At 59.0% G+C, this 109,819-nt stretch carries 115 protein-coding genes and 1 tRNA gene (1 of these 116 only partly in view); 44 read left to right on the forward strand and 72 right to left on the reverse strand.

The genetic code is table 11. From position 1 onward, the window contains the following. From MRBLRC7O_RS13230 to phnG, 13 genes are all read right to left on the reverse strand, one after another. A protein-coding gene (locus tag MRBLRC7O_RS13230) for an alpha-D-ribose 1-methylphosphonate 5-triphosphate diphosphatase (protein ID WP_003507308.1) crosses the window boundary here: on the reverse strand, positions 1–1,001 show its 5' portion. It extends 136 nt beyond the left edge of the window; 1,001 of the gene's 1,137 nt are visible here — the first part of the coding sequence; it begins with the start codon at positions 999–1,001; the stop codon falls past the left edge of the window. Continuing rightward, positions 998–1,696 carry a DUF1045 domain-containing protein gene (locus MRBLRC7O_RS13235; protein ID WP_161973972.1) on the reverse strand — a complete coding sequence of 233 codons (699 nt, stop codon included), beginning with the start codon at positions 1,694–1,696 and terminating at the stop codon, positions 998–1,000. The genes MRBLRC7O_RS13230 and MRBLRC7O_RS13235 overlap by 4 nt, the downstream gene beginning before the upstream one ends. 273 nt (positions 1,697–1,969) lie before the next feature. Beyond that, positions 1,970–3,319, reverse strand: coding sequence for a phosphonate ABC transporter, permease protein PhnE (phnE, locus tag MRBLRC7O_RS13240; RefSeq protein ID WP_003507311.1), 1,350 nt, complete (start codon positions 3,317–3,319; stop codon positions 1,970–1,972). After that, positions 3,319–4,305 (reverse strand): phosphonate ABC transporter, permease protein PhnE, encoded by a 987-nt coding sequence (gene phnE, locus MRBLRC7O_RS13245; protein ID WP_003507313.1) that lies wholly within the window; start codon positions 4,303–4,305, stop codon positions 3,319–3,321. Before phnE (MRBLRC7O_RS13245) ends, phnE (MRBLRC7O_RS13240) begins: the two co-directional genes overlap by 1 nt. A 70-nt stretch (positions 4,306–4,375) precedes the next feature. Further along, positions 4,376–5,281 (reverse strand): phosphonate ABC transporter substrate-binding protein, encoded by a 906-nt coding sequence (gene phnD / locus MRBLRC7O_RS13250; RefSeq protein ID WP_003507314.1) that lies wholly within the window; start codon positions 5,279–5,281, stop codon positions 4,376–4,378. 85 nt (positions 5,282–5,366) lie between these two features. Beyond that, positions 5,367–6,227, reverse strand: a complete 861-nt coding sequence (gene phnC, locus MRBLRC7O_RS13255) for a phosphonate ABC transporter ATP-binding protein (protein WP_080865714.1) — start codon at positions 6,225–6,227, stop codon at positions 5,367–5,369. Between the two features lie 237 nt (positions 6,228–6,464). Next, a complete protein-coding gene (locus MRBLRC7O_RS13260; protein WP_003507319.1) occupies positions 6,465–7,082 on the reverse strand; it encodes a transferase hexapeptide repeat family protein in 618 nt (205 codons plus the stop codon). Next, the gene (phnL, locus tag MRBLRC7O_RS13265) at positions 7,079–7,786 is read right to left on the reverse strand and encodes a phosphonate C-P lyase system protein PhnL (protein ID WP_080865716.1); all 708 of its coding nucleotides are present in this window, start codon (positions 7,784–7,786) and stop codon (positions 7,079–7,081) included. The genes MRBLRC7O_RS13260 and phnL overlap by 4 nt, the downstream gene beginning before the upstream one ends. Positions 7,787–7,853: 67 nt before the next feature. Further along, on the reverse strand, positions 7,854–8,630 hold the full coding sequence (gene phnK, locus MRBLRC7O_RS13270) for a phosphonate C-P lyase system protein PhnK (RefSeq protein ID WP_003524419.1): 777 nt from the start codon (positions 8,628–8,630) through the stop codon (positions 7,854–7,856). Continuing rightward, the gene (locus MRBLRC7O_RS13275; protein WP_003507325.1) at positions 8,627–9,529 is read right to left on the reverse strand and encodes an alpha-D-ribose 1-methylphosphonate 5-phosphate C-P-lyase PhnJ; all 903 of its coding nucleotides are present in this window, start codon (positions 9,527–9,529) and stop codon (positions 8,627–8,629) included. The genes phnK and MRBLRC7O_RS13275 overlap by 4 nt, the downstream gene beginning before the upstream one ends. Positions 9,530–9,662: 133 nt before the next feature. Beyond that, on the reverse strand, positions 9,663–10,772 hold the full coding sequence (locus MRBLRC7O_RS13280; protein WP_080865717.1) for a carbon-phosphorus lyase complex subunit: 1,110 nt from the start codon (positions 10,770–10,772) through the stop codon (positions 9,663–9,665). A gap of 1 nt (position 10,773) precedes the next feature. Then, complete coding sequence (gene phnH, locus MRBLRC7O_RS13285) at positions 10,774–11,382, reverse strand: phosphonate C-P lyase system protein PhnH (protein WP_161973975.1); 609 nt, start codon at positions 11,380–11,382, stop codon at positions 10,774–10,776. Further along, positions 11,382–11,843, reverse strand: a complete 462-nt coding sequence (gene phnG, locus MRBLRC7O_RS13290) for a phosphonate C-P lyase system protein PhnG (RefSeq protein ID WP_112540225.1) — start codon at positions 11,841–11,843, stop codon at positions 11,382–11,384. The genes phnH and phnG overlap by 1 nt, the downstream gene beginning before the upstream one ends. 82 nt (positions 11,844–11,925) lie before the next feature. Here phnG and phnF point away from each other — a divergent pair, with 82 nt between their 5' ends. Further along, positions 11,926–12,663: a phosphonate metabolism transcriptional regulator PhnF gene (gene phnF, locus MRBLRC7O_RS13295; protein ID WP_003507334.1), complete on the forward strand. Its 738-nt coding sequence runs from the start codon at positions 11,926–11,928 to the stop codon at positions 12,661–12,663. A gap of 21 nt (positions 12,664–12,684) precedes the next feature. Here phnF and dapB read toward each other — a convergent pair whose 3' ends face one another. The 4 genes from dapB to mepA form a co-directional block, all read right to left on the reverse strand. Next, positions 12,685–13,512, reverse strand: a complete 828-nt coding sequence (gene dapB, locus MRBLRC7O_RS13300; protein ID WP_003507335.1) for a 4-hydroxy-tetrahydrodipicolinate reductase — start codon at positions 13,510–13,512, stop codon at positions 12,685–12,687. A gap of 125 nt (positions 13,513–13,637) precedes the next feature. Beyond that, positions 13,638–14,660 carry a glucokinase gene (locus MRBLRC7O_RS13305; protein ID WP_003507337.1) on the reverse strand — a complete coding sequence of 341 codons (1,023 nt, stop codon included), beginning with the start codon at positions 14,658–14,660 and terminating at the stop codon, positions 13,638–13,640. A gap of 22 nt (positions 14,661–14,682) precedes the next feature. After that, positions 14,683–15,066 carry a methylglyoxal synthase gene (locus tag MRBLRC7O_RS13310; RefSeq protein WP_003507338.1) on the reverse strand — a complete coding sequence of 128 codons (384 nt, stop codon included), beginning with the start codon at positions 15,064–15,066 and terminating at the stop codon, positions 14,683–14,685. Between the two features lie 99 nt (positions 15,067–15,165). After that, positions 15,166–16,227 (reverse strand): penicillin-insensitive murein endopeptidase, encoded by a 1,062-nt coding sequence (gene mepA, locus MRBLRC7O_RS13315; protein ID WP_035213087.1) that lies wholly within the window; start codon positions 16,225–16,227, stop codon positions 15,166–15,168. 205 nt (positions 16,228–16,432) lie between these two features. Between mepA and MRBLRC7O_RS13320 the strand changes: the two genes are divergently transcribed. The 7 genes from MRBLRC7O_RS13320 to MRBLRC7O_RS13350 all read left to right on the forward strand — a co-directional run bounded on the left by MRBLRC7O_RS13320 (position 16,433) and on the right by MRBLRC7O_RS13350 (position 26,490). Then, complete coding sequence (locus MRBLRC7O_RS13320; protein ID WP_060722762.1) at positions 16,433–18,277, forward strand: extracellular solute-binding protein; 1,845 nt, start codon at positions 16,433–16,435, stop codon at positions 18,275–18,277. Between the two features lie 141 nt (positions 18,278–18,418). Further along, positions 18,419–19,513, forward strand: coding sequence for a microcin C ABC transporter permease YejB (locus tag MRBLRC7O_RS13325; protein ID WP_080865723.1), 1,095 nt, complete (start codon positions 18,419–18,421; stop codon positions 19,511–19,513). Further along, positions 19,513–20,658 (forward strand): ABC transporter permease, encoded by a 1,146-nt coding sequence (locus MRBLRC7O_RS13330; protein WP_003507348.1) that lies wholly within the window; start codon positions 19,513–19,515, stop codon positions 20,656–20,658. The genes MRBLRC7O_RS13325 and MRBLRC7O_RS13330 overlap by 1 nt, the downstream gene beginning before the upstream one ends. A gap of 5 nt (positions 20,659–20,663) precedes the next feature. Next, on the forward strand, positions 20,664–22,304 hold the full coding sequence (locus tag MRBLRC7O_RS13335; protein WP_080866508.1) for an ABC transporter ATP-binding protein: 1,641 nt from the start codon (positions 20,664–20,666) through the stop codon (positions 22,302–22,304). A 101-nt stretch (positions 22,305–22,405) separates the two neighbouring features. Next, entirely contained in the window at positions 22,406–23,653 is a 1,248-nt protein-coding gene (locus tag MRBLRC7O_RS13340; protein ID WP_035213090.1) for an NAD(P)/FAD-dependent oxidoreductase, read from the forward strand. A 172-nt stretch (positions 23,654–23,825) separates the two neighbouring features. Beyond that, complete coding sequence (locus MRBLRC7O_RS13345) at positions 23,826–25,187, forward strand: glutamine synthetase family protein (RefSeq protein WP_060727103.1); 1,362 nt, start codon at positions 23,826–23,828, stop codon at positions 25,185–25,187. Position 25,188: 1 nt separating this feature from the next. After that, positions 25,189–26,490, forward strand: coding sequence for an NAD(P)/FAD-dependent oxidoreductase (locus tag MRBLRC7O_RS13350; RefSeq protein WP_161973981.1), 1,302 nt, complete (start codon positions 25,189–25,191; stop codon positions 26,488–26,490). Here MRBLRC7O_RS13350 and MRBLRC7O_RS13355 read toward each other — a convergent pair. The 7 genes from MRBLRC7O_RS13355 to rirA all read right to left on the reverse strand — a co-directional run bounded on the left by MRBLRC7O_RS13355 (position 26,487) and on the right by rirA (position 32,750). Continuing rightward, complete coding sequence (locus MRBLRC7O_RS13355; protein WP_003507357.1) at positions 26,487–26,975, reverse strand: gluconokinase; 489 nt, start codon at positions 26,973–26,975, stop codon at positions 26,487–26,489. The two genes, MRBLRC7O_RS13350 and MRBLRC7O_RS13355, sit on opposite strands and share 4 nt — an antisense overlap. Before the next feature lie 108 nt (positions 26,976–27,083). Next, entirely contained in the window at positions 27,084–27,824 is a 741-nt protein-coding gene (locus MRBLRC7O_RS13360; RefSeq protein ID WP_003507359.1) for an ABC transporter permease, read from the reverse strand. Beyond that, entirely contained in the window at positions 27,821–28,759 is a 939-nt protein-coding gene (locus tag MRBLRC7O_RS13365; protein ID WP_003507360.1) for an ABC transporter ATP-binding protein, read from the reverse strand. The genes MRBLRC7O_RS13360 and MRBLRC7O_RS13365 overlap by 4 nt, the downstream gene beginning before the upstream one ends. Beyond that, a complete protein-coding gene (locus MRBLRC7O_RS13370) occupies positions 28,756–29,922 on the reverse strand; it encodes an ABC transporter permease (RefSeq protein WP_003507362.1) in 1,167 nt (388 codons plus the stop codon). Before MRBLRC7O_RS13370 ends, MRBLRC7O_RS13365 begins: the two co-directional genes overlap by 4 nt. A gap of 79 nt (positions 29,923–30,001) precedes the next feature. Next, entirely contained in the window at positions 30,002–30,913 is a 912-nt protein-coding gene (osmF, locus tag MRBLRC7O_RS13375; RefSeq protein ID WP_003507364.1) for a glycine betaine ABC transporter substrate-binding protein OsmF, read from the reverse strand. Positions 30,914–31,062: 149 nt separating this feature from the next. Beyond that, complete coding sequence (locus MRBLRC7O_RS13380) at positions 31,063–32,109, reverse strand: AbrB family transcriptional regulator (protein WP_035213120.1); 1,047 nt, start codon at positions 32,107–32,109, stop codon at positions 31,063–31,065. 170 nt (positions 32,110–32,279) lie between these two features. Next, complete coding sequence (gene rirA / locus MRBLRC7O_RS13385) at positions 32,280–32,750, reverse strand: iron-responsive transcriptional regulator RirA (protein ID WP_003507367.1); 471 nt, start codon at positions 32,748–32,750, stop codon at positions 32,280–32,282. A gap of 173 nt (positions 32,751–32,923) precedes the next feature. Here rirA and MRBLRC7O_RS13390 point away from each other — a divergent pair, with 173 nt between their 5' ends. Next, entirely contained in the window at positions 32,924–33,973 is a 1,050-nt protein-coding gene (locus MRBLRC7O_RS13390) for a Fe(3+) ABC transporter substrate-binding protein (protein ID WP_035213122.1), read from the forward strand. Positions 33,974–33,997: 24 nt separating this feature from the next. On the opposite strand, the gene MRBLRC7O_RS13395 is transcribed toward MRBLRC7O_RS13390, so the two are convergent. The 3 genes from MRBLRC7O_RS13395 to MRBLRC7O_RS13405 form a co-directional block, all read right to left on the reverse strand. Then, a complete protein-coding gene (locus tag MRBLRC7O_RS13395; RefSeq protein ID WP_003507371.1) occupies positions 33,998–35,068 on the reverse strand; it encodes a M48 family metallopeptidase in 1,071 nt (356 codons plus the stop codon). Continuing rightward, the gene (locus MRBLRC7O_RS13400) at positions 35,058–36,128 is read right to left on the reverse strand and encodes a YjgN family protein (protein ID WP_003507373.1); all 1,071 of its coding nucleotides are present in this window, start codon (positions 36,126–36,128) and stop codon (positions 35,058–35,060) included. The genes MRBLRC7O_RS13395 and MRBLRC7O_RS13400 overlap by 11 nt, the downstream gene beginning before the upstream one ends. A 222-nt stretch (positions 36,129–36,350) precedes the next feature. After that, positions 36,351–37,847 (reverse strand): CoA-acylating methylmalonate-semialdehyde dehydrogenase, encoded by a 1,497-nt coding sequence (locus tag MRBLRC7O_RS13405; RefSeq protein WP_003507376.1) that lies wholly within the window; start codon positions 37,845–37,847, stop codon positions 36,351–36,353. 106 nt (positions 37,848–37,953) lie between these two features. On the opposite strand from MRBLRC7O_RS13405, the gene MRBLRC7O_RS13410 reads away from it, so the two are divergent. The 7 genes from MRBLRC7O_RS13410 to pncB all read left to right on the forward strand — a co-directional run bounded on the left by MRBLRC7O_RS13410 (position 37,954) and on the right by pncB (position 44,807). After that, positions 37,954–38,835: a LysR family transcriptional regulator gene (locus MRBLRC7O_RS13410; RefSeq protein ID WP_026363820.1), complete on the forward strand. Its 882-nt coding sequence runs from the start codon at positions 37,954–37,956 to the stop codon at positions 38,833–38,835. A gap of 113 nt (positions 38,836–38,948) precedes the next feature. After that, the gene (locus MRBLRC7O_RS13415; RefSeq protein WP_170318989.1) at positions 38,949–39,875 is read left to right on the forward strand and encodes a DMT family transporter; all 927 of its coding nucleotides are present in this window, start codon (positions 38,949–38,951) and stop codon (positions 39,873–39,875) included. A gap of 280 nt (positions 39,876–40,155) precedes the next feature. Beyond that, the gene (locus MRBLRC7O_RS13420; protein ID WP_003507382.1) at positions 40,156–41,262 is read left to right on the forward strand and encodes a DUF475 domain-containing protein; all 1,107 of its coding nucleotides are present in this window, start codon (positions 40,156–40,158) and stop codon (positions 41,260–41,262) included. A gap of 362 nt (positions 41,263–41,624) precedes the next feature. Further along, positions 41,625–41,969: a MarR family transcriptional regulator gene (locus MRBLRC7O_RS13425; RefSeq protein WP_003507384.1), complete on the forward strand. Its 345-nt coding sequence runs from the start codon at positions 41,625–41,627 to the stop codon at positions 41,967–41,969. 18 nt (positions 41,970–41,987) lie between these two features. Next, complete coding sequence (locus MRBLRC7O_RS13430) at positions 41,988–42,839, forward strand: C40 family peptidase (protein ID WP_080865728.1); 852 nt, start codon at positions 41,988–41,990, stop codon at positions 42,837–42,839. A 93-nt stretch (positions 42,840–42,932) separates the two neighbouring features. Beyond that, positions 42,933–43,292 (forward strand): hypothetical protein, encoded by a 360-nt coding sequence (locus MRBLRC7O_RS13435; RefSeq protein WP_031233701.1) that lies wholly within the window; start codon positions 42,933–42,935, stop codon positions 43,290–43,292. Positions 43,293–43,502: 210 nt separating this feature from the next. Beyond that, complete coding sequence (gene pncB, locus MRBLRC7O_RS13440) at positions 43,503–44,807, forward strand: nicotinate phosphoribosyltransferase (protein WP_003507389.1); 1,305 nt, start codon at positions 43,503–43,505, stop codon at positions 44,805–44,807. Positions 44,808–44,915: 108 nt separating this feature from the next. Here pncB and MRBLRC7O_RS13445 read toward each other — a convergent pair whose 3' ends face one another. Next, complete coding sequence (locus MRBLRC7O_RS13445; protein ID WP_003507391.1) at positions 44,916–46,310, reverse strand: leucyl aminopeptidase; 1,395 nt, start codon at positions 46,308–46,310, stop codon at positions 44,916–44,918. 256 nt (positions 46,311–46,566) lie between these two features. Here MRBLRC7O_RS13445 and MRBLRC7O_RS13450 point away from each other — a divergent pair, with 256 nt between their 5' ends. Continuing rightward, positions 46,567–47,277, forward strand: coding sequence for a tetratricopeptide repeat protein (locus MRBLRC7O_RS13450; protein ID WP_161974158.1), 711 nt, complete (start codon positions 46,567–46,569; stop codon positions 47,275–47,277). A 92-nt stretch (positions 47,278–47,369) separates the two neighbouring features. Here MRBLRC7O_RS13450 and MRBLRC7O_RS13455 read toward each other — a convergent pair whose 3' ends face one another. From MRBLRC7O_RS13455 to MRBLRC7O_RS13495, 9 genes are all read right to left on the reverse strand, one after another. After that, entirely contained in the window at positions 47,370–48,356 is a 987-nt protein-coding gene (locus tag MRBLRC7O_RS13455; RefSeq protein WP_080865730.1) for a type II secretion system F family protein, read from the reverse strand. 9 nt (positions 48,357–48,365) lie between these two features. Next, on the reverse strand, positions 48,366–49,370 hold the full coding sequence (locus tag MRBLRC7O_RS13460) for a type II secretion system F family protein (RefSeq protein ID WP_080865732.1): 1,005 nt from the start codon (positions 49,368–49,370) through the stop codon (positions 48,366–48,368). 15 nt (positions 49,371–49,385) lie between these two features. Continuing rightward, positions 49,386–50,858, reverse strand: a complete 1,473-nt coding sequence (locus MRBLRC7O_RS13465) for a TadA family conjugal transfer-associated ATPase (RefSeq protein ID WP_003507399.1) — start codon at positions 50,856–50,858, stop codon at positions 49,386–49,388. Positions 50,859–50,891: 33 nt separating this feature from the next. After that, positions 50,892–52,175, reverse strand: a complete 1,284-nt coding sequence (locus MRBLRC7O_RS13470; RefSeq protein ID WP_003507401.1) for a CpaE/TadZ family protein — start codon at positions 52,173–52,175, stop codon at positions 50,892–50,894. Between the two features lie 34 nt (positions 52,176–52,209). Then, positions 52,210–52,902, reverse strand: coding sequence for a CpaD family pilus assembly protein (locus MRBLRC7O_RS13475; protein WP_031234351.1), 693 nt, complete (start codon positions 52,900–52,902; stop codon positions 52,210–52,212). 56 nt (positions 52,903–52,958) lie between these two features. Next, positions 52,959–54,542, reverse strand: a complete 1,584-nt coding sequence (locus tag MRBLRC7O_RS13480; RefSeq protein WP_112540223.1) for a type II and III secretion system protein family protein — start codon at positions 54,540–54,542, stop codon at positions 52,959–52,961. Then, entirely contained in the window at positions 54,539–55,345 is an 807-nt protein-coding gene (gene cpaB, locus MRBLRC7O_RS13485) for a Flp pilus assembly protein CpaB (RefSeq protein WP_003507404.1), read from the reverse strand. The genes MRBLRC7O_RS13480 and cpaB overlap by 4 nt, the downstream gene beginning before the upstream one ends. Positions 55,346–55,471: 126 nt before the next feature. Then, positions 55,472–55,984: an A24 family peptidase gene (locus MRBLRC7O_RS13490; RefSeq protein WP_003507405.1), complete on the reverse strand. Its 513-nt coding sequence runs from the start codon at positions 55,982–55,984 to the stop codon at positions 55,472–55,474. A gap of 123 nt (positions 55,985–56,107) precedes the next feature. Then, positions 56,108–56,293 carry a Flp family type IVb pilin gene (locus MRBLRC7O_RS13495; protein ID WP_003507406.1) on the reverse strand — a complete coding sequence of 62 codons (186 nt, stop codon included), beginning with the start codon at positions 56,291–56,293 and terminating at the stop codon, positions 56,108–56,110. A gap of 413 nt (positions 56,294–56,706) precedes the next feature. Here MRBLRC7O_RS13495 and MRBLRC7O_RS13500 point away from each other — a divergent pair, with 413 nt between their 5' ends. Then, on the forward strand, positions 56,707–57,117 hold the full coding sequence (locus MRBLRC7O_RS13500) for a pilus assembly protein N-terminal domain-containing protein (protein ID WP_020812471.1): 411 nt from the start codon (positions 56,707–56,709) through the stop codon (positions 57,115–57,117). 201 nt (positions 57,118–57,318) lie between these two features. On the opposite strand, the gene MRBLRC7O_RS13505 is transcribed toward MRBLRC7O_RS13500, so the two are convergent. Continuing rightward, positions 57,319–57,405 (reverse strand) — tRNA-Leu (locus MRBLRC7O_RS13505). A gap of 119 nt (positions 57,406–57,524) precedes the next feature. Continuing rightward, positions 57,525–57,830 (reverse strand): Rdx family protein, encoded by a 306-nt coding sequence (locus MRBLRC7O_RS13510; RefSeq protein ID WP_003507408.1) that lies wholly within the window; start codon positions 57,828–57,830, stop codon positions 57,525–57,527. Between the two features lie 145 nt (positions 57,831–57,975). Between MRBLRC7O_RS13510 and MRBLRC7O_RS13515 the strand changes: the two genes are divergently transcribed. The 4 genes from MRBLRC7O_RS13515 (at position 57,976) to MRBLRC7O_RS13530 (ending at position 60,826) form a co-directional block, all read left to right on the forward strand. Beyond that, positions 57,976–58,425 carry a DoxX family protein gene (locus MRBLRC7O_RS13515; protein WP_003524478.1) on the forward strand — a complete coding sequence of 150 codons (450 nt, stop codon included), beginning with the start codon at positions 57,976–57,978 and terminating at the stop codon, positions 58,423–58,425. Positions 58,426–58,562: 137 nt separating this feature from the next. Beyond that, positions 58,563–59,288: a type 1 glutamine amidotransferase gene (locus MRBLRC7O_RS13520; protein ID WP_020812472.1), complete on the forward strand. Its 726-nt coding sequence runs from the start codon at positions 58,563–58,565 to the stop codon at positions 59,286–59,288. Positions 59,289–59,346: 58 nt separating this feature from the next. Beyond that, positions 59,347–59,535, forward strand: coding sequence for a YegP family protein (locus MRBLRC7O_RS13525; protein ID WP_003507411.1), 189 nt, complete (start codon positions 59,347–59,349; stop codon positions 59,533–59,535). Positions 59,536–59,713: 178 nt separating this feature from the next. Next, the gene (locus MRBLRC7O_RS13530; RefSeq protein ID WP_020812473.1) at positions 59,714–60,826 is read left to right on the forward strand and encodes a glycoside hydrolase family 25 protein; all 1,113 of its coding nucleotides are present in this window, start codon (positions 59,714–59,716) and stop codon (positions 60,824–60,826) included. A 3-nt stretch (positions 60,827–60,829) separates the two neighbouring features. Here MRBLRC7O_RS13530 and MRBLRC7O_RS13535 read toward each other — a convergent pair whose 3' ends face one another. After that, positions 60,830–61,705, reverse strand: a complete 876-nt coding sequence (locus MRBLRC7O_RS13535; protein WP_003507413.1) for a DMT family transporter — start codon at positions 61,703–61,705, stop codon at positions 60,830–60,832. A 116-nt stretch (positions 61,706–61,821) separates the two neighbouring features. Here MRBLRC7O_RS13535 and MRBLRC7O_RS13540 point away from each other — a divergent pair, with 116 nt between their 5' ends. Further along, positions 61,822–63,234 (forward strand): aminotransferase-like domain-containing protein, encoded by a 1,413-nt coding sequence (locus tag MRBLRC7O_RS13540; RefSeq protein ID WP_003507414.1) that lies wholly within the window; start codon positions 61,822–61,824, stop codon positions 63,232–63,234. 72 nt (positions 63,235–63,306) lie between these two features. Then, positions 63,307–63,624 carry a hypothetical protein gene (locus MRBLRC7O_RS13545; RefSeq protein ID WP_003507415.1) on the forward strand — a complete coding sequence of 106 codons (318 nt, stop codon included), beginning with the start codon at positions 63,307–63,309 and terminating at the stop codon, positions 63,622–63,624. A gap of 76 nt (positions 63,625–63,700) precedes the next feature. Here the strand turns inward: MRBLRC7O_RS13545 and MRBLRC7O_RS13550 are convergent, their stop codons facing one another. Next, positions 63,701–64,159: an Rrf2 family transcriptional regulator gene (locus tag MRBLRC7O_RS13550; RefSeq protein WP_003507420.1), complete on the reverse strand. Its 459-nt coding sequence runs from the start codon at positions 64,157–64,159 to the stop codon at positions 63,701–63,703. 153 nt (positions 64,160–64,312) lie between these two features. Here MRBLRC7O_RS13550 and MRBLRC7O_RS13555 point away from each other — a divergent pair, with 153 nt between their 5' ends. Beyond that, positions 64,313–65,206: an NAD(P)/FAD-dependent oxidoreductase gene (locus MRBLRC7O_RS13555; RefSeq protein ID WP_003507424.1), complete on the forward strand. Its 894-nt coding sequence runs from the start codon at positions 64,313–64,315 to the stop codon at positions 65,204–65,206. On the opposite strand, the gene MRBLRC7O_RS13560 is transcribed toward MRBLRC7O_RS13555, so the two are convergent. Further along, positions 65,203–65,979: an AraC family transcriptional regulator gene (locus tag MRBLRC7O_RS13560; RefSeq protein ID WP_003507426.1), complete on the reverse strand. Its 777-nt coding sequence runs from the start codon at positions 65,977–65,979 to the stop codon at positions 65,203–65,205. The two genes, MRBLRC7O_RS13555 and MRBLRC7O_RS13560, sit on opposite strands and share 4 nt — an antisense overlap. 94 nt (positions 65,980–66,073) lie before the next feature. Here MRBLRC7O_RS13560 and MRBLRC7O_RS13565 point away from each other — a divergent pair, with 94 nt between their 5' ends. Beyond that, a complete protein-coding gene (locus MRBLRC7O_RS13565; protein WP_003507428.1) occupies positions 66,074–66,481 on the forward strand; it encodes a DUF2000 family protein in 408 nt (135 codons plus the stop codon). A gap of 67 nt (positions 66,482–66,548) precedes the next feature. Here MRBLRC7O_RS13565 and lepA read toward each other — a convergent pair whose 3' ends face one another. From lepA to MRBLRC7O_RS13580, 3 genes are all read right to left on the reverse strand, one after another. Further along, positions 66,549–68,387, reverse strand: a complete 1,839-nt coding sequence (lepA, locus tag MRBLRC7O_RS13570; RefSeq protein WP_035213098.1) for a translation elongation factor 4 — start codon at positions 68,385–68,387, stop codon at positions 66,549–66,551. A 61-nt stretch (positions 68,388–68,448) separates the two neighbouring features. Next, a complete protein-coding gene (locus MRBLRC7O_RS13575; RefSeq protein WP_020812478.1) occupies positions 68,449–69,318 on the reverse strand; it encodes a carbon-nitrogen hydrolase family protein in 870 nt (289 codons plus the stop codon). After that, positions 69,315–69,923 carry a GNAT family N-acetyltransferase gene (locus MRBLRC7O_RS13580; protein WP_020812479.1) on the reverse strand — a complete coding sequence of 203 codons (609 nt, stop codon included), beginning with the start codon at positions 69,921–69,923 and terminating at the stop codon, positions 69,315–69,317. Before MRBLRC7O_RS13580 ends, MRBLRC7O_RS13575 begins: the two co-directional genes overlap by 4 nt. Positions 69,924–69,995: 72 nt before the next feature. Between MRBLRC7O_RS13580 and MRBLRC7O_RS13585 the strand changes: the two genes are divergently transcribed. The 3 genes from MRBLRC7O_RS13585 (at position 69,996) to MRBLRC7O_RS13595 (ending at position 71,612) form a co-directional block, all read left to right on the forward strand. Next, the gene (locus MRBLRC7O_RS13585; RefSeq protein ID WP_080865737.1) at positions 69,996–70,397 is read left to right on the forward strand and encodes a ketosteroid isomerase-related protein; all 402 of its coding nucleotides are present in this window, start codon (positions 69,996–69,998) and stop codon (positions 70,395–70,397) included. Between the two features lie 98 nt (positions 70,398–70,495). Next, positions 70,496–71,074, forward strand: a complete 579-nt coding sequence (locus MRBLRC7O_RS13590) for a helix-turn-helix domain-containing protein (protein ID WP_162996174.1) — start codon at positions 70,496–70,498, stop codon at positions 71,072–71,074. A gap of 19 nt (positions 71,075–71,093) precedes the next feature. Then, positions 71,094–71,612 (forward strand): GNAT family N-acetyltransferase, encoded by a 519-nt coding sequence (locus MRBLRC7O_RS13595; RefSeq protein WP_080865742.1) that lies wholly within the window; start codon positions 71,094–71,096, stop codon positions 71,610–71,612. 18 nt (positions 71,613–71,630) lie between these two features. Here MRBLRC7O_RS13595 and MRBLRC7O_RS13600 read toward each other — a convergent pair whose 3' ends face one another. Further along, positions 71,631–72,704: an alpha/beta hydrolase family protein gene (locus MRBLRC7O_RS13600; RefSeq protein ID WP_080866509.1), complete on the reverse strand. Its 1,074-nt coding sequence runs from the start codon at positions 72,702–72,704 to the stop codon at positions 71,631–71,633. Between the two features lie 146 nt (positions 72,705–72,850). On the opposite strand from MRBLRC7O_RS13600, the gene MRBLRC7O_RS13605 reads away from it, so the two are divergent. Then, positions 72,851–73,945 (forward strand): helix-turn-helix domain-containing protein, encoded by a 1,095-nt coding sequence (locus MRBLRC7O_RS13605; protein WP_162686220.1) that lies wholly within the window; start codon positions 72,851–72,853, stop codon positions 73,943–73,945. Positions 73,946–73,951: 6 nt separating this feature from the next. Here MRBLRC7O_RS13605 and MRBLRC7O_RS13610 read toward each other — a convergent pair whose 3' ends face one another. Next, a complete protein-coding gene (locus MRBLRC7O_RS13610) occupies positions 73,952–75,055 on the reverse strand; it encodes a TRAP transporter substrate-binding protein (protein WP_003507447.1) in 1,104 nt (367 codons plus the stop codon). 178 nt (positions 75,056–75,233) lie between these two features. Further along, a complete protein-coding gene (locus MRBLRC7O_RS13615; RefSeq protein ID WP_111784758.1) occupies positions 75,234–75,707 on the reverse strand; it encodes a group III truncated hemoglobin in 474 nt (157 codons plus the stop codon). A 139-nt stretch (positions 75,708–75,846) separates the two neighbouring features. Here MRBLRC7O_RS13615 and mbfA point away from each other — a divergent pair, with 139 nt between their 5' ends. Then, positions 75,847–76,830, forward strand: coding sequence for an iron exporter MbfA (gene mbfA / locus MRBLRC7O_RS13620; protein ID WP_003507456.1), 984 nt, complete (start codon positions 75,847–75,849; stop codon positions 76,828–76,830). 55 nt (positions 76,831–76,885) lie between these two features. Here the strand turns inward: mbfA and MRBLRC7O_RS13625 are convergent, their stop codons facing one another. Continuing rightward, positions 76,886–77,500 (reverse strand): transglutaminase-like cysteine peptidase, encoded by a 615-nt coding sequence (locus MRBLRC7O_RS13625; protein WP_003507458.1) that lies wholly within the window; start codon positions 77,498–77,500, stop codon positions 76,886–76,888. A gap of 118 nt (positions 77,501–77,618) precedes the next feature. Beyond that, the gene (locus tag MRBLRC7O_RS13630; protein ID WP_003507461.1) at positions 77,619–78,407 is read right to left on the reverse strand and encodes an alpha/beta hydrolase; all 789 of its coding nucleotides are present in this window, start codon (positions 78,405–78,407) and stop codon (positions 77,619–77,621) included. 187 nt (positions 78,408–78,594) lie between these two features. Between MRBLRC7O_RS13630 and infC the strand changes: the two genes are divergently transcribed. The 6 genes from infC (at position 78,595) to pheT (ending at position 84,547) form a co-directional block, all read left to right on the forward strand. Next, positions 78,595–79,131: a translation initiation factor IF-3 gene (infC, locus tag MRBLRC7O_RS13635; RefSeq protein WP_077767695.1), complete on the forward strand. Its 537-nt coding sequence runs from the start codon at positions 78,595–78,597 to the stop codon at positions 79,129–79,131. A gap of 190 nt (positions 79,132–79,321) precedes the next feature. Continuing rightward, complete coding sequence (gene rpmI, locus MRBLRC7O_RS13640; RefSeq protein WP_003493355.1) at positions 79,322–79,525, forward strand: 50S ribosomal protein L35; 204 nt, start codon at positions 79,322–79,324, stop codon at positions 79,523–79,525. 40 nt (positions 79,526–79,565) lie between these two features. Continuing rightward, positions 79,566–79,970, forward strand: a complete 405-nt coding sequence (rplT, locus tag MRBLRC7O_RS13645; protein WP_003507464.1) for a 50S ribosomal protein L20 — start codon at positions 79,566–79,568, stop codon at positions 79,968–79,970. A gap of 175 nt (positions 79,971–80,145) precedes the next feature. Continuing rightward, entirely contained in the window at positions 80,146–81,024 is an 879-nt protein-coding gene (locus tag MRBLRC7O_RS13650; protein ID WP_003507465.1) for a phosphotransferase, read from the forward strand. Further along, positions 81,017–82,099 carry a phenylalanine--tRNA ligase subunit alpha gene (gene pheS / locus MRBLRC7O_RS13655; protein WP_003507467.1) on the forward strand — a complete coding sequence of 361 codons (1,083 nt, stop codon included), beginning with the start codon at positions 81,017–81,019 and terminating at the stop codon, positions 82,097–82,099. The genes MRBLRC7O_RS13650 and pheS overlap by 8 nt, the downstream gene beginning before the upstream one ends. A 24-nt stretch (positions 82,100–82,123) precedes the next feature. Then, the gene (gene pheT / locus MRBLRC7O_RS13660; RefSeq protein ID WP_080865744.1) at positions 82,124–84,547 is read left to right on the forward strand and encodes a phenylalanine--tRNA ligase subunit beta; all 2,424 of its coding nucleotides are present in this window, start codon (positions 82,124–82,126) and stop codon (positions 84,545–84,547) included. A 52-nt stretch (positions 84,548–84,599) separates the two neighbouring features. On the opposite strand, the gene MRBLRC7O_RS13665 is transcribed toward pheT, so the two are convergent. After that, positions 84,600–85,598 carry an aldo/keto reductase gene (locus MRBLRC7O_RS13665; protein WP_060722792.1) on the reverse strand — a complete coding sequence of 333 codons (999 nt, stop codon included), beginning with the start codon at positions 85,596–85,598 and terminating at the stop codon, positions 84,600–84,602. 175 nt (positions 85,599–85,773) lie between these two features. On the opposite strand from MRBLRC7O_RS13665, the gene MRBLRC7O_RS13670 reads away from it, so the two are divergent. Then, positions 85,774–86,682, forward strand: coding sequence for a LysR family transcriptional regulator (locus MRBLRC7O_RS13670; RefSeq protein WP_060722793.1), 909 nt, complete (start codon positions 85,774–85,776; stop codon positions 86,680–86,682). Here MRBLRC7O_RS13670 and MRBLRC7O_RS13675 read toward each other — a convergent pair. From MRBLRC7O_RS13675 to MRBLRC7O_RS13690, 4 genes are all read right to left on the reverse strand, one after another. After that, positions 86,664–87,107: a GNAT family N-acetyltransferase gene (locus MRBLRC7O_RS13675; RefSeq protein WP_035213105.1), complete on the reverse strand. Its 444-nt coding sequence runs from the start codon at positions 87,105–87,107 to the stop codon at positions 86,664–86,666. The two genes, MRBLRC7O_RS13670 and MRBLRC7O_RS13675, sit on opposite strands and share 19 nt — an antisense overlap. Before the next feature lies 1 nt (position 87,108). Then, positions 87,109–88,059: an aldo/keto reductase gene (locus MRBLRC7O_RS13680; protein WP_367727447.1), complete on the reverse strand. Its 951-nt coding sequence runs from the start codon at positions 88,057–88,059 to the stop codon at positions 87,109–87,111. A 109-nt stretch (positions 88,060–88,168) separates the two neighbouring features. Further along, positions 88,169–89,152, reverse strand: a complete 984-nt coding sequence (locus MRBLRC7O_RS13685; RefSeq protein ID WP_035213127.1) for a GlxA family transcriptional regulator — start codon at positions 89,150–89,152, stop codon at positions 88,169–88,171. Beyond that, positions 89,152–89,712 (reverse strand): cysteine hydrolase family protein, encoded by a 561-nt coding sequence (locus MRBLRC7O_RS13690; RefSeq protein WP_003507477.1) that lies wholly within the window; start codon positions 89,710–89,712, stop codon positions 89,152–89,154. Before MRBLRC7O_RS13690 ends, MRBLRC7O_RS13685 begins: the two co-directional genes overlap by 1 nt. Before the next feature lie 180 nt (positions 89,713–89,892). Between MRBLRC7O_RS13690 and MRBLRC7O_RS13695 the strand changes: the two genes are divergently transcribed. Then, a complete protein-coding gene (locus tag MRBLRC7O_RS13695) occupies positions 89,893–90,876 on the forward strand; it encodes a Gfo/Idh/MocA family protein (RefSeq protein WP_080865746.1) in 984 nt (327 codons plus the stop codon). Here the strand turns inward: MRBLRC7O_RS13695 and MRBLRC7O_RS13700 are convergent. Next, entirely contained in the window at positions 90,873–91,244 is a 372-nt protein-coding gene (locus MRBLRC7O_RS13700) for a hypothetical protein (RefSeq protein ID WP_003507479.1), read from the reverse strand. The genes MRBLRC7O_RS13695 and MRBLRC7O_RS13700 overlap by 4 nt on opposite strands. A gap of 12 nt (positions 91,245–91,256) precedes the next feature. Further along, positions 91,257–91,499 (reverse strand): hypothetical protein, encoded by a 243-nt coding sequence (locus MRBLRC7O_RS13705; protein ID WP_003507480.1) that lies wholly within the window; start codon positions 91,497–91,499, stop codon positions 91,257–91,259. 188 nt (positions 91,500–91,687) lie between these two features. Here MRBLRC7O_RS13705 and xseA point away from each other — a divergent pair, with 188 nt between their 5' ends. Next, positions 91,688–93,286, forward strand: coding sequence for an exodeoxyribonuclease VII large subunit (gene xseA, locus MRBLRC7O_RS13710; RefSeq protein ID WP_003507481.1), 1,599 nt, complete (start codon positions 91,688–91,690; stop codon positions 93,284–93,286). On the opposite strand, the gene MRBLRC7O_RS13715 is transcribed toward xseA, so the two are convergent. The 3 genes from MRBLRC7O_RS13715 to MRBLRC7O_RS13725 all read right to left on the reverse strand — a co-directional run bounded on the left by MRBLRC7O_RS13715 (position 93,287) and on the right by MRBLRC7O_RS13725 (position 95,861). Further along, positions 93,287–94,489 carry a mandelate racemase/muconate lactonizing enzyme family protein gene (locus MRBLRC7O_RS13715; protein ID WP_060722801.1) on the reverse strand — a complete coding sequence of 401 codons (1,203 nt, stop codon included), beginning with the start codon at positions 94,487–94,489 and terminating at the stop codon, positions 93,287–93,289. A 55-nt stretch (positions 94,490–94,544) separates the two neighbouring features. Further along, on the reverse strand, positions 94,545–95,252 hold the full coding sequence (locus MRBLRC7O_RS13720) for a FadR/GntR family transcriptional regulator (protein WP_003503906.1): 708 nt from the start codon (positions 95,250–95,252) through the stop codon (positions 94,545–94,547). Between the two features lie 108 nt (positions 95,253–95,360). Continuing rightward, entirely contained in the window at positions 95,361–95,861 is a 501-nt protein-coding gene (locus tag MRBLRC7O_RS13725) for a MarR family winged helix-turn-helix transcriptional regulator (protein WP_003503904.1), read from the reverse strand. 81 nt (positions 95,862–95,942) lie between these two features. On the opposite strand from MRBLRC7O_RS13725, the gene pecM reads away from it, so the two are divergent. Then, on the forward strand, positions 95,943–96,806 hold the full coding sequence (gene pecM / locus MRBLRC7O_RS13730) for a 4-hydroxybenzaldehyde efflux transporter PecM (RefSeq protein ID WP_003503896.1): 864 nt from the start codon (positions 95,943–95,945) through the stop codon (positions 96,804–96,806). Between the two features lie 6 nt (positions 96,807–96,812). On the opposite strand, the gene MRBLRC7O_RS13735 is transcribed toward pecM, so the two are convergent. From MRBLRC7O_RS13735 to MRBLRC7O_RS13745, 3 genes are all read right to left on the reverse strand, one after another. Beyond that, the gene (locus MRBLRC7O_RS13735; RefSeq protein WP_003503894.1) at positions 96,813–98,051 is read right to left on the reverse strand and encodes an aminopeptidase; all 1,239 of its coding nucleotides are present in this window, start codon (positions 98,049–98,051) and stop codon (positions 96,813–96,815) included. Between the two features lie 89 nt (positions 98,052–98,140). Further along, positions 98,141–98,617, reverse strand: coding sequence for a Cys-tRNA(Pro) deacylase (gene ybaK / locus MRBLRC7O_RS13740; RefSeq protein ID WP_003503892.1), 477 nt, complete (start codon positions 98,615–98,617; stop codon positions 98,141–98,143). Between the two features lie 12 nt (positions 98,618–98,629). Beyond that, entirely contained in the window at positions 98,630–98,977 is a 348-nt protein-coding gene (locus MRBLRC7O_RS13745) for an ArsC family reductase (protein WP_003503890.1), read from the reverse strand. Positions 98,978–99,211: 234 nt separating this feature from the next. Between MRBLRC7O_RS13745 and MRBLRC7O_RS13750 the strand changes: the two genes are divergently transcribed. Further along, the gene (locus MRBLRC7O_RS13750) at positions 99,212–99,379 is read left to right on the forward strand and encodes a hypothetical protein (protein ID WP_003503889.1); all 168 of its coding nucleotides are present in this window, start codon (positions 99,212–99,214) and stop codon (positions 99,377–99,379) included. Between the two features lie 202 nt (positions 99,380–99,581). Here the strand turns inward: MRBLRC7O_RS13750 and MRBLRC7O_RS13755 are convergent, their stop codons facing one another. Together MRBLRC7O_RS13755 and MRBLRC7O_RS13760 are read right to left on the reverse strand one after the other, a co-directional pair. Continuing rightward, positions 99,582–100,298, reverse strand: coding sequence for a 2'-5' RNA ligase family protein (locus MRBLRC7O_RS13755; protein WP_003503887.1), 717 nt, complete (start codon positions 100,296–100,298; stop codon positions 99,582–99,584). 91 nt (positions 100,299–100,389) lie between these two features. Then, on the reverse strand, positions 100,390–101,091 hold the full coding sequence (locus MRBLRC7O_RS13760; protein ID WP_174041793.1) for a methyltransferase family protein: 702 nt from the start codon (positions 101,089–101,091) through the stop codon (positions 100,390–100,392). 362 nt (positions 101,092–101,453) lie between these two features. Between MRBLRC7O_RS13760 and MRBLRC7O_RS13765 the strand changes: the two genes are divergently transcribed. Further along, positions 101,454–102,032: a TetR/AcrR family transcriptional regulator gene (locus tag MRBLRC7O_RS13765; RefSeq protein ID WP_003503884.1), complete on the forward strand. Its 579-nt coding sequence runs from the start codon at positions 101,454–101,456 to the stop codon at positions 102,030–102,032. A 143-nt stretch (positions 102,033–102,175) separates the two neighbouring features. After that, a complete protein-coding gene (locus tag MRBLRC7O_RS13770) occupies positions 102,176–102,664 on the forward strand; it encodes a hypothetical protein (RefSeq protein WP_003503881.1) in 489 nt (162 codons plus the stop codon). A gap of 74 nt (positions 102,665–102,738) precedes the next feature. Here MRBLRC7O_RS13770 and guaA read toward each other — a convergent pair whose 3' ends face one another. The 7 genes from guaA to MRBLRC7O_RS13805 all read right to left on the reverse strand — a co-directional run bounded on the left by guaA (position 102,739) and on the right by MRBLRC7O_RS13805 (position 109,742). After that, positions 102,739–104,316 carry a glutamine-hydrolyzing GMP synthase gene (guaA, locus tag MRBLRC7O_RS13775; RefSeq protein WP_003503879.1) on the reverse strand — a complete coding sequence of 526 codons (1,578 nt, stop codon included), beginning with the start codon at positions 104,314–104,316 and terminating at the stop codon, positions 102,739–102,741. 83 nt (positions 104,317–104,399) lie between these two features. Beyond that, on the reverse strand, positions 104,400–105,038 hold the full coding sequence (locus tag MRBLRC7O_RS13780; RefSeq protein WP_003503877.1) for a 5'-methylthioadenosine/S-adenosylhomocysteine nucleosidase: 639 nt from the start codon (positions 105,036–105,038) through the stop codon (positions 104,400–104,402). After that, positions 105,035–105,484 (reverse strand): PaaI family thioesterase, encoded by a 450-nt coding sequence (locus MRBLRC7O_RS13785; protein ID WP_003503875.1) that lies wholly within the window; start codon positions 105,482–105,484, stop codon positions 105,035–105,037. Before MRBLRC7O_RS13785 ends, MRBLRC7O_RS13780 begins: the two co-directional genes overlap by 4 nt. 79 nt (positions 105,485–105,563) lie before the next feature. Beyond that, on the reverse strand, positions 105,564–106,016 hold the full coding sequence (locus MRBLRC7O_RS13790; RefSeq protein WP_003503873.1) for a TspO/MBR family protein: 453 nt from the start codon (positions 106,014–106,016) through the stop codon (positions 105,564–105,566). Positions 106,017–106,067: 51 nt separating this feature from the next. Beyond that, on the reverse strand, positions 106,068–107,162 hold the full coding sequence (locus tag MRBLRC7O_RS13795) for a DUF1513 domain-containing protein (RefSeq protein ID WP_003503871.1): 1,095 nt from the start codon (positions 107,160–107,162) through the stop codon (positions 106,068–106,070). Positions 107,163–107,166: 4 nt separating this feature from the next. After that, positions 107,167–108,288 (reverse strand): imelysin family protein, encoded by a 1,122-nt coding sequence (locus tag MRBLRC7O_RS13800; protein ID WP_003503870.1) that lies wholly within the window; start codon positions 108,286–108,288, stop codon positions 107,167–107,169. Beyond that, positions 108,288–109,742 carry a di-heme oxidoreductase family protein gene (locus tag MRBLRC7O_RS13805; protein WP_003503868.1) on the reverse strand — a complete coding sequence of 485 codons (1,455 nt, stop codon included), beginning with the start codon at positions 109,740–109,742 and terminating at the stop codon, positions 108,288–108,290. The genes MRBLRC7O_RS13800 and MRBLRC7O_RS13805 overlap by 1 nt, the downstream gene beginning before the upstream one ends. Positions 109,743–109,819 lie beyond the last annotated feature (77 nt).

The raw sequence follows: 109,819 nt of genomic DNA on the forward strand, positions 1-109,819 counted from the left end.
GTGGCGGTGACCATGCGCAGCGCTTCCGGCAGGGTGATGGCTTCCACCTGGTCGGCAAGCAGGAACGGTGCGAAGAGCAGGCTGAACGGCACGTAGTCGGAAGAAAGAACATCCAGCACGCCGATCTCGGCGAGATCGCGGGCGGCGATATTGCCGGAATGGGACTTGCCGCGAACGATGTTCGGCGCACCCATCAGTACGCTCATGCCGGCGCTGTGTGAGGCTTTTGCGGCTTCGACGCTGGTCGGGAATTCCGCCAGCTTCACGCCGTGGCCGATCGCTTCGCCTACATGTGCTTCGGTGGCGTCGTCATGGCTCGCAACGGTGATGCCGCGTTCGGCGCAGCGGGCGGCCAGATAATCGCGGTGCTTGGTGGAATATTCCGCTGACGCGGCCTGCCGGCGCCGCACGAATTCGGCGAAGGCCTCGTCGCTCAATCCGCGCTTCTTCTGATAATAGAAGATATACTGATCCATGGACTGGAACTGGCGCTGACCCGGGGAGTGGTCCATCAACGAAATCAGCCGTACGCGCGGATCCGTTTCGAAGTCTTCGAAATGGTCCAGTACGTCGGCGGACGCCACTTCGCAGCGCAGATGCAGCAGGTGGTCTGCGCGCAGGCGGTTCTGATCCGCTGCCGCCTCGATGGCGTCAGCCATCTCCCGCATTTCGCCCTTCTCGAAGCCGCCATCCTCATCCGAACCAAGCCGCAGGCAGTCGAACACGGTGGTGATGCCGGAGGCGGCCACCTGCGCGTCATGCGCCTGAATGGCGGCAATCTTGTCCCATATCACGCCGGGACGCGGCGAATAATGCTGTTCCAGATGGTCGGTATGCAGTTCCACCAGACCGGGGATCAGAAAGTCACCTTCAAGGTCTTCGCCGGTTTTGGAAGCGCCCTCGCTGATATCGGCAATCTTGCCGTCACGGATCAGGACGGATCCCAGAATAATATCGTCTTCCAGAACGATACGGGCATTGGAAAGGGCGTGCTCGGTCATGGGTTCGCATCTTTCTTTGGTGGCTGGCCAAGGGGGTGCCAGCTATGAACGGTAAAGGGTGCGCCGCGCGTTTCTTCAATGAACAAAGCGAGGCCGGAAATAGTGAGAGGCTTGTCAACGAATTCGGAAAACCGCGCCGAAAGCACCTCGTGCATGGCGGGCTGTTCGGTTTCATCGATGCGGCCGGTCAGCGTCATGTGAAAACGGAAATCATCCATGACATGCGGATAACCCCAGAGCGACAGATTTTGCCGCTGGCTTTCCGTCAGCATCTGTGGACGCCGACGGGCAATATCGGTCTCGGAGAGGGGTGCGCGAAACCGGTCGAAATGATCGACGATCTCGGCGGCAAAATCCTGCAGCGGCTGATAGGTGCGGTCGGGAACCAGTGCGTAAAAAGGCCCGAGCGCACCGACAACGACGCGCGGAATTTCGAAGGCGGACTGGCGGGCTGCGAAATCTTCGAAGGCCGAGAGCAGCTCCGCTTCGCTGTATTTTTCGGCAAGTTCGAAAGGAGCCTTCAGCGTCGCGTGGAAACCGTAGCGGCGAGGCTCCTCCGTCATCTCGGCATAGTCGTCGTGGTCGTCATGCAATGTGCCGGAAAATGCATTGCGGCCCAGCCATCGTGACGCTGCCTCGGTCAACGGATGATCTTTAGCCGGAGAAAAATAGATGGCGTAGCGCACGGCAAGCACTCTTCAGTGTCATGGGAAACCAGGGATGAGAAGCTATTTGGCGTGACTCGCCCGCTTCCCGCAAGGTCAGGAGTGCGAGGTAATCGGTTTCCGTGACAGAATGATGATGCGGAAGGAAAAAAGCGCATTCGAAATGCGGCAAATCTTCAGAATATGCCGAAGACACAGAAGGACCTGACGAGGCGGTGCGGCTGGCAGAAATAAGGACTGCGCGAGTGTCCTGATGGGATGACGAACGTCGTTGCGACTTTCGTCATCCCACCCCATCAAAGCTCAGTGCTGTGTTTTGCCGATCAGGCGCGAACGCAGTGAGTTAGAGATATGGTCGAACAGGAAAACGACCAGGAGGATAAGCAGAACCATATAGGCGACCTTGTCCCAGTCGGCATTGGTGCCCATCGCTTCCAGTAGTTTAAGACCAATGCCGCCCGCACCCACCGCACCGATGATGGTGGCGGAGCGCGTGTTGCTTTCCCAGAAATAAAGCGATTGCGAAATGAAGACCGGCAGAACCTGCGGCAGCACACCGAAACGATTGACGGCAATCGGGGATGCGCCGACCGATTTGACGCCCTCGCGCTGCTTGTCATCGACATTCTCCAGCGCCTCAGCATAGACCTTGCCCAACGCTCCTGTATCGGTGAAGAAGATCGCGGCAATGCCGGGGATCGGTCCGGGGCCGAAACTGCGAGTGAAGAACAGCGCCCAGATCAGCATGTCGATCGAGCGCAGGAAGTCGAACAGGCGCTTCATGCCCCAGTTTGCGGCCTTGTTGGCGGTAATGTTGCGCGCGGCGATAAAGGCGAGCGGCAGGGCGACGACTGTACCGAACAGCGTGCCGACAAAGGCCATGACCAGCGTCTGCATCAGCTTGGAAAGAATATCGGCATGTTGCCAGACGCTGTTGTCGAGGAAATCATCGACCATGTGGCCGATATTGGAGCGCTCGGGATCGAGCCTCTCTCCCCACAGTGCGAGAGCGGCGAGTTCGCCATAACCCTTGCCCCAGAATTCCGATTTGGTGTCGAACAGGAAGTTCGCCCATCCGAGGAAGCGGCGCTGCACATAGACCTGGCTGGCGCGGATTTCCGCCTGACCAGCAAAACCGTAATGCACGAGGACCTTCTTGCCGTCCTGCTGGATTTCGTCGGGCAGGCCCTGTGGTGCGACCGCTGCATCGTCGTTGATGACAACAGGGTAGCTCTTGCCGTCGACATAAACATCCACCCGTGTCGGCGTCACGTCGAGGCGGTTGTCCGAGCCCGCATAAACGACGCTATAGCCGCCATCCGGCAAAGGCTGCAGCCAGTCGATCTTTGCATTTGTCGGATATTGACCGCGGCTCGACCATTGCGGCTGAACCTTGCCGTCTTCGAAACGAAGGCGTGGCTGGGCGCGCCAGGAGTACCAGTCCTGAATATAGCTCGAGGCGCGATCCCAGCGGCCCTGCATGAAAGCCGGACCGACATTGAAAAAGAAAAAGCAGCCGATGAGATAGGCAGTGACGGCGAGAAGGCCGACGAGCAGACCATATCGCTGCATGAAACTGCGGTTGAACACCTGCGGATGTGCAGCCGTCAATCTTTCGCGGTCGGCGGTGTTGAGAATGAAGCTGGACGACATCAGGCCGCTCCCCGTCCGAATTCGAAGGATTGCTGGCCGATCAGCCTGCGGCGCAGCCAGCTGGAAAACTGGTCTACGGCGATGATGGTGATCAGCAGAAGGATGATGATGGCATAGGTTTTCGACGCATGATCGTTGCCAATCGACAGCCGAAAGACCTCACCGATGCCGCCGCCGCCGACCGCACCGATGATGGTGGAGGCGCGTACGTTGATTTCGGCGCGCAGCAAGGCGTAGGAAACGAAATTGGGCAGAACCTGCGGCACGATGGCGAAACGCACCCGCTCCAGCCAGTTGGCGCCGGCGGCGCGCAGACCTTCATCCGGCTTCATGTCGGCATTTTCCACCACTTCGAAGAAGAGCTTGCCTAGCGCACCGATCGTGTGGACCGAAATCGCGATGATCGCCGCGATCGGACCGATCGACAGGATGGCGGTGAGCAGCCCGGCAACGACGATTTCCGGAAAGGCGCGCAGCACTTCCATCACCCGGCGCACCACCCAGCGCACGAGGCCGGCGCCGACGAGGTTGGTGGAGGCGAAGAAGCAGAGCACGAAGGCGAAGCCTGTACCGATGATGGTCGAGACGAGTGCGATGTTGAGGGTAATGATCAGCTGGTAGATGAAATGCGGTATGTAGAAACTGTCGGTGATGTAAACACGATCCGCAATATAATTATATTTCATCGAGCCGTTGTCATAGGGCGACGGCAGGTCGAACATCGCCCGGACGATTTCCATCGGACTATCGGGCACAAAGGTTTTCATGAAATCGAAAAAATACGGCAGGCGCTCGAAGAACTTGCCTGAATTGGCCGCATTGGCGAAATTCAGCGAGGCGGCGAGGATGACGAGAAAGATCACGAGCGAAATGGCAGTATAAATCCGCCGCGTCGCAAGCTGCTGTTGATAGTGGCGCATGACCGTCTGGGACGATGCGCTCAATCCCTCGGGCGTGAGGATACCATGGTGCAGTGTGGTCGCCATGCCGCTTTCCTTTATTGGCAAAAACGGCGATGCCGCAAGGCACCGCCGCTTTCGGAACGGTGGGTCAGGATCAGCCGCCGATAACGGACTTACGGGCGTCGACGATCGTCTGGTAGAAGGACGGATCAACCTTGATGTAAGCGGTGTTCTTGCCCTGCGTGTAACCCTGGAAGCAGGCGAGGTCCTTCTTGGGCAGTTCCATGAAGAAGTCTTCGACCTTCTTCTTCATGCTGTCGCCGAGCTTGTTGGCGACCATCAGCGGGCCGTTCGGGATCAGCGGCGACTTCCAGACTTCGACGATATCGTCCATGTCGAGGTTGCCCTTCTTCACCATCTGGTGAAGGTTGCCGCCCGAGTAGCCTTCTTCCCACTTGCCAACGCCCGAACCGAAGGTGGTGCCAACGTCGAACTTCTTGTCGAGAACGGCGAGAACGAGGTTCTCATGGCCGCCGCCGAAGCCGGTTTCAGCGAAAAATTCCTTGATCGGCGTGCCGGTTTCCTTCGGGATGGCGACGTTCGGAACGAGGAAGCCAGAAGTGGAATCTGGGTCGGCGAAACCGATCTTCTTGCCCTTGGCGTCTGCAAGCTTCTTGATGCCGCTGTCCTTGCGGGCAACCATGATGGTGTAATAACCGCTGGAACCGTCAGAACCCGTATAGGTCAGGATCGGATCGACGGCCTTGGGGTCTGCGAGCGCGATCTTGGCGTAGGAGGAAGCGCCCATGGAGGCGATGTCGATGGTGCCGCCGAGCAGGCCCTGAATGACGCCGTTATAGTCCGGCGACGGGAAAACCTGAACTTCGGAAACGCCGGTCGCGGCCTTCAGGCCATCGGCAACGCATTTCGTGCTGCGGATCATGTCGGCTTCGTTTTCGGAACCGTCGAGACCGATGCGCAGAACCTTGACGTCCTGAGCCATGGCGGAACCGGCCAGAACGCCAAGGGCGACTGCCGAAAGAAGGACTTTCTTCAACATGGACTTTCTCCTGTTTCCCGGCGAGCCGGAGTTTGTTTTGAAATACCGGCCCTTGACGCGGGCGCAAACGATGCTGAGCGGTTCCTCAGAGCCCGGCGAGAGCCAGCGGTTCGGGACCGGCAGATTGCTGTACCGGACGGGCGGGAAGCTGCGCGCCGGGAATATTGATGCTGGTTGAGGTCATGGTCTCGTCGATGCCGGCTCCGTGTGAATCGGTGCCGTAGATTTCCGCGACCGCCGCAGCCGTCAGGTCAGCCGGCGTGCCATCAAAGACGACGCGGCCCTGCGACATGCCGATGATACGTTCGCAATAATTGCGCGCCGTATCCAGCGTATGCAGGTTGGTGATGACGGTGATGCCTTCGCGCTCATTGATGTCGCGCAGCGCGTCCATGACGATCTTGGCGTTCAGCGGATCGAGCGAAGCAATCGGCTCATCGGCCAGCACCATCTTCGGAGACTGCATCAGCGCACGCGCAATGGCGACACGCTGCTGCTGGCCGCCGGAAAGCGTGCCCGCCGCCTGCATGGCCACATGTTCGATGCCCAGTCGCTCCAGCGCGGCGATCGCCATCAGCCGCTCTTCATGGGTGAAGATGTTGAAAAGGCTGAGCGCCGTCGAACGGTGATTGAGGCGGCCGAGCATGACATTGGTCAGCACGTCAAGGCGCGGCACCAGATTGAACTGCTGGAAGATCATGGCGCAGTCGCGCTGCCAGTTGCGGAGCGCCGCGCCCCTCAACGCCGAAACTTCCGTGTCGTTGAAATGAATGGAACCCGAGGAGGGGTCAACGAGGCGGTTGATCATGCGCAGCAGCGTCGATTTTCCCGCACCCGAGCGTCCGATCACGCCGACCATCTGACCTTGCGGTATCTCGACATCAACGGAATCGACCGCAGTGTGCTTGCCGAAACGGCGCGTGACTTGCTTCAGGTGAAAGCTCATTTCCCCGTCCAATCTTCTTTTGACGGGGTTCGACGTAACAGCGGCGCGTGAAGTGGGGATGTCAGTTTGATGAATAAAATATTACAGATTTCCCCGGGCTTGGCGTCCACCTGTTCGCCGACGAAGCTCTCGAGAGGCATGTCAGGGCGTTGAAATTCGCCGGCATTTTAGAGTGTATCGACAAAAATCCCGGGGTTTCGCCCCGGGATTTGCACTTGCCTTGCCAGAGGTGAGATTTCACCCACCATATTTTGCAACGAAATCCTTGGCATCCAGGTTGCGGAAATCGTCGAGAGCGACGCGCAATGTTCCGTGATCCCAATCCCACCACTTCAGATCATCCATTTGCCGGCCCAGCTCCGTCGGGAAGCGTTCCCGGATCAGCCGTGCGGGTACGCCGCCGACAATGGTATAGGGCGCAACGTCTTTCGAGACGACCGCACCCGCCCCGATCACCGCGCCGTTCCCAACTGTGACGCCGGGCAGGATCGTTGCGCCATGGCCGATCCAGACATCGTGGCCGATCACCACGCGTTTGGCGCGGCGGGCGGCAAAGAAGTCCGTTTCATCCTCGGCGTCGTCCCAATAGCTGTGAGCGCGATAGGTGAAATGATGCAGCGTCGCCCGCTGCATCGGGTGATTGGTAGCGTTGATCCGGACGGAAGCGGCGATATTGACGAATTTGCCGATGGTGGCGCACCATATCGCACCATCCTGCATGACATAGGAGTAATCGCCCATCTCGACTTCCTCGATGCGGCAGCGTTCCGAGATTTCGGTGTAGCGGCCGATCGAGGAATTGGTGACGCGTGCGCTTTCGTGGATGACGGGTTCGAGACCGACTTTCACGCTCATGCTGCGGCCTTCCGGGGGGAGAATTGCGAAACGTCGAGAATTCGGTCGGCCACGGCTTCGCGCACTTCCTCATCATGGAAGATGCCGAGCAGCGCCGTGCCTTTTTCTTTTTTCTCCCGGATCATGTCCACCACAACGCGCCGGTTGGTGGTGTCGAGCGAAGCCGTCGGCTCATCGAGAAGCAGGATTGCATGATCGGTGATGAAACCGCGCGCGATGTTGACGCGCTGCTGCTCACCGCCTGAAAAGGTTGCCGGCGGCAGCGACCATAGTTCCCGTGGCAGATTGAGCTTCGAAAGCAATGCCGCCGCCTGTTCGCGCGCATCCTCAGTGGCAACCTTGCGCGCCAGAAGCGGCTCGGCAACCACGTCGATGGCCGCGACACGCGGCACGGTGCGCAGGAACTGGCTGACATAACCGATGGTGCGGTGGCGGATATCGAGGATCTTGCGCGGGGAGGCATTGCCGATATCGACGACCTCACCCTCATGGCGGATGAGAATCTGCCCGCTGTCGATGGCGTAATTGCCGTAGAGCATTTTCAGGATCGAGCTTTTGCCGATGCCCGAAGGACCGCCGAGTACGACACATTCGCCGCTGCAGACTGAGAAATTGACGTCGCGGACGACAGGCAGCTCGATGCCGTCGCGAAGATGCATGGTGAAGCTTTTGAAGACTTCCGAAACGATGAGAGGCGTCGTCATGGTGGGTTCTTTCTTCCTGCGCGTGATTTTATCCGAAAACCGGGGACCACTTTTCGGAATCACGCGGCTAGACCTGCAAAATGGAGGAAACAAGCAGTTGCGTGTAGGGCTCGCGTGGATCGTCCAGCACGCGGTCGGTCAGGCCGTGCTCGATGACATCACCGCCCTTCATCACCATCATGCGGTGAGACAGCAGCCGCGCGACTGCGAGATCATGGGTGACGACGACAACGGCGAGACCGAGATCATTGACGAGGCCGCGGACCAGATCGAGCAGACGCGCCTGCACGGAGACATCGAGGCCACCGGTCGGCTCATCCATGAAGACGAGGCGCGGCGAGGTGACGAGGTTGCGGGCAATCTGCAGGCGCTGGCGCATCCCACCCGAGAAGGCGCGGGGCTGGTCGTCGATACGGTCGGTGCCGATTTCCACCCGCTCCAGCCATTCGCTGGCCGATTGCCTTATATTGCCATAATGCCTGTTGCCGACAGCCATCAGCCGCTCGCCGACATTGGCGCCGGCGGAAACCGCCATGCGCAGCCCATCTGCGGGGTTCTGGTGCACGAAACCCCAGTCCGTCCGCATTAGGAAGCGCCGTTCGGCCTCACCCATATGATAGAGGTCACGCACCGAACCGTCGCGCATGCGATATTCCACACTGCCCGCCGTTGGCATGAGACGGGTGGAAATGCAGTTGAGAAGCGTGGTTTTGCCGGAGCCGGATTCGCCGACGATTGCCAGAACCTCGCCGGGATAAAGCTCAAAGGAGACGTTGCGGCAACCGGCGCGGTCGCCATAATATTTGGAAACGTCCCTGACTTTCAAAAGCGGTGCGTCGCTCATTCTGCGGCCTCCTTCACATCCGCCAGCAGATGGCCCTTGTGGCCATGGGCGCGGCGGTCCTCGCAATGGTCGGTATCAGAGCAGACGAACATCCGCCCGCCCTTGTCGTCCAGCACCACCTCGTCCAGATAGACATTCTCGCCACCGCACAGCGCGCAGGGCTTGTCAAAGCGCTGGATCTCGAACGGATGGTCCTCGAAATCGAGGCTGACGACGTCCGTATAGGGCGGCACGGCATAGATGCGTTTTTCGCGCCCGGCGCCGAACAGCTGCAATGCGTCCGAGAGATGCATTTTCGGATTATCGAATTTAGGGGTCGGGGATGGATCCATAACATAACGCCCGGCAACCTTCACCGGATAGGCGTAGGTGGTGGAGATGCGACCGTTGCGGGCGATGTCCTCGTAAAGCTTGACATGCATCAGGCCATATTCTTCCAGCGCGTGCATGACGCGGGTTTCGGTCTCGCGTGGCTCCAGGAAGCGCAAGGGCTCGGGGATCGGAACCTGATAGACCAGGACCTGGCCCGAATGCAGCTCCTCTTCCGGAATACGGTGCCGCGTCTGGATGATGGTCGCATCCTTCGTGCGGGTGGTGACGGCAACATTCGCCACCTTCTGGAAGAAGGCGCGAATGGAGACGGCGTTGGTGGTATCGTCGGCGCCCTGGTCGATGACCTTGAGTACATCGTCGGGACCGAGGATGGAGGCGGTCAGCTGCACGCCGCCGGTGCCCCAGCCATAGGGCATGGGCATTTCGCGGGAAGCGAAGGGGACCTGATAACCGGGAATGGCGATGGCTTTCAGGATCGCCCGGCGGATCATCCGCTTGGTCTGTTCGTCCAGATAGGCGAAGTTGTAGGCGGCCAGCCCGTCGTCAAATGAAACTTCTTTAAGCATTGCGCGTTAGCCTTGTGAAAAAAGGAGTACAAGCTCATGGAGATTGGAATTCTTGCAGCCGTGTTCTTTGCTGTCTTTGCAGCATCGACCGTCTTTTGCGCCCTTTGGTTTGGTGAGCAGGGCAGCCGCTGAGCTATTCGGCCGCATCGCCCATCCACTCCGCGCCATCGGCGTTGATCGCCTCGAAATCGGCACGCATTTTCCTGACCAGACCGAGTTCGGCCTGAAAATCCACGTAGTGCGGCAATTTCAGATGTTCGACGAAGCCTGTCGCCTGCACGTTGTCGGCATGTGAGATGACAAATTCCTCGTCCTGCGCGGGGGCGACGACATCCTCGCCGAATTCGCCCGCCCGCAGCGCCCGGTCGACCAGCGACATGGCCATCGCCTTGCGCTCGCTCTGGCCGAACACCAGACCGTAACCGCGGGTGAATTGCGGCGGTGCCTTGGCCGAGCCCTTGAACTGGTTCACCATCTGGCATTCGGTGACCTGGATGTCGCCGAGCGAAACGGAGAAGCCGAGTTCCGGCACGTCGAGTTCGATCTCCACCTCGCCGATGCGGATTTCGCCGACGAAGGGATGCGTGCGGCCGTAACCGCGTTGCGTCGAATAGGCGAGTGCGAGAAGGAAGCCCTCATCACCGCGCGCCAGCGATTGCAGACGCTGGTCACGCGCCATCGGAAATTCCATCGGCTCCCGCGTCAGGTCGCCGGCAATATGATCATCAGGCATATCGCCGTCGCTTTCGATCAGCCCCTCCTCGGCCAGAATGTCGGAAACGCGCATGACATAATCAGGCTCGCCTTCCCGCTGGGTGGCGGTCTCGACGGCTTCGTCTTCCAAAAGAGTGGGGTCAAGCAGGCGATGGGTATAATCGAAGGTCGGCCCCAGCAATTGTCCGCCGGGCAAATCCTTGTAGGTTGCGGAAACGCGGCGCTGGACCGTCATGCCGGCGGTGTCCACCGGAACCGAATAACCGAAACGCGGTAGCGTGGTGCGGTAGGCGCGCAGCAGGAAGATGGCTTCGATCATGTCGCCGCGGGCCTGCTTGACGGCAAGCGCCGCAAGCGACTGATCATAAAGGGACGCTTCCGCCATTACACGGTCGACGGCGAGCGAAAGCTGCGAAACGATCTGCGCAACGGTCATCGCGGGCAGGTCGCGGTCTCCGCGCCGCTTGTCGGCCAGAAGCCGGTGGGCGTTGGCGATGGCGGTCTCTCCGCCTTTGACAGCAACATACATCTTATGCCTCCACGGGTTTGATGCGCGTCGTGCGCGGCAGGCAGACAAATCGGTCGGCGGATGTCAGGATGACGTCGACGCCGCGCGGGAAAGCGGCATTGTTTTCCGCCCACAGCCTCGGGAATATGTCCGGCAGGCCGGTGGGGCTGATGATGTTGACGTGGCGAATGCCGGGGCCAGAGAGCAGCAGTTCCCGTCCACCGTCCAGATCAGGCAACTCGACGATAAGCGTTGTGGAGCGGTCGGGATATTCCTGGCTGCCCTGGGCGAAGAGGCCGAAGGAGGCAATGGCGCTTCCCGCCTCGATGACGGCGAAATGTGCCGCGGTTTTTTCTTCCGTTGCCACTGCCCCGGTGTGAAATCCGATCCAGCCCGGCACCGCGGTTTTGCGCAGCGGGCCGCTCAGCCAGACCGGCGTATCATGGTCGCAAAGCGCCAGCAGAACCGCGCCGGTTGCAACGCCAAGCGGTAGCGGCGGGGCGGCCGCCGTCTCGATGGTCTGCGGTGTGCCCGGACGGGCCATGCCGTCCATCAGCTTTTTGAAAATCCGTTGGGAATCGAAGACGGCGTCAGAAAAACCGCCGGTCAGTGCTTCGGCCTTGACGCTCATCAATCCTCTCCTCGAACCATGGTGAAGAAATCGACCCGGGTGGCGGCAGTTTCCTTGGTCGTGCGCTGTTTTTCCGCGGTCAGCCTTTTTTCGACCGGGGAAAGAAGCTCGGTCTCGATAAAGTCCCGTGTCGGGCTTTCCTGCCAGAGGGCGTCGAAGACGGCGGCATACCAGGCCTTCTTGCGGCCGGTGCCGAGAACATGGGCATGGCCGACGGTGCCGGATGCGAGCTTGATCGTTGCCCGGGTAACGGTGGTTTCGCCGAGATTAAAAGGTGCCCCGCCGCCGCCGATACGGCCCTTGACCATGACGAGGCCGGTTTCCGGTCCGCGCACATTTTCCGTCTGGGGGCTGGCGTCCTGCCGGCTCCACACCGTTTCGAGTTCCTGAACGGTGGCGCGGGCAAGAAGGGCCGCCACTCGCTTTCTCTCCGCATGTATATTCGCAGCTTCGCTATTCATCGCTTGACCTCTAATGTCTATTGATATAGACAACTATACAATATAAGCTACAATTAACGTCGATGAATGACAAGCGTGTGACATGAGCCCTGCGGCAGCGATGAAAAGAAAGAACGGCGTGGCGCTCTGGCGGCAGATCGCCGACCGGATCAGAGGCGAGATCGCGGCAGGCGATCACGACGAAACCGGCATGTTGCCGCCGGAAATGGCGCTGGCTGAAAAATTCGGCGTCAACCGCCATACTGTGAGAAGCGCCATTGCCGCATTGGCCAGTGAAGGCATTCTCGAGCCGATGCAGGGGCGTGGCACGATGATCGCCCGCAAGGAGCGCCTGAGTTTTCCGATTTCACGGCGCACGCGATTTACGGAGGGCATTGGCGATCAGGTGAAGGAAATGGAGGCGCTGCTTCTGTCCCATACCACCGAGCCGGCCAATGCCGATCTGGCGGCGCGACTGCAAGTGCCATCAGGCGCGCCTCTCGTGCGCCTCGAAACGCTGCGCAAGGCGGATAACCGCCCTGTATCCCGCTCGACCACATGGTTCCCGGCCGACCGTTTTGCCGGAATAGGCGAGGCCTATCAGAAAAGCGGCTCGATCACGGCCGCTTTCCAGATGCTCGGCGTGGCGGATTACGTGCGCATTTCCACCGTCATCTCCGCCAGCCATGCGGATACGCAGGATCTGGCCGATCTCGAATTGTCGCCGGGCGCGATCCTGCTCGTCACCCAGGCGCTGAACGCCGATATGGATGGCGTGCCGGTGCAATACGCCATCAGCCGTTTTTCGGCCGATACGGTCGAATTCACGGTGGAAAATTGAGGTGAAAGCTGCGGCGGAAGCTTATTCCGTCTGCGATAGGCCCAGCACATCGAGCATCGAATAGAAGCCCGGCTTTTTGTCGAAGGCCCAGAGTGCTGCCACAATTGCCCCGCGTGCGAAGATGGAGCGGTCGCCGGCATAATGGGAAAGCTCCACGCGCTCTCCCTCTCCGGCGAAGATCACCGAATGTTCGCCAATTACGGAACCGCCGCGCAGCGTGGCGAAACCGATGGTGCCGGTCTCACGCGCGCCCGTATGACCGTCGCGCACGCGAACGGAAGAGGTCGCGAGGTCAACCTTGCGGCCGGCTGCTGCTGCTTCGCCAAGCAGCAATGCGGTGCCCGAAGGCGCATCCACCTTGTGCTTGTGGTGCATTTCAAGGATTTCGATATCCCAGTTCTGCGCATCCAGCGCCTGCGCCGCCTGCTGCGTTAAAACGCTGAGAAGGTTGACACCGAGGCTCATATTGCCCGACTTGACGATGCGGGCATGGCGCGACGCCGCCTTGAATTTTTCCTCATCTTCCGATGAACAGCCCGTGGTGCCGATGACGTGCACGATGCGAGCCTGCGCGGCGAGGCCGGCAAAGGTGACGCTGGTTGCCGGAGAGGTGAAATCAATCACCCCTTCCGCATGCAGGAAGGCTTGCAAAGGATCGCTGGTGATCTCGACGCCGATCGGGCCAAGACCGGCGATCTCACCGGCGTCGCGGCCGACAAAAGCGGAGCCTTCGCGTGCGACGGCGGCATGCAGCTGAACGCCAGGGGTCTGGTGAATGAGGCGGATGAGCGCCTGTCCTATGCGGCCCGCCGCGCCGACCACCACAAGTTTCATGCCGCTGCTGCCCATGCTGTCACTCACTTTTCATGTCGGGCGGATCGGAACCCGCCGGTATCGGATGTTGGATGTTTACGCAGCGACGTTAAAGACCGTCCGCCCGCTTCGCAAGCATCACATAAGAACAGCCCGAGCGATCAGGCTCTCCAGCGTCGCCCGTCCAGCGACAGGCCGAAATCGGATGGCGTTCTTGAATAGGTGGCGAGACCGGAAAGGGCGGCCTGCGGATGGGTGACGACGAAGGTCGGGATGGTCCGCATCAGCGCGCTGTGCGGCGCCTTGTCCTCGAAGGCGGCCCGGAACTCCGGGCTTTTCAGCGCCGGAACGATCTTCTGCGAAATGCCGCCGGCCAGATAGACGCCGCCCTTGGCCATGAAGATCAGCGCGAGATCGCCTGCCACCCGGCCGAGATAGGTGCTGAACAGCGAAAGTGTTTCTTTAGCCTGCGGGTTCTTGCCCGAAAGCCCGTGCGAGGTGATGTCGGCCGGATCGGAAAAGACGGGTTCGATGCCATCGGCTTTGCAGACGGCACGGTAAAGATTGACCAGCCCACGCCCGCAGAGGATCTGTTCGCCGGCGACGCGGCCTTCGATGGTTTCGATATGCGGGAAAACCGCATAGTCGCGCGCGCTTCTCGGGCCGATATCGATATGCCCGCCTTCGCCAGGCACCGGAAACCACATATGGCGGGCATAAACCAGTCCGGCAACACCAAGCCCTGTGCCTGGCCCAAGAACGACGCGCGAAGCCAGCACATCTTTTTTGCCGGAGCCGATGGCGTCGCGGTTATCGTCGTCCAGTGCTGCAATCGCGAGAGCCTGCGCTTCAAAGTCATTGATGACGATGACGTCCTTCAGGCCGAGATTGGCCAGCATGTCCTTCGGTTTGACAACCCAATGGCAGTTGGTGAGCGGAATCTCGTCACCTTCGATCGGGCCGGCAATCGCAAGAATGGTCGAGACCGGCTGAAGCGAGGTCTTGTCCAGAACCGCCTGCTGGATGGCGTCGTCGATCGTCGGATATTCCGCCGTCTTCACGGTGGTGAGGTGCACCGGTTCCGCAAAGGAATCGATCAGAATGGAAAAGCGGGCGTTGGTACCGCCGATGTCGCCAAGAAGGATCGGAAAGGACAGATATTCGGTATCGGACGTCTTCGGCATTGCCTGTTCCATTGTCGGAGTGTCAATTGGCGACGTGGAAGTCGATGAGGTTTTCTGCGGTGGCGCGGTTGAGCGCCATGGGAATGTCATAGACCGTGGCAAGCCGGGTCAGCGCCTTCACGTCAACATCGTGCGGCATGGCTGTCAGCGGATCGGTGAAGAAGATCAGCATGTCGACTTCGCCTGTCGCGATCATCGCGCCGATCTGCTGGTCACCGCCGAGGGGGCCGCTTTTGAGGCGAGTGACTTCAAGTCCGGGACAGGCTTCCTGTACCCGCCCGCCGGTTGTGCCGGTGGCGACGATCCTGAAACCGGCAAGCGCCTTCTGGTGATGACGGGCGAAATCCGCCATATCGTCCTTTTTCTCGTCGTGAGCGATGAGCGCGATACAGCGTTGTCCTTCCATGGTCCCAGCCTGTCCTCAAAGAATTAAATCGATTTGAAGCCTTCTATAACAGCTTGCCGCCATTTGAAAAGGGAAGCTGTTGAATGCCTCATTTCTGTTTCAGTTCAATGTCGGACGCTGGGTCGGAAGCGGAATATCCGAAGGCGGCTGCAGGGCGGGGGCGGCCTGAATGACCTGTTCCACGCTTTGCTGGCGCGCGGCCGGGGCCTGAACCGGCGCTGGAGAATAGGCCTGGGCGGCAATGCCCTCGCGGTTGGCGGAAGGGGCCGCAGCCACGGCAGCGCAGGCGGAAGGCAGGTCGGAGACCATGACCGGACGCGGTTTCACCGGCTTGGCATTGGGGTCCTTTTTCGGCGGCGCCCATGGTTCCTTGCTGAACCACCAGGCAAGCGACTTGTCGCAGCCGTCACCTTTGCCCACGGCCGCCTGCGGTTTGCAATTGGGCGCGCCGGGCGGGCATTCGAGGCGGATGTGGAAATGCTCGTCATGACCATAGATCGGCCTGATCTTGCCCATGAAGGTGCGGTCGCCGGTCCAGGTCTGGCAGAGTTTCTGCTTGATGGCCGGGTTGACGAAGACGCGCTCCACCTGCGGATAGCTTGCCGCCATCATCACCAGCCGGGCATTGAGCGGCGACCATTTGCGGTCATCGACCGTCAGGAACTTGCTCTTGTCCAGCATGGAAACGAAAGGCACCGTTTCGCGCTGCTCCACGGTCAGCCGGGGGGTGGGCATGGGTCGCCACCACACATCGACATCGAGGCCGATCTGGTGCGACGCATGGCCTGTCAGCATCGGGCCGCCACGCGGCTGGGAAATGTCGCCGAGCAGCAATCCCGGCCAGCCGATCTTCTGTGCGTCCTGCGAAAATTGCTCGAGGAAAGAAATAAGCTGTGGTTGGCCCCAGCGCCGGTTGCGGGAAAGGCGCATGGCCTGCCAGCCGGGACCATCAGTCGGCATGGCGATGGCGCCGGACTGGCAGCCCTTGGCATAGGAGCCGATCGGCTGCGAGCCCGTGGCGGAAGGCAGCGCCATATGGCCGAACACTTCTTTTGCGGGCCTGTCCTCGGCCGATGCGGTTTCCATCTGCAACTGCAGTGCGGAGACGACCGAAATCGCCAGCATGGCCGCCTTGAAAACTCTCGATGATCCCGCCGTCATATAGTCGTGCCCGTCCGATCAGATGATTCTCTTCCCCTCAGGATAAACTGGAACGGGATTTTGTTGAAACCATGTTTCGCCCCGCATCTCGCAAACCGGGAAGATAAAGGCGCCGATAAAGAGCTTGTGAGCCGGTGCATCTGTTTTTTGCCAATCTTTGTTTTATGCTCTCTCCAACAAACACGAAAACAGGGACATTCCCCCAATGATATTGGCACCACTGAAATCCCGTCTCCTCATTGCCCTTGCGGCATCCGCCTTGCTGATACCGGCGACGGCCTCCGCACAATCGGCCGATGTATGGCGAAAGGGGATTTCGACGGTCGGGGAACTGAAACATCCCGATGGCTTCGATCATTTTGACTATGTGAACACCAAGGCACCCAAAGGCGGCACGCTTCGTCTGTCGACGACGGGCACCTTCGACACGCTCAATCCGCTGCTCGCCAAGGGTGAGGCGGCGACGGGCCTTTCGCTGGTTTTCGATACATTGATGAAGTCGACGGAAGAGGAGCTGTCTGCCTCCTACGGCCTGCTGGCCGAGGGGGTGAGCTATCCCGACGATATTTCGAAGGCCACCTTCCGGCTGCGTGCGGACGCCAAATGGGCTGATGGCAAGCCGGTGACGCCAGAGGATGTCGTCTTCAGCTTCGAAAAAGCGAAGGACCTCAGCCCGCAGCTCGCGACCTATTACATCCATGTCACCAAGGCAGAGGTGAGCGGCGAAAGGGACATCACCTTCACTTTCGATGAAAAGAACAATCGCGAATTGCCGCAGATCGTCGGCCAATTGCTGATCGTTCCCAAACACTGGTGGGAGGCCGCCGGTCCGGACGGCAAGCCGCGCGACATCTCGCGCGGCACGCTCGAGCCGGTCATGGGCTCGGGGCCCTACAAGATTGCGTCAGTCTCTCCCGGCTCCACAATCACCTATGAACGCCGCGACGACTACTGGGGCAAGGATGTCAATGTGAATGTGGGGATGAATAATTTCAAAACCATCGCCTACACCTTCTTTGCCGATCAGGATGTGGACTTTCAGGCCTTCAAGTCCGGCACCGTCGATTTCCGGCAGGAAGCCTCCTCCAGCCGCTGGGTCACCGGTTATGATTTTCCGGCCGTCAAGGAGGGCCGCGTCAAGAAGGAAGAGCTGCCGAACATCTATCGTTCCGTCGGCATCATGCAGGCCTTCGTGCCGAACATGCGCAGGGAGAAGTTCCAGAACCCGAAACTGCGCAAGGCGCTCAATTACGCCTTCGATTTCGAGGAGCTGAACCGGACGCTGGCCTATGGTCAATTCCAGCGCATCAACAGCTTCTTCATGGGCAGTGAACTGGCCTCTTCCGGACTGCCGACCGGTCGCGAGCTGGAAATTCTGCAGGAGCTGAAGGATCAGGTTCCGCCGGAAGTCTTCACGACAGAATATCGCAACCCGGTCGCCGGTGATCCGGCCAAGCAGCGCGACAATCTGCGCGAGGCGGTCAAGCTGATGAAGGAGGCCGGTTACGAACTGCGCGGCAACCGCATGGTCAATGCGGCGAGCGGACAGCCGCTTGATATGGAGTTTCTGATCGATTCCGCCGGCATGGAAAGAACCATCCTGCCCTATGTCCAGAACCTGAAGAAGATCGGCATCAACGCGACGATCCGCACGGTCGACGCCTCGCAATATACCAACCGCACCCGCAGTTTCGATTATGACGTGATCGTCAAGCTCTGGGCGACCTCGGCGAACCCGGGTAACGAACAGGCGGATTTCTGGGGCTCGGCCGCCGCCGATCGGCAGGGATCCAATAATATTGCCGGAATCAAGAACCCGGCCGTTGATGCGTTGGTCAGGAAGGTCATATTCGCGCCCAACCGGGATGAGCAGGTGGCTGCGGCACGGGCGCTCGACCGGGTGCTTCTGGCAAACAGCTACGTCATACCGCAATTCTACCGCGGCGAGATGTTCATCGCTTACTGGAACACGCTCATTCGCCCGGAAAACCTGCCCGAATATGGTGTCGGTTTTCCTGATGCATGGTGGTCCAGCCAGGCCGGAAACTGACGCCGGCCTTGCTTTCGCGGCAAAGGCTTGATTCACATAGGGCGAGACGAATCGCTTAAAGCGCGCAGGCAGCGCTTTCAGGAAAGGACCGGGTTTGACAGAAACGAAAACCGCTGACGTATCGGCCGGGAGCAAGGGCTGATGGGCGCCTATATCCTCAGACGTCTGGCGCTGATGATCCCGACCATTATCGGCATTATGGGCATTTCGTTTCTTGTCATCCAGTTCGCGCCCGGCGGGCCGGTGGAACAGGTCGTCGCGCAGCTGACGGGGCAGGGCGACAGTGCTTCCGACCGTCTCTCCGGCGGCGGCGATCTTCTCGGCCAGTCCGGCGGCTTCGATGAAAGCGGCTCGAAATATCGCGGCGCGCAGGGGCTCGATCCGGAGCTGATCGCCAAGCTTGAGAAACAGTTCGGTTTCGACAAGCCGCCGCTCACCCGCTTTCTTGAGATGATGTGGAATTACATCCGCTTCGATTTCGGCGACAGCTTCTTCCGAAATTCCTCTGTCATCGATCTCATCATCGACAAGCTGCCGGTGTCGATGTCGCTCGGTTTCTGGATCCTGATCATTTCCTACATCATCTCCATTCCGCTCGGCATCAAGAAGGCCGTTTCCGATGGCTCGACTTTCGATGTCTGGACATCAGGCATCATCATCATCGGTTATGCGGTGCCGAGCTTCCTGTTCGGCATTCTTCTCATCGTTCTCTTCGCCGGCGGCTCGTTCTTCGACTGGTTCCCGCTGCGTGGTCTGGTGTCGGATAATTTCGCGCAGCTGAACTGGTGGCAGAAGATCATAGACTATTTCTGGCACCTGACCCTGCCGCTGATCGCGCTGTCGCTCTCGGCTTTTGCGACGACGACGCTTCTGACGAAGAATTCCTTTATCGACGAGATCAAGAAGCAATATGTCGTCACCGCCCGCGCCAAGGGTCTCACCGAACGCAGGGTTCTTTATGGCCATGTCTTCCGCAACGCGATGCTGATCGTGATCGCCGGTTTTCCGGGTGCCTTCATCTCGGCCTTCTTCACCGGTTCGCTGCTGATCGAGAATATCTTCTCGCTGGATGGCCTTGGCCGCCTTGGTTATCTGTCGGTCGTCAACCGTGACTATCCGATCGTGTTCGGCACACTCTTCATCTTCTCGCTGATGGGCCTCGTGGTCGGCCTGATTTCCGACCTGATCTATACATGGATCGATCCACGTATCGACTTCGAGCGGAGGGACGTGTGATGACACTTGCCCATACCGCAGAAACGGAAACGCTGGTGAAACCGAAGCGCCCGTGGTTTTCGCCAACCACCAAGCGCCGTTGGCAGAATTTCAAGGCAAACCGGCGCGGTTACTGGTCCTTCTGGCTGTTCCTGATCCTGTTTTTCCTGAGCCTGATCGCGGAATTCATCGCCAATGACAAACCCGTCCTCGCCTCCTACAAGGGTGAGATTCTGGTGCCGGTCATGGTTGATTATCCGGAGGAAAAATTCGGTGGGTTCCTGGCCCAGACCGACTACAAATCCTCCTTCATTCAGGATGAGATCAACGCCAATGGCTGGATGATCTGGCCGCCGATCCGTTATTCCTATCAGACGGTCAATTCCAATATTCCGCATTCCGCTCCCACCGCGCCCTTCTGGCTGATGGATGAAAAGGAACGGTGCTCGGCCTATCCGCAGGGCAATGCCGATCCCGGCTGCACGCTCGGCAATCTCAACTGGCTTGGAACGGACAATCAGGCGCGCGACGTCACGGCGCGGATGATCTACGGCTTCCGTATTTCCGTTCTTTTCGGCCTGACGCTCACCATCGCGTCCGCCCTTGTGGGGGTCACGGCCGGCGCCATTCAGGGTTACTTCGGCGGCTGGACGGATCTGCTTCTGCAGCGTTTCATCGAAATCTGGTCGTCAATGCCGGTGCTTTACATCCTGCTCATCATCGCGGCCATCCTGCCGCCGGGCTTCTTCGTGCTGCTCGGCATCATGCTGCTCTTTTCATGGGTTGGCTTCGTCGGCATCGTCCGGGCCGAATTCCTGCGTGCCAGAAACTTCGAATATGTCCGCGCCGCCCGCGCCCTTGGCGTCGGCAACTGGACGATCATGTTCCGGCATCTTCTGCCCAACGCCATGGTGGCAACGCTGACCTTCCTGCCCTTCATCCTGTCCGGTTCGATCACCACATTGACCTCACTCGATTTCCTCGGCTTCGGCATGCCGCCGGGATCGCCGTCGCTGGGCGAGATGATCGCGCAGGGCAAGAACAATCTTCAGGCGCCCTGGCTTGGTCTCACCGCCTTCTTCACCATGTCCATCATGCTCTCCCTCCTTATCTTCGTCGGCGAGGCGGTTAGAGACGCCTTCGACCCACGCAAGACGTTTCGGTGATCGCCATGACGGAAACAAATATTCAGCCGCTTCTCTCTGTCCGTGATCTCTCCGTCGCCTTCCATCAGGGCGGCGCGACCAGCATCGCCGTCGATCAGGTCTCCTTCGACCTGATGCCGGGCGAAGTCGTCGCCCTCGTTGGCGAATCCGGTTCCGGTAAGTCGGTCACGGCGAATTCCATCCTCAAATTGCTGCCCTATCCGGCAGCGAGCCATCCTTCGGGGAAAATCCTGTTCGACGGCAAGGATATGCTGACCCTGCCGGAACGTGCGCTTCGCGCCGTGCGCGGCAACGACATCACCATGATCTTTCAGGAACCGATGACCTCGCTCAACCCGCTCCACACCATCGAGCGGCAGATCGGTGAGATTCTGGAGCTGCATCAGGCGATTACGGGCGCGGAGGCGCGGGCGCGTACGCTGGAACTGTTGCTTCAAGTGGGCATTCGCGAACCGGAAAAGCGCCTGAAGGCCTATCCGCATGAATTGTCCGGCGGCCAGCGGCAGCGTGTGATGATCGCCATGGCGCTTGCCAACCGGCCGAAACTGCTCATCGCCGATGAACCCACGACGGCGCTTGACGTGACGGTTCAGGCCCAGATTCTCGAGCTGCTCGGTGATCTGAAAACGCAGCACGGCATGTCCATGCTGTTCATCACCCATGACCTCGGTATCGTCCGCAAATTTGCCGACCGCGTCTGCGTCATGACCAAGGGAAAGATCGTCGAGACCGGCACGGTGGAGCAGGTGTTTACCGATCCGCAACACGCCTATACCCGCCATCTTCTGGCTGCCGAACCGAAGGGTGAGCCGCCGCTTTCCGACGCCAGCAAACCCGTGGTCATGCAGGGCGACGATATCAAGGTCTGGTTCCCGATCAAGGCGGGGCTGATGCGTCGGGTGGTCGACCATGTGAAAGCGGTCGACGGTATCGATATCACCCTGCGTGCAGGCCAGACGGTGGGCGTGGTGGGCGAATCCGGCTCGGGCAAGACGACGCTCGGTTTGGCTCTCTCGCGGCTGATCGCGTCTGAGGGACGTATCAGCTTCATCGGCCAGTCGATCGACCACTATTCCTATGAAATGATGAAGCCGCTCAGAAACCGGCTGCAGGTGGTGTTTCAGGACCCTTACGGTTCGCTCAGCCCGCGCATGTCCGTAGGCGAGATCGTCGCCGAGGGCCTGAAAGTGCATGAGCGATCTCTTTCGGCCGACGAGCGCGATACCCGTGTGGCCACTGCGCTGGAAGAGGTCGGCCTCGATCCGGCCACCCGCTGGCGGTATCCGCATGAGTTTTCCGGAGGCCAGCGCCAGCGCATCGCCATTGCCCGCGCCATGGTGCTTAAACCCCGTTTCGTCATGCTGGATGAGCCGACATCCGCGCTCGACATGAGTGTGCAGGCGCAGGTGGTCGATCTCTTGCGCGATCTCCAGGCAAAGCACGAGCTGGCTTATCTCTTCATCAGCCACGATCTGAAGGTGGTGAAGGCGCTTGCCAACGACCTGATTGTCATGCGCCACGGCAAGGTGGTGGAGAGCGGTCCGGCGGCGGATATTTTCGCCAACCCGCAGCAGGACTATACCAAGGCGCTGCTGGCGGCGGCCTTCAATATCGAGGCGGTGAAAACGAAAGCGGTCAGCCAGTAAGGCGCGTCGAATTTTCCATTAAGGCAATGATTTTTCTGTTGCTTCGCGGAAAATGCCGACCCATGTTGCGATGGACGTGACATGGAAACGGATTGATTGCGATGGCAGCGGATGTGGTCGTTTTGGGAGCGGGGATCATCGGGGTCTCTGTCGCTTTGCAACTGGCCCGGAGGGGCAAATCGGTAGTGCTGGTGGACCGGCGCGGACCGGGCGAAGAGACCTCTTTCGGTAATGCGGGGCTGATCCAGAGAGAGGGCGTGGTACCTTATGGCTTCACGCACGACCTTGCGCTGCTGCTGCGCTATTCGCTGAACAACAGGATCGATGTCCGTTATAGGCCCTCTGCCCTGCCGAGAATGGCGCCTTTCCTCGGCCGTTACTGGTATAATTCCGCAGCCATGCGGCATGCCACGATCGCCCGCGCCTATACGCCGCTGATCGAACATTCAGTTTCCGAGCACAGCATCCTGATCGACGAGGCCAAGGCCGGCGATCTGATCGTGAAAAATGGCTGGATGCAGGCCTATAGGACCGCCGCAAGGCGGGACGCTGATTATGCCTTTGCCGAGCGTCTTTCGCGCGAGCACGGCATATCCCACACCAAACTCGATGCCGAAAAGCTTGCCGCGGCCGAACCGCATCTCAGCCGGGATTTCGTCGGCGGGCTGAAATGGGATGACCCGTGGTCGGTGCTTGATCCGCACGCGCTGACGCTTGCCTATGTCAAACTGTTTGAAAGCCTCGGCGGAACTTTTGTCCGGGGCGATGCCTTCACCCTCAGCCAAACGACAAGCGGCTGGACGGTGCGCACCGAGACCGGCGCAATCGAGGCCGAACATGCCGTCGTGGCGCTCGGTCCCTGGGCGGATACCGTCACGGAACGGCTGGGTTACCGTTTCCCGCTTGGCGTGAAGCGCGGCTATCACATGCATTATGCGCCCCAGGAGGGCACGAAGCTCAATAACTGGCTGATCGATGCCGAGCGTGGGTATTTCCTTGCGCCGATGCGCAAGGGTATCCGCCTGACGACGGGTGCGGAATTTGCCGAGCGCGATGCACCGAAATCTCCCGTGCAGATCGAGCGGGCGGAACGGGTGGCGCGCACCGTCTTTCCTCTTGGCGGCAGGCTGGATGCGGAACCGTGGATGGGCGCGCGGCCCTGCACGCCGGATATGATGCCGATCATCGGCAAGGCACCGCGTCATAAAACATTGTGGTTTGCTTTCGGACATGCCCATCACGGCCTCACGCTTGGGCCGATCACCGGCCGTGTGCTGGCGGAAACCATGCTGGGCGAAACGCCTGTTATCGCCATCGACGCCTATCGCCCGGAAAGGTTCAATCCCTGATAGCTAAATCCGCTGGCCTTCCGGGGACAGGCCACGTAACATGGTCAAGTGCAAAGGGGAAAAGGGGCAAACGTCATCATGGTGGCGAGGTTTCTCATCTATCAGCAGCAGGACGATTTTCGTTAGCGACCTTCGCTGCGCATGAAACGAGATGGAAACGGCTTGCTGGTGCATGATGGATGATATTGAAAACGCAAAGAAATTTTTCGCCGATAACCCCGATATCGAAATACTTGAAGCTTTCGTCATAGACGCGAATGGTGTGCCGCGCGGCAAGTGGATTCCGCGCGAACGGGCAATCGACGTTCTTGAAAAGGGAATGGCTATCCCCCGTTCCGTTTATGCGTTGGATATATGGGGGCGGGATGTGCATGCCGCAGGTCTTGCGGAAGGCACGGGCGATCCCGATGGTTTTTGCTTTCCCGTTCCCGGCACGCTGTCGCGGGTTACATGGCTTGGCAGGCCGACAGCACAGGTTCTGCTGGCGATGAAAAATCCGGATGGAACCGGTTTTTATGGTGATCCGCGCCATGTTCTGGCGCAGGTTCTGAGCGCCTATAAAAAGGCCGGTCTCACGCCGGTCGTGGCGACCGAACTCGAATTTTACCTGATCGATCCCGTCCGCTCTGCACTTGACCCGGTCCGTCCGCCGCATAGCCGCGAGGGCCGGTGGCATACGGGCCAGACACAGGTTCTGTCGATTTCCGAATTGCAGGATTTCGAGGATGTCTTCCATGACATTGCCACAGCCTGTCGGGCGCAGGGCGTTCTTGCCGATACGACGCTGCGCGAAAACGGCCCCGGACAATATGAAATCAATCTCAACCATGTGCCGGATGCCCTGCAGGCCGCCGATTTTGCCGTTTTCCTGAAGCGCATCGTCAAGGGCGTGGCGCGCCGGCACGATCTCGACGCGACCTTCATGGCCAAGCCTTACGGTTTGCAGGCCGGCAACGGCATGCATGTGCATTTTTCCGTTCTCGATAGGGACGGCAGGAACATCTACGCCGGGGAAAATGGCCCGTCGGATGCGCTGATGCATTCGGTTGGCGGCCTCTTGGAAAACATGGGGGAAAGCATGGCGATCTTCGCGCCCCATGCCAATTCCTATCGCCGGTTGACCCCCAGCGAACATGCGCCAACCTATGCCTCCTGGGGCATCGACAACCGCTCGGCGGCGGTGCGTGTCATCGTTGCCAGCAAGGCGGCGACGCGTATCGAACATCGCGTCGCCGGTGCCGATACCAATCCCTATCTCGTTGTCGCGATGATCCTGAGCGCCGCGCTTGCCGGCATGAAGGAGAAACGCCAACCCGGCGGCGCGATTGCCGGCGACAGCCACGCGATCAACCACGAGCCGCTGCCCACCAACTGGGACTATGCATTGCAGCGCTTCACACGATCGAGCTTTGCCTATGCGACGCTCGGCCAGAAGTACCGGACGCTGTTTTCCGCCTGCAAACAGCAGGAGCTTTCCGAATTTTCCCTGCGTGTAACCGACGTCGAATATGACGCCTATATCAGGACGGTGTGAGATGGCTGAGGTAACGAACATTCCCAATCCCGGCCACACATCCTCCTGGTACGCGGCCTCCGCCAATGTCAAATCCGTGCGGCCGACACTTGAAGGCGCGCTGGAAGCGGATGTCTGCGTCATCGGCGGCGGTTTCACCGGCATTTCCGCAGCGCTTGAACTCAGTGAGCGCGGCTATTCCGTCATCGTTCTTGAAGGTGTGCGGGTCGGCTTCGGCGCTTCGGGTCGCAATGGCGGCCAGATCGTCAACGGCTATAGCCGTGATCTCGAGACCATTGCCGGCCGTTACGGGCACGAAAAGGCGGTGAAGCTCGGAGAAATGTCGCTTGAAGGCGGCGCGATCATCCGCAGCCGCATCGCGAAATACGCCATCGACTGCGATCTCGTCGATGGCGGTTTCTTTGCCGCCTTTACGCCGAAACAGATCCGCGAAATGGAAGCTCACAAGGCCCAGTGGGAAAAACACGGCCATGGCGGGCTCGAAATGGTCTCCAAGGCGGATGTCGGCCAGTATGTGAAGACGGACCGTTATGCCGGCGGTATGATCGACCGCCTCGGTGGCCACATCCACCCGCTCAATCTGGTGCAGGGGGAAGCGGCGGCGGCTGAAAGCCTCGGTGCTCGGATATTCGAAAATTCGCGGGTCATTGCGGTAGAGCAGGGGGAGAACCCCGTCGTGCGGACCGCGACGGGCAGTGTGAGGACGAAATATGTTCTCGTCTGCGGCAATGCCTATCTCGGCACATTGCTACCGGAAATCGGCGAGCGGATGATGCCCGTCTCAAGCCAGGTCATGGCGACGGAGCCGCTCGATGCCGACCTGATTGAGGAGCTTCTGCCCGCCGATTATTGCGTCGAGGATGCCAATTACATTCTCGATTATTACCGCCGCACCTCGGATAATCGCCTGCTCTATGGCGGCGGCATCGGTTATGGCGGCAGCGACCCTGCCGATCTGACGGGCGTGATCCGGCCGAACATGCTGAAGACCTTCCCGCAACTGGAAAAGACGAAGATCGACTTCGCCTGGAGCGGCAATTTCGCGCTGACCCTGACGCGCATCCCGCATATGGGCAGGCTCTCGGACAATATCTATTTTTCGCATGGCGACAGCGGCCATGGCGTCACGACCACGCATCTGCTTGGCAAGATATTGGGCGAGGCCGTTGCCGGTTACGCTGAACGTTTCGATATCTGGAGTTCGCTGCCGAACTATCCGTTCCCGGGCGGCAAGACGTTCCGCGTGCCGCTGACCGTGCTTGGTGCATGGTGGTACGGCATGCGCGACAGGCTCGGATTTTAGAACGTTACCGCCTTCAAACCGGAAAGTGCGTTTTTCGCAATATCCTCGGGTGTGGTGTCGATGCTGACGGTTACGACGCCCGGTTCGCCGGTCGGCACTTCCAGCGTGGCAAGCTGGGTCTGCAGCAGCGAAAGTGGCATGAAATGGCCTTTGCGTTCACCCATGCGCCGGCTGAGAAGTTCCAGGCTGCCATCCAGATAAACGAAGGCAAGCGGGCCGCCGGTAGCCTTGCGAAGCCGGTCGCGATAGATTTTCTTGAGCGCCGAGCAGGAAACGACGACACCGTTATTTTCGCTGCCCTTGCGCAGTTCCGCGCCGATCAGATCGAGCCAGGGCCAGCGATCTTCGTCAGTCAGGGGAATACCCTCGGACATTTTATCGACATTGGATTTAGGGTGAAGCTTGTCGCCCTCGATGAAGGCAATACCCAGTTTTTCCGCCAGTTCCTCTGCGACCGTGGACTTGCCAGAGCCGCTCACTCCCATCACGACAATTGCCTGTGTCACCCGAACCTCTGATATTTCTGTTTCGACGGTCAGCCCCTAACATGTGCGGCAGATATCGGGAATACAAAAATGCGGGGCTTGCCCATGTCAGTGCCCGGTTTTGCGGGCTGCGGCTTTTTCCAGCGCGGAAAAGCCGGTGTGAATCAGGATCGCCAGCGCCGCAACGATAAGCCCGCCCTGCAGAATGAAGGCGAGGTTGTTGGATTGCAGACCGGCAATGATCACTTCACCGAGCGTATGCGCCGCGACTGTCGAGCCGATGGTAGCGGTGGAAAGGCTGATGACCGCCGAAAGCCTGATGCCCGCCAGAATGGCCGGAAGGGCGAGCGGCAATTCCACTTTGACAAGCCGTTGCCAGCCGGTCATGCCGCTGCCTCTCGCGGCATCCATCACGGTGGCGGGCAGGGTGGTCAGCCCTGTCAGCGTATTTTCGAAAACCGGCAGCAGCGCGTAGAGGAACAGCGCCATAAGCGTTGGTTTTTCGCCAAAACCGATTATCGGTACGGCAAGCGCCAGCACTGCCACGGGCGGAAAAGTCTGGCCGATATTGACGATGCTGCGCGAGAGCGGCAGGAAATCCGTCCCGAATGGCCGGGTGACGAGAACCGCAAGCGCGCCCGCCATCAGCGTGGCGAGCCCGGTCGCAATCGCGACTGTGGTTAGATGTGACAGCGTCAGGGAAAACAGATTTGCCTGCGTGTAGATCGCCGGCGCATTGGCCTGCACGAGAGGGCGGAACAGTGGTGCGAAGACCTGCGGCACGGCGAGGAAGATGATCAGCGCCAGCGTCAGGAAACCGAGGGCAAACAGGGATAAGGTGTTTTTCATGGGGCGCCGGCGGCACGCTGGAGGAGAACGTCACGCCGCACCCGGCCGGCGGGTTGCCCGTTAGCCTTGATTACCGGCAAGGCATCGCGGCCCGCCCATAACATTGCCGACAGGGCGTCGCGCTGGCTTGTATGTTCGGTGAGCGGTTCACCCTCGGCACTTCCCGGCTCTACGATGTCTGCAACGGAGAGAACCGAAAGCAGTTTCAGCGCCCGTTCGTTTTCGCCGATCATGGTGCGGACAAAATCCGTCGCCGGTTTCAGCACGAGCTCGGATGGCGGGCAGTCCTGGACGATGCGGCCCTTGTCCATCACGGCGATACGATCCGCCAGATGAAAAGCTTCGTCCATATCGTGTGTGACGAGAACGACCGTCACGCCGAGCTTCTTCTGGATATCGAGAAGATCGTTCTGGGCCTTGGCGCGGATCACCGGGTCCAAGGCGCCGAAGGGCTCGTCCATCAGGAGAATGTTGGGTTCGGCGGCCAGCGCACGCGCCACGCCGACGCGCTGCTGCTGGCCGCCTGAGAGTTCATGTGGGAAACGGTCGGCATAGAGCGCGGGGTCAAGCTGGAAGAGGTGCATCAGCGCATCGATCTTGGCCGCGATGCGCTTGCGGTCCCAGCCGATCAGCTGCGGCACGGTCGCGATATTTTCGGCGACCGTCCGGTGCGGAAACAGGCCATGGCCCTGAATGGCATAGCCTATCTGGCGGCGCAGTTTGAAGCCGGGTATCGCGCTGACATCCTCTCCGTCGATCCGGATCATGCCGGAGGTTGGCTCCACCAGCCGGTTTATCATGCGCAGCAGGGTGGTTTTTCCCGACCCCGAGGTGCCGACGATGACGGTGACGGTGCGCGGCGCTACCGTTAGCGATACCTGATCCACGACGGTCGTATCGCCATATCGTTTCGTGATGGTGTCGATCTCGATCATGCCTTTTGCCTTCCGCCTGCGCTGAAGAGATTGCTGTCGATGAGCGCATCGAGGGTGATCGCGGCGGCAAAGCCGAGAAGAACGGTGGGCACGGTGCCAAGCAGCACGAGGTCCATGGCCGTCTGCCCGATGCCCTGAAACACGAAAACGCCAAAACCACCGCCGCCGATCAGGGCCGCGATCGTCGCCAGCCCGATATTCTGCACCAGCACGATGCGAATACCGGTGAGGATGACCGGCATGGCCAGCGGAAATTCCACCCGCAGCAGCCGTTGCACCGGTGTCATGCCAAGGCCGCGCGCCGCTTCCCGCACCGCCTGCGAAACCCCGGCAAGGCCGACCACGGTGTTGGAAACCACCGGCAGCAGCGAATAGAGAAACAGCGCCACGAAGGCGGGCGCCATGCCGATGCCGGCAATGCCGATCTTCGCTGCACCCGGGACCGTGGCCGCGATCCATCCGAGCGGCGCGATCAGCAAACCGAAAAGGGCGATGGAGGGGATGGTCTGGACGATATTGAGGGTATTCAGCACCCCCGCCCGCAGCCGTTCGACCTTGTAACAGAGGATGCCGAGCGGAATACCCGCGATGGTCGCCGCGATCAGCGAGCCGATGGCAAGCTCCACGTGCCGCAGGGCCGCGGTCCAGAATATATCGGCCCGGCCGGTATATTCCTTGATGATGGAGAGATCGTTCCAGAGGCCGCTTGTCAGCACCGCCGCAAGCGCAGCCACCGCCACCAGCAACAGCAAAATCCTAACGGCGGGCTTCGGCTGGAGACGCGCAATACAATCCGTGGTGAGCAGAGCCAATCCGGCAAATATCAGCCAGAAACCGCTGGCGGGCGAAACGCGGGCAAAACCATTGCCCTGCGGCGTGAGGAAAGACGCCGCCTGGCCGACAAAAACCGCCAGTGCAGCAAGGCCGACCAGCGCGACTGTGAGCTTCAGTCGCGCGGGACAGCGGAAAAATGCGATGAAAGCCGCAAGGAGAATGATGGCGGTGAGAACGGCGGCAGCCGCAGCCGGAAGGGCTTCGAAGACCGTTCTTGTTTCGCCCTGAACGATCCGGTTTGCGCGGAATGTCATGAAGGGCGATATAAAAAGCGCATAAAGAAGCAGGCACGAAATCAGTACGCCCACCTTGTCAGGCCATTTCGTCAAATCCAGCTTCCCTCCCCTGGGTTAGGGCGGGACCAGGAGAACGCTTCCGTTCCCGAAGTCCGCTCCAGCGCCGCGAGTGTTACTTGACGAAACCGTTCTTGGTCAGAAAGTCGAGCGCTACGGTCTTGGCCTGTTCGCCACCCACCTGCACGCGGGCGTTCAAATCCTGCAGCGTTGCCAGATCGAGCTTTTCGAACACCGGTTTCAGCAGTTCCTCAATATTCGGGTGCTTTTTGAGAACCTCTTCGCGAATGATCGGTGCTGGCTGATAGACCGGCTGCACATGCTTGTCGTCCTCCAGCACCACAAGGCCGGAGGGGGCGATGCCGCCATCCGTGCCATAGACCATGGCTGCATTGGCGTTGTTCGTCTGGTTGGCGGCGGCGGCGATCGTGGCCGCGGTGTCGCCGCCGGAAAGCGTGATCAGCTGGTCAGGCTTCATGGTGAAGCCATAGGTGGTCTGAAATGCAGGCAGCGCTGCGGCGGAATTGACGAATTCGGAAGAAGCGGCAAGGACCACCTCGCCGCCATCGGCAACATATTTGCCGAAGTCGGAAAGCGTCTTCAGATTGTTCTTGTCGGCGACATCCTTGCGCAGGGCAATTGCCCAAGTGTTGTTGGCCGGCGATGGTGTCAACCAGACGATCTTGTTGGCATCGTAATCGAGTGTTTTGGCCTCTTCATAACCCTTGGCGGCATCTTTCCAGAGTGGATCGTCCGCCTTGGAGAAAAAGAAGGCGGCGTTGCCGGTATATTCAGGATAAATGTCGATTTCGCCCGCGGTGATCGCTTTTCGCACAACCGGTGTGGCGCCAAGCTGGATGCGATCTGTCGTTTCGATCTTGTTCTGGTTCAGGATAGCGAGAATGATGTTGCCAAGAACGCCGCCCTCCGTATCGATCTTCGACGACACCACCACCTGCGCCTGAGCGATGGAAACAGAAAAGGCAAGCGCAAGTCCGGCGCCCGTCAACGTCATCAAGCGGTTCATCAATGTTCCTCCGGTGGGTCAGCCTGCCGAACAGGCGAAAGATCGCCGCCGCAATTGCGGCGGAGTATCAACGACCGGAAAGAAAAAAGGTTGCACGCCATCCGCATTTTCGCGTCGATGGCTCCCGTCGGTGCCGATGGCCGCTTTCGTCAGGCTTCGTCGTCCCGCTTGCGCGCATCCTTGCCCATGACGAGCGGCATGAGAACGGAGAGGAAGAGAAGCCTGATGACGTGGTGGGAGCCGACATAGGCGGTATCGGCATGCATCATCACTGCCATCGCCGCCATGGTTTCCAGGCCACCCGGTGAATAGGCGATCATGACGGCATTGAGCGGGACGCCGGTCACACCGGAAATCATCCAGGCAATGCTGCCGGCAATCAGCATCACGGCGATTGTGACGACGAAACCCGCCAGAAAGCCTTTCCGCACGTCCATCAGCGAGACATTCGAAAAGCGTGTGCCGATAAGGCAACCGATCAGCACATAAACCGGCAGGCTGAGCCAGGTGGGAACACCACCCTCGGTAAGGCCGGTAATGTGGGTGCTGATGGAAATGGCGACGCCGCCCAGCAGCAGTGCGGCCGGAAACTTCCAGCGCAGGAAAAGCCAGCCGGTCAGAAGCGAGGCGCCGATGGTCAGCGCCAGCGTGAACAGGCCCATTGGCGGGTTGGTGACAAGCGGTTCCGTGCTGACGAGATCGAAATATTCCACGATCAGCGGCACGGAAAGTGTTAGCGCCAGCACCCGCACACTTTGCACGATGCTGACGGTTGCAAGGTCGCTTTTCGTCTCGGCACCAAGGCTGATGATATAGCTGAGATGACCGGGAGAGGCGCCCAGCATCGCCGTTGTCCGGTCGTAACCGAAGCCGTAATGCAGGATCCAGTAAGCGACATAGAGCATGATGACGACAGCGACGAGCACGACGACGAAGCTCACGGGCCAGGTCTTCGCGGCATCTATCACGGAGGGCGTCACGCTCGTTCCCATCGAAATGCCGACGACGACGAAACAGGCATTGCGGATGAAAGCGGGAACGCCAAGCCTTATGCCGGCGAGCCCCGTGATCGTCACCGCAAGCGCCGGGCCGGACAGAAAGGGTGCCGGGATATCGATGAGGCTGGCGAGCAGCGCACCTATGCTGCCGATGAGCGCGGTAAGCGCAAATGTATGGAATTCAGGCTTGATGATCATTGCGACGCTGATTGGTTGCTTGAAAAAGCTCGTGACCAAATGCGCCGCTTCCGTTCGCGACGTCAACACGCGGGATCAAAAATATTATATTTCGCGCGTCTTCCATAAAAGAAAAGCCCGTGACCTCAAGGACACGGGCTATGACAATTGCCGAGGAGGAAATGGGATGATCAGGCAGCCGGAAGGGCAGCGACCTTCGGCATTTCCGTGTCCAGGCCAAGCAGGAAGTTGATCTGCGGCCGAGCCTTGACGAGATCATCGATCGAGTATTCCGCCAGAACGTCAAAAAACGCATTGAGCGCCTTGCGAAGCGCCGAGTTGAGGCCGCAGCTGTCCACAAGCGGACATTCCACAGCGCCATCTTCGAAGCATTCGGCCATGGCGAAGCTGTCTTCAGTCACTCTCACCACGTCGAACAGACTGATTTTTTCAGCGGGTTTGCCAAGGCGCACGCCGCCGTTACGGCCGCGCACGGTTTCCACCAGGCCCGCCTTGTTGAGCGGCTGCAGGATTTTGAACAGGAACAGCTCCGAAACGCCATAGGCTCTGGCGATCTCAGGAATGCGGCTCAGATGGCCTTCATTGGCGGCGCAATACATCAACATGCGAACGGCATAGTTGGTCTGTTTGGTCAAGCGCATGCTGGTCTCCTAACTCTCAATGTGGAGTTATATAGTCTCTTTTTCAGTTTAGAACAATTCCAGAAACTGAAAAAACTGGCACCCATCAGATATTTCTTAAACAGCCTTGTTGACCGTCCTGATGATTCATGAACAAACAAGTCAAGAATCGGAATGTAATGGAGGCATTCATAATGGCAAGCTTGAAATCATACTTTTCCGCTGCCGTTTTTTCAGGGCTGACGATCCTTTCCTTCGCGCCCGCCGCTCTGGCAGAGGGGGAGGTTAACGTCTATTCCTATCGCCAGCCTGAATTGATCCAGCCGCTGCTCGATGCCTTCACCAAAGAAACCGGCATAGAGGCGAATGTACTTTTCCTCGACAAGGGGCTGGTCGAACGCATCCAGGCCGAGGGTGTCAATTCACCCGCAGATGTGCTGCTGACGGTTGATATCGCCCGCCTCGTCGAGGCGAAGGAAGGCAAGGTTACCCAGCCGGTTCTGGGCGATCCCGTCATCGAAAAGGATATCCCCGCCAACCTGCGTGATCCCGAGGGCGAATGGTTTGGTCTCACGACGCGCGGTAGGGTTGTCTACGCTTCGAAGGAGCGGGTGACACAGAAGGACATTACCTATGAGGAGCTTGCTGATTCCAAGTGGAAGGGCAAGATCTGCATTCGCGATGGCCAGCATTCCTACAATATCGCGTTGATCGCCTCGATGATCGCCCATCACGGCGTCGATTATACCCGCACGTGGCTGACGGGTCTGAAGAACAATCTCGCCCGCAAGCCTGACGGAACAGACCGCAGCCAGGCGAAATCGATCTTTTCCGGCGAGTGCGATATCGCGCTTGGCAATACCTATTATGTCGGCCTGATGTTGACCAATGATCGCGAGCCGGAAGAAAAGGAATGGGCTGGATCGGTGCGGGTGATCTTCCCCAATGCGGGCGATCGCGGCACACATGTGAATATTTCCGGCATGGCGCTGACGAAATACGCACCCAACAAGGACAACGCGCTGAAGCTCATGGAATTCCTGGCCTCTCGCGAGGCGCAGGAGATTTACGCTAAACAAGTCTTCGAATATCCGGTGCTGCCCGGTGCCGAGCCTTCCGACGTGGTGAAGGGTTTCGGTCCCATCCATCCCGACAAGCTGCCGCTGACGGACATCGCCGCCCGTCGCAAGCAGGCATCCGAACTGGTGGATGAAGTGGGTTTCAACGACGGCCCGACCAACTGAAGCCGTTTTCCGTATACCGGCGGGTCAGTTACCCGCCGGCTTGTTGTCCAGCGAAGCGTTGTAGTCGAGGATAGCCTTGCGCCTTTCCGGCGTTCCGGGATGGGTGGAGACAATGCTGGTGCCGCCCTTGTCGCCCAGTTTTTCTTCCAGCAGCGCGAAGAAGCGTTCGATGGCAGTGGGGTCAAGCCCGGCCTTGCGCATCAGTTCCACGGAGCGCTGATCCGCCTGCCGCTCGGCATCGCGCGAGTGCGATAGCGCCAGAAGTCCGCCGCCCTGGGTAAGAATGTCCTCCATGGCCGAACCGACATCGCCGGCAATCAGCATGACAAGACCGGCAACCCCGGCGGCGCGGTATAGCTGCCGCAGGCTGTGCTCATATTCGACATGGCCGATTTCATGGGCGAGAACCCCGGCGATCATCTGCCTGTCGTTGCCGGCCAGCTCCACCAGCTCGTCCGTCAATACCAGCGTGCCATCCGGCAGTGCAAAGGCATTGGGGCCGATGTAACCGCCCTTGCGGAAATTCAGCTTGTAGTCGTCAGGCGAACCTTCCGCATGGGCGGCGATCCGGGAAAATTCAGAGCGGATGGCGTCCTGCTCTTCCTGCGGAAGTTCGCTTGGAGAGAAGACTGCCTGGTCGAGGGCCTGCATGGTACTGGCCGACATGACCTGCGGAACGATCGGCGGGGTTACCGCGACCGCCAGTTCCACGAGCGCCGGAAGCGCCAGCTTGTAGGTGCCGTAAGCCAGAAGAACGGCTGCGGCGGTGATGCCGATCAGCCGCGGGCGAAACTGTTCCAGCCAGTGCACGAAACCGGATCGCTTGGCAATGTGCTGGCCAAGCAGCCGGTCCACGCCGTCATTGTCGCGGGTTTCGAACAGCGACCCGTCGGGAAAATGCAACTCCCGGGGGATGGTGCCGACCCGGTGGCTGATCTCGACCGTTTTTATCTCGGCCTGGGTTCTGACGTGGTTGTCCTTCGCATCGAGCACGAGAAGGACCGTGCCGCCAAGCTTCAGCCTGGCGGCACTGGAAAGGTTGGAGCGAGCGGTATGCCACTCGCCCGAAACGGTTTCTCCGGTGTCAGAAACCAAATTCGAAACCTTCCATATCCATATATTCGGCACTGACGGCGGCCCCCGTTGCTTCCATCGAGGAGAGGACCTCGCCCACATCGCCGTTGAAACGGATTGCCGTGCGCTCCACGGTATAACGCGCTTCGCGGACCGCCGCCCACGGCCGCATCAGACCAAGGGTGAAAACGGTGACGATCAGGTTGGAGATGACGATCCAGAGATAGCGGCCGCGATGCAGGTCGCTGTGCAGGTCATGCTTTCCATCCAGCAGCATGGAGGAAATGACGACATTGCGAACGCCGGTGCGATAAACGACGCCGGCAAGGCCATAGACCAGAAATGCGCCGAAAACGCCCACATAGAGCGATGCGAGCGCCGTGGCCATGGCGGTAGTCTCGTCCTCGAGCATCGCACTGTTTGCCGCAAAGGCTGCAAGGCCGAAGAAGCCGACCACGATGCCGCCGATCACCACCATGATCGCGGGAATGATCCAGGCGCGATAGAGCTTGCCAATCTTGGGGTCGGCGCTGAAGGGGCGGTCGCCATAACGCAGGTTGCCGAAAATATAGCGGTTTGCCCAGCGGCTGGACAGCGGCGCCAGAATGCCGAAGGAGAAGAACGCAACGAGGCTGCCAAGCAGGATGGAGACAAAAGCGCCCCACGCCGTGCCGACAAAATCAAAACGCACATTGCGATAGCTCGTCACCCGCGCATTGAAACGAATGCTGCGCGTGATCAGCCATGGAAAGAAGATCATCAGCAGGATTGCCGGCACGAAGACCAGAAACGGATGGATAAGACCGATGAGCTGCGAGATGACGATGAAGGCAAAGGCGATCAGGCGGCCCTTGAAGATTTGCCCGCCAGTGGCGTGGTAGCCGAAAGCGCGGCCGGCCAGCACGGTGTTGCCGTTGAAATAACGCTTGCGGCGCACCTTCGCCCAGGCGGAATAAATGCCGATGGTGATGATCGTCAGGAGAATATTGACGATCCAGATTCCAAAATATTCCTTGGCATTTCCGCTGAACGAGCCGCGTTCGATTGCGCGCTGATCCACGCTGACAGAGATGTCACTCATAATGGTCCCTCATGGCATGCCCCTCTCCGGGCAGATTGAGTTGCAGGCTTCCCCGCTATCGTCGGTTTGGCGGCGTCCCCACGCCGCAACGGCTGTCTTACGCCATAACATCTTTAAGTGGAAATATTTTGAAGGAAAAACTTGATGATTTTTGTTTTCTTTTAATCAAAAAAGCCCCGCTGCGCAAACAGCGGGGCTTTTTCTGATTGCCGGCTTTTCGGCTTATTTCATCGTCGGCATGACGAATTCGGCACCCGACTTGATGCCCGACGGCCAGCGTGAGGTGATCGTCTTGGTCTTCGTCCAGAACTTGATCGAATCCGTGCCGTGCTGGTTGAGATCGCCGAAGCTCGAAGCCTTCCAGCCACCGAAGGAGTGATAGGCGAGCGGAACCGGGATCGGAACGTTGATGCCGATCATGCCGATGTTGACGCGGCTTGCGAAGTCGCGGGCAGCGTCGCCGTCACGGGTGTAGATCGCAACGCCGTTGCCGTACTCATGCTTCATCGGCAGTTCGAGCGCGTCTTCGTAATTCTTGGCGCGAACGACGGACAGAACCGGTCCGAAGATTTCGGTCTTGTAGATGTCCATGTCAGGGGTGACGTGGTCAAACAGGCAACCGCCGACGAAATAACCGTCTTCATAACCCTGCAGCTTGAAGTCGCGGCCATCGACCAGCAGCTTCGCGCCCTGTTCAACGCCGCTGTCAATCAGGCCTCTGACGCGCGTCTGCGCTTCCTTGGTAACGAGCGGGCCCATATCGGCCTTGTCGTCGGTATAGGGGCCGATCCTCAGGCTTTCGATCTGCGGGATGAGCTTTTCAACGAGGCGGTTTGCCGTCTCCTCGCCAACCGGAACCGCAACGGAAACAGCCATGCAGCGCTCGCCGGCCGAACCGTAACCGGCGCCCATCAATGCGTTCACGGCCTGATCGAGATCGGCATCCGGCATGATGATCATGTGGTTCTTCGCGCCGCCGAAGCACTGCGCGCGCTTGCCGTTCATGGCGGCGGTGCCGTAGACGTAACGGGCGATCGGCGTCGAGCCAACGAAGGAGACCGCGCCGATGTCAGGATCGGTCAGGATGGCGTCGACGGCACCCTTGTCACCGTTGACGACGTTGAGGATACCGGCCGGAAGACCGGCTTCGATCATCAGTTCGGCAAGGCGGATCGGCAGCGACGGATCGCGTTCAGATGGCTTCAGGATGAAGGCGTTGCCGCAGGCAATCGCCGGGGCGAACATCCACATCGGGATCATGCCGGGGAAGTTGAAGGGCGTGATGCCCGCGCCGATGCCGACCGGCTGGCGGATCGAATACATGTCGATGGCCGGGCCTGCGCCCTCGGTGAACTCACCCTTCTGCAGATGCGGAATGCCGCAGACAAATTCGCAGACTTCGAGGCCGCGGACGATATCGCCCTTGGAATCCTCGACGGTCTTGCCGTGCTCACTGGAGAGGAGCACCGCCAGCTCGTTCATGTTGCGGTTCAGAAGTTCGACGAACTTGAAGAAAACGCGGGCGCGGCGCTGCGGGTTGGTGGCGGCCCACTTGGGTTGCGCAGCCTTGGCGCTTTCCACGGCGGCGCGCAGCTCGGCTTCGCTCGCAAGTGCGACAGTCGCCTGCACTTCCCCCGTGGCCGGGTTGTAGACATTGGATGTGCGGCCGCTGGTGCCGGGCACATGCTTGCCGTTAATGAAATGACCGATTTCCTTCATGGGTTTTCCTCCAGAATGTGATGGCGCAGCATTACCTTTCGATTTGCACAAATCAATCGCCTGAAATAAGCATCCATTGTGCAAAAATGCACATAAGGAGAGTGCCGTGAACTGGGATGATGTGCGTTTGTTTCTAAGCGTGGCGCGAAGCGGGCAGTTTCTTTCCGCCGCCAGAAAGCTCGGCGTCAACCACGCCACCCTCAGCCGGCGGATTTCAGCACTTGAAGCGGCGATCGGCACGCAACTCTTCCTGCGAAGCACCAATGGCTGCGAGCTGACGGAGGAAGGCCAGCGTCTGCTTGCCGGGGCGGAGCGCATGGAAACTGAAATGCTGAACGCCCAGGCCAATCTCGGCCGCGTTGACACGGCAGTGGCGGGAACGGTGCGCATCGGCGCGCCAGATGGCCTCGGTGTTTCCTTCCTCGCGCCGCGACTTGGCCGGCTGACGGCGCGTTATCCCGATCTGAAAATCCAGCTCGTTCCGGTGCCGCGCTCTTTCTCCCTGTCACAGCGTGAGGCCGATATCGCCATCACCATCGAAAGGCCGGAGCAGGGCAGGCTGATGTTTTCAAAGCTCACCGATTATTCGCTGGGTCTCTACGCCTCGGCGGATTATCTGGCTGAATATGGAACGCCGGCGGATATTGAAGCGCTGAAGCGCCACCGGCGGATCGGTTATGTGGAAGACCTGATCTTCTCGCCCTCGCTGAATTTTACCGGCGAGATCATGCGTGACTGGGATGCCGCCTTTGAAATCTCGAGCGCTACCGGTCAGACCGAGGCAGTACGTTCAGGTGCGGGTATCGGCATCCTGCATAATTACATTGCCGGGCAATATCCCGAGCTTCTGCGGATCATGCCCCATCTCACCATCAGCCGATCCTACTGGACGGCCTATCACGAATCCGCCCGTCAATTGGTCCGGGTCCGAACGGTGGTCGATTTTCTCCAGGAACTCGTGGCCGAAGAGCGGCGCATCTTCACCTGATATCTGCATGCCGATATATTAGTACTATTAATTGTACCGACCCGGCCGTTCGGGGCTTGACAAAGGACGGCTGGTTGGACGACCAATGCAACCATTGGGAGATCGGAACTGACATGTCGACTATGATACGAAAGCTTTCGCCGACGGGCCTCGGCGTGGCCGTCATGCTGCTTGGAATGCTGCTTTTCGCGTTGAACGACGCCATGGGAAAATGGCTCGTCTCTACCTATAGTCAGGGTCAGGTGATCCTCATCCGCAGCGCCGCAGCGCTTGTCATCCTTGTTCCGATCGTCTGGAGAGCCGGCCTTTCCGGCCTCGTGAAAATCGAGCGGCCCGGCCTTCAGGTGGCGCGTGTCTTCTTCTCCACCGCAGAGCTTTTCTGTTTCTATTTCGCGGTCGCGTCTCTTCCGCTGGCCGACGTCATGACCTATTGGCTCGCGGCTCCGATTTACGTGGCGGCGCTCTCGCCGTTTCTGCTCGGAGAAAAGGTCGGCTGGCGTCGCTGGACGGCCATCGCCATCGGTTTTGTCGGTGTTCTCATCGCGCTCAAACCCAGCTCGGCAAGCCTCACCTCCGCCGCGCTCTTTTCCATCTTCGGCAGCGCCGCCTTCGCCTTCATGATGTTGTCCGGCCGCCAGCTGCGCAATACGCCCGATACGGTGCTCGCCTTCTGGCAGATCATTGGTGCGGCACTTGCGGGCATTGTCGCGGTGTTCCTCACGCCTTCGGGCTGGCTGCCGGTTCAGTCCAGTTTCGATCTGGCCTTCCTCGGCCTGCTCGGTGTCGTCGCCATGGCGGCGCATGTGCTGGTCAACCGGGCGCTTAAACTCGCCGATGCCGCCACCGTCGCGCCGCTGCAATATACGCTGCTGCTCTGGGCGGTGATTTTCGGCTGGCTGTTCTTCGGTGATGTGCCGCAGACGAGTATCGTCGTCGGCGCGGGCCTGATTGTTCTTTCGGGTCTTTACATCTTCTTTCGCGAAAATACGCTCAAGCGTCGTCTTGAAACCGCCGAAAGACTGGCTGCGGAGCAGGTTTGATCTTTGGTCACAATCACGGGACTTGACGAGGGCGTGATCTTCAGGGAGTAAGAAGGGGCCCTGCGATGATTTGTCTCGCAAGGGCAGAGGAAACAAAGGTGCCGGGCCCCTCTGGCGAGAGTTTTACGGCGCTCTCGCGATGTCGGTACCGCCTGCAAAAATTGGCCGGCGGATTAAAAACTATGAAAAACCTGAATGTGCTTCGCGCGCGTGCTTTCTGCGTGCGGCCTGACGCCCCGCGTCGGTCCGCAAACGCCCTCGTTTTGGGAGGCGACCGGACATGAGCGCCACCCAGAAAAAAACGCTTTCCTACTTCAAATGGGCTTTTATCGTCACCGTGGTCGGTCTGATCCTCGGCGGTTATCTCGGTTGGGAAATGACCGGAACGGTAGGCGGCACGGCGACGATCTTCTTCATCTGCGTCGTTCTGGCGGTGCTGGAAATTTCGCTCTCCTTCGACAACGCCATCGTCAACGCCAACAAGCTCAAGGATATGACGCCGGTCTGGCAGCACCGCTTCCTGACCTGGGGTATCCTGATTGCCGTTTTCGGCATGCGTATCGTCTTCCCGCTGCTCATCGTCGTCGTTGCCGCGAATGTCGGCCCGTGGACGGCAATCGTGATGGCGGCCACGCAGCCGGAACGTTACGCGGAAATCATGCAGGACGCCCATTTGCCGATTGCGGCATTCGGCGGCACCTTCCTGATGATGGTCGGCCTCAACTTCTTCTTCGACCATGAAAAGGACGTGCACTGGGTGCGCTGGATCGAAGAAAAGGCGGCGATCTATTCCTCTGTCAAGGGCATCGAGATCGCCTTCGTGCTTGTCGTCATGCTGGTCTTTTCCCGCATCATCGGCGCAAGCGATGATCCGGCGCTTGGTCCGGTCGCGGCCAACACCTTCTTCCATTCGGCGATCTGGGGTCTTTTGACCTTCCTGCTGGTGGAAGTCGTTGGCGGCATTCTCGACCGCAGCCAGGAAATGCTGGAAGGTGCAGCAAAGGGCGGCTTCGGCGCGTTTCTTTATCTCGAAGTGCTGGATGCCAGCTTCTCCTTCGATGGCGTGATCGGCGCTTTCGCGCTGACGCAAAACCTCTTCATCATCGCCATCGGTCTCGGCATCGGCGCCATGTACGTCCGTTCGATGACCATCATGCTGGTCGAGAAGGGAACACTGGCCGAATATCGCTACCTGGAACACGGCGCTTTCTACGCGATCCTTATCCTGTCCGTCATCATGTACGTGCAGACCATGGTGCATATACCCGAGGTCATCACGGGCCTTGGCGGTGCGGGCCTGATCGGTATCTCGCTCTGGTCGTCGATCCGCTATAACCGGCAGCAGAATGCCGATGCGGTCGATGCCGCACGCGGCGCGGAAATCTGATCCGCGATTGTCCTTGCCTTCCGCCGTCGTGGCGGAAGGCAGTTTTTAAGCATTAAATTCTTTTTTGCCTGTTTTTCTTGCGATTCATTCTTTGCGGAAAATTTCGCCATAAGCAGAATATACTCCTTAAGTCTCTGTTTTTGCGAATACTTGTGCGCCGCAGCAAAACTGGCACGCTTCCTGCATCTCATTCTGCAAGTCCAGAGGGGACATTATGGCTCGAAAACGGGTCAACAAACGCCGCCGCGCCGCGCGATCTTTAGGATCTGCGCCGTGCGGCGGTTTTGTTTGTGCGGGATGGTTCTTGAGTTTTTCGCTCTGTTGAATGAAAACGGTAGGACAACGACTGGAAGGGTCACGGCTTGCCTGCACAATTGTCGCCCACGGAGGCCTTGGGGCTCTGGCATCGTGTATCCACGGCGCAGGTCGTTGACGATCAGCCGGATTTGACCTTGCGTCAAACCGCCATCCTGCTGCAGATTTATCTCGTGCCGCCGCCGCACACTGTCCGGGGTCTTGCCGCCATGCTGGGGGTCACCAAGCCGGTCATTACCCGCGCGCTCGACAGTCTCGGCGCGCTCGGGCTGGTCGATCGGGTTCGGGATGAGCGGGACAGGCGCAATGTTGTGATAAAACGCACGGTGGCCGGTGCGCTTTATCTGGAAAAAATCGGCGATCTGATTATTGATCAGGCGCGCAAGATCTAACCTCTGGATGTGAAACCCATGATGCTCGACCGCCGCCTGAATGTCTTCCGCTCCGACCTCGCCGATGAAAAACTGCAGGGCGTGGTGCAGGCCGAACGTTTTGTCAACGGCACGGCCGCCCAGATCGTGTTGCCGGTTACTGGCCTGCGGCCGACGCCCGATCTTGCCGCCGGCATCGATACCGAGTTGCTGTTTGGCGAAACTATCCGTGTTTTCGACAGGGCCAACGGCTGGGCATGGGTGCAGGCGGATGCGGACGGGTATGCCGGTTACGTGCCGGAAACGGCGATCGGCGATGTCGTTGTCGCCACCCATAGGGTGATTGCACCGCGCACTTTTCTCTACCCAGCCGCTGAATTGCGCAAACCGCCGGTCGCAGCGCTGTCCATGGGTAGCCTGATCCGCATCGTCGGCGAAGCGGAGACGCGCGGCACCCGTTACCTGCTGACCGAAAAAGGCGAAGGCATCATCGCTGCCCATTGCCAGGCCGTCGACGCGGCGCTTGAGGAAGATTATGTGGCGGTGGCGCTGCGCTTTATCGAAACGCCCTATCTCTGGGGCGGCCGCTCCGGTTTTGGTATCGATTGTTCCGGCCTCGTGCAGCTTTCCATGGCCATGACGGGCCGGCGGGTCCTTCGCGATACCGACATGCAGGTGAAGTCGCTCGGCGTGGAAATAGAGCGGGATGAATTGCGGCGCGGCGATCTCGTCTTCTGGAAGGGTCATGTCGGCCTTATGGAAAACGAGGAAACGCTGCTCCATGCCAATGGCCATACGATGAATGTCGCACGCGAGAATCTCGATGCGGCCATCGAGCGCATTGGCTGGCTTTATGAAAAGCCAACTGCTTACCGCCGGCTCGAGGCCTGAGAAGGGCTTTCACGAAATTGTGCCTGCCACGCCCTTTGTGTGGAGGTCGCCGACAGCCTACATCGGTTGAATGATGGTACGGGACCGGCATCGATGAAGACAAGAACGGCGACACGATTGGCAGCGATCCTCACGGCGGCTTTGCTAAGCGCGTCGGCGCAGGCACAGACTGTTTTCCAGAACGGTTTTGCCCCCGCTCCGGATGCCTATGCAAACCTGCCCGGCGTCAAGGATCCGCGCACGCTGCAGCCAAAGGTCCGCTACAACTGCCATAGCGCACTCGGCGTGACCGGATATTCCCGAGGTCCCTACAGGGATGTTTTCGGCAGCCGTGGGCTTCCTGTTCAGGGGTATCGCTGCACCGACGAAAACGGCATTTCCAGTTTCGGCGGCAGAAATCCCGTCTCCAAGGACTGGTATCCCGGCATAAACCCCGTAGACCCGACCTTTTGAAGCAGCATGTTTGAACACCGGACCGAAAACCCCATTGTGGTCTTCGGAAAATCGATGCGCGGGCGGTCGCGGCGGGCATTTGCCGGGCCAGTGCTCTGGACTTGTTGTCGCTTTTTCAGATAAATCTTTCCGCATGACAGGTTGATACCTGCCGGGGTGCGGAGTGACATCGGCTGTTCTGACCTTTGGCCGATATTGGGGAATGCGAGTATGACGAAGACCGATATAGCCACCCGTGTCCATAATCATACCTGGAAACTCGACCCGATCGTCCGCAGCCTGATTGATACGGATTTCTACAAGCTCTTGATGTTGCAGATGATCTGGAAGCTCTATCCGGAAGTCGACGCGACGTTTTCGCTGATCAACCGCACGAAGACAGTGCGGCTGGCGGAAGAGATCGACGAGATGGAGTTGCGCGAACAGCTGGATCATGCGCGCACCCTGCGTCTTTCCAAGAAAGAAAATATCTGGCTTGCGGGTAACACGTTTTACGGCCGCTCGCAGATTTTCGAGCCGGAATTCCTCTCCTGGCTTTCGAGCTATCAATTGCCGGAATACGAACTTTTCAAGCGCGACGGGCAATATGAGCTGAATTTTCATGGCCGCTGGATGGATACGACGCTCTGGGAAATCCCGGCGCTCGCGATCATCAACGAACTGCGCTCGCGCAGCGCCATGCGCTCGCTCGGTTATTTCACGCTTGATGTGCTTTATGCCCGCGCAAAGGCCAAGATGTGGGAGAAGGTCGAGCGGCTGCGGGAGCTGCCTGGCTTGCGCATTTCCGATTTCGGCACCCGCCGCCGCCACAGCTTCCTTTGGCAGCGCTGGTGCGTCGAGGCGCTGAAGGAAGGCATCGGGCCTGCTTTTACCGGTACGAGCAATGTTCTGCTCGCCATGGATTCCGATCTCGAAGCCGTGGGCACGAACGCGCATGAACTGCCGATGGTGGTCGCGGCGCTGGCGCAAACGAATGAGGAGCTGGCCGCAGCACCCTATCAGGTCCTGAAGGACTGGAACCGGCTGTACGGCGGCAACCTGCTGATCGTGCTGCCGGACGCCTTCGGAACCGCCGCATTCTTGCGCAATGCGCCGGAATGGGTGGCAGACTGGACGGGTTTCCGCCCCGACAGCGCGCCGCCGATCGAAGGCGGGGAAAAGATTATCGAGTGGTGGCAGAAGATGGGCCGCGACCCGCGCAAGAAGATGCTGATCTTCTCCGACGGTCTCGATGTCGACGCCATTATCGACACCTACAGGCACTTCGAAGGCCGCGTGCGCATGAGCTTCGGCTGGGGCACCAATCTGACGAATGATTTTGCCGGCTGCGCGCCGAAGACCATCGCCAGCCTCAAGCCGATCTCCATCGTCTGCAAGGTCAGCGACGCCAATGGCCGTCCGGCCGTGAAGCTCTCGGACAATCCGCAAAAGGCAACCGGCGACCCGGCCGAAGTGGAGCGTTACCTGAAGTTCTTTGGTGAAGAGGACCACAAGGAACAGAAGGTTCTGGTTTAAAGCTTTTCCAGGAAAAGTGGAGCCCGGTTTTCCGTCCGGAAAAGCTCTGAATTGAGAACGGGCGCTTCTGTTGAGGAAGCGCCCGTGGAAGCCTGACCTATCAGCAGATTACTTCGCGAACTGGTGTGCGATGTAATGGAATAGTGCGCGGATACCCTGCGCCTCCCCGCCGATCGATGAATGATGCCTCTCGCTCAGAGACCAGCCGTAAATATCGAAATGCGCCCAGCGTCTGGTATTGGTGACAAAACGCTTCAGGAACAGGGCGGCGGTGATTGATCCGCCCATGCCGCCCGAAGGCGCGTTGGTGATATCGGCCGCGCGTGAGCGGATATCCTTGTCGTAGCCCATATAAAGCGGCATGCGCCACAGCGGATCGTCCGTATCGATGCTGGCTTCGGCGATGTCATGCGCCAGATCCTCGTCATCGGTGTAGAAGGGCGGCAGATCCGGGCCGAGCGCGACGCGGGCAGCACCGGTCAGCGTCGCCATATCGATCATCAGGTCCGGCGCATCTTCGTCCGCATAGGCTAGTGTATCCGCCAGAACAAGACGGCCTTCGGCGTCGGTATTGTCGATCTGCACGGTGAGCCCTTTACGGCTGCGGTAGATGTCGCCGGGACGGAAGGCATTGGCGGAGATGGAGTTTTCGACAGCGGGCACGAGAACGCGAAGATCGACCGGCAGCTTCGCATCCATTATCATCAGCGCAAGACCGAGGACATTGGCCGCACCTCCCATATCCTTCTTCATCAGCGCCATGGAAGCGGCGGGTTTGATATCGAGGCCGCCTGTATCGAAGCAGACGCCCTTGCCGACGAGGGTGAGGCGAGGATTGCCCTTCTTGCCCCAGTTCATCTCCAGAAGCCGCGGCGCGCTTTCGCTGGCCCGGCCGACGGCATGGATCAGTGGGAAGTTTTCCTTGAGCAGATCGTCGCCGGTGGTGACCTTCACCTTCGCCTTGTAATGAGCGGCAAGTGCACGGAAGGCGATCTCAAGCTCGTCCGGCCCCATGTCGTTTGCCGGGACATTGATGAGGTCACGCGCGAGGAAAACGCCGGCCAGAACGCGTTTTATCTCGCCGTCTTCCGCATCCTGCGGAATGAGAAGCTTTGCCCCGCTGGTCTTCGTGGTCTTGTATTTGTCGAAGCGATAGCTGCCGAGACCGAAGCCGAGAGCGAGGCGATTTGCCGTCAGCGGTGCGGTCTCGATGTGCCACTCGCCTTCCGGCAGCTCACGGGCGAGTTTCCCGGTGATGAAGGGAATTTCGGACGGATTGCTGCCGAGACCGAGAAGCACGCCGCCCAGCGAACCATCGGCGGAAGGAACGAGCAGGATGGCGCCTGCCTCTGCCTTGAAACCCGCCTTCTTTGCCCAGTCCAGCGCGACTGGGTCGATAGCGCCCTGTTCGATATGGGCCGGCGTGACGGCGAAAACCGGCAATGTGCTGCCTGCCTTGGAGCTGAAAGGGGTCGGGCGTTCGATGAACTGATAGGGCGCCATTGTATGCTTCCGTAAATGTCGAGAATCGGTGCGATTAACGCTCTGTTAGGGTTAACAGATTATTGCTTAAGCGAAAGTTGCGTCGTGTGAGTCTGTCGTATGTCGGGCGCAAGATTGATCATTCTTGGGCGGGGGCGCTGCCATGACTGCATTTTCTTTGGGCGAGACAGGCCGGACAGGGTTGCTGCGGGGAGCATGTCTTGCCGCATTGGTTCTTGCGGTTTCAGGGTGCGCGAGCACCAACAAGCCGGATCGTATGTCCACCGGCTCCATTTCCGCCGCCACCCGCTCCTATGACAACATGAACATGGAGCAGCTTCGCCAGGCGGAAGAGAGCGCCGGCAAAGCCTATGAACGCAGCCCCAAGGATAAATCGGTCGGCATGAATTATGCCAGCGTGCTGATGATGACCGGCAAGAACACACAAGCTCTCGCCGTCATGCAGCAGATCGCCATTGCCAATCCGGCGGACCGTGATGTCCTTGCCGCCTATGGCAAGTCACAGGCCGCCGCTGGCCAGCTGGAGCAGGCGCTTTCGACCATTCAGCGGGCACAGACGCCGGACCGGCCGGATTGGCGGCTATATTCCGCCGAGGGTGCCGTGCTCGATCAGCTTGGACGCTCGAACGAGGCACGTTCCCGATACAGGCAGGCGCTTGACCTGAAGCCGAACGATCCGAGCGTATTGTCCAACCTCGGCATGTCCTATGTCCTGTCGAGCGATCCGCGCACTGCCGAAACATATCTGCAATCGGCCATCGCCCAGCCGGGCGCCGATAGCCGCGTCCGCCAGAACCTCGCGCTCGTGGTCGGTCTTCAGGGCCGCTTTGCCGAGGCCGAACGCATCGCGGTTCAGGAACTCTCTGCGCAGCAGGCACAGGCGAACCTCACCTATCTGCGTGCGATGCTTTCGCAGCAGAACTCCTGGCAGCAGCTGGCGAAAAAAGACGGCAAACCGGCTGGTTGATGCGTTCGAGCATCCGCGTGCAGCGGCTGGCTGACAAGCAGTCGCCTCCGGGGCGCAAATATCGCCCCAAATCGCCTTGCGGTATTTTTCTATCAGAATGTGTCCAGAACGCGGATAATAGCCGGTCCAAGAATGACTGCGATCAGTACCGGCAGAAAAAAGACGATCATCGGCACAGTCAGTTTCGGTGGTAGCGCGGCAGCTTTTTTTTCGGCTTCATTCATGCGCTCATCGCGGCCTTCCTGTGCGAGAACGCGGAGCGCCTGGGCGAGCGGCGTGCCGTATCGCTCCGCCTGAATAAGCGCCTGTACCACGCTTTTGACGGTTTCGAGTTGGGTACGCGTGCCGAAATTCTCAAGAGCGACACGTCTGTCCTGAAGGAAAGATAATTCCGCCGTCGTCAACATCATTTCTTCCGCCAATTCGGGTGACTGCTCGCCCATCTCTTCCGCCACGCGGCGCATGGCAGCTTCCATGGATACCCCGGATTCGATGCAGATCAGCATGAGGTCGAGCGCGTCCGGCCAGGCCCGCTTGATTGATGCCTGACGCTTGGTCATGCGATTTGATACGTAAATATTGGGAGCGTAAAAACCGATATAACCGAAAAGAAGCCCAGCCATTAGCCGGATGATAAACGGTTTGTCGGCGAGGTTTCCGAGAATGAAGATCCAAGTGAAGGCGATGGCCAGAAAAATAAACGGCAAGACAAACCGTGCGGCAAGGAACGTGTTGAACGCGTTTTGTGAACGAAGTCCGGCTGCCCGGAGCCTGTTCATTGTGTTCTTATCGGCCAGCGCTTCTTGCAGGTTGAATTTCTCGACGATGCGGCGGGCGGATTTGTTATTGTTGCCTCGCAGGGAGGTTTTGCCGTCTCTGGTGACGGTCGCCATGCGGTCGCGCTCGCGGCTACGGATGAGGTCGCGTTCCGATGATACCGCTTTCATGCGCTTGGCGAAATCTTTCCGCTCAAAAACCGGCATGATGAGGGTATAGAAGGTCGCAAAAACAGCGAGCGTCACAAGAATGGCGATGATCGTTTGTGGGTCAGTCAGGCGAGAAAGAAGATTTCCTGTCATACCACGCCCCTAGATATCGAAATTGATCATTTGGCGCATGATGAATATTCCGATCAGCATCCAGATCGCGGATGCTCCGAGAATAATGTGGCCGCGCAAGTCGGTGAAAAGTACCGACAGATAGTCGGGCGATGTAAAATGCACCAGCAGCATGACGACGAAGGGCAGCGAGCCGATGATAACTGCGGAAGCCTTTGCCTCCATCGAAAGGGCATTTACCTTCGCGCGCATCTTCTTGCGGTCACGCAAGACCTTTGAGAGATTGGACAGCGCTTCCGAGAGGTTGCCGCCGGCTTGTGCTTGAATATTGATGACTGTGCCGAAAAAGCTTACCTCAAAAAGCGGCATGGTCTGCATCATACGCTCGATCCCCTGGGGGATCCCGATGCCGACCTGTTGCGCATCGACGACGCGCTGAAACTCCGTTTTCACCGGTTCCTGGCCGTCCGATGCGATCAGTCGTACCGCGTCGTTCAGCGGTAAGCCGGATTTGATCGACCTGCACATGACATCAAGCGCATTTGGAAACTCTTCAAGAAATTTTTTCTGCCTGCGCTTGAGAATAAACGCCAACGCCCACCGTGGTACCCCCAGCGCCACGACAATTCCTATGAGCAGAGCGAGAAGCAACGACAGGCCGTAAAGAAGGGCCATGAGAGCGAAGAAAACAGCCGCGCCGGCGCTCAACAGATGGAATTGCCGAGCGGAAAGCACCAGCCCCGCCTGAACTAGTTTGTCGCGCAGGCCGATATTCTTCGCTTTTTTCGCCTTTTCATTCTGTTTCTTTTCCATTTCCCGCAGGTTGTCCTGCATGGATTTGCGGCGTTTGCTAAGTTCCTGGACCCGGTCTCGTGCAGCTTTGATGTTTGTATGATCCGTCTCGGCGGCCTGCACTCGCTTGAAGCGGTTGTTGGTCTTTTTTTCGACCTCTATCTGCTGGAAAAGAAAGGCATAGGCGAGCGCTCCTGCCGAGATGGCGACGAGTACGGCCAGTAATATTATTGTCGGGTCCATGGCAGTCACTTTCCCTTAGGATGTCTTTTCCATCTCATCGAGCGCGGTCGCCAGGCGTTTCTCTTCGCCGTAATAGCGTGCACGATCCCAGAAATGCGGCTTGCTGATACCGGTTGATACGTGTCTGCCGATCAGCTTACCCTGGGCATCCTCGCCTTCGATCTCGTACCGCATCAGATCCTGGGTAACGATGACGTCGCCTTCCATGCCGATCACTTCCGTGATCTGCGTTATCCGGCGCGAGCCGTCGCGAAGACGCGCGGCCTGAATGACGACATCGATTGAGCCTGAGATGATTTCGCGCACGGTCTTGGCCGGCAGGGTGAAGCCGCCCATGGCGATCATCGATTCGATACGGCTGAGGCATTCGCGCGGCGTATTGGCATGCAGCGTTCCCATCGAACCGTCATGGCCGGTGTTCATGGCCTGGAGCAGGTCAAAAACTTCCGGCCCGCGCACTTCACCGACGATGATGCGCTCAGGTCGCATGCGAAGGCAGTTCTTGACGAGATCGCGCATGGTGATCTCACCTTCCCCTTCGATATTCGGCGGACGCGTTTCGAGCCTCACCACATGCGGTTGCTGCAGCTGCAGTTCAGCGGTGTCTTCGCAGGTGATGACACGTTCATCCTTGTCGATGAAGCTCGTCAGGCAGTTAAGAAGTGTTGTCTTGCCTGAGCCGGTGCCGCCCGAGATGACGACGTTGCAGCGGACGCGACCGATGATCTTGAGCAATGTCGCGCCTTCGGGCGTGATCGCTCCGAAGCGCACGAGCTGGTCGAGCGTCAGCTTGTCCCTCTTGAATTTTCGGATCGTCAGCGCCGGGCCATCGATGGCAAGCGGTGGTGCGATGACGTTGACGCGCGATCCGTCCGGCAGGCGCGCGTCGCATATCGGGCTCGACTCATCCACGCGGCGGCCGACCTGGCTGACGATGCGCTGGCAGATGGAGAGCAACTGTGCATTGTCCCGAAAGCGGATATCGGACTCGATCGTCTTGCCGCCGACTTCAATGAAGGTCTGGCCAGAGCCGTTGACCATGATATCGGCGATGTCGTCGCGTGCGAGAAGCGGCTCCAGCGGCCCGTAGCCCAGAACGTCATTGCAGATGTCTTCGAGCAATTCTTCCTGCTCGGCAATCGACATGGCGAAGTTCTTGATCGTGATGATATCGTTGACGATATCACGAATTTCCTCGCGCGCGCTTTCCGCGTCGAGCTTGGCGAGCTGCGAGAGATCGATCGTATCGATAAGGGCGGAAAATACCTGGCTCTTGGTATTATAGTAGTCTTCCGTGCGGGTGCGTTTTCTCTGCGCTGGCGGTGGGCTCGCCGCAGCCTGACGAGTGATGGGTGATTGGCCGGGCTCAAGAGTGTCAATTGCAAGAGAGCGAGGCTCAGACACCGTCGCCACCTGCATGGGCACAGGTGCAACAGGTTCCGGCTTCGTGCTTCTGGCTGGGCCTTCAGGCCCGCGTTTTCCGAACATCGGCGTTTCCGTCTAAGGGCGCAGGCGGAAGACCTACTTGCGCTTGAGAATATTCTTCAGTTTTTCCAGGCCGCCGCGTCTGCTTTTGCGCAGCACGGAGCGGCCTGTGATGGTGTGGGCGATCTGCGAGAAGGTTTCCGCCGTCTGGGATTTTTCATCCATCTCGCTGATCATGCGTCCGCTATTGGCGGCATTTCCGAACAATTGCGCGTCGAATGGAATGATCGCGATCGGCTCGATTTCCAGCGGCTCGAGGAAGTCCGCCGGCGCGATTTCCGGACGTTTGGGCATGCCGACCTGATTGAGAACGAGATGCGGCAATTTGTCGTTGGGTCTCAGTTTGATCAGCGCGTCGAAGAGATTCTTCGTATTGCGCAGATTTGCGAGATCGGGAACCGCCGTAATGATCACCTCGTCGGCTTCCGCAAGGACTGCCCGGGTCCAGTCGCACCATTGGTGTGGAAGATCGAGAACCGCAACGGGCGCACTGCGCTGCAAAACCTCGAGGATCGGCAGAAATGCCTGACGATCGAGATCATAGGTCCTGTCGAGAAGCGACGGTGCCGCGAGCAGCGACAGATGATCGGAACATTTGGTTAGCAGGCGGTCGAGAAACACCTCGTCCAGCCGCTCCGGCGAGAAGACCGCTTCAGCCATGCCCTGGGCCGGATCCTGATCGAAATCGATATTGGCAGTGCCATAGGCAAGATCCATATCCGCCAGAATGGTTTCGGTGGAGAAGAGGCTCGAAATACCGAAAGCGCAATTATGCGCAATGGTCGACGAACCCACGCCGCCCTTGGCGCCAATGAAAGCGATGTTGCGGCCCAGCGGCTCCGCTTCGGGATCGACGAAGATCGCGGCGATCGAAGCCAGGAGATCGGCCATATTGATCGGCGCGACGAGATATTCGGAAATGCCGTTGCGGATGAGATCGCGATAAAGTGTTATGTCGTTGTGTCGGCCGACGATGATGACACGCGTGGAGGGATCGCAAACCTCCGCCAGGGGCGCGAGATCGTTCAGCAACGAGGCGGTTGAGCTTGCCGTTTCAAGAATGATGAGATTGGGCGTGGGCGACGCGGAAAACATCGTGGCGGCCGCATTGATATCGCCCTTCGTCACCCGCAGGGTAACCTTGCTCATGCGCCGGTCGCTGGACAGTGCATCCATGACGGCCTGCATATTGTCGCTGACGCAGAAAGCGTGAACGGAAATGCGGGGCAGGGGCCGGAGGTGGTCCATATCGGCAGCGCGCAATGGCGGCTCGGCTTCGCCGCCGCCACTTGGCTTGATATCGTATTCTACAGCGCTCATGGTCTTTCCTGCCGTAACAATTGTTGGAGCCGCATCAATTCGGCGTCGCCGTTGTCTTGCCTTGTCGATAGTTGTCGATGACTACCGCGCGACGTTCCGCATCGATTGCGCTCATACCGCGCGGACCGACCAGATCCATTGGATTGGCGATCTGCGCCGCGAGATTACTTTGGGAAGCGCACCCGAAATTGTACCAGTTCTTGTTTGCGAAGGTATTGTCTGACAGGTCCTCTGGCCATTGACCGCACTGGCCGGTCATGGCCGTAACGGCGACATAGCTCAGGCGGATAGGGGCGGCGTCGCCATTCGGGGAAGCGGCATAGCGCGTTTCCATGATCTTGCCCGGTGCCACACCCGCACCGGAAAGCGTCGAGCGAATCTGTTTCGCCATACGTGATGCGGCCGCTGAATTGGCCGATCCCGACGGGGTCTGAATATTAACGATACCAGTCGACATCGACGCATAATTCTGAGCAAAGCCGCGGACGTTATCCGTCATCGCCGTGGTCAGCCGGCTGTCGCTGGCCGAGACCGGAATGTCCAGCGAATGCTCCGCCTCCGATAGGGTGATCGGGTGGCGTGTGCGATAATCGTCGGGAATGGCGTTGGTGGTCATCGGATCGCGTGCGCAACCCTGTAACAGGCCGGCGGCAAGCGCGGCAATGACGACGAGGCCGGTCCTTCTTCCGGACTGGCAGGGGAAAAAGGAGGAATAGGTTTCCTTCATGACGTTTCCTGCCCTGACCGGGCTTACTGTGAAGAGGGGATTTTGTGTGCGTGTCGTCATTTGTAGATGAACCCCACTGACCCCTGATAGGGCGCCGCCTGAACCTGGTCCTTGCGGCCATAGACCTTGTTGACGCGGTTCATGAAATACATGGCGGCATCGTTTTCCGGGTTGAAGTTGTCATCCGGCCGGGCGATCTGGTTGCGGGCCACGGGCCGAACCAGATAAGGCGTTGCGATGATGACCAGCTCCGTTTCGTTGCGCAGGAAGTCCTTACTGCGGAAAAGCGTGCCGAAAATCGGGATTTTTGACATACCCGGAAGCCCGGACATGGCCTGACGGATATTGTCCTGAACGAGCCCTGCGATCACGATCGAGCCACCAGAAGGAAGCTCGACCGTTGTGGATGTTTCCCGCTTGCGGACAGACATGTAGGTTGAGCCCGAAATGCCCCGACCGTAATTTCCGGTTACGACATTGCCTTCATAGGTCGGCTCGGACACATTCGTCTCGATCTTGAGACTTATCCTGCCGGGTGAAAGCACCACTGGCCTGAAGTTCAACGTGATACCGTAGTCGACTGTTTCCGTTTCGCGTTTGACGGTCGCGACGCCTGTTTCCTTGTCGAGCGAAACATCCTGTTCGGCAGCAATTCGAAAATCTCCGCCGACATAAAATTTAGCCTGCTCGCCGGAGATCGCCGTCAGGCTCGGTTCCGCCAATGTCCGCATCACCCCTGCCTGTTCCATGGCGTTGAGGTAAGAGGCAAATCTCAGTGAGCCGGAGCCTATAGCTCCGCTGGCTATGCGCGTCGCGCCGTCGATTGCGTTTCCGAGATTGGAAGGATTTGAGAACTCGAAACCGTTGTTGCTTGTCGAACTGCTGATGGAACCGTTGAAGCCCAGCTGCTTCAGCACCTGCCTGCTGACTTCGGCGACGGTCACCTTCAGTGTCACCTGATCCTCGCCCTCGATCGTCAGCATGTTGACGATCTGCGATACTTGGCGGTTTTCGGCAAAAATCGCGGCGTCACCCCCGTTGTCGCCGCCCGTCAGCGAGATATTGCGGGTGGTGGCTTCACCACCTTTCAAAAAGGCTTCGGCAAGCTGCACTGCGCGCGCGGAATCCTGCGGCGTGCGCACAGATCCGGTGAGAACGATGTTGTCGGAGACGATCTCGACTTTGATGTCGGATTCAGGAATGAAGCGACGAATATTGGCTTCAAGACCAACGATATCCCGCTCTACTTCCAGATCGAGGCTGACGATTTCACGCCCACCATCGCCGAAAATAAAGATATTTGTCTGTCCTACCGTTTTTCCGAAGAGATAGATCCGTCTGGACGTGCGCGTTACCGCATCGGCAAGGCTGGGATCGGCGACAAGAATGTCGTGCGCGTCCTCGGGCAGGTCGATGACCAGCGCCTTGTTGAGACCAAGCTTCAGGCGCTTGCGAATGCCTGATCCGCTCTCAGTAATGCGCACAATGCTCGCGCTTTGCGCCTCGGCTTCGCCGATACCCAAAAATTCGGATGAACGCTGGCCGGGAATGCCGGAAAAAGCCACGCAGAACGCAAGCCCGCCGAGCATCGACGAACGCAGGTGTTGTTTGAAACGCCTTGCCATGAACCCCTTGATCATTGTGATGCTCCTTGACCGCCCTTGACGATCGAGCCGGATTTGATCACCTGAATTTCGGGCTGCCCGGCGCCGCCATTGAGAAGATAATCAGCCGAAAGCGTGTCGTTTTCCTGCGCGTCGGCAACCGAGCGCAGAGCCAGCGTGAGACGATCCGCCATCTGTTGCGCCACGGTCATAATCTTGGCTTGGTCCGGCGTCAGTTCCAGTGTCGCGGTTGCGCCAACCACTGCCGACGTACCGTCTTCGCCTTCCTTGATCTGCTGGTCGATGGCCAGAACACGAACGTTATTCAAAACATTCTCGGTCAAAAAGTTACCGTTGTCGCCTTTGCGGACCATGATCACGTCAACACGGTCATTCGGCAGCACGAAACCGCCTGCCCCGGTTGAAACCGAAATCTCTGTCGAAACAGCGCGTTTGCCGGCGGGTAAAAGCGAGGACATGATGCGAGCGCTGGAATCGACGACTTTTTCCGGTCGGATCGGCTCGCCCTCGAATAACGGGAGCCGTACGACGGCACCGGAAAGTTCGATGATTGCGTTCGGGCTTTTCGTTTCCGTTATGAAACTATCGACGACGTTGCCCTGTGGCCAGGGAGTCCAGCGCACTGAACTATCATTCAGGCGACTGCCGACCGGCAGGTTGACCGAGGAAACGAGAACGTTGACCGTCGGTTCTTTCTGGATGATCGTTTCTGCTTTTTCGATAACCTGCTTTGTGCCGGAAATTTTCATGGCGACAAGACCGGCAAGACCGGCGGCTACCAAAGCAACGGATAGAATGACGATACGCGACGGTTTCATGCTCGATCCTTGAAGGAATCAGATTCTTCTCCCCTCAGGATGACGCGCTATTGGTATAATTATGGTTAATATTATGCGTGGATTTGTGGTTAACAGGCCTTTAATTTCGGCAATTACAGTATTCGCTCAGGAAAGACTGGCGATGGCAGCTTCTACGATCGGTGCGTTGCCATAGGTCAAAAAACCGGCGATGGCGATGCCGATCCCGTAGGGAATTTTTTTTGCTGCGAGCAAGGAATCGGGGAGGGGAATGCCGCTGGCCATGATTTCCTGCGAGCGCGACCGCAAGAGCAGAATGCCGAGAGTCAACAGGCCGCCAACGAAGGTCACCGAAAGTAAAAATTCTATGAGGGACAGGTTGAAGCCATACCATACTGCTGCGGCAGTCAATAGCTTGGCATCTCCTCCACCCATAACATTGGCTGCAAAGAGTGCGAAGCAGGCAAAAAACACGGCGGCGGCAGCTGCAAGGCTCATTGCAAAAGTCTGCCAGTCCATACCGGAAAAAGGCGCGATCAAAATGAATGACAGCAGCAAAATGAGCGATATCCGGTTGGGTATCGTCATGCTCAAGAGGTCTGTGAATGCCGCGAAGGCAAGGCAGAGCGGAAGCGTCAGAAAAATGGCGGCTATAACCACGAGGGAGACTCCCTTTTTACTCGGCCAATTCCAGGCGGATTGAAGACGAATCCGGGTATTCAGTATAATACGAAAATGCCGCTCACGGTTGAGCGGCATTCCCAATTCAGCGGTCGAAAACTATTAGAACGTCGTGTTTCGGGCCGTCTGCATCGTCGTACCGATGCCGTCAAAGAGTGCGTCGAGCTGCGTACCGACCATGCTTGCACCGCCTACGATTGCCACTGAAAGCAGAGCAGCGATCAGGCCGTATTCGATTGCAGTAGCACCGGATTCATCCTTGAGGAAACGAGCGAAAATCTTGGTCATAGGGTCTCTCCTAACTTGTGTTGGTTCAGCACGCCGACAACTGTTCTCCGTTGTTCGGTTGCGTTCAAACTACAGCCGAGCGATTTCCAAGCGCTTAAAAAAAACGATTAACTCAAAGTAAACGGCAGGATGAGTTTCTTTTGGTAAATAAAACAAAAAAGTATTGACTGCATTTTTACATTTGCCGATAAACAAATATATTCAACTGCTGGCAGTTTGTCTTTTCCGACCAAGTTTCCTTGGGAAGAGGTGCAGATGTTCAGTTTTGAGGCGGGGCGGAGAGACGCGGCAATATCAATACATTACGCATGGTTACCATCCGCCTCGCGGATTTCTGCCATTTAACGCTTCATTCACTAAAACCGCGCATTCTGCGGAGCAATAAGTGCGGGTAGTGAGCAAGGACCAAACGCGTGTCATCCGGAAAACTGGCGAAAATTGTGGTCGGCTTGTCCGTCTTTCTATCAGGTTCGCTGCAGCCGGCTTTTGCTGAGGATGACATATTGCGTGTTTCGATGAATCACGCCCGTGTCCTTCGTCTCGACCGCGCCGTCAGCAAGGTTATTGTCGGCAACTCCAAGGTCGCCGATGCCACGGTTGCCGATGCCACCACGATTGTTCTGACGGGTCGCAGTTTCGGCACGACCAATCTCGTGCTTCTGGATGCCGACGGCAATCCAATCGTGGATGAACGCATTCTCGTCTCTATCGACGAGGGTAATACGGTGCGAGTTTTCCGCCAGACGGAGCGGACCGTTCTGTCCTGTACGCCGAACTGCGAGCAGCATTCGCAAAATAGTGGCGACAAAGACGCTCAGCCGTAACGAAGCATGTCACATCAGAGTTCTGCGCTGTAGAGAGAGGTCTTCCGAAGAGGACGAAGGCCGCTTGTCCCTGAGTGCCTGCAGCTTTTCTGGGAGTAGCTAAAAGCGAAAAAAGCAACACGCTTCCCGGCGTTTGCCGGTCGGCTATATGTTGCTGTTTTTTCGGCTAAGTTCTTGATCTGGCTAAGATCAAAAATGGAATGGTGCCCAGAAGAGGACTCGAACCTCCACACCCTTGCGAGTACCAGCACCTGAAGCTGGCGCGTCTACCAATTCCGCCATCTGGGCGACGGAGAGCGATGTACGAGGGCAGCCGCCCGGTGTCAACAGACTTTTTGAACTTTTATGACGATCATTGATTTTAAAGGGAAAAAACTTGGTTATGGCTGTTGAAACATGTCGCCGGGTCAGGTGTCGAGCCCTTCATGCTTCGTTCTGTCCACATGACCGAGGTCACGCTCCGGGTCGATGATGTCACGGATTCTCTGTTTGAGTTCTTTTGGGCCGGGAAAACCACCATCGCGTTTGCGTTCCCATATGATCGTGCCGTCCACGGAGATCTCGAACAGACCGCCGGTCGAGGGGATGAGGCTGACTTCGCCGATATCGGAAGCGAAGGTCTGCAGGATTTCCTGCGCCATCCAGCCGGCCCGAAGCAGCCAGTTGCACTGCGTGCAATAGCGGATGGTTATGCGGGGTTTGGTCTTGGTCATCCTCAGGTCTCCTTCATCGCCCGGCGACAATAATGTTCACGATAATGTCAACTATAATACTCATGTTTTTACCGGGCGCATGCTTGTTCTTATCATGCGGCTTTGCGAACAGAGAAGCTGTCGAAGGCTGAAACGTGGAGATCCTATGGCCCAGTTCGAGAATAATCGTCAGCGTCTTTTCGTTCCGGCGGTCGCACCGCTTTATAATGCGACGCATGATCTGGTAGAGACCATTCTGCGCGTCACGGCCGGGCTTCTTCTCGTCACCCATGGGTTCGGAAAGATCGTCAATCCTTTTGGTGCTGTCGGCATGGTGGAAAGCCTCGGCTTTTACCCCGGCGTCTTCTGGTCACCGCTGCTTGCCGCCACGGAATTTTTCGGCGGAATTCTGGTCGCTATCGGCCTGTTCACGCGGCCGGCATCCTTCGCGGCCATGATCGTCCTTCTGGTAACGGTTTATTTTCACGGCATCGTAAAGGCGGAAGGTCTGGGCGGGGCGGAAAAGTCGATCCTTTGGGCGGCGATTTTCCTGTTCTTCGCCGTTCGCGGCGGCAACCGGCATTCGGCAGACGCCAAGCTTGCGCGTGAATTCTAGGGCGTATCGCGTCAGATTATCCGCTATTGTCACAATGATGATGTAGCGGCTCTTGAGAATCGATTTTTCTCGTGGTGAAGCTGGATTCGATCGGCATTTCTTGCCGATTGAATCCTTTGTCGTCGCCACGAGGTTTTATGCGCGTTGCAATCATAGAAAATATGGCGGGTACGCCGCATGGGCAGCTCGGCGTCGCGCTGAAAGAAGCGGCGGCGGAAGTCCATATCATCCGCGCCTATGCGGGTGAGCCTCTCCCCAAGGATGCGGCCGATCATGATGCGCTTGTCGTTCTGGGCGGCGAACAGAACGCGCTCGATGATGCGCTTTATCCCTATCTTCCCGATCTTGCCCTTCTCATGAAAGCCTTTGGCGATGCGGGCAAGGCAGTCATGGGCGTCTGCCTTGGCAGCCAGTTGCTGGCGCGCGCCTATGGCGGAGAGAACATTCTCTCCGGCCCGCCGGAGTTCGGCTGGGAAGAGGTGTCCCTGACGGAAGAGGGCGTGTCCGATCCGCTATTGGCTGGGCTGGAAAAGACATTCCCCATTTTTCAGTGGCATTGCGATACATTTACGCTTCCGCCGGACGCCACGCGACTTGCGACCAATGGCGCGACGCGAAACCAGGCCTTTCGCATCGGCCGGGCGGTTTATGGCACACAATTCCATTTCGAAGCCTCCGCTGCCGTGGTTGACGGCTGGTGTCAGACGTTCCCCACTTCCGTCGAAAGAATGTCGCCGGGATGGCTGGAGAATTATCACGACCATCGCAGCTTGCGCGCAGAAATGGCCGATGCAGCCGGGCTGGAAATTGCCCGAGCCTGGGTACGCCTCATCCAGAGCGGCGATTTTCCGTTGCGAAAGTGATCGAGGCCGAACAAAGTTGCAGCGGACGGACTATCGTGCGCAAGGAGGCGCAGAGATCATGTACAAATTCGAAATCTATCAGGACAAGGCCGGCGAATATCGTTTCCGCTTCAAGGCTTCCAACGGCGAAACGATGTTCTCCTCGGAAGGATACCAGGCGAAGGCATCGGCTATTCACGCGATCGAATCGATAAAGAGAAATTCTCCCGGTGCGGACACTGTCGATCTGACCGCCATGACGGCCTGAGCCGCGGCGCCGCGCGAGAACTCGAAGCGTTTCGCCTGCCAGAAATGATGGGCGCATCGACAGGTGCCGACGTAAAGATAAGATTCAGTCTTTTTTGATAATCTTCCGTTAGCATTTGTATTTCGAGGTCTCCGGGCGGCATCAGAGTGCCCCCGATTTGTTTTGCGTACGGGTTCTCATGCGTTCATCGGCTGTGCCAGCACTTCTCTTCGGTTGCCTCCTGCTTGGAGGCTGCACGTCCAGTTCCGGGCCGGAAAGCCTGATGGCCGGCTTGCCTTCGAAGGAAACGACGAGTTCGGTCACGCCATCCGCGCCGGTGCCGCAGGCAGGCGTCGGCACCCAGGCCATCGCCGCCCAGCCGCGGCAGCAAGTTCTGGCATGGGGCGGGCCGGTGCCTGACGAACCCAAGGCCTTTTCCGCCGTCACCCCCAAAGCGTCCTTAACGCAGGATGCGCCTGAAATCCGTTTGCCGGTTCCGCCACAGGCGGCCGGAATGGTGCGGCCGGCGGAGCGCCCCACGATGAACCAGATGGAGCGTCCGGTGCAATTGGCCATGGCGGCGGCCCCGGCGGCAAGCGCCGGTGCTCAGATCCGTTCGCGCATTTTCCGCTCCAGCTTCAGTGATGCCAAGCCCATCAATTTCGGCAGGGTCCAGCCCCGTCATTTCCAGGTCCACGGGGTGGATGTATCCCGCTGGCAGGCCAATATAAACTGGCCGCAGCTGCGCACGCGCGGCGCCAATTTCGCCTTCATCAAGGCGACGGATGGCGGCGATCATCTTGATCCGATGTTCCGTACCAACTGGCAGCGTGCAAAGGAAGCCGGCATTCGCCGTGGCGCCTACCACTTCTTCTACTGGTGCCGCAACGCCAGCGAGCAGGCGGACTGGTTCATTCGCAATGTACCGCGGGATCCGGACGCGCTGCCGCCTGTCATCGACGTGGAATATAACGGCGAATCCAGCTGCAAGATGCGCCATTCCCGCGAACGCGTGCTGGAAAAGATGCGTGTCTTCATGGATAAGCTCGAGCGTCACTACGGCCAGCGGCCGATCATTTATACGGCGCCCGATTTTTACAAGGATAACCTCCAGGGCGAATTCCAGGATTATCCCTTCTGGCTGCGCGCCGTCGCCCAGCATCCGTCGGTGGTTTATCCCGGTCGCAAGTGGCTGTTCTGGCAATATTCGGGTTCTGGCCTGTCGCATGGAGTCGATGGCCGTATCGATCTCAATGTCTTCAATGGCAGCGAAGACGCATGGCATCGCTGGGTGGATCGCCGCTCGAGCTGATGGTCAGCGCGCGAATTTTCGCGCGCCCGCAACACACAGCACCACAACCAGCGTCACGCCGATCATGGCCGGGCTCACTTCCTCATGCAGCAGGGTGGCGGCAAGCGCGAGCCCGAAGAAGGGCTGAAGCAATTGCAGCTGCCCCACGGCGGCGATGCCGCCCAGGGCCAGCCCGCGATACCAGAAGATAAAGCCAATCAGCATGCTGAACAGGGAAACATAGGCAAGGCCAGCCCAGGCCTGCGGGTCTATGCCGGCAAGCGTTTCCGGCCCGGTGAAAATGGCAAGCGGCAGCATCACCGGCAGGGAAAGAACCAGCGCCCAGGAAATGACCTGCCAGCCGCCCAGCTTGCGGGAAAGGGCGGCACCCTCTGCATAACCGAGTCCGCAGACGATGATTGCGCCAAGCATCAGAAGATCGCCGGCAAGTGAGGCCTCGATCCCGGCGGCAAAAGAATTCGAGAGCGAAAAACCCGCAACAAGCGCACTGCCGAGACAGGAAAAGAACCAGAAGACCGGGCGTGGGCGTTCTCCGCCGCGCAGCACCGCAAAGATCGCGGTTGCGAGCGGCAGCAGTCCCACGAAAACGATGGAATGCGCCGAGGTGACATGCCGCAAGGCGAGCGCGGTCAATAGCGGGAAACCCACCACGACACCAAGCGAGACGATGAAAAGCGATGTCAGGTCATGGCGCGCCGGGCGCTTTTGCCTGAACAGAAACAGCAGCGCCAGCGCCAGCAGGCCGGCAATGCTGGCGCGGGCGACGGTGAGGAACACGGGATCGAAACCCGTTACCGCGATGCGCGTCGCGGGCAGCGAACCGCTGAATATCACCACGCCTGTCAGGCCGCTCAGCCAGCCGCTCGTCGTCTTGTCCATCGTCAACTCCTGCGTTTTGCCTTTCTTGATCCCGAATGGCTGGCGGGAACAGCGACAATCATATACAATTTCAACAAACTGTTATGGTTTCATGAGCGTTACGGTTGGAGAGAATAATGGATGGACAGGTCGCTGTTGGCACGCGCATAGAAAAGGTGATGGCAAGCGTTCGGCAACGCATCGCCTCGCGCAGCCTCGTGCCGGGCGCGCGTCTTCCATCGGTGCGGGCTCTGGCGAAGACCATGCAGGTGTCCACCTCCACCATCGTCGAGGCCTACGACCGGCTTGTGGCGGAGGGTACGATAAGCTCGCGCCCCGGCTCCGGTTTTTTCGTTTCAGGTCCGCTTGCACCCCTCTCGCTCGCCGATATCGAGCCGCAGCTCGACAGGGCGGTGGATCCCTTGTGGGTTTCGCGGCAGGCGCTGGATGAAAGTTCCGTTCTCGCCAAACCCGGTTGTGGCTGGCTTCCCGTATCGTGGATGCCGCAGGAGGCATTGAGGCGGGCCATGCGCGGGCTCGCCCGCGCCGACGCCGCCCTGCTGACGGATTATGGCAGCCCGATGGGACTGTTGCCGCTGCGCCAGCTTCTGTCGCGCCGGCTGGCCGAACACGGGGTGCAGGCGGGCGCCAGCCAGATCATGCTCACCGACTCCGGCACGCAGGCGATCGATCTTCTGTGCCGTTTCCTGCTGCAGCCGGGGGATACGGTTGTTGTTGATGACCCCTGTTATTTCAATTTCCACGCCCTCCTGCGGGCGCATCGGGTGAAGATCATCGGCGTACCCTATACGCCAACCGGACCGGATTTAGCGCTGTTCGAACAGGCGCTGAAAGACCATCAGCCCCGTCTTTATATCACCAATTCCGCGATCCATAATCCGACAGGTGCAAGGCTTTCCGCCGTTTCCGCCCATCGGCTGCTGATGCTTGCCGAACAGGTGGGGCTAACCATCATCGAGGATGATATTTTTGCTGATTTCGAAACCCAGGCTGCGCCCCGGCTGGCGGCCTTCGATGGTCTGAACCGTGTCGTCCAGATAGGCAGTTTTTCAAAAACACTGTCGGCCTCCATACGGTGCGGTTTCATTGCAGCACCTGTCGCGTGGGTGGAAGCCCTGACCGATCTCAAGATCGCCACCGCTTTTGGCGGAACGCATTTTTCGGCGGCGCTGGTCCTCTCGCTTTTGACCGACGGCAGTTACCGCAAGCATGTCGAGGCACTCAGGCAGCGTCTTGCGGCGGTAATGCCGGAGGCGGCGTCACGTCTGAAGTCGATTGGATGTGTGCCGTGGATCGAGCCGCAGGCGGGCATGTTTTTGTGGTGCCGCCTGCCGGATGGGAGCGATGCCGCCGATGTTGCGCGCCGGGCGCTTTCGCGGCAGGTGGTGCTAGCCCCCGGCAATGTGTTCAGCTCGTCGCAAAGTGCCTCCGGTTTCATGCGTTTCAATGTGTCGCAAATGGCAGATCCGCAGGTCATGACGGTGCTGGCGGAGGCACTTCAGCAAGGGCCCGAACCTCGTCGGTTGTAGGCGTTCTGGAAGGAATCGGAACAAAATCCCGTGAACGTCGTTTTCTTCGCAGAATGAAGAGGAGGAAATACCATGACATTCGATCCCAACAACCCGCGTCCGGACCGCGATCTTCGTCCGGAAGTGAATATCAGCAATGAACCGCGTGCCCGCACGTCGTCGTCCTGGGTGCCGTGGTTGGCGATCATCGTTGTCGTTCTGGTAGGCGTTTTCGCCTGGTCGCAGATGAGCGGCCCGACCACCGATCCGGCAACGACATCCTCCACCACGCCGCCTGCAGCAACGGATCAGGCACCGGCGCCGATGGCTCCGACCACTCCGGCAACACCGCCTGCGAACAATACCGCACCGGCAAGCCCGACTACCGGCGGCACGCAGACCCAGCCGTAATAGGCTTACTGATAGGATAAAACCGCCTGCCTCCGCGCGGGCGGTTTTTCTTTGCAAGGGCGACCGTCACCCGCCGTTAGAGCCTTTCCATCGCGGAAGGGTCGTTGGAAAGACGGGACCAGCGGCTAATGGACTCCTGTGCCAGTTGCGAGAGGGCAATGCTTCCGAAACGGGACAGCAGAATGTTTTCCGCCTCTTTCATGGCGTCAAAAAGCGCCGTGTTGACGGCCTGTTCGATGACGCAGTTCGGATTGTCGCCTGCCAGCCCGATCGAGAACAGTTCCGGTGCGCCAAGCGCCCGGTAAATATCGAGCAGCGTGATTTCGCTGAGCGGCCGCGCCAGCACCCACCCGCCGCCATGGCCTTTTTCCGACGATACATAACCATGCTCGCGCAAGCCGGCCATGGTTCTGCGCACCACCACCGGATTGGTCTGAAGCATCGCCGCAATGCTCTCGGAGGTCGCGGCGCCCTCATGTTTTTCCATATGGATCAGAATATGCAGCACCCGTGAAAGGCGCGTGTCGTGTCTCATTGCCCAAACCCGTCTGTTTGCATCGACGCTATCACCTTCAAGATGACGTAACAATATAAGTTGCGTGACCATTGACTCCCAAAATCATGTAACAATATAAGTATCGTGAAATGAACGGGCACTTCCGCCTCCTCCTGAAACGATGGGTGCATCATGAAATTCGACGTCATCATTATCGGCGGCAGCTATGCCGGTCTCTCAGCCGCCCTGCAGCTTGGACGCGCCAGAAAAAACATTCTGATGGTGGATGCCGGTGAACGGAGAAACCGTTTCGCCAACCATTCCCACGGTTTTCTCGGCCAGGACGGCAAGGCGCCAGGCGAGATTATCGCCGAGGCGCGCCGCCAGATCGAACGTTACCCGACCATAAAATGGGCCGAAGGCAGGGTGACCGATGCCGAAGGCTCCTTTGGTGGTTTCGCAATCGAGATCGATGGCAACCGCCGTGAGACTGCGGATCGGCTGATCCTCGCCATTGGTGTCACCGATGAATTGCCTGGTATCGCCGGGCTGAAGGAGCGCTGGGGCTCTTCTGTCTTCCATTGCCCCTATTGCCATGGTTACGAGCTCAATCAGGAAAAGATTGGCGTTATCGCCGCTTCACCTTTGGCCATTCACCACGCATTGATGCTTCCGGACTGGGGTGAGACGACCTTTTTCACCAACGGCGTATTCGAGCCGGACGAGGACCAGTATTCGATGCTGACAGCGCGCGGCGTCCGGATGGAAACAACCGGCATCAGGGAAATTGCGGGGCATGCGGATGTCGTCCTGACAGATGGACGCAGCATTGCCTTGGCCGGCCTTTTCACCCAGCCGATATTGCGGATCACCGCCGATTGGATCGAAAAACTCGGCTGTGCGGTGGAGGAGGGGCCGATGGGATCAACCATCGTCACAGACCCGATGAAACAGACTACCACACGCGGCATCTTCGCCTGCGGCGATGTGGCGAGACCCGCCGGCTCGGTCGCCCTTGCGGTGGGCGACGGCGCGATGGCGGGCGCTGCGGCTCACCGGTCGATCCTCTTTCCGGAAATGCTCTAGGGTGAGACGAGGTTCAGCCAGCGGCCCGGAGGCATGCCGAAGGCATTTTTGAAATGCCGGGTGAAATGCGCCTGATCCGCAAAACCGCAGGCAAAGGCCGTTTCGGCAAGACCCGTACCTGCGCGCATCATGTCCTTGCATTTCTGCAGCCGCCGCATGATGAGATAACGGTGCGGGCTCGTGCCGAACAGGCAACGAAAGTGCCGGAAAAGCGTGAAGCGGTCGAGCCCGCTTATCCGTTCCAGTTCTTCAGAACCGACGGTGTCGGCGCTATTCTCCAGCAGATAGTCCCGGCATCGCAAAACGGCGATGCGGTCAATCCGCTTGATGGTTCTGGTGCTTCCGTCTGAATGTTTCCAGAGCAGATCCGCCAGTCTCGATTGCCAGTCGGTGAGAAGTAGATTGTCCGGTTCGCCTTCGAGATTGCCGAGTGCCTCGATGAGGCATTGCCGGAATTCTTCGTCCTCGATGATGGCATTTCGGGCAAAGGGCAGCGCGTTATATCCCGCCTCCGTCGTTTTTTCCGGCGGGAGGTAGAGCATTCGATAGTGCAGGCCCTCGTCAGTGCCCGCGCCGCCATCGTGAACCTCGTCGGGATGCAGGACGATGACATTTCCCGGCATGCTGAAATGCGATGTGCCACGATAGGAAAAGGTCTGGACGCCGGAAAGCGTGACGCCAATCGCATAAGTATCATGGCGATGCGGGGCATAGGCATTGCCGTGAAAACGCGCGTCTATGCGTTCGATGCCCTCGCTGGAGGGCGCCTGCACGATCCCTTCGAATTTGCACGAACGTTCAAGATCGCCGCCGCCCCGAGGCGCTAGGGTCGCTTCTCTTTCGTAACCACAGCCAGATTGAGTTCGCATGTTTGATACCAAGATCGCCGTCATCCTTCGCGATGACCTTGCCGTGTGGCAAAAACTGAACGTTACCGCATTCCTCATGTCCGGGATCGTCGCCCAGACCAAGGAGATCATTGGAGAACCATACCGCGACGGGGCAGGCAACGTCTATAATCCCCTGTCCATCCAGCCTGTCGTCGTCATGGCCACGGATCAGGAGGCGCTGCGCAAAATCCACCAGCGATCCCTCGAGCGCGACGTCACGACATCGCTTTATATCGAGGAAATGTTCGCTACCGGGCACGACGTCGCCAATCGCCAGGTATTTTCGGAGTTTTCTCCTGACAACGCCAAGGTGGTCGGCATGGCGCTGAGGGCCGACAAGAAGATCGTCGACAAGATCACCAAGGGCGCGAAGCTGCACGGGTGATCGGACCCTAAAACGCAAAAGGGAGGCTGTGGGCCTCCCTTCAAGAACGATGGCAAGTGATTGCCGCTTATTCGTCGTTCATCTTCAGAGCGGCGATGAAGGCTTCCTGCGGAATTTCCACCTTGCCGAACTGGCGCATGCGCTTCTTGCCTTCCTTCTGCTTGTCCAGAAGCTTGCGTTTGCGCGTTGCGTCGCCGCCGTAGCACTTCGCCGTCACGTCCTTGCGCAGCGCGCGCACGGTTTCGCGGGCGATGACCTTGCCGCCGATGGCCGCCTGGATCGGGATCTGGAACATGTGCGGCGGAATGAGTTCCTTCAGCTTTTCGCACATGCCGCGTCCGCGCCGGTCTGCCGCCGAGCGGTGAACCAGCATGGACAGCGCATCCACGGGATCGCCATTGACGAGGATCGACATCTTCACGAGGTCGCCTTCGCGGTAGTCGATGATGTTGTAATCGAACGAGGCGTAACCCTTGGAGATGGACTTCAGCCGGTCGTAGAAATCGAACACCACTTCGTTGAGCGGGAGTTCATAGGTGATCATCGCGCGGTTGCCGACATAGGTCAGCTCCGTCTGCAGGCCGCGCCGGTCCTGACAGAGTTTCAGGATGCCGCCGAGATATTCGTCGGGCGTCAGGATCGTCGCCTTGATCCACGGCTCGCGGATTTCCTTGATCTTCACAACGTCGGGCATGTCGGCCGGGTTGTGCAGCTCTTTTTCCGTGCCATCGGTCAGCGTCATTTCATAGACGACCGACGGGGCAGTGGCGACGAGATCGAGATTGAACTCGCGCTCGAGGCGTTCCTGAATGATTTCGAGATGCAGCAGGCCGAGGAAGCCGCAGCGGAAACCGAAGCCGAGGGCGGCGGACGATTCCATTTCGAAGGAGAAGGAAGCATCGTTGAGGCGAAGTTTACCGACCGCTGCGCGCAGGTCTTCGAAGTCGGCCGCATCGACCGGGAAGAGACCGCAGAACACCACGGGCTGTGCTGGCTTGAAGCCGGGCAGGGCCTGCGCCGTCGGGCGCTTGTCGTCGGTGATGGTATCGCCAACGCGCGTATCGGCGACTTCCTTGATCGAGGCGGTGATGAAGCCGATCTCGCCGGGGCCGAGGCTGTCGACATTGACCATCTTCGGGGTGAGCACACCGACGCGCTCGATGCCGTATTTCGCGCCCGAACCCATCATGCGGATCTGCTGACCCTTGCTCAGCACGCCGTCGATGACGCGCACGAGAACCATGACGCCGAGATAGGTGTCGTACCAGCTATCAACCAGCAGCGCCTTCAGCGGCCCGTTTTCACCGACTTCGCTTTTCGGCGGTGGCAGGCGATTGACGATGGCTTCCAGAACATCGGGAATGCCAAGCCCGGTCTTCGCCGAAATCATCACGGCGTCGGACGCATCGATGCCGATCACCTCCTCGATCTGCTCCTTGATGCGGTCGGGTTCGGCCGCCGGCAGGTCGATCTTGTTGAGCACGGTGACCAACTCGTGATTATTGTCGATCGCCTGATAGACGTTCGCCAGCGTCTGGGCTTCGACGCCCTGCGATGCGTCGACCACCAGCAGCGAACCTTCACAGGCCGAAAGCGAGCGGGACACTTCGTAGGCGAAGTCGACGTGGCCGGGCGTGTCGATGAGGTTCAGCACATAGGTCTCGCCGTTATTCGCCTTGTAGTGCAGGCGCACGGTCTGAGCCTTGATGGTGATGCCGCGCTCGCGCTCGATATCCATCGAGTCGAGAACCTGTTCCGACATGTCGCGTTCGGCAAGACCGCCTGTCGACTGGATCAACCGGTCGGCCAGCGTCGATTTGCCGTGATCGATGTGGGCAACGATCGAGAAGTTGCGGATATGGTCCAGGGGCGTGCGGGTCGAATTTGTGCTCATGTCCCGCGCTATAGCAGGGGCTTCTCATGCCGCAAAGCGGGAATTTGGTTAAAAGCCTTTTAAAATGGGCTTTTTAGATCGCAAATTGCTCTGGCCAGTCGCGGCGGGTGGCAACCTGCCCTTCGGTGCGGAGCCTTGCAACGGCGGCAAGATCGATATCGGCGATGAGAAGGCTGCTTTGCGTCACCGCATCACTCTCGCTTTCCGCGATGATGCCGGATGCCGGCATGCCGTAATCCGAAGGCACATAAAGTGCGGCGCGGCCGCGATTTTCATCAACCGCAGGAGACCAAGGGGCCTCGCCCGCGGTGGGAGAGGAGAGGATGGCATATTGGTTTTCCAATGCCCGAGCCTGCGCACCAATCCGCACCCGGTAAGCACCCGCCAGCGTGTCGGTGCAGCTGGGGGCGAGAACGAGTTCGACGCCAAGCTCCGCCAGCCTGCGGCCCAGCATCGGGAACTCGTTGTCGTAACAGATGAGAATGCCGAGCTTGCCGATCGGCGTCTCGAAGGCTTTCAGTCCCTCGACGCCCGCATGAATGTTCCACTGCTCCCGCTCGAAACGGGTCATGATCTGCTTGTCCTGATAACCGATCAGCCCATCCGGGCCGAACAGCCATGCGCGGTTGCGGAACTTGTCGTCCGGGTCCTTTACTGGCGCGCTGCCCGGCTGGAAGAGGATTTGATGTTGCCGCGCCAGTTCCTCGCAAAGCTCCACCCAGGAAGGGATCAACGGCTGTATCTCTTCGATGGAACGATGCAGATCGGAACGCGCGTCGGGTGGCAATTGCCCGGTCAGCGCCATAGCCGAATATTCCGGCAACAGCAGCAGTTCGGCGCCTTTTTCCTTAGCCTCGCGGACGATGGCGGAAAGATGCGCGGCATAAGCCTCCCATGTCTCGATCAGTTCGATGGCATATTGGCTGGCGGCGAGGCGTGTCATTTATCTCCGTCTCCGGCAAGAATGGTCTTCATCCAGAAGGACAGGGGTTTCGGGCTCTCGGTGTTTTCGTCGAGGTCCTGCCATGTGAAGTTGGTGCGCAGTTCAGGGTGATGGTGATAACCGCGCTTTTCCCAGAAGGCATTGAGCGGCACGTAATCCGCCGGCCGGCGGGGATGGTCGGCAGGCCGCTCGACCGCGCAGAAGGTGCAACGGTTAAAGCCGAGCCTCTTTGCATGCGCCTCCCGCTCCTCGAAGAAGCGCACTCCAATGCCGTGACCGCGATAGCCGGGCAGCAGCACGCTTTCACCGAAATAAAATATTCGGTCCGGATCGTAGCCCGCTTCGGCAAACGGTGCTTTCACCTCATCGGTCTCTGCCGCCATCGGCATGCCGGTGGACATGCCGACCACTCTGGCGTCATCGAGCGCCAGCACGAAGACCGCGCCGTCCGTATCGGCATAGGTCGCGAGATATTTGCGTTCATAATCCAGCGAACCGTCGTAGAGATAGGGAAAAGCGCGAAACACCTCGATCCGCAGGCGCGCGAGATCATCGAAATAGGGTGTGGCGTCAATGCCGGAAAGAGACTTGATTTCGACGGTCATGGGCATTTCACTTTCGGTTGCACTGGTTATACCGTCATGGAAAACCCGCGCAAGCATTGAACGGAGAAGACGATGACCGCTGCCGACACCATCCGCGCCTATTACGAAGCCTTCAACCGTCAGGACATGGATGCCTTTCTGGCGCTCCTTCATGACGAGGTGGTGCACGACATCAATCAGGGCGAGCGTCAGACCGGCAAGGCCGCCTTCGCCTCCTTCATGGACCATATGAACCGCTGCTATAAGGAAAACCTCACCGAGATGGTCATCATGGCGAGTGATGACGGTAAGCGGGCTTCCGCCGAATTCATCGTCAATGGCGAATATCTCAAGACAGATGAGGGATTGCCCGAGGCGAATGGTCAGACATATGTGCTGCCGGCCGGCGCCTTTTTCGACCTGAAGGACGGAAAAGTTAGCCGAGTAACGAACTACTATAATCTGAACGACTGGATTGCCCAGGTCGGCGCTTAAGGCGTGATTTCTCGCCCGCAATCGGCGGGCAAGAGATAATCCTGGTTTCCATTATCATGGATATTGACTCCATCATATGAGAATGCAATTCTCGTGTGATGGAAAACGAAGATCATATTCTTGAGCGCTCGATCGGTGAGCGGATCAAAACATTGCGGGCTGAAAACGGCCTGACGCTGGACAGGCTTGCGTCCGAATCCGGCGTCAGCCGCGCCATGATTTCCCGCATCGAGCGCGGGGAGGCGAGCCCAACCGCGTCGCTGCTTGCCCGCATCTGCGCAGCCCTTGGTCTGTCGCTCTCAGGCTTTTTCGCCGAAAACGAAGAGGCTGTTTCCCCGCTGGTGAGAAAGCGTGACCAGCGGGTCTGGAAAGATCCCGAGACAGGCTATGTCCGCCGCGCCATTTCCCCGCCGCGTGTGGGTTCCGATGTCGATATCGTCGAAGTCGAATTTCCGGCTGGCGCGCGGGTCGGTTTTCCGCCGCATGCGGCAAGCCGGGGGATGACGCAATATGTCTGGCTTTTCGAAGGTGTGCTGGAAATGACAAGCGGCGGAGACGTTCACCGGCTGGAGCCCGGCGATTGCCTTTTCATGCCGGTGGGAGAAGGGCACGTCTTCCACAATCCTTCCGAAAAACCTGCCCGTTACGCCGTCGTGCTGGATCAAAGACAGCGCTGATTTCCCTACAGGAGTTCTTATGGCCACTATCCGCGTGTTGAACCGGGAAGAGACGATCGATGCCCTGCCTGAACTCTGCGAAGTCCTCGCCGCCTGCGTGAACGGCGGCGCGTCCGTCGGCTTCATGTTGCCCTTTTCCCCACAGGATGCTGAACCCTTCTGGCGATCCGTGGCGGAAACGACAGGCGAGGGTGCGACCATTCATGTGGCGGCGGAGGTGGATGGCAAGGTGGTGGGCACCGTGCAGGTCGGTCTTGCCTCGAAGCCCAATCAGCCGCATCGCGGTGATCTGATGAAGCTTCTCGTGCACCCATCCGCACGCGGCCTCGGACTTGCCCGTATGCTCATGCAAAAGGTGGAGGAGGAGGCGGTAAAACGTGGCCGTACCCTTCTGGTTCTGGATACGGCCACGGGTAGCGATGCCGAGGCGATTTATCCTCGTCTTGGCTGGGAGCGGGTCGGCGTCATTCCCGATTACGCCCTGTTCCCGGATGGACGCTTTTGCGGCACCACCCTGTTCTACAAGCGGATCGGCTAGTCTTTTCAGACTTCCGTTTCACTGGCCCGGCTTCAGCGTACGGTTGAAGGCGGTAACAATCATCGCCTCCAATTGTGCGTGAATATCGGCGCGGTCCCGTGGTCCGGCCGGCTCGCAGATCGGGTCGCGCTCGCCGATGGATTTGAGGAACGCATCGGCATCCGGCTTGCACAGCGGCAGGAAGCTGAAATGATTGGCGTCATCCACCTGCTGGTAGGTCGCGCCGGGTACTTCGTCCGCGAGTTTATCCGCAAGCACAGCCGCGGGAATTTTGCCCTTGCTGCCGAGATTGATGAAGGTCAGCGGAATATCGATCTCTTTCAGACTGTTCGGTTTGAAGGCCAGCGCCAGGCCCGGATCGATCAGTACGGCGGAACGGATGCGGGGATCACGGTTCTGCTGCTCGAAACGGGCCTTGTCGAGGGTTCTGAGGTCAAGCTTCGGCACGTTGACCGGCTCATTATCGAGATAACCCCGGCCGCCAGCAAACCATTGGCAATCCATCGTCGTGGCATGGTCTTCGCAATAGCGCGCATAGGCATCGAGATCGGCGCGCGCACCCGCAATCTCCATCGCCGCGCTGCCGCCCAGCGAAAAGCCGAGAACGCCGATCCTCTTCGTGTCGATCGCATTCGACCATTTGCCCTCTGCCGCCAGGGCCGTAACGATCGTGGAGAGATCGTCCGTTCGCTCCCAGATTTTCGGCGTATCGGCGGGCGTGGAATCGCCGCTGGTGGTGCCGGGATGGTTGGTTCCGGCGACAATGAAACCTTCGCTCGCAAGCTTTGCGGCGATCCATGCCATACCGGACACTCTTGAACCCGAGCCGTGGGACAGAAGTACAAGCGGCAGGCGACCCGGTTTCACCGCGCCATCCTTGAACACGGGCGTGCCTTGAAAAATCCGGTCCTCGCCGGAAAGCGTCTGTGTGCCCTTTCCGTCGGATGGATACCAGACAGTGACGGCAAGGTCCTTGCCGCGTGCCGGCGAATGGATGGTGGTTTCGCTGGCGCCAACCACCTCGCCCGCAAAAACAGGCTGGGTGACGAGAGCGGAAAACAGTATGGTCGTGATGGTGCTGATAGGGCGCATGAAAACCTCGTGCGGTTGGGAAGAACGGGGTTCAATCTGCGCCGCCACATATTTTTCGCGTCCTTGATCACGTTAAAGGTCGTCCCGAAACGCGATCTGGTCCATGAACTGGCAATATAAGTCGTTGTGTTCCGGGGATATCATTCGTGCTGTTCATTCCGCTGCCTTTCGTCGTGGCGCTTCTGCTGGTCGTCATGTTCATTGTTTTCCTTCGAGGTGGAGACGATGTGCGGACCAACCGGGCCTTTCTGGCGCTGATCGTGCTTTGTGCCGTGCAATCCGTCCTTGTCGGCCTGCGCTGGGGGTATGGCGTCATCGAAACGCGTTATGTTCTGCCGATCCTCGCAGCCTGCCTGCCGCCGCTTGTCTACATTGCTTTTCGCGGACTGATGGGAGTGGGGGCGGAAAGCAGGAGAGCGATGCTCGCCAATCTCGTCCTGTCGCCTTTGCTCATCGTCATCATGGAAGTCACCTTGCCGATGGCGATCGATCTTGCACTGATCGTCATCTTCGTCGGCCACGCCGTCGCCCTGCTTCTTCTTGGCAGAAAAGGGCCGGATGGGCTGGATGAGGCGCAATTCGCCAGCGTCGCCTCCGCGCACCGGGCGCTGATTATCGCCGCATTAGCCCTGTGCGTTTCCGCCCTGTTCGATCTTCTGGTGTTTTTCGATTTCGAATGGGCGCACGGGCAAAATGTTGCAGCGCTCGTCAGCAATGCCAATCTTTTCGGACTGTTGTTGATTGGCCTCATGGCTGCGTTGGCCGGTGAAAGCAAAGCACCACAAACGGCCATGGATCCGGTCGCGGAATTGCCGCCGCCGCCGGAGCCATCCGAGCAGGACCGGGACATCATTGCAAGGGTCGATCGGCTGATGGCGGCGCAGGCGCTTTACCGTGATGAGAACCTCAACCTGTCGCGGCTTGCAAGACGCCTCGGGCTGCCGAGCCGGCAGATATCAGGCGCGATCAATCGCTCGCTCGGCGTCAATGTCTCGCAATATGTCAATCAGTTGCGCATCCGCGAAGCCTGCCGGCTGCTTGAGGAAACGGAGCAATCGGTAACCGCGATCATGTTGTCCTCGGGCTTTCAGACCAAATCCAACTTCAACCGCGAATTTCGCCGCGTCACCGGCATGAGCCCTGTCGACTGGCGGGAGCGTGAAGTGTGGAAACTGGTCTCACCAAACAAAACGGCCACCCGGCAGATGCCGGATGACCGTTTGAAGATCGTCGGGAAATGATGGGGATCAGAGCGTGCCGTTGCGCTGCTGGATCATCATGTAGGTGTCATAGGTATATTCGGCGATCTGCGCCCAGAGATAAGCGTCCTTCTTGAAGGCCTGCTGGCTTTCGTAGATCTTCTTGAAGCTCTCGTTCTTGGCCGAAATCTCCGCATAGGTGTCCTGCGCGGCCTTGTGGCAGACATCGAGGATTTCCTGGCTGAAGGGGCGCAGGATAGCGCCCTGCGCCACGAGTTCCTTCAGCGCCTTCGGATTGCGCGCATCGTAGCGTTCCAGCATGCTGGCGCTGCCGGCGGCGCAGGCGTCTTTCAGGATGCGCTTGTAATTCTCGGGCAGCTCATTGAACTTCTGCAGATTCACGAAGGCATGAACGGCCGGGCCGCCTTCCCACCATGCGGGGTAGTAGTAATATTTTGCGACCTTGTAGAAACCGAGCTTCTGGTCGTCATAGGGGCCGACAAATTCGGTGGCGTCGATCGTGCCCTTTTCCAGCGCGGCATAGACATCGCCGCCGGCGATCTGCTGCGGTGTCACGCCAACCTTCTGCATGACCTGGCCGGTGAGGCCGGCGATACGCATCTTCAGGCCTTTGAGGTCGTCGATGGTGTTGATTTCCTTACGGAACCAGCCGCCCATCTGGGCACCGGTATTGCCGAGCAGGATCGAGTAGATATTGTGCTGGGCAAGGAATTCATTGAGCAGCTCGTTGCCACCGGCCTGGTTGAACCAGGCATTCGTCTGGCGTGCGTTAAGGCCGAAGGGAACCGACGTTCCGAGCGCAAAGGTCGGATCCTTGCCGACGTAATAATAGGAGCAGGTATGCGCCATTTCGACGGTTCCGGCCGTCACCGCATCCGCTGCCTGCAGCGCCGGCACGATTTCACCGCCGGCGAAATGCTGAATGACGAAGTTGCCGCCGGAGGCTTCCTTGACATGATCTGCGACGATCTGGCCCGCGCCGAAAAGAATGTCGAGGCCCTTGGTGAAGGACGACGTCATGCGCCAGGTGATCTTGGGGTTTTCCTGTGCAATGGCCGGAGCGGCCAGCGCCGTTGCGGTAACACCGGCGCCAACGGCGCCCGCCTTGCGGATAAATGATCTGCGATCCATGTCGATAAGCCCTGATATGTCTGCATATTACAGGCGAACCGCACGGTACGCCTCCCGTCGGCTACTAAACATTTATCCCTGCGGCCATCAAGAGGAAATGTTTGAAACTTGCGTGATCTTACGCACGGCTTGGCAATTGTTGCTTGTACCGGCCTTTCGCTGTTCGGCGCGGCTGCGGCTAAGGCATGCTGCGCTTTAAGGCCGGGTCATCCATTGCGGGATTGTAAAACAGCGAAAGCGTCAGGCTTCTGGCGATGCGTCGCGCCATTTCCATGAACCAGTCATGTGCCTCTTTGCTCGGCGCAATATCATCAAGCGTGGCGGAAAACAGCGTGAGCCACTGCGGAAAAAGCTCCGCCGACATGCCTTTTACCCCGAGATGGGCCTGCACGGGCTTGCCGCCATAACCGCCATTCTTGAAGGCGACGGCCGTCCAGAACTGTTTCATCCTGGCCATATGCTCCGGCCAGCGCCCGGCGAGTCGCGCATCAAAAACCGGGCCAAGCGTGGAGTGTTCAAGAACGCGGCCGTAGAATGTTTCCACCAGCAGGTCGATGAAACCGGCATCCACGCCGATTTCCGCCATGGCCTTTTCCGCCCTGTCCTGAATTTCCGCGCTGTGGGCGGCTCTCGCCGCAACGTCTTCCTGCATGGTGCTTCCTTTTCCGCGAATTTACCCCGCTGCGAGGCGGCCTGCAATGCGACCCTTTGCCTTATTAGAATTATTCTAAGATGACTTGATCTCGGCGCAGGGCGGATGTATTTAGAATTATTCTAAAAAGGTTTCAGCCATGTTTCGCAGTCTTTTTTCCCTGTCCAAACGCCCCTTTTCCTCCCTCGGCGAACAGGAAATCCTCGCACTCGCCATTTCGTCCGAAGAAGACGATTCCCGCATCTATCGTTCCTATGCCGATCACCTGCGCGCGCAATATCCGCAATCGGCCAAAGTCTTCGACGATATGGCGGAGGTCGAGCAGCAGCATCGAAATGTCCTGATCGACATGCATCGTCGCCGTTTCGGAGAGACGATCCCGCTGATCCGTCGCGAACACGTGCGTGGTTTTTACGAGCGCACACCAGACTGGCTCGTGAAGAACCTGTCGCTCGAGAAAATCCGTGCCCAGGCCGAATTGATGGAAGCACAGGCGATCCGTTTTTACGATGAGGCCGTCAAGCGCACCAGCGATGCCTCTACGCGCAAGTTGCTCGGCGATCTGGCCGAGGCGGAGCGGGGTCACGAAGAGATCGCGCAAATGCTGGAAGAAAAACATCTCGATGAAGATGGCAAGACCGAAGAGGCGGAAACCGCAAAGCGGCAGTTTCTTCTGACCTATGTGCAGCCGGGTCTTGCGGGATTGATGGATGGCTCCGTCTCGACGCTCGCGCCGATCTTTGCGGCCGCCTTCGCCACGCAGGATACCTGGCAGACTTTCCTGATCGGCCTTTCAGCCTCCGTCGGCGCTGGTATCTCCATGGGCTTCACCGAGGCGGCCCATGATGACGGCAAGCTTTCGGGTCGCGGTTCTCCGGTAAAGCGGGGTCTGGCCTCGGGCATCATGACGGCCATCGGCGGTCTCGGCCATGCCTTACCCTATCTCATCCCGCATTTCTGGACAGCAACGGCGATTGCGGCCGTCGTCGTTTTCGTGGAACTCTGGGCCATCGCCTTCATTCAGAACCGCTTCATGGAAACGCCGTTCCTGCGCGCGGTGTTTCAGGTGGTCCTCGGCGGCTCATTGGTGCTGGCGGCCGGCATTATCATCGGCAACGGATGAAAAAAGAAAGAGCCCGCGATGGCGGGCTCTCAATCTGTCAAACGTGGGCCAAGCGTCAGCGTAATGCGCCAACCAGAACGTCGCGACCATCTTCGATGGAGACCCAACGGCCCGTATTGAAGGACGCCTGCCGCTTCAGATAGGTATAGTTAGTATCGGTCCAGAGCTTCACATCGTCGGTGAGGTTGTCGAGAATATAGTCGCCATCAGTGGTGCGAAGCGTCAGCACCGCATGGCCTTCACCATCCGGTTTACGCACGACGGTGATCAGCAGATCGGCAACGGAAAAACCGCGCTCGACCAGTTTCTTACGCTTCAGCAGCACGAAATCTTCGCAGTCACCGGCGGTCGTCGGATATTCCCAGACTTCGTCCTTGCCGTAGATTTCCTGGTCGGTCATCGCCACGATCGTGGTGTTGACGGACGTATTGACCTCGCGAATGACATCCCAGCCATAATCTGTGACGCGCGGGGGCGGTGTCGCCTTGCTGCGAATATTGCATTCGTCGGCGTATTTCTGACAGAACTCGTAATGTCCGATCGGCTGAGACGTGATCCCGCCCGTCACCATGGAAGGGCTTCCTTTGATTTCCGCCATGGCGGAGGCAGCAGTCATTAGCCCGGCAGCAACTGCAAACAGCAGAGCACGCGCCAGCGGTGCGTTCATCATGAAACCCGTCCCTTAATTCTTAACGAAAAGTTAAGAGGGATAGGGGGTTTGAGTCAATCTCTAGCAATCGGCGATGCGCAAGACTCGTTGAATATGGTTAAGAGCGTTGCGCAAATGCCTATATTGCAAGGGCTTTGACCGCCGCGAGCATCCGCTCGATATCCTGCGGCCGGGAAAGCCGGTGGTCTCCGTCACGGATCAGCGTCAGCACCACATCGTCGGCGGGAAGATGTTCGATGAGCTTCAGAGCATGCTGATAGGGAACATCGGGGTCGCGCATGCCCTGCAGAACATGAACCGGACAGCCGGTCGTGATGATGCCGGTGAGCACCCGGTTCTGCTTTCCGTCTTCCATCAGCGCGCGGGTGAAGATGTTGGGCTCGGGGCTATACTCCGAATGTTCCTCGAAGTAACCCCGTTCTGCGAGAGAGGTCCTTTCCGCATCCGACAGGCTGGGCTCTATCAGTTCCTGCGTGAAATCCGGCGCAGGCGCAATGAGAACCAGACCGGCGACGGAGGGCGCGCCACCCGCCTTGCGCAGCTCCTCGACCATGCGCAACGCAATCCACCCGCCCATCGACGAGCCGACGAGAACGACACGCGACGGCGCCTTTGCACGCACCACCGCAAGTGCCTCTTCGAGCCATCTCGAGATCGTGCCTTTGTTGAAATCACCGCCGGAAGCCCCGTGCCCGGAATAATCGAGCCGCAGGCAGGCAAGGCCGTTTTCCGCTGCAAAACGATCGAGCTCAACCGCCTTGGTTCCCGTCATGTCGGAGCGATAGCCGCCGAGCCAGACGAGCGTTGGTGCGTTCGGCTGGGATGTTGGGGAGCGATGGAGGAAAGCGATGTTGCGGGCGTCGTCACCCGCTCCTATATGCAGGAATTCAGCAGCTTGTTCGGTCATGTATATGCAATTCTCCTGATTTTCGTGCAATATCGGCGGCGTATTTGCAAAAACCGTGGCAACAGGTGATCTTTTCGGGCAGATATGCTATTGACTTCGCCACGGCAATAACGACATTTCCGCCGCTTGTACCAAACAAGCTGTTTTTTGCTGACGTGATCCAGAAACAGATCAGGAGAATACGACCATTCGCAGACCTTTCAAAGCCGATGCCCCCGTCAAGGAGGGCCCGCGCTCCAACCGGGAAATTCGGGTTCCCAGAGTTCAGCTTATTGATGAAGAGGGCCAGAACCTCGGTAGCATGCCGACGGATCAGGCTTTGAAAATGGCGGAAGAGGCCGGTCTCGATCTCGTCGAGATTTCGCCGAACGCTGAACCGCCGGTATGCAAGATCCTCGATCTCGGCAAGCTTAAGTACTCGACCCAGAAAAAGGCCGCTGAAGCGCGCAAGAAACAGAAGATCGTCGAAGTTAAAGAAATCAAGATGCGCCCGAACATCGACACGCATGACTATGACGTGAAGATGAAGGCGATGGGCCGTTTCTTTGATGATGGCGACAAGGTGAAGGTAACGCTGAAGTTCCGCGGCCGCGAAATGGCCCACCAGGAACTCGGCATGAAGCTTCTCCTCCAGGTGAAGGAAGACACCCAGGCGATTGCCAAGGTTGAAGCCGAGCCGAAGCTGGAAGGCCGTCAGATGATGATGGTTCTCGCACCGAAATAATCTTTTTACGCGTTCACATCACTGGCGCGTATCTCACCGCAAGGGGAAATTCTCATTCCCCGTTGCGCTTTTAGCCGACTGCGGTTATAAGCGCGCGTCCGAACGGTCCGGCAGGGCATGCCGTGGCCGTTCCTGAATAGCTTGAAATAGGCCTCGTCTGCCTGTTTCGATACAAAAACGGAGTAGCAAAATGCCCAAGATGAAGACGAAGTCCGCTGCAAAGAAGCGGTTCAAGATCACCGCCACCGGCAAGGTTGTTGCAGCCGCCGCCGGTAAGCGCCACGGCATGATCAAGCGTACCAACAAGTTCATTCGCGACGCGCGTGGAACCATGGTTCTCGCCGAAGCTGACGGCAAGAAAGTCGTCAAGAACTACCTGCCGAACGGTCTCTGAGACTTTTCCGCACTTTTGGACACTTTAAGGAGATCATGACATGGCACGCGTAAAACGTGGCGTAACTTCCCGCGCCAAGCACACCAAGACACTCAAGGCAGCCAAGGGCTTCTACGGCCGCCGCAAGAACACCATCCGCGCAGCAAAGGCTGCCGTGGATCGTTCCAAGCAGTACGCTTACCGCGACCGCAAGGTCAACAAGCGCAACTTCCGCGCTCTGTGGATCCAGCGTATCAACGCTGCTGTTCGCGAATTCGGCCTGACCTATGGCCGCTTCATCGACGGCCTGAACAAGGCTGGCATCGAAGTCGACCGCAAGGTTCTGTCCGACATGGCTATCCATGAGCCGGCAGCATTCGGCGCGCTCGTCGAAGCAGCGAAGAAGGCGCTTGAGTACCTCAAGGATGCTGGTACGACCAACGAGTTTGAAACCGCTGTAAAGTAATTACGGCGCGGACAATCTGTTGTTCATTTGAAACCCGCGCCGGTCCTCCGGCGCGGGTTTTCGTTTTTTGGAATTCACGGTAGTTTCGGCAGAAGTGCGTAACGCTTTTGCGCCGAGGTTGCCAAAAGGGTGGGGCATCCGGCTTTTGGCCGGCAGGCTCCATTGGGGGCAGAAAATGCTGGTTGCCGCAAGCGACGCGGAAAAGGCGAAGGGTTTCCACGTCCATCTGGAAGATAGCGATATCGCAGCCTTGATGCGGGCTTTGCTTAAAAGCGAGCGCCGTGTGCAGAAACTCGAACTTTCTTCGACGACCGTCTGGATCAAGCGCCAGGGCACGGAAACGCCGTCCTGGTGGATAAAGTTGCAGACCTTTCTCGCAAAGCTGCTCCCCTACACTTTTATGCGCCCGTCGCCGCCGCTCGATGGCGCCGGCCTGATGCGCCGTGAACTCGAAACGCTGCAGGCCTTCAAGGCCCGTGGTTTTCCGGTTCCGCCCATCATCTATTCTTCGCTGACGGCCGTTGTCCTGGGGGATGTCGGTCCCACCATCATCGAGCGCATGGATGCGATAAAGACCGCAATGCCGGCGGAGCATGATGCCCTGCTGGTAAAATCCGCCGAGGCGCTCGGCGAACTGCATGCAGCAGGTCTTTGCCATGGACGTCCGCATGTGCGTGACTTTTTTCTCGCAGAAGGCCGTGTCGGTTTCATGGATTTCGAGGAACGCCCGCAGGACGTCATGCCGCTTGAGACGGCGCAGGCCCGCGATATCTGGCTACTGTTTCTGCAGGTCGCGACCCGCGCCTGCGATGCGCCGAAAACCTGTGATGCCGCCTTTGCCCGCTGGCGCGAAAACGCCCCGCCCCGGGCGCTGGAAGAATTGTGCCGTCTGACCGGCATTCTGGGGCGTTTTTTACCGGTTGCCCGGTTGATCGGGCGCGTGCGGATGGGTAGTGATCTGCGACGCTTTATCATGGCGACCGACTATTTGATGAATGCTGTGAACCCCGAAGCCGCTGTTAAAAATACCGGCAAGGCAGGAAAAGATGACTGAACTTGATACCTTGAAATCGCAATTGATGTCGGAGATCGCCACGGCTGCCGATGAGCCGGCCATCGAGGCCGTGCGTGTTTCCGCACTTGGCAAGAAAGGCTCGGTTTCGGAGCTTCTGAAGACGCTTGGCAGCATGACGCCGGAAGAGCGCCAGACCCGGGGCGCGGCCATCAACCAGCTCAAGACCGAAATCACCGACCTCATCGGCGAGCGCAAGAACGCGCTGAAGGACGCCGCCATTACCGCCCGACTGAAAGCGGAAACGGTGGATGTCAGCCTGCCGGTTCGTCAGTCTCCGGCCGAGCGCGGTCGCATTCATCCCATCAGCCAGATCGTCGATGAAATTACTGCCATCTTCGCGGATATGGGGTTCTCGATCGCCGAAGGTCCGGACATCGAGACCGACTATTACAACTTCACGGCACTGAATTTCCCCGAAGGCCATCCGGCCCGCGAAATGCACGACACCTTCTTCTTCCAGCCGGATGAAAACGGCGAGCGCAAGGTGCTGCGCACCCACACCTCGCCGGTGCAGATCCGCACCATGGAAAGTCAGAAGCCGCCGATCCGCATCGTCATTCCGGGCAAGACCTATCGTCAGGATTCCGATGCCACCCATTCGCCGATGTTCCATCAGGTCGAGGGCCTTGTCATCGACAAGAAGGCGCATGTCGGCAATCTGCGCTGGATTCTGGAAGAATTCTGCAAGACCTTCTTCGAGGTCGACAGTGTCGTCATGCGCTTTCGCCCGTCGTTCTTCCCCTTCACGGAGCCGAGCTTCGAGGTGGATATCCAGTGCGACCGTTCCGGCCCCATCGTCAAGTTCGGCGAAGGCAAGGACTGGATGGAAATCCTCGGCTGCGGCATGGTGCACCCGAACGTGCTGCGCGCCGGTGGGCTGGACCCGGATGAATATCAGGGCTTTGCCTGGGGCATGGGCCTCGACCGCATCGCCATGCTGAAATACGGCATGCCTGATCTGCGCGATTTCTTCAACGCCGATGTCCGCTGGATGAACCACTACGGCTTCCGCCCGCTCGACATGCCGACGCTGTTCGGCGGTTTGAGCGTTTAATCCGGTTAGCCAAGGAGCAAAGACATGAAATTCACTCTTTCCTGGCTGAAAGAGCATCTCGAAACGGATGCGACGCTGGACGAGATTTGCGAGCGGCTGACGGCGATTGGCCTCGAGGTCGAGGACGTCGATGACAAGGCGGCCTACAAGCCTTTCGTCATCGCCAAGGTCGTTTCCGCTGAAAAACATCCCGAGGCCGACCGCCTCAAGGTGCTGATGGTGGATGCTGGTGACGGCAAGCCGGTGCAGATCGTCTGCGGCGCGCCGAATGCACGCGCCGGCCTCGTTGGTGCGCTCGCTCGTCCCGGCATGTATGTTCCGGGCATCGATGTGACGTTGGCCGTCGGCAAGATTCGCGGCGTCGAAAGCCACGGCATGATGTGCTCCGAAAAGGAGCTCAACATTTCCGACGATCACGACGGCATCATCGATCTGCCTGAAGATGCGCCTGTCGGCACTTCCTTCGCATCCTATGCTGGCCTCGATGATCCGATCATCGAGATCAACCTCACGCCCAACCGTCCGGACTGCACTTCGATCTACGGCATCGCCCGCGATCTCGCCGCCTCCGGTCTGGGTAAGCTGAAGACGAAGCCTGCGCCGTCCTTCAAGGTTGAAGGCGCAACCCCCGTCGATGTGAAGCTGGAACTGGATGATGCGGCGCTTTGCCCCGGCTTCTCGCTGCGCATCGTGCGCGGCGTGAAGAATGGCCCCAGCCCGAAATGGATGCAGCAGCGCCTGATGGCGATCGGCCTGCGTCCTATCAATGCTCTCGTTGATATCACCAACTACATGACCTTCGATCAGGGCCGGCCGATGCACGTCTTCGACGCCGCCAAGGTCAAGGGCGATCTCACGGTTCGCCGTGCGAAAGAGGGTGAGACGATCCTCGCGCTCGACCAGCGTGAATACAAGCTCGGCCCGAACAATGTCGTCATTGCCGACGAAAAGGGCCTCGAGTCGATCGGCGGCATCATGGGCGGGGAGCATTCCGGCTGCGACGAAAACACCGTCGACGTGCTCATCGAGTCTGCTCTCTGGGATCCGATCAACATTGCCAAGACCGGCCGTTCGCTCGGCATCATCACCGATGCGCGTTATCGTTTCGAGCGTGGTGTCGATCCGGAATATATGGTTCCGGGTCTGGAGCGCACCACCGAACTGGTTCTGGCACTGTGCGGCGGCGTTGCCGGCGAAGCCCGCGTCGTTGGTTATAAGGGCCATCAGCCCAAGGTCGTCGATTTCCCGCTGGCGGAAGTCAAGCGCCTGACAGGTCTGGAGGTCTCCTCGCAGGAGAGCCTCGCCATTCTCGAGGGTCTTGGTTTCGGTGTCGAGGGAACGGGCGAGCGAGTCTCCGTGACCGTCCCCTCCTGGCGTCCTGATGTCGACGGCAAGGCCGATCTGGTTGAAGAAGTCATGCGCATCCATGGCGTCGACAATATCAAGCCGGAACCGCTTGAAAGCTTCGGCGCTGTCAACGGCCGTATCCTGACCACGCTGCAGATCCGCACCCGCGCCGCGCGCCGTGCGCTGGCGAGCCGCGGCATGCTCGAAGCCGTCACATGGTCCTTTATCCCGGAAGCGCAGGCGAAGCTTTTCGGCGGCGGTTCGCCCGCGCTAAAACTCGCCAACCCGATTGCGGCCGATATGTCGGATATGCGGCCCTCGCTGCTGCCCGGCCTGCTGACTGCCGCACAGCGCAATGCCGACAAGGGTTATGGTGACGTCGCGATCTTCGAGGTCTCCGGCACCTATGAGGGCGATACGCCTGATACGCAGCGCCGCGTTGCCGGCGGTGTCCGCCGTGGCACGGCCTCGCTGGCGGGCAGCGGCCGCATGTGGTCCAATGCTGTGAAAGGCGGCGGCAAGCCCGTGGATGTCTACGACGCCAAAGCCGATGCGCTGGCGGTGCTGGAAGCCTGCGGCCTGCCCATGGCCAATGTGCAGATCGAGGCCGGCGGCCCCGGCTGGTATCATCCCGGCCGCTCCGGCACCATCAAGATGGGTCCGAAGGTCGTGCTCGGTTATTTCGGCGAATTCCACCCGAAGACACTGTCCGAGTTGGATGTTTCTGGCGCCTATTGCGGTTTTGAGGTCTATCTCGACGCCATGCAGGAGCCGAAGAAGAAGGCGACCCGCACCAAGCCTGCGCTCGAGCTTTCGCCGTTCCAGGCGGTCAAGCGTGACTTCGCCTTCGTGGTCGATAAGTCTGTCGAGGCGGGAGCTATCATCAAGGCCGCAACGAGTGCTGACCGCAAGCTGATCACCGGCGTTAACGTCTTCGATATTTTCGAAGGCGCTTCGCTCGGTGAAGACCGCAAGTCGGTGGCCATCGAAGTCCAGATCCAGCCGGTCGACAAGACGCTGACCGATGAGGATTTCGAAGCGCTGACGGCCAAGATCGTCGGCAATGTCGAAAAATCGACGGGCGGCGTTCTGCGCGCCTGAAAGCAGCTGATGGAATGACAAAAGCCGCGGCGGTTGCCGCGGCTTTTTGTTTTTAGCGATTGGCCAATCGCGTCATTCGTTCCGGATAACGTTCCCCCGCAACCTTTGTCGGAGAGAGCAATGCGCCGAGGCTGGCAACTTCGTCGGCCGTCAGCGCGACATCCGCTGCAGCCACGTTTTTCTCCAGATTGGCAATTTTCGTGGTGCCGGGGATCGGCACGATGAAATCGCCCTGCGCCATGACCCAGGCGAGCGCTAGTTGCCCGGCGGTAACGCCTTTTTCTGCCGCCATGTCTTCCAGCAGCTGGATGAGGGCCAGATTGGCATCGAAGTTTTCGCTTTGGAAGCGCGGCAGGCTGCGGCGGAAATCGTCGGAGGCAAGCCCATCGAGCGACTTCAGCGCACCTGTCAAAGCGCCGCGTCCGAGCGGGCTGAAGGGTACGAAACCGATGCCCAGTTCACGGCAGGTTTCCAGCACGCCATTTTCTTCGGGATCGCGGGTCCACAGCGAATATTCGCTCTGAATGGCTGCAATCGGGTGAACGGCGTGCGCCTTGCGAAGGGTCGCCGCACTCGCCTCCGAAAGGCCGAGCGCCTTCACCTTGCCTTCCCGCACCAGATCGGCCATTGCGCCGACCGTCTCTTCAATTGCCACGTCCGGATCGACGCGGTGTTGGTAATAGAGGTCGATGACATCGACACCCAGCCTTTTCAGTGAGGCTTCGGCGACGGCACGAACATTTGCCGGCGAACCGTCAACACCCTGGATCATTTCCGCCGAAGGTTTGCTGCCGTCGATGCGGAAGCCGAATTTGGTGGCGATGACCACCTGATCGCGATAGGGCTTCAAAGCCTTGCCAAGGAGGGTTTCGTTTTTGAACGGCCCATAAACTTCCGCCGTATCGAACAATGTGACGCCAAGCTCGACGGCGCGATGCAACGTCGCGATAGAACCGCTTTCATCCGAAGGTCCATAAGCATGGCTCATGCCCATGCAGCCAAGCCCGAGTGCGGAAACGGAGAGGTCTTTTCCGAGGATTCTGTGTTTCATCTGCCTGTCCTTTGTCAGAGCACGCCTTGAAAGCTATCCCGCGGTTTGCGGCGGAGCATGTGTGTCCAAGACGGTTTAATATACCCTTGGGAGTGGGTACGGGCAAAACATACTGCCCATCGGTGGTAAAAATAACCGCTGCAAATCCGCTTGGGTTGTTCTATCATTTAGAACAATGAACCGTGTGCAACTCTCCCAGCTGGCCGTTCTCGCCGCCGTTGCCGAAGGCCGCAGCTTCCGCAAGGCCGCGGCCGAATTGGCCATCGCGCCTTCTGCCGTCAGCCATGCGGTCTCTTCGCTGGAGGAAAGCCTTGGCCTGCGGCTGCTTCACCGCACCACCCGCAGCGTTTCTCCGACGGAGGAGGGTAAACTGCTGCTCGAAACGTTGGGACCGGCTCTTGCCGATATCGATACGGTCATCCAGACGCTTGCCGAGCACGGTGGAAGGCCGGCGGGTCCTCTGCGCATCACCCTGCCTCGGCTTGCGGCCGAGGATCTTATCGTGCCGCGGCTGGGTGAGTTCTTGCGGCTCTATCCCGACATATCACTTGAAATCTCAACGGATGATCGCTTCGAAGATATCGTCGCGAAAGGCTTCGATGCCGGTCTGCGGCTCGGAGAGCACCTCGATGCGGATATGATTGCGGTGAAAGCGAGTGGTGCATGGCGCGGCGCGATTGTTGGCGCGCCCTCCTATTTCGCAGAAAACCCGCCGCCATACGATCCGAGGGATCTCATCCGTCACCGCTGCATCCGCCGGCGTTTCGCGAGCGGCCTTATCTATCGCTGGGAACTGGAGAAGAATGGCAAGCCGCTGGTGGTGGATGTACAGGGACCGCTGATCCTGTCGGACCAGAGCCTCATTCGCCGGGCGGCAATAGATGGGGCAGGCCTTGCCTTCGTTTTCGAACAGCGCGTCGAGGACGATATCAGGGAGGGCAGGCTCATCCGCGTGCTGGAGGATTGGTGCGCGCCCTTTGACGGTTTTTATATCTATTATCCCTCGCGCCGGCAGATGCGCCCGGCGCTGAGGGCTTTCGTAGATTTCTTCCGCTTCAGGGGTGATCAGAACTTGATGCGATAGCGGATATGGCCATCGCTTTTCACGTAGCTGTTATAGAGATTCTGGGCCCGGTGATTATGCTCGTCCGTGTTCCAGTAAAGCCGTGACCAGCCTTTTTCGGCGCAGATGGCGATGAGATCATCCATCAGCGCCCGACCTGTTCCCTTGCCGCGGATCGCGCCGTCGACGAACAGGTCTTCCAGATAGCAATCGGGTGTTTTGACCCAGGTGGAATCATGGAAGTGATGGATGGCGAAACCGGCCATCTTGTCGCCGAGCAAAGCCACACGCATGGAAACACGCGACGCTGGGTCGAGAATACGCGCCCAAGTATGGTCGGTCACGTCGTCGGCAAGGTGGACATCGTAGAAGGCGAGATAATCGTTCCACAGGCGCAGCCATTCCGCCCGGTCACTCGGCTGTGCGTCACGAATTGTAAGGTCCATGTCACGCACCCGCTTTATCGAGAAGAACCATCATCTCGTCTGTCAGCTTCAGATCGACGGCGCGTTTGAAGCTCTCGAGCTGCGACAGGCTGGTGGCGCTGGCAATTGGAGCCGTCACGGCACTCTTCCGCAGCAGCCAGGCCAGTGCGATATCGGCGAGCTTGGCACCGGTTTCCACGGCAACCGCATCCATGGCCCCCAGAATGGCAAGGCCGCGTGTGTTGACGTAGTCGCCTACCCGGTAGCTGCGGGCAACGCCTTCGGTGTCGGCCTTGGCGCGATATTTGCCGGTGAGGAAACCGGCCGCAAGGCTGTAATAGTTGATCACCCCGATCTCTTGCCTGACGCAGAGATCGGCAAGCGGACCTTCAAAATCCGCACGGTTGTAGAGATTATATTCCGGCTGCAGCACGTCGTAGCGCGGCAGATTGTTCTTTGCAGCCGTGTCCAGCGCGTCCTGAAGCTGGCTTGCGGAATAATTTGAGCAGCCGATGGCGCGGATTTTCCCCTGTTCCTTCAGCTTTGCGAAGGCGGCGAGCGTTTCCTCCAGCGGCACATCCGCATCCGGCTTGTGGGCGAGGTAGAGGTCGATATAGTCGGTCTGCAGCCGCTTCAGGGAAGCCTCGACGGCTTCCGCGATCCACCTGGCGCTGAGACCGGTCTTCTGGCCGCGATTGTCAAAACCGACCTTGGTGACGATCACCGCATCCTCACGCCTGACACTGGACTGCTGCAGCCATTTGCCGATGACGGCCTCGGACTCTCCGCCCACATGGCCATCCACCCAGGCGGAATAGACATCCGCCGTGTCGATGGCATTGAACCCGGCATCGAAAAAGGCGTCGAGCAGGGCAAAGGAAGTCTTCTCATCCGCTGTCCAGCCGAACACGTTGCCGCCGAAGACGATCGGGGCGATGGAGAGGCCGGTGCGGCCGAGACTTCGTTTTTCCACGGAAAATGCTCCTGTTGCTGTCTTTATGGCAAGGTAGCAACTGCCTGCCGGCATAACCATTCAATTCCTTTGATGGCATTCATCAGGCAGCGGCAGGGTCTGCGAAAAATCAGGCCTGAAAACCGCGATAATGGCTGGGCGGATGGCGATTGTGCTGTTGCCAGACACGCCGCAAATGCCGGGCGGAGGCAAAACCCGCCCTTTCCGCGATGGCTTCCATATCCAGGCGGCTGTTTGCGAGAATGTCGCGGGCGAGATTGACCCGCATCAGGTTGACGTAGTCGATGACGCTGATGCCGGTATGCTCGCGAAACAGGCGCGACAGATGCCTTTCGCTGAGCGCGGCAATATCGGCCAGCCGCTCCAGCGACCAGTCCTGCGCCGGCTCGGCCATCACCCGGTCCTGAACCCGGTGAATGGCGGGGTGGATGTGGTTGCGGCCGGTGAGCCAAGGGGAGATTTGCGGATCGCTGCCGCTGCGTCTTAGATAAACGACCATTGTTTTGGCAATGCGGGCCGCAACGGCCGGGGATGTCAGCCGGGAAACCACATGCAGCATCAGGTCGATGCCGGTGGAAATACCGGCACTTGAGAAGCGGTTGCCATCCTCAACGAAAAGGCGGTTTTCGGCCACCTGCGACAGCGGCGCGATGCGGCGCAGCCCTTCAACGCAATCGGCATGAGTCGTGCAGTTTCGCCCGTCGAAAAGTCCCGCTTCTCCCGCCAGCAGCGCGCCGGAACAGATGGAAATGACTGTCGTATCGGCACGCACCGCGCGGCGCAGCCATGCCGCAAGCGCCTGCCGCTCTCGCCGTGTCTGCGGATCATTGTCGAAGCGTGACGTGCTGCCCGAGATCAGCAGGAAAGCACTTTCCGGCAGGGTCGCGGGCAAACTCTCCAGCCCGGAAAGTCCAAGGCCGATGGAAGATTGTTGTTCGCCACTCGCAGCAATGTATCGGCAGTCGAAATGGATGTCCCGTTGTTCCGTGTTGGCATAACGGATCACTTCGAGCGGACCGGCAATGTCCAGCAACAGCGCGTGAGGCGGCACAAGCGTATAAAAGGGAATGATGCGTGTGCCGCCTCTATCCATCATGCGGCCTCTTTGACGGTGGCAAGCACGTCGTTGACGGTTAGGATGCGCGCGAAGCGGCCAGCCAGCACCAGTTCGGTCCGTTTGCGGATATCGTCCGGGCTGAAGACGGTGCCGGAAGCATGTGTCATCGGGAAAGTAAGGGTCGCTTCGGTGACGTAATCGACGCTGTAACCAAGATCAGAAGCGTGCCGCGTGGTGGTTTCGCAGCATTGTTCGGTGCGGATGCCGGAGACGATCAGCCGGTTGATGCCCTTCTGTGTCAGCCAGATTTCGAGGCCGGTGCCGGCAAAAGCCGAATGGCGGTTCTTGTGAAAGGTGACATTAGGCGTGATCCGCACGCCATCCAGCGCCCGGATATAGCCACTGTCCTTTGAGAAGGCCTTGTCGCCATCGACATGGAAGATTTGCACGACTGGAATGCCCGCGGCTTTGGCGCCATCGATCAGCGCCTGCTGTTTCTCCAGATAGGCAGCCAAACCGCTTTCCTCGAAATAGGGGGCATGCCGAAAGGATTCCTGAACGTCGATGACCAGCAGTGCTGTATGAGAAGAGGACATTTCATGTATCTCCATTGGGTTCATGCGTAGCATAATTCTTCTTATCCAGCTCGAAGAAAAGCGGGCATTCTGACAAAGAGAGGACAAATTCAGCCATATCGTATTCTGTCATGCACCTGCGGCTTGCCATGACGTGTGACGGTGGTAAGTTTCCGCTGAATGGCAGAGCAGGAGAACGGAATGCTGCGTTTCGGAATAATCTCAACGGCGAAAATCGCGCAGGATCACGTCATTCCGGCGATACAGGATGCGCAGAACTGCGTGGTCAGCGCCATAGCCAGCCGGGATCTCGCCAGGGCGCGCGCGGTGGCGGATCGTTTTTCCGTGCCCCACGCCTTCGGTTCCTATGAGGAAATGCTGGCTTCCGATGCCATCGACGCGGTTTACATTCCGCTTCCGACATCGCAGCACGTGGAGTGGACCATCAAGGCCGCCGATGCCGGCAAACACGTTCTGTGCGAAAAGCCGATTGCACTGAAGGCAGAGGAGATCGACACCCTCATCGCCGCGCGCGACCGCAACCGCGTTGTCATCTCGGAGGCCTTCATGGTCACCTATGCGCCGGTCTGGGCCAAGGTGAAGGAGTTGCTGGCCTCGGGCGCGATCGGAACACTGAAGCATGTGCAGGGCGCTTTCAGCTATTTCAACCGCGATCCCGGCAATATGCGCAATATTCCCGAACTGGGTGGCGGGGCCTTGCCCGATATCGGCGTCTACCCCACCATCGTGACCCGCTTCGTCACCGGTGTGGAGCCGAGGCGCGTGCAGGCCACCGTCGAGCGCGACACGGAATTTGGCACCGATATCTATTCCAGCGTCAGGGCCGATTTCGGCGGTTTCGAACTGAGTTTTTATCTGGCCACACAGCTTGCCGCCCGCCAGCTGATGGTTTTCCATGGCACTGACGGTTACATCGAGGTCAAATCTCCCTTCAACGCCAATCGCTGGGGTGCGGAAGAGATCGAGCTGACCAATCAGGCCCATAACCAGTCGCAAATCTTCCGGTTTCAGGATAGCCGCCAATATAAGCTGGAGGCGGAGGCCTTTGCCCGTGCTGCGAAGGGTGAGGGCGAAGTCGTTACGCTGGAAAACTCGAGGAAGAACCAGCTTTTCATCGACGCCATTTACCGGGCGGCGGAAAAGGACGGGTGGGAAACGGTTTAATCCGGCTCTTGCCGTTGCCTTTGAAGCCGCCAATAGCCGTAAAGCGCCAGCAACAGTGCTGCGAGTGCTGAAAAGGCAAGCGGGACGAGCGGCTGCACCAGCGGGTTGCGCCATTGCAGCAGGGCAAACAGCCCGACGCTGACGATACGCGAGGTAAGCGTGACGGCATTTGTCAGAAAGCTGTTCAGTGCGGCTGATGCCTCACCATTCGAACGGTTCATCCGCCAGCTTGTTGCAAGCCCCGCTGCCGCGCCCGGCAAACGGGCGGCAAGCGGATCGACGCCGAGATAGAAAATAAGCACACAGGTAACGGTGAGGTCAGTGGCCAGTCCGCAAATCTCGGTCAGCGCAAAGTGCGGAAGCCTCAAGGCCGTGGACTTTTAGAGGGTTGGCTGGGTGGAACGTGGGCGCTGCAGCACCAGAAGGCTGATAACGACACCCACGACACCGAAATTGTAACCGGCAAGCGCCAGAAGCAGCGACATCAGGGGCACGGCCGTGGAAGAAAGTGCAATCGCCACGCCATAGGCACCGATAATCATCATGCAGATGAAAACGATGCTGAAAACCGAACGCAACGCAACTGCGGTTACGCCGAGCACTGTGGCGGTAAGAAAAATCATGATGCCGCCTCCTCTTTGGTTGCCGGGCCTGGGACAGACGTAACGCTGTCTTCCCTAACGAACCCTTGTTTTCTCCTCCAATCCCCATTTTCCTAACTCGTTAGTTGAGGATATGGTTTCATCGCCGTTAAAATGGGCCGGGCCGGTGCCGGCATTTCCGAATCGACGGGTTTTGGTTACAAACGGGCATGAGCGATATCTTCTCCCACGCAGCATTGAGCAATCTTGCCGAGTTCTCGGTGTCCGAACTGTCGGGTTCCATCAAGCGCACGGTGGAGACGGCTTTCGAGCAGGTGCGGGTGCGCGGCGAGATTTCCGGCTATCGTGGGCCGCATTCTTCAGGGCACGCCTATTTCTCGCTGAAGGACGACCGCGCCCGTATCGATGCGGTGATCTGGAAAGGCACGTTCTCGCGGCTGAAGTTCCGCCCGGAAGAAGGCATGGAGGTCATCGCCACCGGCAAGGTCACCACCTTTCCCGGCTCCTCGAAATACCAGATCGTCATAGAAAGCCTCGAACCGGCAGGTGCCGGCGCGCTGATGGCGTTGCTCGAAGATCGCCGTCGACGTCTGGCGGCGGAAGGGTTGTTTGATGCGGAACGCAAGCGTCGCCTGCCGTTCATGCCGCGCGTCATTGGGGTCGTGACCTCGCCGACGGGCGCAGTCATCCGCGATATTCTTCACCGCATCTCGGATCGCTTTCCCGTGCATGTCGTCGTCTGGCCGGTCAAGGTGCAGGGCGAAGGTTCGGGCGAGGAAGTGGCGAACGCCATTCGCGGCTTCAATGCGCTTCAACCCGGTAGTGAAATTGCACGGCCGGATGTACTGATCGTCGCCCGTGGCGGCGGCAGTCTGGAAGACCTCTGGAGTTTCAACGACGAAATCGTCGTGCGTGCCGCTGCCGAGAGCAAAATCCCGCTGATTTCCGCCGTGGGGCATGAGACCGATACGACCTTGATCGATTATGCCGCCGATGTTCGCGCGCCGACGCCGACGGGGGCCGCCGAAATGGCTGTGCCGGTGCGGGCCGAGCTGGAAGCGCAGCTTTCCGGCCTTGCCGCGCGCCTTTCCGGCTCGGTATCGCGGCAGATGGACAATCGCCGTCAGGGCGTGCGGGCGCTGGTGCGGGCGCTGCCCTCGCTCGATCAGCTTCTCGCTTTGCCGCGCCGCCGGTTTGATGAGGCCGCGAGCGGTCTCGGGCGGGGACTGGAATTGACCACGCTGAACAAACGCCGCGCCTTCGAACGTTCAGCCTCGGGTCTCAGGCCGGAAACCCTGCTGAACGGTCTCAAACAGCACAGGCAGCGGATTACCGAGCGCATGCATCGGGCCGAGACCCTGGTTGAGCGCCGCCTGCTGCAGGGAAAAGGCCGTGTCGATGCCTTTGATTCTTCGCTGCGTTCGCTTCCCGCCCGGCTACTCGGCCAGCTGGAGCGGCAGAAGGAACGCATTGTCACTGCTGCACGCCGCGCCGATACAGCCGTGCTGCACCGCATGACGCAGAACCGCGCGGGCCTTGCCTCCCATGACCGCATTCTGCAATCGCTGTCGTATAAGAACGTGCTGAAGCGCGGTTATGCCGTCATCCGCGATGAGGAGAACCGGCCGCTGACCCGTGCTGCCGCCATCGCGTCTGGTGCTGCGGTATCGATGGAATTTGCCGATGGCCGCGTTTCTGCCATCACAACCGGAGAGGGGACGCCGCCCTCGGATACGTCAGCCGCGCCAAAAAAGAAGCCGGCAAAACCGGCTTCTTCTGGCCCGACGGATCAAGGCAATCTGTTCTGATCAGATCGACGCCGCATCCGAAAAGCGGCGGCTGACGGTGAAGGTCTTTTCGATATCGGGATGCAGCTCCATGCCAAGGCCGGGACCTGGCGGCACGGTGATCATGCCGTTTTTCACTTCCGGCAATGCGGTGACGAGATCGCGATACCAGGTCTTGTAGAAGGCGCGCACGCTTTCCTGCACCAGCGCATTCGGCGCATTAAGCGACAGATGCGTTGAGGCGCAGAGCACCACCGGGCCGGTGCAATCATGCGGCGCGACCGGCAGATGCCAGGCTTCTGCCATCGAAGCGATCTTGCGCGCTTCGGAAAGCCCACCGCACCAGCTGATGTCAAGCATCACCACGCCGGCAGCACCGGTTTCCAGGAGATCGCGGAAGGCCCAGCGGGAACCGAGCGTCTCGGATGCGGAAATAGGTGCTGGCGAAACGGCGGCATAACGGGTCAGGCTGGAAAGGCTGTCCATCTTGATCGGGTCTTCATGCCAGAAGGTCTGGTAGGGGGTGAGCGCCTTGGCGATCTGCATCGCGGGCAGAAGCTGCCACATGGAGTGAAACTCCACCATGATATCCATTTTGTCGCCCACCGCCTTGCGGATTTTTTCGAAAGGCTCGAGCGCGCTTTTCAGGTCCGGCATCGAAATATATTGGCCACGCGTCTTTTCCGCCGCCGCATCGAAGGGCCAGATCTTCATGGCCGTGATGCCGTCTTCGAGCAACGAGTGGGCCAGCTCGTCGGCCCGGTGCAGGAAGCCGTTCAGATCGTCATAATCCTTGCCGCCGGACAGGCCATAATTGGCTGTCTGCTGGCCGGTGGCCTTCTTGATATATTCGGTGCCCGCACAAGTGTTGTAGGTGCGGATTTCCTTGCGGCTGAAACCACCGAGAAGCTGGGCGATCGGCTGGTTGGTGGCCTTGCCGAAAATATCCCACAGCGCGATATCGAAAGCGGAATTGCCCCGTACCTCCGCTCCCGAAGAGCGGAAACCGAGATAACCGACGAGGTCCTGCGCCAGAAGATCAATCTGCAGCGGATCGCGGCCGATCACGCGGGGTGCGATATATTCGTGCACATAGGTTTCCACCGTCTCGGCGCCATAGAAGGTTTCGCCAAGCCCGGTAATGCCCTCATCCGTATGGACCAGAACCCAGAGCAAGTTTGCCCGTTCCGCCACGCGGACGGTCTCAAGTTTCGTAATTTTCATGAAGTGTCTCCTCCAGAGGCAAGTCGTGTTCCGTCTGGAACTGTGTTGAAAAAAATCAGGCGATGCCGGCCGCCAGAAGCGCGTGCACGCTTTCATCGAAATGCCGCGCCATCAGCGTTGAGGCCGTTTGCGGGTCTCCTGCGGCAATGGCCTGTCCGATGGCGATGTGAAGTTCACCTGCGGCATGGCGCTGCGCGTCGGATGTGCGGCTTTTCCAGCCGATCGGCCATGTCTGGCGCGTCACATTCTGGAAGGCGCCGAGAATAAGTTCGAAAACCGGGTTTTTCGACGCTCTGGCAACGGCGAGGTGGAAGGCAAGATCGTGTTCCATGACCTTGTCGTTGTCGCCGAAATCCCGCTCCATATTGTTGGCATGGTCGAGAATGGTGAGCGCTTCCGCATCCGTTCGCCGCAGCGCTGCCAAAGTTACGGTTCTAACTTCGATCGTACGGCGCACATCGTAGATCTGCTGGATGTTGATCTGTTCGGTGTGAATGCCATGTTCAAACATCAATGACATCGCACCATGATCCAGTGTCGCCACCGTGGCGCGCTTGCCGGCGCTGACATCGATCAGCCGCATGGCGGACAGAGACCTGAAGGCCTCGCGAACGACGGTACGGGAGACGCCGAGCTGCTGTGAGAGCGAAAGCTCGCTGGGGAGTTTCGCGCCGGGGGCAAGTTCGTTTTCCCTGATGTGGCGGGTGATCGCGCCGATCGTGCTGCTGACGAGACCGGTTTCGTGGGAAATGGCGTTATACATTTTTCCTCCAACCTGTAGTACAGGTTTATGGAAAATTGCTTACAGGATTTTCTGGGGCGAAACAAGCGCCATCACGCGGCCATTGCGTGTTTGCCAGGCCCGGAAAACCTATTCTTCGAAATCTCGCAAAAACCGTTTCAGCAGTTGGTTCAGCGTCGCACGCTCTTCTTCGCTGAGGCCGGCAACCAGGCGGTGCTGGTTTTCGACGTGAGCGCCGGCCGCTTCCTCGACAATGGCAAACCCCCGCTCCGTCAACGATATCAGGACGCTGCGCCGGTCATTCGGGTTGTGTATGCGCTCCACCAGCCCCGCTTTTTCAAGCTGGTCGATGCGGTTGGTCATGGTGCCGGAGCTTACCATCGCCATGGCAAGCAGATCGCCGGGGGAGAGCTGGTAGGGCGAACCGGAGCGCCGCAATGTCGCCAGAACATCGAAAGCGGAGGAGGAAAGCCCATGCTTCAGCAGCACCGCCTCCACCTCTCGACCGAGATGGGTGGTGAGACGGTTCAAGCGCCCGAGGAGCCCCATGGGGCCGACGTCGAGATCGGGCCGCTCCCTGTGCCATTGCGCCAGAATGTGATCGACGCGGTCAAACGGTTCTTTGCTCATCCCCAAGGCATAACAACTGGTATCTTGACGTCAAGATAAAATCAGCTAGATTGCATTTATCTTGATATAGAGATTCTTGAAATGAAGAAAAATACGACCTATGCCGCCGATGTGCTGGTGACCGCCCTTGCCCCGGCCATCTGGGGAACCACCTATTTCGTCACGACGGAACTTTTACCGCAGGGATATCCCCTGCATGTCGCCATGCTGCGCGCATTGCCGGCCGGCCTGCTCCTGCTGCTTTTCGTGAGAAAGCTGCCGCAGGGCATCTGGTGGCCGCGCAGCTTCATTCTGGGGGCGCTGAATTTCTCGTTCTTCTGGGCGATGCTTTTCGTTTCAGCCTATCGGCTGCCGGGTGGCGTGGCGGCAACGGTGGGCGCGGTCCAGCCCCTGATCGTGATTGGCCTCTCCCGGCTGTTTCTCGCAGCACCGGTTCGGCCGCTGGCCATCGCGGCCGGTTTTCTGGGTATTGTCGGTGTCGCTCTTCTGGTTCTGGCGCCGGGTGCTGCGCTGGATGGTATCGGGGTGGCAGCAGGTCTTGCCGGTGCCGTATCCATGGCTTTCGGAACGGTGCTGACCCGCAAATGGCGGCCGCCGGTGTCGAACCTCACATTTACCGCCTGGCAACTGACGGCGGGCGGTATCCTGCTGCTGCCGGTTGCCTATTTCCTGGAACCGGCCCTGCCGACACCGACAGCGGCCAATATTCTCGGCATGGCCTATCTGGGTCTTATCGGCGCCGCCTTGACCTATTTTCTGTGGTTCCGCGGGCTGACCCGTATCGAACCTCCCGCCGCCGCATCGCTCGGTTTTCTAAGCCCGGTCGTTGCAACCCTGCTCGGCTGGCTGGCGCTTGGCCAAAGCCTCACGCCAGCACAGATCGCAGGTTTCGTCGCGGTGCTTTTCAGCATCTGGCTCAGTCAGCGCAGTCAGTTGCCGAGATAGGTCCCGTCAGGCCCATTCGCCCTTTCGCATCACCGGAACCGTGGAGCCATCCGGCTTCACGCCATCAATGTCCACCTTGTCGGAGCCGATCATCCAGTCGATGTGGATCAGGCTGGAATTGCCGCCCTGCGCCGTGATCTGCTCCTGCGACAGCGAGGCGCCGTCAAGGAAGCATTTTGAATAGCACTGGCCGAGCGCGATGTGGCACGAGGCATTTTCATCGAACAGCGTGTTGTAGAACAGGATGCCGCTTGCCGAAATCGGTGAGGAATGCGGCACCAGCGCCACTTCGCCCAGACGCCGCGCGCCCTCATCGGTGTCGAGCACCTTGTTCAATACAGCTTCGCCCTTGGAAGCCTTGGCTTCGACGATACGGCCCGCCTCGAACTTCACCTGGATATCGTCGATCAGCGTTCCCTGATGCGAGAGCGGCTTGGTGCTGGAGACGTAACCATCCACGCGCAGCGCATGTGGTGTGGTGAACACTTCTTCAGTCGGGATATTCGGGTTGCAGGCCACACCATTCTTGGCGGTGGAGGCGCCGCCATGCCATTCGTGACCGTCCGCGAGGCCTATCTTCACATCCGTGCCGGGGCCGGTGAAATGCAGCGAAGCGAAACGTTCGCCGTTCAGCCATGCCGAGCGCTTGGCGAGATTGGCATTATGCTGCGCCCACGCCGCGACCGGATCGGCCAGATCCACCCGCGAGGCGGCGAAGATGGCGTCGGCAAGCCTGCGGACCGCTTCGTCTTCCGTCACATCAGGAAAGACCTGCTTTGCCCAAGACGGGTTGGGATAGGAGATGATGTTCCAGTTGATGTCGAAATTGGAAATCTTCTCCAGCGCCGGCTTGTATGCCGTGGAGTTGGCCTTGTTGGCGCGGGCAACCTTGGCCGGGTCCTGTTCGGCCAGCAGCATGGGGTTGTCGCCGGCAATCGCCAGCCGCGCTGCGCCATTGGCATAAGCCTTTGCCATGCCCTCATAAAGCCAGCCGGAAGCCCGGTCGAAATTGGCGTCACTGGCATGGCGATAGCGCGCAAGCGTGGTTTCTTCATCGGAATAAAAGGTGGTGACCAGTCCGCCACCCGCCAGATAGGCGTGTTTGGTCAAAAATCGCACCAGCGGCAGGGCTGCCAGCGGCGCTGTAATCACCAGATCCTGGTCCTTCTGCAATTGCAGGCCGACCTTGATGGCGACTTCGGCCAGTTTTTCGAGTTTGACGGGATCGATGGGAGAAACGGTCATGATCTGCCTTCGTCTATTTCAATCGGAGGCGCCGACCATAGCCCATTCCTCCCGAAAGCCAAATGCTTTCAGGCATGCCCTCCGGCGCTTCAATCGGCGACCAGCGGTGCGGCAATGGCCTCCAGCGCCATTTGGGCATCGCGGGGCGAAAGCCTCACTTGCAAGCCACGCTGCCCGCCATTCATGTAGACATAATCATGCGTCATCGCCCCGGCCTCGATGGCCGTCGGCACCTGTTTTTTCTGCCCGAAAGGGCTGATGCCGCCGACATGGTAACCGGTGGCGCGCTCCGCATCGGCAGGCTTCATCATGCTGGCGGATTTACCTCCGAAGGCGGCGGCCAGCTTTTTCATGCTGACCTCACGATCCGAAGGGACGACGACGCAGACCGGCTTGCCATCCAGTTCCGCCATCAGCGTTTTCAGCACCAGATGCGGTGGCTCACCGATCGCCTCGGCCGCCTGCAGACCGATGCGGTCTGCATTCGGATCGTAATCATAGGTGACAGTGGTGAAGGCAACGCCTGCCTTGGTCAGCATCTGGGTGGCGCGTGTTGTTTTGGACATGACAGGTTGCAGTCACGCAAAAAGGGTCTGGTAGGTTTCAGGCTTGAAACCGACAGTTATCTTGCCCTTCGCCTCCAGCACCGGACGCTTGATCATGGAGGGCTGCTCCAGCATCAGCGCGATAGCCTTCTCACGGTTCAGATCGGTCTTCTGGCCGTCGTCGAGTTTTTTGAAGGTCGTACCGGCGCGGTTGAGAACCGTTTCCCAGCCCGCGGCATCGCACCATGTTTCCAGATGGGCGCGGTCGATGCCCGACGCCTTGTAGTCATGGAAAGAATAGTCGACGCCATGGGTCTCCAGCCAGCTTCTGGCCTTCTTCATCGTGTCGCAGTTCTTGATGCCGTAAATGGTGATCGTCATGCTGCCAGCCTCTTTGTCTTCAAGCTCTCCGGCATAACAAAATATCCGCCTTATTCAACCCGCCCGCTGAATTGCCCCTGCGCATTTGCCCCGTCTTGATGCTAAGTCATGCAAAATCGCAATGGCTGATATCCGAACGAGCGCGAGCAAAGCTGCATGGCTTCCCTGCTACATCATGAGTTGTAGAACGGGGCCGAAATGCCCATTATCTGGGCATCAAAGATGGAGAGAAAAATGCGTCAGGTTGCAAAGACATCGCGTAACTTCTTCGGTGAAACTTTCGCCGTTCTCGGTGCAGCGCTCTCGGTTTCGGCCGCTGTTCGCGCACATCGCAAGCCCGCCCGTGCCGATCTCGAAGCTCTCGGTATCGACGGTAAGGCTTTCGACAAGGTACAGCTCTAAGCTGGCCATTATCCGTTGCGAGGCGATACCGCCTCGCTTGCGCTCAGGATCGACAACCGGATCGGTTTTCGACGGGCGCGGTGGATACGCGGATGGCGCGAAAAGCGCCCCGGCTTCGCAAAACAAGGTTCCGTATAGCTTTCAACAGCGGATGCGGAAACGACTATCGGCGTGGGAAGTGCTATGCCACTTCGGGTGCATCTTACCGCATCGCCACCCTTTGCATCGGCCGTTTCGAAGGTCCGATCACTTTCCCCGGCAAATGTAACTGGCTTTCAGGCCGCTCATAACGGTCTGCTTTCGGCGAAAGTGCGAAGCGCTCGAGCAATTCATGCCGCGTTTCGCCATTGTGACTGAACACAAGTTCGAAGTTCCCCGCCAGCCAGCTATATGGTGTCTCAACCTGCATCAGCTCGATTTTCCCGCAGCCGTAGATCATGGTGAGATGCGGTGTAAAAGACGATGCGGCGACATAGGGCAGGTTTGCTCGCCTAAGGGAGCGCTGCACCATCTTCGCCAGAGCCTTAAGCTCCTGCATCTCGCTGCCACTGCGTAGCACCAGACTGTTGCGATTGCCGAAGAGCGACGATCCATAGAATGTGATCGGAACGGGCCGCGCCTTGATTTCCCCGAGCGTCGCCTTCAGCCGATGTACCAGCCCGTGAGGCACGGTCTCAAAACATCCGACACAGAGCAGGGTTATATGCAGAAGCTCCGGCGGATAGGCCTCACGCTTCGTCCGCCCCGCAGCATGGCACGACGCATCGGCAAAAATTCGTTCCGCCAAGGCTGCCGGCGGTTTCACCATGATCAGGAGCTTGCTGCTTAATCGCGGATTGAAACGCCGTATTTTCTCCGACTCCCACCCTTCGAAGCAAAGCTGCTTTGAGCCTCCTTCCTCTGCCAACTCGAAACTCATGACGATGCTCCATGGCCTTTGCCAGGGCCGCGATATTACCATCACCGGTTAAAATTGAAAGAACAAAAAGAGAACATTAGCTTTGCGACGTTCACCAGATACCGGGAAACAGCCGATAGCGCCTTTGACGGGCATATTCAGAATAACCGGGCAATTCGGCCTGCAGCAGGCGGTCTTCCAAGCCGGTACGGATGATTAGCAGCACGATGGCCAAAGCCGCGGGGAGCAGGGCTATCCAGGAACTCAATGCGAGCGGTATGCCAGTGAACATGCCGATTGCGGCCGTGTAACCGGGGTGGCGCACGATACGGTATGGGCCCGACGTGACCACCCGCTGCCCGCGCTCGCTTTGGATGCGGACCCCGGGCTCGAAGAACGGATTGACGGCCTGGGCCCAGGCCGTAACCGCAATACCGCCGACAAGCAGGATGTAGCCGAGCAGCACGACCCAAAACGGCACGGCAGACCACTCCATCCGGCCGGCATCGAATGCCGCAACCGGGATTTCAGCAAAAAAAGCCAAAAGGATCACGGAGACCAGAATCAGGTCCCATTTCTTGGTGCCCGGCTGGAACCGGCTGCGCGCGCGGAAAATGACCGGGTTCACACGCGCCAATACCAGCGCGGAAAGGCCAAAAGAAACGACGACGACCACGACGAAAATCCAGCCCGGGCACCAGTTGATCCTGCCCGTAGGCAGAAAAACCAAGGCCATCAGGCCCAGCGGCAAACTGATGGCGTACAGGATCGCGGCGGCGCGTGACATAGGCTTCGGATCGGCATCGGATGTCATCGATGGGCTTCCTTCTATTGTCCTCGATAGGACGAACGGCAGCCTGTCCTGGTGGACTGATTACACCCCTTAAAGCGGTGCGGGGCCGGCGGTACTCTGCGAAAGACGGTCGAATACTGGCAAAAAAGCGCAGAAAGTCAAACGCATAAGCGGTCTCGGGTCTAGCCGACCGCGCGACAGCTGCTTGCGGACCGGAATGGGCGATCACTGTTTGGTGGTTCATCTTTTAGTCGCTTTCGGCGGTCGGTACGTCCAGTAATATCGGCCCCGCGCACATCTGGTTTCCGGCGGGATTCCGTCAGCAGCCATAAGGCAAACGGCTTCGGGTTGACATTCTACCTACTAGTTGGTAGGTAATTACTATGAAAAATCCACAAACCAAAGCGGATGAAATTCTTCGTTGCGCACGCTCCCTGATCATAAAGGGCGGCTACAACAGTTTCAGCTATGCCGATATTTCCGCTGTGGTCGGTATTCGCAATGCGAGCATTCACCACCATTTTCCCAGCAAGACCGATCTGGTCCAAAAACTGGTTGCGCAATACAGGCAGGAGGCGGAAGCCGGGATCGCCGAACTGGAGCGAAACGTTTCCGACCCGCTCGAACAGCTTCGCGCCTATATCGGCTATTGGGAGGGCTGTATCGCCGAGGCCACTCATCCCTTCTGCGTCTGCGCTTTGCTCGCCAGTGAAATTCCGGTTCTGCCTGAAGCAGTCGCTCTTGAAGTGCGCGCGCATTTTCGAAGTCTCTCGGACTGGCTCACCACCGTTCTGGAACGCGGCGTTGCCCAGGGGCGCATCGCGCTGAGCGGAACTGCCAGAGCCAATGCTGAAATCTTCATGGCCACCGTGCACGGCGCGATGCTTTCCGCCCGTGCCCACGGTAATGCGACGACTTTTGGTGCAATAACCCGCCCCCTGCTGGAGCGCATGACCGCTTAAAATCGGAGCCTCGCGGGGAACGTGAAGGCGTGGCCCGGGCGGCATGCCACCGAAACAACAGACAGCATTAAGCTGGCAGATTTGTCGATGACAGTCTGCTTCCTGGACCACCCCGTCCTTTTGGACAAGAAAGGCAATCTCTCATGTTCGGAATTTCTCCGCTTGGCTGGATCCATACACTTGGAAGCCTGCCGGCCATTCCCGCCGCCATTTACATGTTTGCCCGCTACGGTCGAATCGTTCCGCGATCAGCGCCGGGCACCCTCTATCTTGTCTCCATGCTGATTGGAGCTGCGACGGTCTTCCTCGTCGCGCATCAGCCGATCAGCTATGGCGTTGGCGTCCTGACCATCCTTTTCCTGCTTGCAGGTTACGGCATCGAACGCGTTCTTGGTTCAACGCGCCTGGCCAGATATATTGAAACCATCTGTCTCAGCATCACTGCGTTTCTTTTGATGGTCCCGACGGCCAGCGAAATCCTGCGTCGTGTTCCGGACGGTCACCCTCTGGTTACGGACCTGAAATCACCGCTGCTTCTCGGTGTTCAGGCAGGGTTGCTGGCGATCCTCGTGGTCGGCCTGGCCGCCCAGATGATCTATCTCACACGACAAAACAGAAACGCAGCGAACTAGTCGCGGCGTCATCGTTTAAACTGCCTTCGACATGGCGGCGTTGCGGTAGCAACGCCACTGTGTCGATTATAGTCCTATTCCCACTCGATCGTGCCGGGCGGTTTGCTCGTCACGTCATAGACAACGCGATTGATGCCCCGCACTTCGTTGATGATGCGGGTTGCCGCGCGGCCGAGGAAATTCATGTCGTAGGGATAGAAATCCGCCGTCATGCCGTCTACCGAGGTCACGGCGCGCAGCGCGCAGACGAAGTCATAGGTGCGGTAATCGCCCATGACGCCGACGGTCTGCACCGGCAGCAGCACGGCAAAAGCCTGCCAGATGGTGTCGTAAAGACCAGCCTTGCGGATTTCATCGAGATAGATCGCATCGGCCTTGCGCAGAATATCGAGCTTCTCGCGGGTAATCGCGCCGGGGCAACGGATCGCCAGACCAGGACCTGGGAAGGGGTGGCGGCCGATGAAGCTGTCCGGCAGGCCGAGTTCACGGCCAAGCGCACGTACTTCGTCCTTGAAAAGTTCACGCAGCGGCTCCACGAGCTGCATGTTCATGCGCTCGGGAAGGCCGCCGACATTGTGGTGGCTCTTGATGGTGACAGAGGGGCCGCCGGAGAAGGAGACGCTCTCGATGACGTCAGGGTAAAGCGTGCCCTGTGCGAGGAAATTCGGAGCACCCTTGCCGTCGGCGGCGATCTTGGCCGCTTCGGCCTCGAAGACTTCGATAAACAGGCGGCCGATGGTCTTGCGCTTCGCTTCCGGATCGGAAACGCCCGAGAGTTCGCCGAGGAACAGATCGGCGGCGTCAACATGAACAAGCGGAATGTTGTAGTGGTCGCGGAACATGCCGACCACCTGCTCGCTTTCACCAAGCCGCATCAGGCCATGGTCGACGTAAACGCAGGTGAGCTGGTCACCGATCGCCTCATGGATGAGGATAGCCGCAACCGAAGAATCGACGCCGCCGGAGAGTGCGCAGAGCACGCGGCCGGTGCCGACCTGCTCGCGGATCTTGCGGATCATCTCGGCGCGATAAGCCGCCATCGTCCAGTCGGATTTAAGCCCGACGATCTTGTGCACGAAGTTGGAGAGCAGCTTGCCGCCGTCAGGGGTATGCACCACTTCCGGGTGGAACATGGTGGAGTAGTAGTGACGGGTCTCGTCCGCGGCGATGGCGAAAGGCGCGTTCTCGGAGGTTGCGATGACCTCGAAACCTTCCGGCAGCTTCGTTACACGGTCGCCATGGCTCATCCAGACGGGATAGCTCTTGCCCTGTTCCCAGAAGCCTTCAAAAAGCGGGCTTGCCTTCTTGATGTCGATATCGGCCCGGCCGAATTCCGCCGCATGGCCGCCCTCGACGACACCGCCGAGCTGCGTGCAGAGCGTCTGCTGGCCGTAGCAGATGCCGAGGATCGGAACCTTGCTGTCAAACACCGCCTGCGGCGCGCGCGGGCTTCCTTCCGCCGTCACGGATGCGGGGCCGCCGGAGAAGATCACGCCCTTGGGCTGAAGCTTCTCAAACGCCTCTGCGGCATTCTGAAACGGATGGATTTCGCAATAGACCCCGGCTTCGCGGATGCGGCGCGCAATCAGCTGCGTCACCTGGCTGCCGAAATCGATGATGAGAATGCTGTCGGGATGGGCTATCTGGGTCATGGCGAGCCTTTAAAGAAAATGGCGGCTTTAGGCAACCCGGAAGCGGGTGTCAAACAGCGGAAATTTGCGAAAATCGCAAGGTTTCAAAGGGCGATCGTACCGTCTTCAATGGCGCGGCAAAGCCCGTCGACGGCCTCCGCCAGCTTTTCGTCGATGATGTGCAGATATTCCGTCCAGTCATCCACATGGTTCACATCCGCCTTGCCATCGGAAATACCACGCAGACCGGCAAGCGGTACGCCGAAGCGCTGGCAGGCACGGAGCACAGCGTAGGTTTCCATTTCCACCATGTCGGCGTTGATCGCCCCATAGGCCGCACCGGAAACCACGTTGGCGCCGGTAGAAAGACGTGCCTCGGCAATGCCGGGTATGAGGAAAGGCAATGGCACATCGGCCGGCAGGTCAAGAAAGGGCGTGCGACCCTTTTCGAAACCGAAGGCGGAGGCGTCCATATCGCGATACGAAACCGAAATCGCCTGATAGACGCCCGTTTGGTCGAGAGTGCGTGAACCGGCAGAGCCGAGAGAAACGACGAGGTCGGGCAAATGGTCTGCCGCATCGAGACCGGCAAGAACGGCCGTTACCGAAATCGCAGCCTCGACCGGGCCGACGCCGGTCATCAGCGGCGCAATGCGGGCCTGTAGATGGGGGCCGTATTCGGCGGAAGCCGCCATGACGAAGAGGACGGATTTATCCGCAACATGCAAAAGCCGGTAGCTCATCCGGTAATATCCTCGCGACCCTTCACCACCATCATCGTGCCGGTCATGGAGGCGATCAGCTTTGCCGGCCCGTCCGAAAGCGCATAAGCGCGGCCATCGGCGACGATCAGGTTGTTTCCGGGCTTGATGATTTCGCCACGAAACAGGAAACGCTCACCGCGCCCGGGCGACATGAGGTTGACCTTGAACTCGATGGTCAGCAGTGAGGCGTCAGGCTCGATGATCGTATAGGCCGCATAGGTACAGGCCGTATCCAGACCGGCGGCGATGACGCCCGCATGTAATATGCCGTGCTGCTGCGTCAGCTTTTCATGAAAAGGCAGTTCGATTTCCACCAGCCGGTGTTCGATACGGGTGATCTCGGCGTTGATCGCCTGCACCACGCCCTGGCGCGCAAAGCTGCTTTCTATCCGCTGACGAAAATCGCCGGGATCCGTGATCTCCATGGCTTACCTGCCTGCCTTCTGCCCTGTCGCAGACTGACATGGCGCGTGGCGGCGGGCAAGGCAAGGGCTTGCAGCCGAATTAGTTCAGCATGCTGATGCTTGCGTTGAGCACCGTGGCAAAGGCGACCCACAGCGCATAGGGCGTAAAAAGCCACATCGATATGCGGTCACGGCGGTAGGTCAGCGCCATGAAGGCGATGATGCAGATCAGCATGGGGATGATGATGACGAGTGCGCCTGCCGGGCTCTGCATGCCGAAAAAGATCGGCGACCACAGGAAATTCAGTATCATCTGCGTGAACCAGAGGCGCATACGCGTCCCCATCGGCTTCCTGATCCAGGTGCGGGCGCCGGCAATGCCGATCAACACGTAAAGCGCCGTCCAGACCGGCCCGAAAATCCAGTTGGGTGGATTGAAGAATGGTTTCTGCAGCGATTGATACCATTCGCCCGGCACATTGTTGACGCCGATCAGCGCTCCAACGGCAACAACTGCAACTACGAAAACAATGTACACGGTAAGGTTTTTCATGACGCATCCAATGCGCCGACCATGCTTTTGTTCCCGTGCCTTTTCAGTATTTTAGCTGGAGAGACGCACGATATGCTGGTCCCATGCCACGTCGCTGCGCACGGTCTCGAAAAATCCGTCATAGGAAGAAACAGCAATGCCGTTCGCGGCAGGGGCGACGCCCGCGGCTTCCCGCACCGTCGTCTCGGATAAAACGCGCCCGGTTTTTGCATCCAGCGTCACGGCGGCGTTGCCGTTGGGCGATGTCAGGCCCACCAGCCCATCGCGCCGGTTGACGGCGATGGCCCCGACGTAATTGGCAAGGCGCATCGTCGTTTCCTGGGGCAAATCCACGAGGGACACATCCTCACCCTTCGAGAAATGCCCGACAAGCGGCGGAAGGTCGTTGCGCGGTCCCTCATATTGGCAGGCAAACCAGATGCGCCCGTCATCGCCGAGATCCACATGGCGGGTGGAAAGCTGCCGCAGACGATCCGGCATTGCGTGTTTCTGAATCAACTGGCCGGTCGCCGTATCGAGAAGCACAAGAGAGGGCTGCATATTGTCGATATTGAGCTTGGTTCGTCCGAAATCCGGATGGGTCTCGATGCCGCCATTGGCGATCACCATCAGCCGCCCGTCATCGCTCACCGTCATGTCATGCGTGCCGATGCCATGCGCGTCATATTCGCCGATGCGGGCAAAGCCGTTGCGGGCGTCATAGAGCCCGATGACGCCGCGATTGCCGTCGAAGTCGTTTTCGCTGGCATAAAGGATTGCGCCATCGGGTGAGAATTGCCCGTGGCCATAGAAGTGGCGGTTCTCCGGCGTGTGCATCACGATCGGCTCGTGACGCCGCGCGGGGTCGAAGGCTATGAAGAAGGTGCCGGGTCGGCGCGCAAAGGCCACTGTCATGCCGGTCGCGTGGCTCGTCGCCATTCCGTGGGCGCGGGCGGGAAGCGCGACGCGGTCGATGATCTCGCCGCGCTCGCTGATGGTCGCGATGCCGTAGGAGCCGTCACGGGCGCGAAAGGCTGAAGCGAAGACGGCATCGGCGCGTTCCAGCGCATGCAGCGAGCCGGGGGCAAGCGTGGCGAGGAAGGGAATGCCCGCCGCCTTGATGAAGCTTCGCCGGTCCATCAGCATCGGCTTTTTGCCTGAGATCATCGGCTCAGTCTCCGTCGGCGAAGGAAAAGCCGGAGCTGAGGCCGATCGCGCCGCCATATTGATCGTTCAGGCGGTAGATCAGGTCTTTGCCGTTGAGCAGCAGATAATCCACCTTGGCGCGCTGATCGTCCTGATCCAGCGCCTTTTGCACATCCGTATCAATGGTTCCGGCAACGCGGATCATCGATTTGGCGATGAAATCGATGGAGTTGACGATGGAGCGCTGGTCGGGCGGCACGAGTTCGACCATATCGGCCGTGTGCAGCAGGGTCTGAACCGCCTTGATGTTGGCTGAAATGCTCTTCCAGGTCAGGCCGGAGCGCCAGTAAATGGCGGTGCGGGGAAATCTTGCCTTGTCCGGCCCCTTGTAGAAGGTTTCGATCCGCTGGTCGCGGATAGCCTCGGAGCCGTGGACGAGAATGCCGAGCAGGGCAACAAGCGCCTCGCGCTCGTCACGAAAGACGGGGTTGTCCGTACCGGGCTCAGTCCAGTTCTTCTGCGCGCCATCAGGCGTATTCCAGCTGTCGGAAAGTTCCGCCGCCACATTGGCGATATTGCCGGCGATGGCGGCGCCATAACGGCAGCGGAAATCACCCTTCCTGTCGAGCAGCTCTTCCGCTCCGGTTCCGTGAAGTACGAATTCGAGAGCGCCGAGCCCCTGCGCCGCAACGCTCTTGCCGCTCAGGCCTTCGGCACTGGTGACGCTTTCATCTTTTTCGGCGAGATAACGCTGTACCTGTTTCAGGCCCAGACTCTTCTTGTCGGGGTAATAAAGCACGCGTTCGAAACGGTTCTTCTCGATGACAGGGCCGACACGCACGATCTCGATGGTCGACCAGCTCGAGACAGTATCGGCAAAAGCCGCCCGCGCTGCCGTCTCCGTCGTTTGGGACGGAGCGGCGCAAAACGCTTTCATACGGTCTTCCAGCGTCTCCGCCGATTGCCGGAAGTGGTCATAGCCGGGACGGATGAAACCGTTCACAGCCTTTTCCATGACACCCCGCACCTGCATGGGGTCAAGCGGCGGTGGCGGCATCAGTTCCACGTCCTGTGCCTTTGCCGGCTGATTGGCCAGAAGCAGCAGCACGGAAAAGAGGCCGGAGATTTTTCGCATGGCATTGTTCATCAAAGGGACTCCAGAAAGGCCAGCAAAGCCTGCCGGTCGGATTTTTGCAAGGCGGCAAAGGCGTCGCGCGCTTTCTGCGCTTCGCCGCCGTGCCACAATATCGCTTCCGACAGGCTGCGCGCCCGGCCGTCGTGCAGGTAAAAACCGTTGCCATTGACCTTTTGTGTCAGGCCGATGCCCCAGAGCGGTTGGGTACGCCACTGCCGCCCGCTTGCTTCACCCACCTGCTGGCCGTCGGCAAGCTCTTCGCCCATGTCATGCAGCAGAAAATCGGAATAGGGCCAGATCAGCTGGAAAGAATGCATGGGGTCGGCGGCATCGCGTCGGGTGACGAATTTCGGGGTATGGCAGGCGGTACAGCCTGAGGCATAGAAAAGCTGCTTCCCCTGCAGAACCACCCGATCATCGACATTGCGGCGGCGCGGTACGGCGAGGTTTTCGGTGTAGAAGGTCACGAGATCGAGAACCGGGTCGGGCGCTTCTACCGGCCCGAGCCTGGGCTGCACGCCGGTCGGCATGGCCAGACAGTCATTCTGGGCTTCAGTGCAATCGCCATAGGCGTTCGGCGCATCCGGCGTGGAAATGCCGATATCATGGGAGAAGGCGCTGGCGCTCTGGTCGCGCACGCTCGCATTCTGCGCTTTCCAGCCAAACCGTCCGAGTTTTATCTCGCCAGTGCGATGATCCTTGACCCATGCCGGACGCCCGGCAATGCCGTCGCCATTGTTGTCGTCTGGGTCGGCGTTGGCCAGAATATCGGCCTCGGCAATGGCCTCGATCAGGCCAAGCCCAAGGGTAGGCATGGCAATGCGCGCTGAAAGCGTCGTGTCGGCGCCAAGCGGGCCATATTGCAGATTAGCCACGGCATAGTCGGGCTTGCGCAACATCACCACCTCGTCGCCCGGTAGCTGCACTGGCTTTTCCGTATAGGTGATGAGCGGTTTGCCTTCGGCGGCGAGGCCGGGAATGGCCAGGTTCTGAAGCTGCCGGCCATAGGTCTCGTCGGGAAAATTCAAGACCTGGTGGCTGGCAATGGCTTGTCGTTCGGCTTCATTGCGGGCCGGTCGCGCCAGCCGCAGGAAGAGGGAGACGGCGTCTTCTCCGGCAAGGGGCGGTCGACCCCTGCCATCCTTCACATGGCAGGTCTGGCAGGAACGGGCATTAAAAAGCGGCCCCAGACCGTCCGAGGCCTGTGTGGAGGAGGGAGAAGAGACCCAGAGCTTCTGGAACAGCGCGTTGCCAAGCTTGAAATCCTGTTTCCGCTCCAGCGGCATTGTGGCGGAAGGATGTGAAAACGCGCCGCTGTCGGGTTTGCCGGTACTGGTCGTTGCTCCGCCGGACATAGCCTCGAAAGGTTCCGGCCTGGTAAAATCCGTCGTTGGGGTGGTCACGGCCAGCACGCGGCCTCGATCTGTCTCCGTCAGATCGCTACGCAGCGGTTCGGCAAGCGCCATCGACGCCACAAGGCAGGCTGCCCCGGTTAAGAAGAACGGCTTAGGGGTCGGCGGCAGCAAAAATTGCATGACAACAG

This window comes from Agrobacterium radiobacter, assembly GCF_040801995.1.
Taxonomy (GTDB): domain Bacteria; phylum Pseudomonadota; class Alphaproteobacteria; order Rhizobiales; family Rhizobiaceae; genus Agrobacterium; species Agrobacterium radiobacter.

What these genes read in the sequence shown, in the direction of transcription:
- MRBLRC7O_RS13770 (WP_003503881.1), top strand. Translation starts at nt 102,176, where the DNA reads ATGTTCGGAATTTCTCCGCTTGGCTGGATCCATACACTTGGAAGCCTG.
- MRBLRC7O_RS13665 (WP_060722792.1), bottom strand. Translation starts at nt 85,598, where the DNA reads ATGAAACACAGAATCCTCGGAAAAGACCTCTCCGTTTCCGCACTCGGG.
- xseA (WP_003507481.1), top strand. Translation starts at nt 91,688, where the DNA reads ATGAGCGATATCTTCTCCCACGCAGCATTGAGCAATCTTGCCGAGTTC.
- rpmI (WP_003493355.1), top strand. Translation starts at nt 79,322, where the DNA reads ATGCCCAAGATGAAGACGAAGTCCGCTGCAAAGAAGCGGTTCAAGATC.
- MRBLRC7O_RS13780 (WP_003503877.1), bottom strand. Translation starts at nt 105,038, where the DNA reads ATGAGCTACCGGCTTTTGCATGTTGCGGATAAATCCGTCCTCTTCGTC.
- rirA (WP_003507367.1), bottom strand. Translation starts at nt 32,750, where the DNA reads ATGCGCTTGACCAAACAGACCAACTATGCCGTTCGCATGTTGATGTAT.
- pheT (WP_080865744.1), top strand. Translation starts at nt 82,124, where the DNA reads ATGAAATTCACTCTTTCCTGGCTGAAAGAGCATCTCGAAACGGATGCG.
- MRBLRC7O_RS13675 (WP_035213105.1), bottom strand. Translation starts at nt 87,107, where the DNA reads ATGGACCTTACAATTCGTGACGCACAGCCGAGTGACCGGGCGGAATGG.
- MRBLRC7O_RS13760 (WP_174041793.1), bottom strand. Translation starts at nt 101,091, where the DNA reads ATGACATCCGATGCCGATCCGAAGCCTATGTCACGCGCCGCCGCGATC.
- pncB (WP_003507389.1), top strand. Translation starts at nt 43,503, where the DNA reads ATGACGAAGACCGATATAGCCACCCGTGTCCATAATCATACCTGGAAA.
- phnC (WP_080865714.1), bottom strand. Translation starts at nt 6,227, where the DNA reads ATGAGCTTTCACCTGAAGCAAGTCACGCGCCGTTTCGGCAAGCACACT.
- MRBLRC7O_RS13420 (WP_003507382.1), top strand. Translation starts at nt 40,156, where the DNA reads ATGAGCGCCACCCAGAAAAAAACGCTTTCCTACTTCAAATGGGCTTTT.
- MRBLRC7O_RS13715 (WP_060722801.1), bottom strand. Translation starts at nt 94,489, where the DNA reads ATGAAAATTACGAAACTTGAGACCGTCCGCGTGGCGGAACGGGCAAAC.
- MRBLRC7O_RS13535 (WP_003507413.1), bottom strand. Translation starts at nt 61,705, where the DNA reads ATGGACAAGACGACGAGCGGCTGGCTGAGCGGCCTGACAGGCGTGGTG.
- MRBLRC7O_RS13305 (WP_003507337.1), bottom strand. Translation starts at nt 14,660, where the DNA reads ATGCCGAAGACGTCCGATACCGAATATCTGTCCTTTCCGATCCTTCTT.
- phnL (WP_080865716.1), bottom strand. Translation starts at nt 7,786, where the DNA reads ATGACGACGCCTCTCATCGTTTCGGAAGTCTTCAAAAGCTTCACCATG.
- MRBLRC7O_RS13590 (WP_162996174.1), top strand. Translation starts at nt 70,496, where the DNA reads ATGGAAAACGAAGATCATATTCTTGAGCGCTCGATCGGTGAGCGGATC.
- MRBLRC7O_RS13320 (WP_060722762.1), top strand. Translation starts at nt 16,433, where the DNA reads ATGATATTGGCACCACTGAAATCCCGTCTCCTCATTGCCCTTGCGGCA.
- MRBLRC7O_RS13260 (WP_003507319.1), bottom strand. Translation starts at nt 7,082, where the DNA reads ATGAGCGTGAAAGTCGGTCTCGAACCCGTCATCCACGAAAGCGCACGC.
- MRBLRC7O_RS13335 (WP_080866508.1), top strand. Translation starts at nt 20,664, where the DNA reads ATGACGGAAACAAATATTCAGCCGCTTCTCTCTGTCCGTGATCTCTCC.
- guaA (WP_003503879.1), bottom strand. Translation starts at nt 104,316, where the DNA reads ATGACCCAGATAGCCCATCCCGACAGCATTCTCATCATCGATTTCGGC.
- MRBLRC7O_RS13435 (WP_031233701.1), top strand. Translation starts at nt 42,933, where the DNA reads ATGAAGACAAGAACGGCGACACGATTGGCAGCGATCCTCACGGCGGCT.
- phnE (WP_003507313.1), bottom strand. Translation starts at nt 4,305, where the DNA reads ATGGCGACCACACTGCACCATGGTATCCTCACGCCCGAGGGATTGAGC.
- MRBLRC7O_RS13520 (WP_020812472.1), top strand. Translation starts at nt 58,563, where the DNA reads ATGCGCGTTGCAATCATAGAAAATATGGCGGGTACGCCGCATGGGCAG.
- MRBLRC7O_RS13330 (WP_003507348.1), top strand. Translation starts at nt 19,513, where the DNA reads ATGACACTTGCCCATACCGCAGAAACGGAAACGCTGGTGAAACCGAAG.
- MRBLRC7O_RS13475 (WP_031234351.1), bottom strand. Translation starts at nt 52,902, where the DNA reads ATGAAGGAAACCTATTCCTCCTTTTTCCCCTGCCAGTCCGGAAGAAGG.
- MRBLRC7O_RS13690 (WP_003507477.1), bottom strand. Translation starts at nt 89,712, where the DNA reads ATGTCCTCTTCTCATACAGCACTGCTGGTCATCGACGTTCAGGAATCC.
- mbfA (WP_003507456.1), top strand. Translation starts at nt 75,847, where the DNA reads ATGTTTCGCAGTCTTTTTTCCCTGTCCAAACGCCCCTTTTCCTCCCTC.
- MRBLRC7O_RS13670 (WP_060722793.1), top strand. Translation starts at nt 85,774, where the DNA reads ATGAACCGTGTGCAACTCTCCCAGCTGGCCGTTCTCGCCGCCGTTGCC.
- MRBLRC7O_RS13465 (WP_003507399.1), bottom strand. Translation starts at nt 50,858, where the DNA reads ATGTTCGGAAAACGCGGGCCTGAAGGCCCAGCCAGAAGCACGAAGCCG.
- MRBLRC7O_RS13595 (WP_080865742.1), top strand. Translation starts at nt 71,094, where the DNA reads ATGGCCACTATCCGCGTGTTGAACCGGGAAGAGACGATCGATGCCCTG.
- ybaK (WP_003503892.1), bottom strand. Translation starts at nt 98,617, where the DNA reads ATGTCCAAAACAACACGCGCCACCCAGATGCTGACCAAGGCAGGCGTT.
- MRBLRC7O_RS13380 (WP_035213120.1), bottom strand. Translation starts at nt 32,109, where the DNA reads ATGATCATCAAGCCTGAATTCCATACATTTGCGCTTACCGCGCTCATC.
- MRBLRC7O_RS13785 (WP_003503875.1), bottom strand. Translation starts at nt 105,484, where the DNA reads ATGGAGATCACGGATCCCGGCGATTTTCGTCAGCGGATAGAAAGCAGC.
- MRBLRC7O_RS13350 (WP_161973981.1), top strand. Translation starts at nt 25,189, where the DNA reads ATGGCTGAGGTAACGAACATTCCCAATCCCGGCCACACATCCTCCTGG.
- cpaB (WP_003507404.1), bottom strand. Translation starts at nt 55,345, where the DNA reads ATGAAACCGTCGCGTATCGTCATTCTATCCGTTGCTTTGGTAGCCGCC.
- phnK (WP_003524419.1), bottom strand. Translation starts at nt 8,630, where the DNA reads ATGAGCGACGCACCGCTTTTGAAAGTCAGGGACGTTTCCAAATATTAT.
- MRBLRC7O_RS13445 (WP_003507391.1), bottom strand. Translation starts at nt 46,310, where the DNA reads ATGGCGCCCTATCAGTTCATCGAACGCCCGACCCCTTTCAGCTCCAAG.
- MRBLRC7O_RS13695 (WP_080865746.1), top strand. Translation starts at nt 89,893, where the DNA reads ATGCTGCGTTTCGGAATAATCTCAACGGCGAAAATCGCGCAGGATCAC.
- MRBLRC7O_RS13510 (WP_003507408.1), bottom strand. Translation starts at nt 57,830, where the DNA reads ATGACCAAGACCAAACCCCGCATAACCATCCGCTATTGCACGCAGTGC.
- MRBLRC7O_RS13280 (WP_080865717.1), bottom strand. Translation starts at nt 10,772, where the DNA reads ATGTATGTTGCTGTCAAAGGCGGAGAGACCGCCATCGCCAACGCCCAC.
- MRBLRC7O_RS13310 (WP_003507338.1), bottom strand. Translation starts at nt 15,066, where the DNA reads ATGGAAGGACAACGCTGTATCGCGCTCATCGCTCACGACGAGAAAAAG.
- MRBLRC7O_RS13550 (WP_003507420.1), bottom strand. Translation starts at nt 64,159, where the DNA reads ATGAGACACGACACGCGCCTTTCACGGGTGCTGCATATTCTGATCCAT.
- pecM (WP_003503896.1), top strand. Translation starts at nt 95,943, where the DNA reads ATGAAGAAAAATACGACCTATGCCGCCGATGTGCTGGTGACCGCCCTT.
- MRBLRC7O_RS13455 (WP_080865730.1), bottom strand. Translation starts at nt 48,356, where the DNA reads ATGACAGGAAATCTTCTTTCTCGCCTGACTGACCCACAAACGATCATC.
- MRBLRC7O_RS13630 (WP_003507461.1), bottom strand. Translation starts at nt 78,407, where the DNA reads ATGACCGAACAAGCTGCTGAATTCCTGCATATAGGAGCGGGTGACGAC.
- MRBLRC7O_RS13600 (WP_080866509.1), bottom strand. Translation starts at nt 72,704, where the DNA reads ATGCGCCCTATCAGCACCATCACGACCATACTGTTTTCCGCTCTCGTC.
- MRBLRC7O_RS13275 (WP_003507325.1), bottom strand. Translation starts at nt 9,529, where the DNA reads ATGCTTAAAGAAGTTTCATTTGACGACGGGCTGGCCGCCTACAACTTC.
- MRBLRC7O_RS13580 (WP_020812479.1), bottom strand. Translation starts at nt 69,923, where the DNA reads ATGACCGTCGAAATCAAGTCTCTTTCCGGCATTGACGCCACACCCTAT.
- phnF (WP_003507334.1), top strand. Translation starts at nt 11,926, where the DNA reads ATGAGCCCTGCGGCAGCGATGAAAAGAAAGAACGGCGTGGCGCTCTGG.
- MRBLRC7O_RS13415 (WP_170318989.1), top strand. Translation starts at nt 38,949, where the DNA reads ATGTCGACTATGATACGAAAGCTTTCGCCGACGGGCCTCGGCGTGGCC.
- MRBLRC7O_RS13470 (WP_003507401.1), bottom strand. Translation starts at nt 52,175, where the DNA reads ATGAGCGCTGTAGAATACGATATCAAGCCAAGTGGCGGCGGCGAAGCC.
- MRBLRC7O_RS13400 (WP_003507373.1), bottom strand. Translation starts at nt 36,128, where the DNA reads ATGAGTGACATCTCTGTCAGCGTGGATCAGCGCGCAATCGAACGCGGC.
- MRBLRC7O_RS13340 (WP_035213090.1), top strand. Translation starts at nt 22,406, where the DNA reads ATGGCAGCGGATGTGGTCGTTTTGGGAGCGGGGATCATCGGGGTCTCT.
- osmF (WP_003507364.1), bottom strand. Translation starts at nt 30,913, where the DNA reads ATGAACCGCTTGATGACGTTGACGGGCGCCGGACTTGCGCTTGCCTTT.
- MRBLRC7O_RS13345 (WP_060727103.1), top strand. Translation starts at nt 23,826, where the DNA reads ATGATGGATGATATTGAAAACGCAAAGAAATTTTTCGCCGATAACCCC.
- MRBLRC7O_RS13565 (WP_003507428.1), top strand. Translation starts at nt 66,074, where the DNA reads ATGTTTGATACCAAGATCGCCGTCATCCTTCGCGATGACCTTGCCGTG.
- MRBLRC7O_RS13790 (WP_003503873.1), bottom strand. Translation starts at nt 106,016, where the DNA reads ATGAAAAACCTTACCGTGTACATTGTTTTCGTAGTTGCAGTTGTTGCC.
- MRBLRC7O_RS13495 (WP_003507406.1), bottom strand. Translation starts at nt 56,293, where the DNA reads ATGACCAAGATTTTCGCTCGTTTCCTCAAGGATGAATCCGGTGCTACT.
- pheS (WP_003507467.1), top strand. Translation starts at nt 81,017, where the DNA reads ATGACTGAACTTGATACCTTGAAATCGCAATTGATGTCGGAGATCGCC.
- MRBLRC7O_RS13745 (WP_003503890.1), bottom strand. Translation starts at nt 98,977, where the DNA reads ATGACGATCACCATTTACGGCATCAAGAACTGCGACACGATGAAGAAG.
- MRBLRC7O_RS13650 (WP_003507465.1), top strand. Translation starts at nt 80,146, where the DNA reads ATGCTGGTTGCCGCAAGCGACGCGGAAAAGGCGAAGGGTTTCCACGTC.
- MRBLRC7O_RS13765 (WP_003503884.1), top strand. Translation starts at nt 101,454, where the DNA reads ATGAAAAATCCACAAACCAAAGCGGATGAAATTCTTCGTTGCGCACGC.
- MRBLRC7O_RS13545 (WP_003507415.1), top strand. Translation starts at nt 63,307, where the DNA reads ATGACATTCGATCCCAACAACCCGCGTCCGGACCGCGATCTTCGTCCG.
- MRBLRC7O_RS13525 (WP_003507411.1), top strand. Translation starts at nt 59,347, where the DNA reads ATGTACAAATTCGAAATCTATCAGGACAAGGCCGGCGAATATCGTTTC.
- MRBLRC7O_RS13750 (WP_003503889.1), top strand. Translation starts at nt 99,212, where the DNA reads ATGCGTCAGGTTGCAAAGACATCGCGTAACTTCTTCGGTGAAACTTTC.
- MRBLRC7O_RS13515 (WP_003524478.1), top strand. Translation starts at nt 57,976, where the DNA reads ATGGCCCAGTTCGAGAATAATCGTCAGCGTCTTTTCGTTCCGGCGGTC.
- MRBLRC7O_RS13685 (WP_035213127.1), bottom strand. Translation starts at nt 89,152, where the DNA reads ATGGATAGAGGCGGCACACGCATCATTCCCTTTTATACGCTTGTGCCG.
- MRBLRC7O_RS13530 (WP_020812473.1), top strand. Translation starts at nt 59,714, where the DNA reads ATGCGTTCATCGGCTGTGCCAGCACTTCTCTTCGGTTGCCTCCTGCTT.
- MRBLRC7O_RS13360 (WP_003507359.1), bottom strand. Translation starts at nt 27,824, where the DNA reads ATGAAAAACACCTTATCCCTGTTTGCCCTCGGTTTCCTGACGCTGGCG.
- MRBLRC7O_RS13575 (WP_020812478.1), bottom strand. Translation starts at nt 69,318, where the DNA reads ATGACACGCCTCGCCGCCAGCCAATATGCCATCGAACTGATCGAGACA.
- MRBLRC7O_RS13430 (WP_080865728.1), top strand. Translation starts at nt 41,988, where the DNA reads ATGATGCTCGACCGCCGCCTGAATGTCTTCCGCTCCGACCTCGCCGAT.
- MRBLRC7O_RS13390 (WP_035213122.1), top strand. Translation starts at nt 32,924, where the DNA reads ATGGCAAGCTTGAAATCATACTTTTCCGCTGCCGTTTTTTCAGGGCTG.
- MRBLRC7O_RS13735 (WP_003503894.1), bottom strand. Translation starts at nt 98,051, where the DNA reads ATGACCGTTTCTCCCATCGATCCCGTCAAACTCGAAAAACTGGCCGAA.
- MRBLRC7O_RS13615 (WP_111784758.1), bottom strand. Translation starts at nt 75,707, where the DNA reads ATGCAGGAAGACGTTGCGGCGAGAGCCGCCCACAGCGCGGAAATTCAG.
- MRBLRC7O_RS13610 (WP_003507447.1), bottom strand. Translation starts at nt 75,055, where the DNA reads ATGGATCGCAGATCATTTATCCGCAAGGCGGGCGCCGTTGGCGCCGGT.
- MRBLRC7O_RS13325 (WP_080865723.1), top strand. Translation starts at nt 18,419, where the DNA reads ATGGGCGCCTATATCCTCAGACGTCTGGCGCTGATGATCCCGACCATT.
- MRBLRC7O_RS13355 (WP_003507357.1), bottom strand. Translation starts at nt 26,975, where the DNA reads ATGGGAGTGAGCGGCTCTGGCAAGTCCACGGTCGCAGAGGAACTGGCG.
- MRBLRC7O_RS13805 (WP_003503868.1), bottom strand. Translation starts at nt 109,742, where the DNA reads ATGGCGCTTGCCGAACCGCTGCGTAGCGATCTGACGGAGACAGATCGA.
- MRBLRC7O_RS13720 (WP_003503906.1), bottom strand. Translation starts at nt 95,252, where the DNA reads ATGTATAACGCCATTTCCCACGAAACCGGTCTCGTCAGCAGCACGATC.
- MRBLRC7O_RS13795 (WP_003503871.1), bottom strand. Translation starts at nt 107,162, where the DNA reads ATGATCTCAGGCAAAAAGCCGATGCTGATGGACCGGCGAAGCTTCATC.
- MRBLRC7O_RS13585 (WP_080865737.1), top strand. Translation starts at nt 69,996, where the DNA reads ATGACCGCTGCCGACACCATCCGCGCCTATTACGAAGCCTTCAACCGT.
- MRBLRC7O_RS13460 (WP_080865732.1), bottom strand. Translation starts at nt 49,370, where the DNA reads ATGGACCCGACAATAATATTACTGGCCGTACTCGTCGCCATCTCGGCA.
- rplT (WP_003507464.1), top strand. Translation starts at nt 79,566, where the DNA reads ATGGCACGCGTAAAACGTGGCGTAACTTCCCGCGCCAAGCACACCAAG.
- mepA (WP_035213087.1), bottom strand. Translation starts at nt 16,227, where the DNA reads ATGACGGCGGGATCATCGAGAGTTTTCAAGGCGGCCATGCTGGCGATT.
- MRBLRC7O_RS13555 (WP_003507424.1), top strand. Translation starts at nt 64,313, where the DNA reads ATGAAATTCGACGTCATCATTATCGGCGGCAGCTATGCCGGTCTCTCA.
- phnD (WP_003507314.1), bottom strand. Translation starts at nt 5,281, where the DNA reads ATGTTGAAGAAAGTCCTTCTTTCGGCAGTCGCCCTTGGCGTTCTGGCC.
- MRBLRC7O_RS13755 (WP_003503887.1), bottom strand. Translation starts at nt 100,298, where the DNA reads ATGAGTTTCGAGTTGGCAGAGGAAGGAGGCTCAAAGCAGCTTTGCTTC.
- phnE (WP_003507311.1), bottom strand. Translation starts at nt 3,319, where the DNA reads ATGTCGTCCAGCTTCATTCTCAACACCGCCGACCGCGAAAGATTGACG.
- dapB (WP_003507335.1), bottom strand. Translation starts at nt 13,512, where the DNA reads ATGGGCAGCAGCGGCATGAAACTTGTGGTGGTCGGCGCGGCGGGCCGC.
- MRBLRC7O_RS13725 (WP_003503904.1), bottom strand. Translation starts at nt 95,861, where the DNA reads ATGAGCAAAGAACCGTTTGACCGCGTCGATCACATTCTGGCGCAATGG.
- MRBLRC7O_RS13450 (WP_161974158.1), top strand. Translation starts at nt 46,567, where the DNA reads ATGTCCACCGGCTCCATTTCCGCCGCCACCCGCTCCTATGACAACATG.
- MRBLRC7O_RS13365 (WP_003507360.1), bottom strand. Translation starts at nt 28,759, where the DNA reads ATGATCGAGATCGACACCATCACGAAACGATATGGCGATACGACCGTC.
- MRBLRC7O_RS13625 (WP_003507458.1), bottom strand. Translation starts at nt 77,500, where the DNA reads ATGATGAACGCACCGCTGGCGCGTGCTCTGCTGTTTGCAGTTGCTGCC.
- phnG (WP_112540225.1), bottom strand. Translation starts at nt 11,843, where the DNA reads ATGAATAGCGAAGCTGCGAATATACATGCGGAGAGAAAGCGAGTGGCG.
- MRBLRC7O_RS13800 (WP_003503870.1), bottom strand. Translation starts at nt 108,288, where the DNA reads ATGAACAATGCCATGCGAAAAATCTCCGGCCTCTTTTCCGTGCTGCTG.
- MRBLRC7O_RS13405 (WP_003507376.1), bottom strand. Translation starts at nt 37,847, where the DNA reads ATGAAGGAAATCGGTCATTTCATTAACGGCAAGCATGTGCCCGGCACC.
- MRBLRC7O_RS13540 (WP_003507414.1), top strand. Translation starts at nt 61,822, where the DNA reads ATGGATGGACAGGTCGCTGTTGGCACGCGCATAGAAAAGGTGATGGCA.
- phnH (WP_161973975.1), bottom strand. Translation starts at nt 11,382, where the DNA reads ATGAGCGTCAAGGCCGAAGCACTGACCGGCGGTTTTTCTGACGCCGTC.
- MRBLRC7O_RS13705 (WP_003507480.1), bottom strand. Translation starts at nt 91,499, where the DNA reads ATGATTTTTCTTACCGCCACAGTGCTCGGCGTAACCGCAGTTGCGTTG.
- MRBLRC7O_RS13480 (WP_112540223.1), bottom strand. Translation starts at nt 54,542, where the DNA reads ATGATCAAGGGGTTCATGGCAAGGCGTTTCAAACAACACCTGCGTTCG.